The 112,470-nt window shown below is 62.4% G+C and carries 119 protein-coding genes, 1 tRNA gene and 9 pseudogenes (2 of these 129 running past the window's edge); 63 read left to right on the top strand and 66 right to left on the bottom strand.

All coding sequences use genetic code 11. The features are described 5' to 3' along the window. The 4 genes and pseudogenes from B586_RS17560 to B586_RS17545 all read right to left on the bottom strand — a co-directional run. Positions 1-1,179: pseudogene (locus tag B586_RS17560) on the bottom strand (PE family protein) (its annotated part extends 320 nt beyond the left edge of the window); the annotation flags it as partial. A 187-nt stretch (positions 1,180-1,366) separates the two neighbouring features. Continuing rightward, on the bottom strand, positions 1,367-2,572 hold the full coding sequence (locus B586_RS17555) for a thiolase domain-containing protein (RefSeq protein WP_047316773.1): 1,206 nt from the start codon (positions 2,570-2,572) through the stop codon (positions 1,367-1,369). Further along, positions 2,572-3,636: a thiolase domain-containing protein gene (locus B586_RS17550; RefSeq protein WP_054879261.1), complete on the bottom strand. Its 1,065-nt coding sequence runs from the start codon at positions 3,634-3,636 to the stop codon at positions 2,572-2,574. The genes B586_RS17555 and B586_RS17550 overlap by 1 nt, the downstream gene beginning before the upstream one ends. A 15-nt stretch (positions 3,637-3,651) precedes the next feature. Continuing rightward, positions 3,652-4,677 (bottom strand): Zn-ribbon domain-containing OB-fold protein, encoded by a 1,026-nt coding sequence (locus B586_RS17545; protein ID WP_054880839.1) that lies wholly within the window; start codon positions 4,675-4,677, stop codon positions 3,652-3,654. Positions 4,678-4,741: 64 nt separating this feature from the next. Here B586_RS17545 and B586_RS17540 point away from each other — a divergent pair, with 64 nt between their 5' ends. Next, entirely contained in the window at positions 4,742-5,773 is a 1,032-nt protein-coding gene (locus B586_RS17540; protein ID WP_054879262.1) for an LLM class F420-dependent oxidoreductase, read from the top strand. A 56-nt stretch (positions 5,774-5,829) separates the two neighbouring features. Here the strand turns inward: B586_RS17540 and B586_RS17535 are convergent, their stop codons facing one another. After that, positions 5,830-6,561, bottom strand: a complete 732-nt coding sequence (locus B586_RS17535) for an acetoacetate decarboxylase family protein (protein ID WP_047316770.1) — start codon at positions 6,559-6,561, stop codon at positions 5,830-5,832. 28 nt (positions 6,562-6,589) lie between these two features. Between B586_RS17535 and B586_RS17530 the strand changes: the two genes are divergently transcribed. After that, a complete protein-coding gene (locus B586_RS17530) occupies positions 6,590-7,801 on the top strand; it encodes a cytochrome P450 (protein ID WP_054880840.1) in 1,212 nt (403 codons plus the stop codon). 52 nt (positions 7,802-7,853) lie between these two features. Here B586_RS17530 and B586_RS22640 read toward each other — a convergent pair. After that, positions 7,854-8,054, bottom strand: a pseudogene (locus B586_RS22640) (type II toxin-antitoxin system VapC family toxin); the annotation flags it as partial. A 10-nt stretch (positions 8,055-8,064) separates the two neighbouring features. On the opposite strand from B586_RS22640, the pseudogene B586_RS22860 reads away from it, so the two are divergent. Together B586_RS22860 and B586_RS17525 are read left to right on the top strand one after the other, a co-directional pair. Beyond that, positions 8,065-8,216, top strand: a pseudogene (locus B586_RS22860) (PE domain-containing protein); the annotation flags it as partial. Between the two features lie 65 nt (positions 8,217-8,281). After that, positions 8,282-8,833 carry a PPE family protein gene (locus B586_RS17525; RefSeq protein WP_236971318.1) on the top strand — a complete coding sequence of 184 codons (552 nt, stop codon included), beginning with the start codon at positions 8,282-8,284 and terminating at the stop codon, positions 8,831-8,833. 303 nt (positions 8,834-9,136) lie between these two features. Here B586_RS17525 and B586_RS17520 read toward each other — a convergent pair whose 3' ends face one another. Together B586_RS17520 and B586_RS17515 are read right to left on the bottom strand one after the other, a co-directional pair. Continuing rightward, the gene (locus tag B586_RS17520) at positions 9,137-9,565 is read right to left on the bottom strand and encodes a hypothetical protein (protein ID WP_054879263.1); all 429 of its coding nucleotides are present in this window, start codon (positions 9,563-9,565) and stop codon (positions 9,137-9,139) included. Positions 9,566-9,635: 70 nt separating this feature from the next. Then, positions 9,636-10,370 (bottom strand): crotonase/enoyl-CoA hydratase family protein, encoded by a 735-nt coding sequence (locus B586_RS17515; protein WP_231584686.1) that lies wholly within the window; start codon positions 10,368-10,370, stop codon positions 9,636-9,638. Positions 10,371-10,510: 140 nt separating this feature from the next. Between B586_RS17515 and B586_RS17510 the strand changes: the two genes are divergently transcribed. From B586_RS17510 to B586_RS17495, 4 genes and pseudogenes are all read left to right on the top strand, one after another. Beyond that, entirely contained in the window at positions 10,511-12,157 is a 1,647-nt protein-coding gene (locus tag B586_RS17510; protein ID WP_047316767.1) for an acyl-CoA synthetase, read from the top strand. Positions 12,158-12,172: 15 nt separating this feature from the next. Then, positions 12,173-12,676, top strand: a pseudogene (locus B586_RS17505) (fructosamine kinase family protein); the annotation flags it as partial. A 150-nt stretch (positions 12,677-12,826) separates the two neighbouring features. Further along, entirely contained in the window at positions 12,827-13,648 is an 822-nt protein-coding gene (locus B586_RS17500; RefSeq protein WP_054879265.1) for an amidohydrolase family protein, read from the top strand. After that, positions 13,645-15,192, top strand: coding sequence for an acetolactate synthase large subunit (locus tag B586_RS17495; protein ID WP_054879266.1), 1,548 nt, complete (start codon positions 13,645-13,647; stop codon positions 15,190-15,192). Before B586_RS17500 ends, B586_RS17495 begins: the two co-directional genes overlap by 4 nt. A gap of 75 nt (positions 15,193-15,267) precedes the next feature. Here the strand turns inward: B586_RS17495 and B586_RS17490 are convergent, their stop codons facing one another. The 10 genes from B586_RS17490 to B586_RS17445 all read right to left on the bottom strand — a co-directional run bounded on the left by B586_RS17490 (position 15,268) and on the right by B586_RS17445 (position 21,964). After that, positions 15,268-15,840: a PPE family protein gene (locus B586_RS17490; RefSeq protein WP_082607689.1), complete on the bottom strand. Its 573-nt coding sequence runs from the start codon at positions 15,838-15,840 to the stop codon at positions 15,268-15,270. A 25-nt stretch (positions 15,841-15,865) separates the two neighbouring features. Further along, positions 15,866-16,186: a PE family protein gene (locus tag B586_RS17485; RefSeq protein WP_054879268.1), complete on the bottom strand. Its 321-nt coding sequence runs from the start codon at positions 16,184-16,186 to the stop codon at positions 15,866-15,868. A gap of 662 nt (positions 16,187-16,848) precedes the next feature. Then, positions 16,849-17,496, bottom strand: a complete 648-nt coding sequence (locus B586_RS17480) for a PPE family protein (RefSeq protein WP_082607688.1) — start codon at positions 17,494-17,496, stop codon at positions 16,849-16,851. A gap of 29 nt (positions 17,497-17,525) precedes the next feature. Continuing rightward, the gene (locus tag B586_RS17475; RefSeq protein ID WP_054879270.1) at positions 17,526-17,849 is read right to left on the bottom strand and encodes a PE family protein; all 324 of its coding nucleotides are present in this window, start codon (positions 17,847-17,849) and stop codon (positions 17,526-17,528) included. A 640-nt stretch (positions 17,850-18,489) separates the two neighbouring features. Further along, positions 18,490-19,071 carry a PPE family protein gene (locus B586_RS17470; RefSeq protein WP_082607687.1) on the bottom strand — a complete coding sequence of 194 codons (582 nt, stop codon included), beginning with the start codon at positions 19,069-19,071 and terminating at the stop codon, positions 18,490-18,492. Positions 19,072-19,101: 30 nt separating this feature from the next. Beyond that, on the bottom strand, positions 19,102-19,413 hold the full coding sequence (locus B586_RS17465) for a PE domain-containing protein (protein ID WP_054879272.1): 312 nt from the start codon (positions 19,411-19,413) through the stop codon (positions 19,102-19,104). Positions 19,414-19,477: 64 nt separating this feature from the next. Continuing rightward, positions 19,478-20,053, bottom strand: coding sequence for a PPE family protein (locus B586_RS17460; protein WP_054879273.1), 576 nt, complete (start codon positions 20,051-20,053; stop codon positions 19,478-19,480). 28 nt (positions 20,054-20,081) lie between these two features. Further along, positions 20,082-20,405, bottom strand: a complete 324-nt coding sequence (locus B586_RS17455) for a PE family protein (RefSeq protein ID WP_054879274.1) — start codon at positions 20,403-20,405, stop codon at positions 20,082-20,084. 736 nt (positions 20,406-21,141) lie between these two features. Continuing rightward, complete coding sequence (locus B586_RS17450) at positions 21,142-21,723, bottom strand: PPE family protein (RefSeq protein ID WP_156406829.1); 582 nt, start codon at positions 21,721-21,723, stop codon at positions 21,142-21,144. Between the two features lie 28 nt (positions 21,724-21,751). Then, the gene (locus tag B586_RS17445) at positions 21,752-21,964 is read right to left on the bottom strand and encodes a PE family protein (RefSeq protein WP_082607685.1); all 213 of its coding nucleotides are present in this window, start codon (positions 21,962-21,964) and stop codon (positions 21,752-21,754) included. A 460-nt stretch (positions 21,965-22,424) separates the two neighbouring features. Between B586_RS17445 and B586_RS22445 the strand changes: the two are divergent. Beyond that, positions 22,425-22,577, top strand: a pseudogene (locus tag B586_RS22445) (thiamine pyrophosphate-dependent enzyme); the annotation flags it as partial. Between the two features lie 75 nt (positions 22,578-22,652). On the opposite strand, the gene B586_RS17440 reads toward B586_RS22445, so the two are convergent. From B586_RS17440 to B586_RS17430, 3 genes are all read right to left on the bottom strand, one after another. Continuing rightward, positions 22,653-23,225 (bottom strand): PPE family protein, encoded by a 573-nt coding sequence (locus B586_RS17440; RefSeq protein WP_054879277.1) that lies wholly within the window; start codon positions 23,223-23,225, stop codon positions 22,653-22,655. A gap of 126 nt (positions 23,226-23,351) precedes the next feature. Further along, complete coding sequence (locus B586_RS17435; RefSeq protein ID WP_054879278.1) at positions 23,352-23,933, bottom strand: PPE family protein; 582 nt, start codon at positions 23,931-23,933, stop codon at positions 23,352-23,354. A gap of 22 nt (positions 23,934-23,955) precedes the next feature. Continuing rightward, positions 23,956-24,282 carry a PE family protein gene (locus B586_RS17430; protein ID WP_054879279.1) on the bottom strand — a complete coding sequence of 109 codons (327 nt, stop codon included), beginning with the start codon at positions 24,280-24,282 and terminating at the stop codon, positions 23,956-23,958. On the opposite strand from B586_RS17430, the gene B586_RS17425 reads away from it, so the two are divergent. Beyond that, a complete protein-coding gene (locus tag B586_RS17425; RefSeq protein ID WP_054879280.1) occupies positions 24,281-24,484 on the top strand; it encodes a hypothetical protein in 204 nt (67 codons plus the stop codon). The genes B586_RS17430 and B586_RS17425 overlap by 2 nt on opposite strands. A gap of 213 nt (positions 24,485-24,697) precedes the next feature. Here the strand turns inward: B586_RS17425 and B586_RS17420 are convergent, their stop codons facing one another. Together B586_RS17420 and B586_RS22280 are read right to left on the bottom strand one after the other, a co-directional pair. After that, positions 24,698-25,318, bottom strand: a complete 621-nt coding sequence (locus tag B586_RS17420) for a PPE family protein (RefSeq protein WP_047317043.1) — start codon at positions 25,316-25,318, stop codon at positions 24,698-24,700. A gap of 25 nt (positions 25,319-25,343) precedes the next feature. Further along, positions 25,344-25,553 (bottom strand): PE family protein, encoded by a 210-nt coding sequence (locus tag B586_RS22280; protein ID WP_257720484.1) that lies wholly within the window; start codon positions 25,551-25,553, stop codon positions 25,344-25,346. A 453-nt stretch (positions 25,554-26,006) separates the two neighbouring features. Between B586_RS22280 and B586_RS20500 the strand changes: the two are divergent. Next, positions 26,007-26,159 (top strand): annotated as a pseudogene (locus B586_RS20500) (thiamine pyrophosphate-dependent enzyme); the annotation flags it as partial. A 53-nt stretch (positions 26,160-26,212) separates the two neighbouring features. Here B586_RS20500 and B586_RS17410 read toward each other — a convergent pair. From B586_RS17410 to B586_RS17380, 9 genes are all read right to left on the bottom strand, one after another. After that, positions 26,213-26,782: a PPE family protein gene (locus B586_RS17410; RefSeq protein ID WP_054879281.1), complete on the bottom strand. Its 570-nt coding sequence runs from the start codon at positions 26,780-26,782 to the stop codon at positions 26,213-26,215. Positions 26,783-26,810: 28 nt separating this feature from the next. After that, positions 26,811-27,134, bottom strand: a complete 324-nt coding sequence (locus tag B586_RS17405) for a PE family protein (protein WP_054879282.1) — start codon at positions 27,132-27,134, stop codon at positions 26,811-26,813. 200 nt (positions 27,135-27,334) lie between these two features. Further along, complete coding sequence (locus tag B586_RS17400) at positions 27,335-27,913, bottom strand: PPE family protein (RefSeq protein ID WP_082607683.1); 579 nt, start codon at positions 27,911-27,913, stop codon at positions 27,335-27,337. A gap of 35 nt (positions 27,914-27,948) precedes the next feature. Continuing rightward, positions 27,949-28,122, bottom strand: coding sequence for a PE family protein (locus B586_RS20495; RefSeq protein ID WP_082607682.1), 174 nt, complete (start codon positions 28,120-28,122; stop codon positions 27,949-27,951). Beyond that, complete coding sequence (locus tag B586_RS20490) at positions 28,088-28,258, bottom strand: PE domain-containing protein (RefSeq protein ID WP_082607681.1); 171 nt, start codon at positions 28,256-28,258, stop codon at positions 28,088-28,090. The genes B586_RS20495 and B586_RS20490 overlap by 35 nt, the downstream gene beginning before the upstream one ends. Positions 28,259-28,755: 497 nt before the next feature. Further along, a complete protein-coding gene (locus B586_RS22855) occupies positions 28,756-28,956 on the bottom strand; it encodes a hypothetical protein (protein WP_156406828.1) in 201 nt (66 codons plus the stop codon). 124 nt (positions 28,957-29,080) lie between these two features. Beyond that, entirely contained in the window at positions 29,081-30,583 is a 1,503-nt protein-coding gene (gene fadD17 / locus B586_RS17390) for a long-chain-fatty-acid--CoA ligase FadD17 (protein WP_054879285.1), read from the bottom strand. Between the two features lie 89 nt (positions 30,584-30,672). Further along, positions 30,673-31,770, bottom strand: a complete 1,098-nt coding sequence (locus B586_RS17385) for an acyl-CoA dehydrogenase family protein (RefSeq protein WP_054879286.1) — start codon at positions 31,768-31,770, stop codon at positions 30,673-30,675. 22 nt (positions 31,771-31,792) lie between these two features. After that, on the bottom strand, positions 31,793-32,974 hold the full coding sequence (locus B586_RS17380; protein WP_054879287.1) for an acyl-CoA dehydrogenase: 1,182 nt from the start codon (positions 32,972-32,974) through the stop codon (positions 31,793-31,795). Between the two features lie 218 nt (positions 32,975-33,192). On the opposite strand from B586_RS17380, the gene B586_RS17375 reads away from it, so the two are divergent. The 12 genes from B586_RS17375 (at position 33,193) to B586_RS17320 (ending at position 45,164) form a co-directional block, all read left to right on the top strand. Beyond that, complete coding sequence (locus B586_RS17375) at positions 33,193-33,384, top strand: ferredoxin (protein WP_047316343.1); 192 nt, start codon at positions 33,193-33,195, stop codon at positions 33,382-33,384. 90 nt (positions 33,385-33,474) lie between these two features. Beyond that, on the top strand, positions 33,475-34,377 hold the full coding sequence (locus B586_RS17370; RefSeq protein ID WP_054879288.1) for a 3-oxoacyl-ACP reductase: 903 nt from the start codon (positions 33,475-33,477) through the stop codon (positions 34,375-34,377). A gap of 298 nt (positions 34,378-34,675) precedes the next feature. Then, a complete protein-coding gene (locus B586_RS17365; protein ID WP_047316312.1) occupies positions 34,676-35,440 on the top strand; it encodes an MlaE family ABC transporter permease in 765 nt (254 codons plus the stop codon). Between the two features lie 6 nt (positions 35,441-35,446). Then, positions 35,447-36,289, top strand: a complete 843-nt coding sequence (locus B586_RS17360; RefSeq protein WP_047316313.1) for an MlaE family ABC transporter permease — start codon at positions 35,447-35,449, stop codon at positions 36,287-36,289. 18 nt (positions 36,290-36,307) lie between these two features. Next, complete coding sequence (locus tag B586_RS17355; RefSeq protein WP_054879289.1) at positions 36,308-37,510, top strand: MCE family protein; 1,203 nt, start codon at positions 36,308-36,310, stop codon at positions 37,508-37,510. Beyond that, positions 37,510-38,556 (top strand): MCE family protein, encoded by a 1,047-nt coding sequence (locus B586_RS17350; protein WP_047316315.1) that lies wholly within the window; start codon positions 37,510-37,512, stop codon positions 38,554-38,556. Before B586_RS17355 ends, B586_RS17350 begins: the two co-directional genes overlap by 1 nt. A gap of 91 nt (positions 38,557-38,647) precedes the next feature. Then, positions 38,648-39,697 (top strand): virulence factor Mce family protein, encoded by a 1,050-nt coding sequence (locus B586_RS17345; RefSeq protein ID WP_047316316.1) that lies wholly within the window; start codon positions 38,648-38,650, stop codon positions 39,695-39,697. 14 nt (positions 39,698-39,711) lie between these two features. Continuing rightward, positions 39,712-41,088, top strand: a complete 1,377-nt coding sequence (locus B586_RS17340) for a virulence factor Mce family protein (RefSeq protein WP_054880841.1) — start codon at positions 39,712-39,714, stop codon at positions 41,086-41,088. Continuing rightward, positions 41,085-42,239, top strand: a complete 1,155-nt coding sequence (locus B586_RS17335; protein WP_047316317.1) for an MCE family protein — start codon at positions 41,085-41,087, stop codon at positions 42,237-42,239. The genes B586_RS17340 and B586_RS17335 overlap by 4 nt, the downstream gene beginning before the upstream one ends. Positions 42,240-42,262: 23 nt before the next feature. After that, on the top strand, positions 42,263-43,945 hold the full coding sequence (locus tag B586_RS17330) for a virulence factor Mce family protein (RefSeq protein ID WP_054879290.1): 1,683 nt from the start codon (positions 42,263-42,265) through the stop codon (positions 43,943-43,945). Positions 43,946-43,956: 11 nt separating this feature from the next. Continuing rightward, positions 43,957-44,682 (top strand): hypothetical protein, encoded by a 726-nt coding sequence (locus B586_RS17325; protein ID WP_047316345.1) that lies wholly within the window; start codon positions 43,957-43,959, stop codon positions 44,680-44,682. Beyond that, complete coding sequence (locus B586_RS17320; protein ID WP_047316319.1) at positions 44,682-45,164, top strand: mammalian cell entry protein; 483 nt, start codon at positions 44,682-44,684, stop codon at positions 45,162-45,164. The genes B586_RS17325 and B586_RS17320 overlap by 1 nt, the downstream gene beginning before the upstream one ends. A 108-nt stretch (positions 45,165-45,272) precedes the next feature. Here the strand turns inward: B586_RS17320 and B586_RS17315 are convergent, their stop codons facing one another. From B586_RS17315 to B586_RS21170, 3 genes are read right to left on the bottom strand one after another with little or no spacing between them, the layout of a single operon-like run. Next, positions 45,273-45,845, bottom strand: a complete 573-nt coding sequence (locus B586_RS17315; protein WP_047316346.1) for a hypothetical protein — start codon at positions 45,843-45,845, stop codon at positions 45,273-45,275. Positions 45,846-45,879: 34 nt separating this feature from the next. Beyond that, positions 45,880-47,436, bottom strand: a complete 1,557-nt coding sequence (locus B586_RS17310) for an alpha,alpha-trehalose-phosphate synthase (UDP-forming) (protein WP_047316320.1) — start codon at positions 47,434-47,436, stop codon at positions 45,880-45,882. Further along, on the bottom strand, positions 47,437-47,601 hold the full coding sequence (locus B586_RS21170; RefSeq protein ID WP_156166235.1) for a hypothetical protein: 165 nt from the start codon (positions 47,599-47,601) through the stop codon (positions 47,437-47,439). Between the two features lie 219 nt (positions 47,602-47,820). Between B586_RS21170 and B586_RS22440 the strand changes: the two genes are divergently transcribed. From B586_RS22440 to B586_RS17295, 3 genes are all read left to right on the top strand, one after another. Continuing rightward, entirely contained in the window at positions 47,821-47,949 is a 129-nt protein-coding gene (locus B586_RS22440) for a hypothetical protein (protein WP_257720469.1), read from the top strand. Between the two features lie 111 nt (positions 47,950-48,060). After that, positions 48,061-48,918 carry a DivIVA domain-containing protein gene (locus tag B586_RS22275; RefSeq protein WP_231584524.1) on the top strand — a complete coding sequence of 286 codons (858 nt, stop codon included), beginning with the start codon at positions 48,061-48,063 and terminating at the stop codon, positions 48,916-48,918. Positions 48,919-49,105: 187 nt separating this feature from the next. Beyond that, on the top strand, positions 49,106-50,020 hold the full coding sequence (locus B586_RS17295; protein WP_047316321.1) for an enoyl-CoA hydratase: 915 nt from the start codon (positions 49,106-49,108) through the stop codon (positions 50,018-50,020). A 151-nt stretch (positions 50,021-50,171) separates the two neighbouring features. Here B586_RS17295 and B586_RS17290 read toward each other — a convergent pair whose 3' ends face one another. After that, positions 50,172-51,089 (bottom strand): NAD(P)-dependent oxidoreductase, encoded by a 918-nt coding sequence (locus B586_RS17290; RefSeq protein ID WP_082129335.1) that lies wholly within the window; start codon positions 51,087-51,089, stop codon positions 50,172-50,174. 37 nt (positions 51,090-51,126) lie between these two features. Here B586_RS17290 and B586_RS17285 point away from each other — a divergent pair, with 37 nt between their 5' ends. Next, entirely contained in the window at positions 51,127-51,921 is a 795-nt protein-coding gene (locus B586_RS17285; protein ID WP_047316322.1) for an SDR family NAD(P)-dependent oxidoreductase, read from the top strand. Positions 51,922-51,953: 32 nt separating this feature from the next. On the opposite strand, the gene B586_RS17280 is transcribed toward B586_RS17285, so the two are convergent. Beyond that, complete coding sequence (locus B586_RS17280) at positions 51,954-53,516, bottom strand: LCP family protein (RefSeq protein WP_047316323.1); 1,563 nt, start codon at positions 53,514-53,516, stop codon at positions 51,954-51,956. A gap of 293 nt (positions 53,517-53,809) precedes the next feature. Here B586_RS17280 and B586_RS21165 point away from each other — a divergent pair, with 293 nt between their 5' ends. Then, positions 53,810-54,484, top strand: a complete 675-nt coding sequence (locus tag B586_RS21165; protein WP_156406826.1) for a DUF2510 domain-containing protein — start codon at positions 53,810-53,812, stop codon at positions 54,482-54,484. A gap of 20 nt (positions 54,485-54,504) precedes the next feature. Here the strand turns inward: B586_RS21165 and B586_RS17270 are convergent, their stop codons facing one another. Further along, a complete protein-coding gene (locus B586_RS17270; protein ID WP_052915570.1) occupies positions 54,505-54,924 on the bottom strand; it encodes a hypothetical protein in 420 nt (139 codons plus the stop codon). A 70-nt stretch (positions 54,925-54,994) separates the two neighbouring features. Continuing rightward, a complete protein-coding gene (locus B586_RS17265; RefSeq protein ID WP_236971316.1) occupies positions 54,995-55,267 on the bottom strand; it encodes a hypothetical protein in 273 nt (90 codons plus the stop codon). A 450-nt stretch (positions 55,268-55,717) separates the two neighbouring features. On the opposite strand from B586_RS17265, the gene B586_RS17260 reads away from it, so the two are divergent. Continuing rightward, on the top strand, positions 55,718-57,103 hold the full coding sequence (locus B586_RS17260) for a PE domain-containing protein (RefSeq protein WP_054879291.1): 1,386 nt from the start codon (positions 55,718-55,720) through the stop codon (positions 57,101-57,103). A gap of 1,168 nt (positions 57,104-58,271) precedes the next feature. Next, positions 58,272-59,135, top strand: a complete 864-nt coding sequence (locus tag B586_RS17250; protein ID WP_168162558.1) for an alpha/beta fold hydrolase — start codon at positions 58,272-58,274, stop codon at positions 59,133-59,135. Between the two features lie 50 nt (positions 59,136-59,185). Here the strand turns inward: B586_RS17250 and B586_RS17245 are convergent. Then, a tRNA-Thr gene (locus B586_RS17245) sits at positions 59,186-59,260 on the bottom strand. A gap of 25 nt (positions 59,261-59,285) precedes the next feature. After that, positions 59,286-60,008 carry a hypothetical protein gene (locus B586_RS17240; protein WP_047316328.1) on the bottom strand — a complete coding sequence of 241 codons (723 nt, stop codon included), beginning with the start codon at positions 60,006-60,008 and terminating at the stop codon, positions 59,286-59,288. 160 nt (positions 60,009-60,168) lie between these two features. Here B586_RS17240 and phoP point away from each other — a divergent pair, with 160 nt between their 5' ends. Beyond that, a complete protein-coding gene (phoP, locus tag B586_RS17235; RefSeq protein WP_047316329.1) occupies positions 60,169-60,888 on the top strand; it encodes a two-component system response regulator PhoP in 720 nt (239 codons plus the stop codon). 48 nt (positions 60,889-60,936) lie between these two features. After that, positions 60,937-62,367, top strand: a complete 1,431-nt coding sequence (locus B586_RS17230) for a sensor histidine kinase (RefSeq protein ID WP_047316330.1) — start codon at positions 60,937-60,939, stop codon at positions 62,365-62,367. Between the two features lie 29 nt (positions 62,368-62,396). On the opposite strand, the gene B586_RS17225 is transcribed toward B586_RS17230, so the two are convergent. The 11 genes from B586_RS17225 to B586_RS17175 form a co-directional block, all read right to left on the bottom strand. Further along, positions 62,397-62,801, bottom strand: a complete 405-nt coding sequence (locus B586_RS17225) for an HIT family protein (protein ID WP_047316331.1) — start codon at positions 62,799-62,801, stop codon at positions 62,397-62,399. 45 nt (positions 62,802-62,846) lie between these two features. Further along, entirely contained in the window at positions 62,847-64,238 is a 1,392-nt protein-coding gene (locus tag B586_RS17220) for an HNH endonuclease signature motif containing protein (protein WP_054879294.1), read from the bottom strand. 102 nt (positions 64,239-64,340) lie between these two features. Next, on the bottom strand, positions 64,341-64,760 hold the full coding sequence (locus B586_RS17215; protein WP_047316353.1) for a ketosteroid isomerase family protein: 420 nt from the start codon (positions 64,758-64,760) through the stop codon (positions 64,341-64,343). Positions 64,761-64,780: 20 nt separating this feature from the next. Then, positions 64,781-65,851, bottom strand: a complete 1,071-nt coding sequence (locus B586_RS17210) for an NADH:flavin oxidoreductase (protein ID WP_236971315.1) — start codon at positions 65,849-65,851, stop codon at positions 64,781-64,783. 17 nt (positions 65,852-65,868) lie between these two features. Continuing rightward, the gene (locus B586_RS17205; protein ID WP_054879295.1) at positions 65,869-66,996 is read right to left on the bottom strand and encodes an NDMA-dependent alcohol dehydrogenase; all 1,128 of its coding nucleotides are present in this window, start codon (positions 66,994-66,996) and stop codon (positions 65,869-65,871) included. Positions 66,997-67,090: 94 nt separating this feature from the next. Next, positions 67,091-67,645: a Cif family virulence factor gene (locus B586_RS17200; RefSeq protein ID WP_054879296.1), complete on the bottom strand. Its 555-nt coding sequence runs from the start codon at positions 67,643-67,645 to the stop codon at positions 67,091-67,093. Between the two features lie 2 nt (positions 67,646-67,647). Continuing rightward, positions 67,648-67,854 (bottom strand): ferredoxin, encoded by a 207-nt coding sequence (locus B586_RS17195; RefSeq protein ID WP_156166238.1) that lies wholly within the window; start codon positions 67,852-67,854, stop codon positions 67,648-67,650. Next, complete coding sequence (locus tag B586_RS17190; protein WP_054879297.1) at positions 67,854-69,224, bottom strand: cytochrome P450; 1,371 nt, start codon at positions 69,222-69,224, stop codon at positions 67,854-67,856. The genes B586_RS17195 and B586_RS17190 overlap by 1 nt, the downstream gene beginning before the upstream one ends. Then, the gene (locus tag B586_RS17185) at positions 69,221-70,051 is read right to left on the bottom strand and encodes an SDR family oxidoreductase (RefSeq protein ID WP_054879298.1); all 831 of its coding nucleotides are present in this window, start codon (positions 70,049-70,051) and stop codon (positions 69,221-69,223) included. Before B586_RS17185 ends, B586_RS17190 begins: the two co-directional genes overlap by 4 nt. 17 nt (positions 70,052-70,068) lie before the next feature. Further along, the gene (locus tag B586_RS17180; RefSeq protein WP_054879299.1) at positions 70,069-71,277 is read right to left on the bottom strand and encodes a cytochrome P450; all 1,209 of its coding nucleotides are present in this window, start codon (positions 71,275-71,277) and stop codon (positions 70,069-70,071) included. After that, positions 71,274-71,882, bottom strand: a complete 609-nt coding sequence (locus B586_RS17175; protein ID WP_054879300.1) for a TetR/AcrR family transcriptional regulator — start codon at positions 71,880-71,882, stop codon at positions 71,274-71,276. The genes B586_RS17180 and B586_RS17175 overlap by 4 nt, the downstream gene beginning before the upstream one ends. A gap of 198 nt (positions 71,883-72,080) precedes the next feature. On the opposite strand from B586_RS17175, the gene B586_RS17170 reads away from it, so the two are divergent. From B586_RS17170 to B586_RS17130, 8 genes are all read left to right on the top strand, one after another. Further along, the gene (locus B586_RS17170; RefSeq protein ID WP_054879301.1) at positions 72,081-73,550 is read left to right on the top strand and encodes an aldehyde dehydrogenase; all 1,470 of its coding nucleotides are present in this window, start codon (positions 72,081-72,083) and stop codon (positions 73,548-73,550) included. A gap of 11 nt (positions 73,551-73,561) precedes the next feature. Beyond that, positions 73,562-74,326, top strand: coding sequence for an SDR family oxidoreductase (locus B586_RS17165; protein ID WP_054879302.1), 765 nt, complete (start codon positions 73,562-73,564; stop codon positions 74,324-74,326). Beyond that, complete coding sequence (locus B586_RS17160) at positions 74,323-75,216, top strand: NAD(P)-dependent oxidoreductase (RefSeq protein ID WP_054879303.1); 894 nt, start codon at positions 74,323-74,325, stop codon at positions 75,214-75,216. The genes B586_RS17165 and B586_RS17160 overlap by 4 nt, the downstream gene beginning before the upstream one ends. Positions 75,217-75,236: 20 nt before the next feature. Continuing rightward, positions 75,237-75,671: a carboxymuconolactone decarboxylase family protein gene (locus tag B586_RS17155; protein ID WP_156406825.1), complete on the top strand. Its 435-nt coding sequence runs from the start codon at positions 75,237-75,239 to the stop codon at positions 75,669-75,671. 323 nt (positions 75,672-75,994) lie between these two features. Continuing rightward, the gene (locus B586_RS17150; RefSeq protein WP_054879305.1) at positions 75,995-76,312 is read left to right on the top strand and encodes a PE family protein; all 318 of its coding nucleotides are present in this window, start codon (positions 75,995-75,997) and stop codon (positions 76,310-76,312) included. Between the two features lie 28 nt (positions 76,313-76,340). Next, positions 76,341-76,925 (top strand): PPE family protein, encoded by a 585-nt coding sequence (locus B586_RS17145; RefSeq protein ID WP_082607678.1) that lies wholly within the window; start codon positions 76,341-76,343, stop codon positions 76,923-76,925. A 222-nt stretch (positions 76,926-77,147) separates the two neighbouring features. After that, complete coding sequence (locus B586_RS17140; protein WP_082607677.1) at positions 77,148-77,732, top strand: PPE family protein; 585 nt, start codon at positions 77,148-77,150, stop codon at positions 77,730-77,732. 849 nt (positions 77,733-78,581) lie between these two features. Beyond that, positions 78,582-79,175 (top strand): PPE family protein, encoded by a 594-nt coding sequence (locus tag B586_RS17130; protein WP_054879309.1) that lies wholly within the window; start codon positions 78,582-78,584, stop codon positions 79,173-79,175. Between the two features lie 58 nt (positions 79,176-79,233). Here the strand turns inward: B586_RS17130 and B586_RS22435 are convergent, their stop codons facing one another. Beyond that, complete coding sequence (locus B586_RS22435) at positions 79,234-79,356, bottom strand: hypothetical protein (RefSeq protein WP_257720468.1); 123 nt, start codon at positions 79,354-79,356, stop codon at positions 79,234-79,236. On the opposite strand from B586_RS22435, the gene B586_RS17125 reads away from it, so the two are divergent. Beyond that, positions 79,344-79,625, top strand: a complete 282-nt coding sequence (locus B586_RS17125; protein WP_054879310.1) for a PPE domain-containing protein — start codon at positions 79,344-79,346, stop codon at positions 79,623-79,625. The genes B586_RS22435 and B586_RS17125 overlap by 13 nt on opposite strands. A 202-nt stretch (positions 79,626-79,827) precedes the next feature. Here B586_RS17125 and B586_RS22850 read toward each other — a convergent pair. Next, positions 79,828-80,079 (bottom strand): annotated as a pseudogene (locus B586_RS22850) (transposase); the annotation flags it as partial. Positions 80,080-80,402: 323 nt separating this feature from the next. Here B586_RS22850 and B586_RS17115 point away from each other — a divergent pair. The 11 genes and pseudogenes from B586_RS17115 to B586_RS21490 all read left to right on the top strand — a co-directional run bounded on the left by B586_RS17115 (position 80,403) and on the right by B586_RS21490 (position 89,306). Further along, a complete protein-coding gene (locus B586_RS17115; RefSeq protein ID WP_054879312.1) occupies positions 80,403-80,720 on the top strand; it encodes a PE family protein in 318 nt (105 codons plus the stop codon). Between the two features lie 28 nt (positions 80,721-80,748). Next, positions 80,749-81,414, top strand: a complete 666-nt coding sequence (locus tag B586_RS17110) for a PPE family protein (RefSeq protein ID WP_082607675.1) — start codon at positions 80,749-80,751, stop codon at positions 81,412-81,414. Positions 81,415-81,460: 46 nt separating this feature from the next. After that, positions 81,461-81,616 carry a hypothetical protein gene (locus B586_RS21155; RefSeq protein ID WP_156406823.1) on the top strand — a complete coding sequence of 52 codons (156 nt, stop codon included), beginning with the start codon at positions 81,461-81,463 and terminating at the stop codon, positions 81,614-81,616. 1,036 nt (positions 81,617-82,652) lie between these two features. Beyond that, positions 82,653-82,866, top strand: a pseudogene (locus B586_RS22630) (hypothetical protein). A gap of 44 nt (positions 82,867-82,910) precedes the next feature. After that, positions 82,911-83,513, top strand: a complete 603-nt coding sequence (locus B586_RS17105) for a PPE family protein (RefSeq protein WP_054879314.1) — start codon at positions 82,911-82,913, stop codon at positions 83,511-83,513. Positions 83,514-84,352: 839 nt separating this feature from the next. After that, positions 84,353-84,886, top strand: coding sequence for a PPE family protein (locus tag B586_RS17100; protein ID WP_054879315.1), 534 nt, complete (start codon positions 84,353-84,355; stop codon positions 84,884-84,886). 133 nt (positions 84,887-85,019) lie between these two features. After that, complete coding sequence (locus B586_RS17095) at positions 85,020-85,319, top strand: PE family protein (RefSeq protein WP_054879316.1); 300 nt, start codon at positions 85,020-85,022, stop codon at positions 85,317-85,319. Further along, positions 85,316-85,657 carry a PPE family protein gene (locus B586_RS17090; protein WP_082607674.1) on the top strand — a complete coding sequence of 114 codons (342 nt, stop codon included), beginning with the start codon at positions 85,316-85,318 and terminating at the stop codon, positions 85,655-85,657. Before B586_RS17095 ends, B586_RS17090 begins: the two co-directional genes overlap by 4 nt. A 390-nt stretch (positions 85,658-86,047) precedes the next feature. Continuing rightward, positions 86,048-87,316: a phosphoribosylamine--glycine ligase gene (purD, locus tag B586_RS17085; protein WP_054879318.1), complete on the top strand. Its 1,269-nt coding sequence runs from the start codon at positions 86,048-86,050 to the stop codon at positions 87,314-87,316. 20 nt (positions 87,317-87,336) lie between these two features. Next, positions 87,337-87,564 carry an amidohydrolase family protein gene (locus B586_RS21670; protein WP_211141519.1) on the top strand — a complete coding sequence of 76 codons (228 nt, stop codon included), beginning with the start codon at positions 87,337-87,339 and terminating at the stop codon, positions 87,562-87,564. 893 nt (positions 87,565-88,457) lie between these two features. Next, positions 88,458-89,306: a PPE domain-containing protein gene (locus B586_RS21490; RefSeq protein WP_082607759.1), complete on the top strand. Its 849-nt coding sequence runs from the start codon at positions 88,458-88,460 to the stop codon at positions 89,304-89,306. Between the two features lie 210 nt (positions 89,307-89,516). Here the strand turns inward: B586_RS21490 and B586_RS22845 are convergent. From B586_RS22845 to B586_RS17050, 4 genes and pseudogenes are all read right to left on the bottom strand, one after another. Then, positions 89,517-89,870: pseudogene (locus tag B586_RS22845) on the bottom strand (FAD-dependent monooxygenase); the annotation flags it as partial. Then, positions 89,828-90,622 carry a TetR/AcrR family transcriptional regulator gene (locus B586_RS20470; protein ID WP_082607673.1) on the bottom strand — a complete coding sequence of 265 codons (795 nt, stop codon included), beginning with the start codon at positions 90,620-90,622 and terminating at the stop codon, positions 89,828-89,830. The pseudogene B586_RS22845 and the gene B586_RS20470, both read right to left, overlap by 43 nt. 84 nt (positions 90,623-90,706) lie before the next feature. Then, on the bottom strand, positions 90,707-92,290 hold the full coding sequence (locus tag B586_RS17055; RefSeq protein ID WP_054879323.1) for a gamma-glutamyltransferase family protein: 1,584 nt from the start codon (positions 92,288-92,290) through the stop codon (positions 90,707-90,709). A gap of 74 nt (positions 92,291-92,364) precedes the next feature. After that, entirely contained in the window at positions 92,365-93,276 is a 912-nt protein-coding gene (locus tag B586_RS17050) for an alpha/beta hydrolase-fold protein (protein WP_047315159.1), read from the bottom strand. Positions 93,277-93,337: 61 nt separating this feature from the next. On the opposite strand from B586_RS17050, the gene B586_RS17045 reads away from it, so the two are divergent. Further along, the gene (locus tag B586_RS17045) at positions 93,338-93,955 is read left to right on the top strand and encodes a TetR/AcrR family transcriptional regulator (RefSeq protein ID WP_047315160.1); all 618 of its coding nucleotides are present in this window, start codon (positions 93,338-93,340) and stop codon (positions 93,953-93,955) included. A gap of 41 nt (positions 93,956-93,996) precedes the next feature. Here the strand turns inward: B586_RS17045 and B586_RS17040 are convergent, their stop codons facing one another. Next, positions 93,997-94,770, bottom strand: a complete 774-nt coding sequence (locus B586_RS17040; RefSeq protein ID WP_054879324.1) for a DUF429 domain-containing protein — start codon at positions 94,768-94,770, stop codon at positions 93,997-93,999. Between the two features lie 75 nt (positions 94,771-94,845). On the opposite strand from B586_RS17040, the gene purB reads away from it, so the two are divergent. Together purB and B586_RS17030 are read left to right on the top strand one after the other, a co-directional pair. After that, positions 94,846-96,264, top strand: a complete 1,419-nt coding sequence (gene purB / locus B586_RS17035; protein WP_047315162.1) for an adenylosuccinate lyase — start codon at positions 94,846-94,848, stop codon at positions 96,262-96,264. Next, positions 96,261-97,520: a cytochrome P450 gene (locus B586_RS17030; RefSeq protein ID WP_047315163.1), complete on the top strand. Its 1,260-nt coding sequence runs from the start codon at positions 96,261-96,263 to the stop codon at positions 97,518-97,520. Before purB ends, B586_RS17030 begins: the two co-directional genes overlap by 4 nt. A gap of 45 nt (positions 97,521-97,565) precedes the next feature. On the opposite strand, the gene B586_RS17025 is transcribed toward B586_RS17030, so the two are convergent. Next, on the bottom strand, positions 97,566-98,186 hold the full coding sequence (locus B586_RS17025) for a hypothetical protein (protein WP_054879325.1): 621 nt from the start codon (positions 98,184-98,186) through the stop codon (positions 97,566-97,568). Between the two features lie 64 nt (positions 98,187-98,250). Here B586_RS17025 and B586_RS17020 point away from each other — a divergent pair, with 64 nt between their 5' ends. Next, positions 98,251-99,144 carry a phosphoribosylaminoimidazolesuccinocarboxamide synthase gene (locus B586_RS17020; protein WP_054879326.1) on the top strand — a complete coding sequence of 298 codons (894 nt, stop codon included), beginning with the start codon at positions 98,251-98,253 and terminating at the stop codon, positions 99,142-99,144. Further along, positions 99,141-101,312, top strand: coding sequence for a S9 family peptidase (locus B586_RS17015; protein ID WP_054879327.1), 2,172 nt, complete (start codon positions 99,141-99,143; stop codon positions 101,310-101,312). The genes B586_RS17020 and B586_RS17015 overlap by 4 nt, the downstream gene beginning before the upstream one ends. 297 nt (positions 101,313-101,609) lie before the next feature. Here B586_RS17015 and B586_RS17005 read toward each other — a convergent pair whose 3' ends face one another. Next, positions 101,610-103,217: a DHA2 family efflux MFS transporter permease subunit gene (locus B586_RS17005; protein ID WP_156406915.1), complete on the bottom strand. Its 1,608-nt coding sequence runs from the start codon at positions 103,215-103,217 to the stop codon at positions 101,610-101,612. Positions 103,218-103,380: 163 nt separating this feature from the next. Between B586_RS17005 and B586_RS17000 the strand changes: the two genes are divergently transcribed. Next, positions 103,381-104,085 carry a DUF2334 domain-containing protein gene (locus B586_RS17000; RefSeq protein ID WP_054880845.1) on the top strand — a complete coding sequence of 235 codons (705 nt, stop codon included), beginning with the start codon at positions 103,381-103,383 and terminating at the stop codon, positions 104,083-104,085. Positions 104,086-104,111: 26 nt separating this feature from the next. Beyond that, entirely contained in the window at positions 104,112-105,785 is a 1,674-nt protein-coding gene (locus B586_RS16995) for an FAD-binding dehydrogenase (protein ID WP_054879330.1), read from the top strand. A 6-nt stretch (positions 105,786-105,791) separates the two neighbouring features. On the opposite strand, the gene B586_RS16990 is transcribed toward B586_RS16995, so the two are convergent. After that, on the bottom strand, positions 105,792-106,430 hold the full coding sequence (locus B586_RS16990) for an MBL fold metallo-hydrolase (RefSeq protein WP_047315170.1): 639 nt from the start codon (positions 106,428-106,430) through the stop codon (positions 105,792-105,794). 167 nt (positions 106,431-106,597) lie between these two features. Here B586_RS16990 and purS point away from each other — a divergent pair, with 167 nt between their 5' ends. Continuing rightward, positions 106,598-106,837, top strand: coding sequence for a phosphoribosylformylglycinamidine synthase subunit PurS (gene purS, locus B586_RS16985; protein WP_047315171.1), 240 nt, complete (start codon positions 106,598-106,600; stop codon positions 106,835-106,837). Further along, positions 106,834-107,508 (top strand): phosphoribosylformylglycinamidine synthase subunit PurQ, encoded by a 675-nt coding sequence (purQ, locus tag B586_RS16980; protein WP_054879331.1) that lies wholly within the window; start codon positions 106,834-106,836, stop codon positions 107,506-107,508. Before purS ends, purQ begins: the two co-directional genes overlap by 4 nt. A 7-nt stretch (positions 107,509-107,515) precedes the next feature. On the opposite strand, the gene B586_RS16975 is transcribed toward purQ, so the two are convergent. From B586_RS16975 to B586_RS16960, 4 genes are all read right to left on the bottom strand, one after another. Continuing rightward, positions 107,516-107,992, bottom strand: coding sequence for a hypothetical protein (locus B586_RS16975; RefSeq protein WP_047315253.1), 477 nt, complete (start codon positions 107,990-107,992; stop codon positions 107,516-107,518). A gap of 92 nt (positions 107,993-108,084) precedes the next feature. Then, positions 108,085-108,798: a transglutaminase-like domain-containing protein gene (locus tag B586_RS16970; RefSeq protein WP_054879332.1), complete on the bottom strand. Its 714-nt coding sequence runs from the start codon at positions 108,796-108,798 to the stop codon at positions 108,085-108,087. A gap of 7 nt (positions 108,799-108,805) precedes the next feature. Continuing rightward, on the bottom strand, positions 108,806-109,828 hold the full coding sequence (locus tag B586_RS16965) for a TIGR03560 family F420-dependent LLM class oxidoreductase (protein WP_054879333.1): 1,023 nt from the start codon (positions 109,826-109,828) through the stop codon (positions 108,806-108,808). Continuing rightward, a complete protein-coding gene (locus tag B586_RS16960; protein ID WP_054879334.1) occupies positions 109,825-110,664 on the bottom strand; it encodes an Rv0792c family HTH-type transcriptional regulator in 840 nt (279 codons plus the stop codon). The genes B586_RS16965 and B586_RS16960 overlap by 4 nt, the downstream gene beginning before the upstream one ends. 122 nt (positions 110,665-110,786) lie before the next feature. Between B586_RS16960 and B586_RS16955 the strand changes: the two genes are divergently transcribed. After that, positions 110,787-111,086 carry a putative quinol monooxygenase gene (locus B586_RS16955; protein WP_047315176.1) on the top strand — a complete coding sequence of 100 codons (300 nt, stop codon included), beginning with the start codon at positions 110,787-110,789 and terminating at the stop codon, positions 111,084-111,086. 225 nt (positions 111,087-111,311) lie between these two features. Further along, positions 111,312-112,470, top strand: partial view of a dihydrolipoyl dehydrogenase family protein gene (locus tag B586_RS16950; protein ID WP_054879335.1) — the 5' portion only. 302 nt of this gene lie beyond the right edge of the window; the window shows 1,159 of its 1,461 coding nt (coding positions 1-1,159); it begins with the start codon at positions 111,312-111,314; the stop codon falls past the right edge of the window.

The following is a 112,470-nucleotide window of genomic DNA, read 5'->3' as shown; positions in this document are numbered from 1 at the left end:
CGCCGGCGCCGCCGGTCCCGAACAGTCCGGCTTGGCCACCGGCGCCGCCAACTCCACCCATGAGGGCTAGGGAATTCCCGCCGGTGCCCCCGACGCCGCCATTGCCCAAGAGCCAAGCGCCGGCCCCGCCGGCGCCGCCAGCGCCGCCGGCGCCGCCGCTGGGGTTTATCGAACTCCCGCCGCCCCCGCCGGCCCCACCGTCGCCGGCCAGCGCGCCGGCGGCGCCACCCACCCCGCCGGCGCCACCCACCCCGCCGGCGAGGCCGCTATCGGCCAGCGAATTCCCGCCACTCCGCCGACCCCGCCGCTCCCGGCTAGCCAGCCGCCGCCACCGCCGGTGCCCCCAGTGCCGCCGACCCCGGCACCGCTGAGGGAAAGCCCGCCGGTACCGCCGGCGCCGCCGGTGCCGAACAGCCCGGCATGGCCGCCCACCCCGCCGTTGCCGGCGAGGCGTTGGGCAAGTCCGCCGCCGCCCCCGGGACCGCCGTTTCCGAAGAGCAAACCGCCGCTGCCGCCGGCTCCTCCCGTCCCACCGTCGGCGGTCAGTGTCCCTCCGGCGGCGCCGCCGGTGCCGCCGGCTCCTCCTGCACCGCCGGTGCCGAACAACCCCGCAGCGCCGCCCGTGCCGCCGTTACCGCCGCTGCCGGAATTCGAGCTCCCGCCCGCACCGCCGGATCCGGCGGTGCCCCAAAGCAGTCCAGCAGCACCGCCGTTGCCGCCGTTTCGGCCCGCAGCGCCGGATCCGCCATTGCCGCCATTGCCGATCAACAACCCACCGTCGCCGCCGTTTGTACCCGTCCCTGGCGCGCCGTTGGGACCGTTGCCGATTAGCGGGCGCCCCAATAGCGCCTCGGTGGGGGCATTCACCGCGTTCAACAGCTCCTGGATGAGCGACGCGTTGGCGGCCTCGGCGCTCGCGTAGGAAGCCGCGGCGGCGTTGAGGCTGCGCACGAAGCCGTCATAGAACGTGGCGACCTGGGTGCTCAGCTCTTGATACGCCTGGCCATAGCTGCTGAATAGCGCGGCGATGGCTTCCGAGACCGCATCGCCGCCCGCTGGCGCCAGCGACGCCGTCGCGGCGGCGGCCGAACCATGTGCTGCGCTGATCACTGCTCCGATGGTCGCTGCTTCCGTCGCCGCTGCCGCCACCATTGCCGGGTCCACCATTACCGATGACATGGGTCACCTCTCAGGTGCTTGTGACGCGAGCACTGCAGATTGTCTTATTCTGCGGGACGTTTCACCCAACCCGCCAGAGCGAACAGCAAAGACCAGAAGTGACTCTGTAGGTCCTGGGGCGAATGCCGATGGGCCGATAGGATCCTCGATGAGGGCATCGTCGCGCGCGGCGTGCTCACGGTGTCGGTCATCCGTCTGTTCTCTCGAATGTCCTCTCGGGCTTGTCGGCGCTGACCACCCACATGGAGTAGTACTGTGAGCCGCCGCCGTAGGCATGCCCCAAAGCCTTTCGTGCACCAGGAACTTGGTGGTCCCCGCCCTTGCCCATCACTTGGATCGCCGCCTCGGCGAAACGGATCAAACCAGAGGCGCCGATTGGGTTCGACGACAGCACACCGCCGGACGGGTTCACCGGAATCTGTCCGCCGATCGCTGTCTCCCCGGCTTCGGTGAGTTTCCAGCCTTCGCCCTCGCGGGCAAAGCCGAGGTTTTCCAGCCACATCGGTTCGAACCATGAGAAGGGTACGTAGATTTCGGCGGCGTCGATCTCGTCGATGGGACTGGTGATGCCAGCGGCCTTCCACAGTGCGGCGGCCGCGTCACGCCCGGCTTGCGGGCTGACTTGGTCGCGCCCGGCGAACGCCAACGGTTCGGTGCGCAACGCGGTGGCGTGGATCCAGGCCACCGGATGCCCTTGCGCCAACCGGGCATCGGCGATTTCCTCGTCGCCGATAACCACAGCGCACGCGCCATCAGACGATGGGCAGGTCTCGTCGTAGCGGATCGGATCCCAAAGCATGGGGGACGCCATCACCTTCTCGACGGTGATGTCGGGTTGCTGCAGGTGCGCCAGCGGGTTGCGGCTGCCGTTGAGTCGGTCCTTGACCGCCACCATCGCACCGATGTTTGTTGGTGCGCCTGAGCGCCGGATGTAGGCCCGCACGTGCGGCGCGAAATACCCACCCGCGCCGGCGCCCACCGGCTTGATAAATGGAATAGGAATCGACAACGCCCACATGGCATTTGATTCCGACTGTTTCTCCCATGCCAGCGCCAGCACACGCCGAAATTTTCCGGACTGCACGAGACTCGTGGCCACCACCCCGGTTGAGCCGCCGACCGAACCCGCGGTATGCACCCGGATCAGCGGCTTGCCGGTGGCTCCCATGGCGTCGGCCATAAACAACTCCGGCATCATGACGCCCTCGAAGAAGTCGGGCGCCTTGCCGACCACGACAGCGTCGATGTCGTCGAAGGTGGAACCGGAGTCGGCCAGTGCCCGGTCGATGGCCTCGCGGACCAGGCCGTTCATTGAAACGTCTTGGCGTTTGGCGACGTATTTGGTCTGGCCGGTGCCAAGTACCGCTGCCAGGTGTGCACCTGCTCCGGCCATCAGTTCTTCCCTTCCATGACCGCGACCAGATTCTGTTGCAGCGCAGGTCCGCTGGTGGCGTGTGCCAGAACCCGCTCGGCCGATCCGTTCCAGATATGTTGTGCTGCAAAGCCGATACGCTCAAGTCCGGCAGCGAACATGGGGTTGGCCGCCAGCGCACCGCCGGACGGATTGACTTTCGTCCTCCCCGGGATCCGGATCGCCTCAGCCAGGATCAAGTGCTGGTGGGTAAACGGCGCATGAATCTCAGCGACGTCGAGGCTGCGGGTGTTATCCCGGGTGGCCGCCCTGGCCGCCGCTGTGGTCGACGGCGACTCGGTGAGATCGCGTACGCCGAGTGCTGGGGACTCAATGCGATGTTCGATTCCGGTGATCCACGCCGGGTTTTCCCGCAACTCACGCGCGCGGTCGTCGGCCGCGAGCACAATCGCAGCGGCGCCGTCGGTGATCGGTGCAATATCGTGGCGGCGCAACGGATCCGCGAAAAATGGGCGCTCCAGCAATTCCTCGACGCTGATCGCCGGAGCTACCGAGTCCACCCGTGCGGCTCGCGCGAAGGAATCGACCGCCACGCGGGCCATCTGCAGTTCGTTCCATTTGCCGGCGTCGAGCCCAAGGCGAGCCTGTAGTCCGGCCATCGACACCGAGTCCGGCCACAGCGGCGCGACGGTGTAGGGGTCGGTCTGCCGTGACAAAACGCGACGCAGGACTCCGGCCGAGGACTTCCCGAAGCCATACACCAGCGCGGTGTCGACCCCACCGCTCAGTAATTTGATGTAAGCCTCGTAGAGCGCCCATGCCGCGTCCATCTCGACATGTGACTCGTTGATCGGCGGCACAGCGCCGATCGAGTCGATTGCGGAGATAAATGAAAACGCTCTTCCAGCAAGGTAATCCGACGACCCGGAACACCAGAAGCCAATATCGGCGCGTGCGATGCCCAGCTCGTCGTAAAGCTGGGTGAAGCACGGCATCAACATCTCGACGCCGTTGGTGGTGCCGTCGGTGCGGCGGACATGCGGGGCGTGGGCGAAACCGACCACCGCAACGTTGCGAGCGCTCATTGCAAGTTAAGCCCTTTACAGATGGTGCTTGTAGGTGTCGTAGTCCGCGTCGGGTTCCCCGGTAGGCCGGAAGTACTCGATGTTGTCGATGCCGAAACCCCACTCCTCGCGGGGCTTCCACACCGCCTCGACACGCATCCCCATCCGCACCTGGTGTGCGTCGATGTCAGAGACTAGGTGTAGAAACGGGATGTCGGCGCCGTCAAGCAGCACATAGGCGGCCACGTAGGGCGGCTTGATGCGCTGACCCATGAACGGGATGTTGATGATCGCAAACGTCGTCACCGTGCCCTTATCGGATAGCTCGACGAATTCGGTGGTCGGCAGGCCAGTGGCCGGGTCGGCGCCGTGCGGCGGAAAATACACTTTTCCGGTTTCGGGGCCGTTGGCTGCTGTTCGGGCACCGAGCAATTTGCCCTCGGCGATGGCTCGCAGGTATGCGCTTTCTTCGTGCGAGGCGGTGTGCTGAATTGTCAGCTCGATCGGTGTGACGATCATGGTGACCGGATCCTGGTCGCTGGGTGCCCGCTCTGCTATCGGTTCTTCCTCGTCGCCCAGCGCGAAGTACGCGATGTCGGTGATGGCGCCCACCGGCTGCGTGGCCCAATGCACATGTACCCGGGCGCCGGTGCGGATGGCGGACGGACCCACGGCTCCAACATCAACGGCGTGCAACATCGTGGTGTCGGCTCCATCGAGCTTGATCAGCGCCCATGCGAACGGTCGGTCCAGCGGCTGGCCTTCCAGCGGCTCAGCCTGCCAAGTCCAGGATGCGACCGTGCCGACAGCTGACACCGGTACCATCTCGCTCAGCGGTTCATAGGTAACCGGGTCATATTCCGCGGGCGGCACATGCACTCGGCCATCCGATCCGCGCACCCCCAGGATGCGGCACTCACGCAGTGCGGTGAAGAACTTGCTCAGTGTGGGCCCTACCGAACGGGTGTAGTCGAAAGACAACGTCAGTGGCGCGGAGAGCGGAGCGGGGAGAACTGGTTCGGAGTGGTCGATCGGGGACGGGCTGCTCGATCTGGCTGTCACGTCTTCGAGTAGAACAGGTTCTAAGAACGGTTTCAATATTGGGTCGGCTGAGAGGGCGAACGTCATGAAGCTCGGGCTGCAGCTGGGATATTGGGGTGCTCAACCGCCGGAAAACGCCGCTGAACTCGTGGCCGCGGCCGAGGGCGCCGGATTCGACGCCGTGTTCACCGCGGAGGCGTGGGGATCCGACGCCTACACGCCGCTGGCGTGGTGGGGCTCGTCGACGCAGCGGGTGCGGCTGGGCACGTCGGTGGTCCAGCTGTCGGCGCGAACCCCGACGGCATGCGCGATGGCCGCGCTGACGCTCGACCACCTGAGCGGGGGCCGCCATATTCTCGGGCTTGGTGTGTCCGGCCCTCAGGTGGTCGAGGGCTGGTATGGCCAGACCTTTCCCAAGCCGTTGGCGCGCACCCGTGAATACATTGGCATCGTCCGCCAGGTGTGGGCCCGGAAAGCGCCGGTGACCAGCGACGGCCCGCACTACCCGTTGCCGCTAACCGGTGCTGGCACGACGGGTTTGGGCAAGGCTTTGAAACCCATCACCCATCCGCTGCGCGCCGACATCCCGATCATGCTGGGCGCCGAGGGGCCGAAGAACGTGGCACTGGCCGCCGAGATCTGCGATGGTTGGCTGCCAATTTTCTATTCGCCGCGGATGGCCGACATGTACAACGAATGGCTCGACGAGGGGTTCGCCCGGCCCGGTGCCCGACGCAGCCGCGAAGACTTCGAGATTTGCGCGACCGCGCAGATCGTCGTCACCGAAGACCGCGCGGCGGCGTTTGCCGGCATTAAGCCGTTCCTGGCGCTCTACATGGGCGGTATGGGTGCCGAGGGCACCAACTTCCACGCCGACGTCTATCGGCGGATGGGCTACGCGGAGGTGGTCGACGAGGTCACCGCGCTGTTCCGGTCCAACCAGAAGGACAAGGCGGCCGAGATCATCCCCGACGAGCTCGTCGACGACGCCATGATCGTCGGCGACCTGGACTACGTGCGTAAGCAGATCGCGGCCTGGTCAACCGCGGGCGTCACCATGATGGTGGTGTCTGCCCATAGCGTTGAGCAGGTTCGAGACCTGGCTGGGCTGCTTTGACCGCATCCTTGCCAGGCGACTAGAACGCGTTCTAGATTGGCCGGATGGGGTTGGCTTCAGAGTGCGTGAGCGTCGCCGAAGACCATCTCCACGTTGGCCACCGATTGCGATATCAGCGCGCGCTTGGGCAGCCCCAGCGAGGCAAGTTCCCTGGCATACGGATGGTCGCCCAGCCGCAGACTTGCGCCGCCGAGCCGGACCCGCAGACCCGATATCTTCATCTCCCAAGGGGTTTCCCGGGTGACGCCGTCCAGGTGGGAGTACGTCTTCAACACCTGGGCTCTCCTTGTCGTCCGCCCAGTCGGCACGGGCAGGCCAGGGCTGAATTCGATTCCGGCGATCAGCTGGCCGTCGGCGCTGACGTCGAAGTCGAACGTCTTTCCCTCTCGGACATTGAAGTCCGCCATGATCTTTGGGAAGCCCCAGATGGTGCGGCCGGCCTCGAGGGTGAACGCTTGGTCCACCGGCAGGTGATGGATGAAGGCGGCCGCCGTGCTCAACGCCCCGGGTCCACGCGGTCGACGGGCGTGGGCGCCGGACGGGTTCACCATGACCGCGGTGCCGTACTCGTGGTACTGACCCAAGTCCCCGTCGACGTAGCGCACCAGCATCTGCACAACGATCGCCCGGCCGGGCAGGTACTCGCACACGCGCAACCCGCTGTAGTCGATCAGACGCTGCGCCGCCGCCGCGGGGACCGAGAACATCGCGGAGTGCAGGTTAGCTGTGCGGATGCGGACCGGCATGGTCAGCACCGTGCCGGCGATGGTGTGTTGCGAGGCGGGCATGCTGCTCACTGTAATGCGGAGGACAACGATGACTGAAGCCATCTCAAAGACGATTCCGGACGTCGATCTGACTGACGGGACCTTCTACGCCAGTCGTGAGGCGCGCGAGGCGTATCGATGGATGCGGGCCCATCAGCCGGTGTTTCGGGACCGCAACGGGCTGGCCGCGGCATCGACATACCAGGCGGTGATCGACGCCGAACGGCAGCCCGAGCTGTTCTCCAACGCCGGTGGCATCCGGCCCGATCAGCCCGCCATGCCGATGATGATTGACATGGATGATCCCGCACATTTGTTGCGGCGCAAGTTGGCTAACGCCGGCTTCACCCGCAAGCGGGTGAAGGACAAAGAGGCATCGATTGCAGCGCTGTGCGATACGCTGATCGACGCGGTGTGTGAACGCGGCGAATGCGACTTCGTCCGCGACCTGGCCGCGCCGCTGCCGATGGCCGTCATTGGGGACATGCTCGGGGTGCGGCCAGAGCAGCGGGACATGTTCTTGAAGTGGTCCGACGATCTGGTGACGTTTCTGAGTTCGCATGTGTCCGAAGAGGATTTCCAGGTCAGCATGGACGCCTTCGCCGCTTACACCGACTTCACCCGAGTCACCATCGCCAAGCGCCGGCAAAAGCCGACCGACGACCTGGTCAGTGTGTTGGTGAGTTCTGAAGTCGATGGGGAGCGGCTGAGTGACGATGAGCTCGTCATGGAGACGCTGCTCATCCTGATCGGCGGCGACGAGACCACGCGGCACACGTTGAGCGGAGGCACCGAGCAGCTGCTGCGCAATCGCGATCAGTGGGACCTGCTGCAGCGTGACCCGTCGTTGCTGCCGGATACCCTTGAGGAGATGCTGCGCTGGACGGCGCCGGTAAAGAACATGTGCCGGATTTTGACCGCCGACACCGAGTTTCACGGCACTGAGCTGCGTGAGGGTGAGAAGATCATGTTGCTCTTCGAGTCGGCGAATTTCGACGAAGCGGTATTCGACCAGCCGGACAACTTCGATATTAGGCGAAACCCTAACAATCACTTGGCATTCGGGTTCGGTACGCACTTCTGCCTGGGTAATCAGTTGGCGCGTCTGGAGCTGTCGTTGATGACGGGCCGGGTGTTGCGGCGGCTACCCGACCTGCGGCTCGCCGCCGCGGACCCGTCGCTGCCGTTGCGGCCGGCGAACTTTGTCAGCGGTCTAGAGTCCATGCCGGTGGTATTCACACCGAGCGCGCCATTGGGTTGATGCGGCCGCCGGCTGCACCCGTGGCCACGATCCGCGCCGAGCTTGCTGACGTCTAGCGGATCACTCCGGGTGATGCAGTTGTCAGACCGATCTCGCGGCATCCATCCACCAGGCGGTGGTCGTATGTCACGTACGTAGGCAGTTCTGGCGCGAGGTGGGCTGCCGCCGCGAGGTGAATCGCATCGAGGGAACGCAGTGTGGGTGGGCCAACGGTTTCGGCTCGTGCGAGCACCGGTTCAGTGGGTGGGATGATGCGCGAATGAGCGCTTGAGAGTGATGCTCAGGCAGCTTCGGTGACACCTGCTGTGCAGCCCCCGCTGCAGATCGCATATCGGCGAGGGCGGCGACATACTTGGTCGAGTATGCGCAGAAGTATCGGCGGACCATCACGGCGGCGGTTCGTGAGGAGTTTGCTGCCAAGACCGTGAGCTAACGAGTTATCACGGTCGTGACGAGCTGGAAGGAACGACGAACAAACAAATGGCAATCGAAGAAGAAGCGTACCCACCGGAGGTCAACTCCGGCAACATGTATGCCGGACCGGGCCCTGACTCGATGCGCGCCGCCGCGATCGCATGGAGGTCGTTAGGTAAGGAGATGACGGCCCTCCAAAAGACGTTCACCCGAGTGCTCCTCGATCTGATGGACGCCTGGTCGGGTCCCGCGGCGACGCAGGTAATCGATGCGGCTAAGCCGTTTGTGAGGTGGCTGACCGACCTCTGTGAGCAGCTGTCTGAGACCGAGACACAGATTCGCGAAATCGTGTCGGCCTATGAATGGGCACGTAACGAGGTGGTGGCCCCGGTGCAGATCTACCGAAACCGTGCTGAGGCGCAGATACTGATCGAATACAATGCGCTGGGGCGATACAATGCGGAGATCGCCGACCTCGACCAGGAATACCAAGACTTCTGGGACGAAGACGGTGAAGCGATGAGGGACTATAGGCTTGCCGTGAGGACTTCGTTGGCGCAGTTGGCTTCGTGGAAGTCGCCGCCGCGGATCGCCAACAAAGCCGGGTTGGTCACCTAATACCGCGCCACGTCGTACAGGCACTTAGGTTTCCGATTTGCTGTGATGATGGTTGGCCGACACGTTGTGTGGTGATAGGTGTGTCTGGCCTATTCGCAGGTGTTGTGCAGCGACGGGTCGATCGCTGCGTGCGGCCAAGTGCTGCAGTCTTTTCGAGTGTGCGGTGTCGGATCTGATGCAGGAAGCCTTGATCGGGTGCACCCGCGTGCGTGTCACGTCTTGGTTCTTCGCGCTTCGCTGAGGGCCGGCGCCGGGGTTTGGCGGGCCAGCAGCGACGCCGCGGTCAACCGAACATGCAGTGCGTCAGGAGCGTATGCGGAGTCGAATGAGGTGTCCGTGTGCAGCGTAGGGGCCGTCATTGTCGAGCATGCCGGTGACGCATTCGATGGTGTTTTCGTCGAGTTGTCGGACGGCTAGCGCTGTTTCGGCGATCACGGCAAGCATCGGCAGTACCCGCCGGATCGGAAGACTGTCGGCTTGTGTCACCCCGGTGGGCTCAATGTCGACTTCATAGACGCCATCGTCGTGTAGCCGGGCGTCAAGTAGTCGAAAGGGTGATCTCGGCTGGTCGCAATAGCGTCGAAGATGGGTAAGCAGATGAATTTCGGGGTCCTCGGTGATCCAGCCATCGCGGTCACAATGCGCGCGGAGCCGCTCAATGGCAGGCGCGAGTGCCTGACCAGAAGCGATGCCAGTGAACCGGTCATCGGTGTCCCATCGTCGACGTTCCATCGCGCCGCCTTAGCTGCTGTGGCCGACTCAAACGTCGGATGAAGCCATGCGCCCAAAGTGGCGAATAGGGTTAGCGGTTCTGGAACGTGGGCTTGCGCTTCTCGGCGAACGCCTTCGGGCCTTCCTTAGCGTCTTCAGACAGGAACACGTTGATGCCAATCTCGGTGTCAATCTTGAATGCCTGGTTCTCGGCCATTGCCTCGGTCGCGCGGATCGACCGTAGGATCGCCTGCACAGCTAACGGCCCGTTACTCGAGATCACCTCCGCGATTTCGAGCGCTTTGGACAGCGCCTGCCCGTCGGGGACGACATAGCCGATCAGGCCTATCTCCTTGGCTTCGGCGGCGGTGATGTGCCGCCCGGTCAGCAGCAGGTCACAGGCCACGGTGTAGGGGATCTGCCGGACCAAACGTACCGCCGAGCCGCCCATGGGATAGAGGCTCCACTTGGCCTCGGAGATGCCGAATTTGGCGCTTTCGCCGGCGACTCGGATATCGGTGCCTTGCAGGATCTCGGTGCCACCGGCGATGGCGGGACCTTCGACGGCGGCGATCAGCGGTTTGGTCAGCCGCCGGCCCTTGAGTAGAGCATCGATGCGCGATGGATCGTAGCTGCCGTCTCTGAACGAGTCACCGGGCGGCTTTTTGGTTGCCGCCTTGAGGTCCATGCCGGCGCAGAAGTAGCCGCCGGCCCCGGTAAGGATGCAGCACCGGACGTCGGGATCGTTGTCGACGCGGTCCCAGGCCGCGACCATGATCTCCATCATTTCGCTGCTCAGTGCGTTGCGCGCGGCCGGTCGGTTCATCGTCACGATGAGGGTGTGCCCACGCAGTTCCACCAGCGCGTCCGGTACAAATTCGTTTGCTGGAGCCTCGGCCACGGGCTACCGCCTCTCGCTCGACATAGGGCATTCGCTTGTCAAGAAATGTAACACGTTCTAGTTTGGTGCCCGTGGCCCTGAATATTGCCGATCTCGCCGAGCACGCCATCGATGCTGTGCCTGACCGTGTTGCCCTTATCTGCGGCGACGAGCAGCTGACCTATGCCCAACTAGAAGAGAAGGCCAACCGCTTCGCGCACTACCTGATAGGTCAGGGTGTGAAGAAGGACGACAAGGTGGGCCTTTACTGTCGCAACCGCATCGAGATTGTCATTGCGATGCTCGGCATCGTGAAGGCGAGCGCCGTACTGGTCAACGTCAACTTCCGTTACGTCGAGGGCGAACTTCGATACCTCTTCGACAACTCCGACATGGTTGCGTTGGTGCACGAGCGCCAGTATTCCGACCGGGTTGCCAACGTGCTGCCGGATACCCCAAACGTCAAGACCGTCGTCGTCGTTGAGGACGGTAGCGACAGCGACTGCCAGCGCTACGGCGGCGTCGAGTTTTACTCCGCGATTGCGCAGTGCTCACCCGAACGCGACTTCGGCGAGCGCAGCGGTGACGACATCTACCTGCTCTATACCGGTGGTACCACTGGCTTTCCGAAGGGCGTGATGTGGCGCCATGAGGACATCTACCGGGTGCTCTTCGGTGGAACCGACTTCGCCACAGGCGAATTCGTCAAGGACGAATACGACTTGGCCAAGGCCGGCGCGGCCAATCCGCCGATGATCCGTTATCCGATTCCGCCGATGATCCATGGTGCCACCCAATCCGCCACGTGGATGTCGATCTTTTCGGGTCAAACCATCGTGCTCGCACCGGAATTCCATGCCGAGGAGGTCTGGCGCACGATTAACGAGCACAAGGTCAACCTGTTGTTCTTCACCGGCGACGCCATGGCGCGACCGTTGCTCGACGCGCTGACCAAAGACAACGACTATGACTTGTCATCGCTGTTCCTGCTGGCCAGCACCGCGGCGTTGTTCTCGCCGAGCATCAAAGAGAAGCTCCTCGAGCTGTTGCCCAACCGCGTCATCAGCGATTCGATTGGCTCCTCGGAGACTGGCTTCGGTGGCACCAGCATCGTCGCCAAAGACGCGCCGCACAGCGGCGGCCCGCGAGTGACCATCGACCACCGCACCGTCGTCCTCGACGAGGACGGCAACGAGGTCAAGCCCGGCTCGGGCGTGCGCGGCTTCATCGCCAAGAAGGGCAACATCCCCGTCGGCTATTACAAAGACGAGAAGAAGACCGCCGAGACGTTTAAGACCATCAATGGTGTGCGCTACGCCATCCCGGGCGACTACGCAGTGGTCGAGGCCGACGGGTCGGTCACCATGCTGGGCCGCGGATCGGTATCGATCAACAGCGGCGGCGAGAAGATCTACCCTGAAGAGGTCGAGGCGGCGCTCAAGGGCCACCCCGACGTCTTCGACGCATTGGTGGTCGGCGTGCCCGATCCTCGGTACGGCCAGCATGTGGCCGCCGTCGTGCAGGCCCGGCCGGGGTCGCGGCCGGCGCTGGCCGAACTGGACAGCTTTGTGCGCTCTGAGATCGCGGGATACAAAGTGCCACGCAGCCTTTGGTTGGTAGACGAGGTGAAACGTTCGCCGGCCGGTAAGCCCGACTACCGCTGGGCCAAGGAACAGACCGAGTCACGCCCGGCCGACGATGTGCATGCAAGCCGGGTGACCACTGGAGCGTGACGCGCACGTAGCGGCGTGACCGTGTTCGTCAAGCACCAGTCGGGCGCGCCCACCGGCTTCTTTGCTTGGGAAGTCGCTGGGCTGCGCTGGCTTTCCGGCGTTGACGGCGGCATGCCCTGCGCGCAAGTGGTATCTTTCGACGCGGTCAGTCTGACCCTGCGGCGGCTTGATTCGGTGACTCCGAGCCCCGAAGCGGCATACACGTTCGGTAGTCGACTGGCTGTCACACACGATGCGGGTGCTGCGGCGTTCGGTGCCGGACCCGACGGATGGAACGGGTCCGGGTTCTTCGGGCCGCTGTCACAGCCATTGCCGATGTCGTTGCGGCGGCACTCGCGATGGGGCAATTTCTACGCCGACGAGCGGCTGGCACCGATGGCTGAGTTCGCGGTGCCGCGCCTGGATGCCGCGACCCGGGCCATGATTGACTCCGTCGTGGCATGTTGCCGGGCAGGCGACTTCGACGACGATGACCATCCCGCCTGGCTACACGGCGATTTGTGGAGCGGCAACGTGATGCTCGCGCTGGCCGGCGGTGGATACGCGGGGTAGACGCATGCCGCCGCCCGCACCGCGCTGGCCGGCTGATCGCGTCTACAGTCGAATTGCCCGCCTCCTCGTCCCGCCGCTGCGCGGCGCGCATCGTCGGCGAGCTAATGTCGAAGCTCTATGACGATCGATGTGTGGATGCAGCATCCGACTGCGCGATTCCTACGCAGCGACATGCTGGCCTCGTTGCGGCGCTGGACTGGGGGAATTCCCGACACCGACGTCCCGATCGAGGCGACCATCGCCTCGATGGATGCCGCCGACGTCGATCTCGGTCTGCTCAGCGCGTGGTGTGGTCCGGGCGGCCAGGATCTGATCTCCAATGATGAGGTCGCGGAATGGATCCGGTTGCACCCAAAACGGTTTGCCGGCCTGGCCGCGGTCGACCTTGATCGTCCGATGGTGGCGGTCCGCGAGTTGCGGCGCCGCGTGCAGGAGGGGTTCGTGGGTCTTCGGGTGGTGCCCTGGTTGTGGAATGCGCCGCCGACGGATCGCCGCTACTATCCGTTGTTCGCCGAATGCGTGGAGTTGGGTGTGCCGTTTTGCACCCAGGTCGGTCACACCGGTCCGCTGCGGCCGTCGGAGACCGGACGACCGATTCCCTATATCGACCAGGTGGCGCTCGACTTTCCGGAGCTCGTCATCGTGTGCGGCCATGTCGGCTATCCGTGGACCGAGGAGATGGTGGCGGTCGCCCGCAAGCACCAGAACGTCTATATCGACACCTCGGCATATACCATCGAGCGACTGCCGGACGAGCTGGTCCGATTCATGAAAACCGGTACCGGACAACGCAAAGTTCTGTTCGGCACCAACTATCCGATGATCGGCCACACGCACGCCCTGGCGGGGTTGGACGAACTCGGGCTCAACGATAAGGCACGCCGAGAATTCCTGCGCGGCAACGCGAAACGTGTTTTCAAACTGGAGGCTAACAGGTGAACGGCGCTCAGGCCCTAATCAACACCTTGGTCGACGGCGGCGTCGACGTGTGCTTCGCCAACCCCGGCACCTCGGAGATGCACTTTGTGGCCGCGCTGGACACCGTTGCCCGCATGCGTGGTGTGCTAACCCTTTTCGAAGGTGTGGCCACCGGTGCAGCCGACGGCTACGCCCGCATCGCCGGCCGGCCGGCCGCGGTGCTGCTGCACCTGGGCCCCGGGTTAGGTAACGGTCTGGCCAACCTGCACAACGCGCGCCGCGCCCGGGTGCCGATGGTGGTGGTGGTCGGCGACCACGCCACCTATCACAAGAAGTACGACGCCCCACTGGAATCCGACATCGACGCGCTGGCCGGCACCGTTTCAGGATGGCTGCGCCAGACAGCGGACCCCGCCCACGTCGGGGTCGATGCGGCGGCGGCGATCGCTGCAAGCCGGTCGTGCTCGCAGATCTCGACGCTGATCCTGCCCGCTGACGTGTCCTGGTCGGACGGCGCCGATCCTGCCGCGTCGGGGTCAGCACCGCCAGCCAGCGCCGGCGTCGACGTGGGGTCGGTTCGCAAGGCCTTGGAATCGGGAGAACCCACGGTGATCTTGATCGGTGCGGACGCCACCGGCCGGTCGGGGCTGGCCGCAGCCGCGCGGATCGCTGCGGCGACCGGGGCTCGCTGGTTCTGCGAGACCTTCCCGGCCCGGTTGGAGCGTGGCGCTGGCGTTCCCACTGTCGAGCGGCTCGCCTACTTCGCCGAGGCTGCCGCGGCCCAGCTGGGCGGCGCCAAGCATCTGGTGCTGGCCGGCGCCAAGTCACCGGTGTCCTTCTTTGCTTACCCGGGCATGCCTAGTGATCTCGTGCCAGCCGGCTGCGAGGTGCATGTGCTCGCCGAGCCCGGCGGCGCAGCCGACGCGCTGACCACGTTGGCTGACGACGTGGCACCCGGGACCACAGCCCCGGTGCTGGCCCCATTACGCCCGCAGCTGCCGTCGGGTCCGTTGACCTCAGCATCGGCTGCGGACGTGGTCGGCGCGCTGTTGCCCGAACGGGTGATTGTCGTCGACGAGTCGAACACCTCCGGGGTGTTGCTGGCCGCGGCCACCGCCGGGGCGCCGGCCCATGACTGGTTGACGCTGACTGGCGGGGCGATTGGCTACGGCATTCCTGCCGCGGTGGGTGCCGCGGTGGCCGCCCCGGACCGTCCGGTGCTGTGCCTGGAATCCGACGGGTCAGCGATGTACACGATTTCGGGGTTGTGGACTCAGGCGCGGGAGAACCTCGACGTGACCACCGTCATCTACAGCAACGGCGCCTACGACATCTTGCGGATTGAGCTGCAACGGGTGGGCGCCGGGTCGACCCCCGGCCCGAAAGCGCTTGATCTACTTGATTTGTCGTGTCCGACAATTGATTTCGTTAAGATCGCCGAGGGTATGGGAGTTTCGGCTCGGCGCGCTACTACCTGTGCGGAGTTGGCCGACGCCTTGGGTGCAGCGTTCGCCGAGCCGGGGCCGCATCTGATCGACGCGGTAGTGCCGTCAATCGTCGGGTAGCTACCGAAGGTGTCTCATGAGCCGTTGCATCATCTCGTTGAGCACATTCGCTGCGGTGTCGAACACGTCGGAGACCTAACTGCCGGTCAGAAGTAGTGCCGGCTGGACCAATCCGGTGTTGGTGGCGATCGGCGGCGGCTGCCGCCACGGAGTCAACTTCTTCACCGCGGCTGACAATGTCTGCCTATACCACAACATCGCCCTACCGTCCTGGTCCCAGTACCTTCCGTATTCATCTTCGAGTGCTGCGATCGCCGCATTGTTTTGCCCGAGCTCGTTGTCGTTGATCAGCGCCAACACCTCAGCACGGTTAGTGTCGATCAGTTCGGGGTGTACCACGTTGTGACGTGCATCGACAAAGGCATCCGCGACGTAGCGGGTCAGTCTCTCCGTCTCATAGATCTTGCCATCGAGGTAGTACAGCCACCTTAGAAACAGTGTGGCCGCATCAATCACCTGTTGCGCCGCGGGACCCGACCAGTTGTCCTTCAGGCAGTGGAGCATTTGGCTGAACGATCTCTTCAGGTCCCACATCTCCTTACGCAACGACGTCCACGCCTGGACGGCGTCCTCTATCGAGTCAGCACCCGGGCCGCCCCATATGTTGTGGGAGTTGATTTCTGGTGGTAGTCCTTCGGAATGTGGCATGTTTGTTGTTCCTTCCGGCTCGTAACTACTGTGATGACTCGTAGCTCAAGGCCGTGATGTTGTCGGCTTCGGCGGTCGCATACTTATTGGCACCGGCATCCAAGGCGAGTGCGAACTCGTCAAGGGTCGCCGCCGCCGCAGCGATGGTCTGCCGATACTGCTGCGCGTATCGGACCAGATACGCTGCCACCCTTTTCGAGTCGGCATCGAGGCCGGGAGCTACCACCGCGGTTATCGCTTGGGCCTCCGGCTCAGCAGTGGCGGAAACCACTCGCTCACTAAATCGTCGCACCCGCGCAGCCGCTAGCTCCAACGCTTGGGGGACTGTGAACAACACATAAGACATGACATATCAACTCCGTTTCACGATTAGTGAACCCGCGCACAGTGCGCCGGCCTGGATCAACTATCGATTGTTTGCGCTGCCGACCACTCACGTTGGTGAGGCGCAACGACTTCACTGGCACGGTTATGCGATAGACCCACGAGGTCCAATACGCGTAAACTACTGCAAATCTGAGCTATTCAAGATAGACACCATCGCCTGAGCAGGCTTCTGTGTATCCCCTCCTAGTTTGCGATCAGGGTATGGTATCAGAAATTTTTCGGTGTCAATGGCCCGATACGCCAGATGAGGCTTGGCGCGCAAGGAGTTGCTCCGAGGGCTCGGGCCGGGTGGTCTCGTTCGCCGATGCCGCCGACCCGCTTCGGTCTCTGACTCGTCCTGACGGGTTGTTGGTCGACGGCGGAGTTTAGCGGGGCAGCAACACTGCCGAACTCAACCACGCCGGTGGGCAGGGGCAGCCGCGGCCGTTCATAACTGGACGGACGCCACTATGCTGCACCGTGTTTCGTCGACACGTCGGCGATGCATTCGATAATGCGCTGTGTCCGAACACGGTCGGGCTCGGCACGACTCAGTGTGTCCGTCGCCACAGGCCAGCTACCCGGCCACCCACGAAAGACCAAGTCCAGTAGCACGGATCAGATTCTTGGATGATCTGTGGTCTAAGCTCGCGTCACGGTCGAGGTGCATCGCGACCTCGGTGCCCCTCGACCGTGACGGTCAGCGCGTTGAGTTTCGCGGTCTGCCGCAAGTGGTACCGGCTGGACCAATCCGGTGTTGCTGGCAATGGGCGGCGGCTGCTGCCACGGAGTCCTCAACATTCTCCTCGCAACTGACAACCTAACCCGATACATCGTCATCGCCCTGCCGTCCTGGTCCCAGTATCTTCCGTATTCATCCTCGAGTGCCGAGATTTCCGGAGTGTTTAGCCCCAGCTCGTTGTCGTTGATCAGCGCGACCACCTGAGCACGGTTAGCGTCGATCAGTTCCGGGTCCACCACGTCAGAATGTGCATGGCGAAAGGCCGCCATGAGTTGCAAAATTGCTTCCTCGACGTTACTGATCTGCTTATCGAGGTCAACCAGCCACTGCTGAAATGGCTTGGACGCATCAATCACCTGTGTCGCCGCCTCACCCGACCACTGCTCCGCCAGACAGCTGAGCATTTCGTCGAACGACGCCGTGAGGTTCCGCATCTCATCACCCAACGACTCCCACCGTATGCTGGCGTGCGCCAACGAGGAAGCCCCCGGGCCGTTCCGTATGTTATGGGAGTTGATCTCTGGTGGTAGCCCGTTGAAATGTGGCATGTTTGTTCGTTGTTCCTTCCGGCTCGTAACTACTGTGATGACTCGTTGAGCCGCATCAAGGCCGTGACGTTGTCGGTCTCGGCGTCCGCATACTTCGCTGCCCCGACCAGCAAGGCTGCCGCGAACTCCTCAAGGATTACCGTCGCCGCGGCGATGGTCTGCCGGTACTGCTGCGCGTACCGGACCAGATACGCTGCTGCCCTTGCCGAGTCCGCATCCAGCCCAGGAGCCACCACAGCGGTTATCTCCGGGGACTCCGACTCGGCATTGACCTCAACCGCCCGCTCACGAATGTCTCGCACCTTCGCGGCCGCTCGCTGCAACGCCTCGGGGACAGTGACCAGAAAACCCATGACCCATCAACTCCATTCCACAATTAAGGAACCCGCGCACATGGCGCCGGGCTGATCAACTATCGATTGTTTGCGCGGTCGATGATCCACGTTGGTGAAGCGTGACGACTTCACGGCACGGCTATGCGACAGACCCGCGAGGTCCAATGCGCGCAAAACTACTGCAAGTTCGAGCTATTCAAGATGTACACCGTCGCCTGATCAGGCCTCTGGGTATCCCTCCTAAGTTGCAGTGTTGGGTATGATATCAAAAATTTTCGGTGTTTGTGGCCCGGGATGCCAGGGCGGGGCTTGGCGCGCAAGGTTCATCGCGTGAGGTACTCCGAGGGGCTCAGGCCCATGAGGTCTCGTTCGACAGATCGTCCAAGAATCCGATTCCTGGTACTTGACTTGGTCTTTCGCGGATGGCCGGGTAGCTGGCCTGTGGCAGCGGACACGCTGAGTCGTGCCGAGCCCGATCGTGTTCGGGCACAGCGCATTATCGAATGCGTCGCCGATGCGTCGGTGAAACACGGTGCAGCATAGTGGTGTCCGTCCCGTTCTGAAAGCAGGGGCTTCCTGCTCGCTGGCGCAGTTGAGCGCGGCATTGTCGCTACCTCGCTAAATTGCGGCGTCGGCCCCCAATCACTATCACGACGCATCAGAGACCGAAGCGGGCTTCAGCACGTGGTATCGGCTGGACCAACCCGGTGTTGGTGGCGATCGGCGGTGGCTGCTGCCACGGAGTCAACCTCGTTAACGCGAACGACAAGTCATGCCTGTACGTCCGCATCGCATCACCGTCCTGGTCCCAGTAGTCTGCGTATTCGTGCTCGAGTTGCGCGATCGCCGCAGTGTTTTGCCCGAGCTCGTTGTCGTTGGTCAGCGCTAACATCTGAGTACGGTTAGCGTTGATTAGTGCCGGGTCCACCATGCTGTTATGGGCAAGGCAAAAGGCCACCATGATGTAGTGGGTCTGTCTCGCGATATTCGCGATCTGGTCAACGAGGTCGACCAACCATTCCTGAAACGGCTTGGCTGCATTAATTACCTGCATCGCTGCTTCACCTGACCACGCCTTCGCCAGGCCGCTGAGCATTACGTCCAACTGCCACTTGAGGGAACTCACCTCGTAACCCAGCTCCGTCCACTGCGAACTGGCGCGTGTTAACGATGCAGGACCCGGGCCGTTCCGCATGTTGTGGGAGTTGATTTCTGGTGGTAGTCCTTCGGAATGTGGCATGTGTGTTCGTTGTTCCTTTTCGGCTCGTAACTACTGTGCTGACTCGTAGCTCAAGGCTGTGATGTTGTTGTCGGCCTTGGCGGTCGCATACTTAATGGCACCGGCATCTAAGGCGGCCGCGAACTCCTCAAGAATCACCGTCGCCGCGGCGATGGTCTGCTGATACTGCTGTGCGTATCGGACCAGATAGGTTGCCGCCCTTTTCGAGTCGGCATCGAGCGCGGGAGCCACCACCGCGGCTATCGCTGGGGCTCCCGACTCAGCAGTGACGTCAACTGCCCGCTCACGAAGTTGTCGCACCGTTGCAGCCGCTTTCTGCAATGCCTCGCGGACGGTGGCCACATAGGACGTGACACGCGTAAACTACTGCAAATCCAAGCTATTCAAGATACACACCATCGCTTAATCAGGCCTCTGCTATCACTCCCAAATTTTGCAGTGGGGACCGGGTGTTGTTGGCGATCGGCGGTGGCTGCTGCCACGGAGTCAACCTCGACAACGCAATCGACAACTTACGCCTGTACCTATTCATCGCCGTACCGTCCTGGTCCCAGTACCTTCCGTATTCGTCCTCGAGTGCTGCGATATCCGCATTGTTTAGCCCGAACTCGTTGTCGTTGATCAGCGCCAACACCTCAGCACGGTTAGAGTCGATCAGTGCCGGATGCACCAGCTCGTTCTGTGCAACGTAAAAGGCCGTCATGATGTACTGGGTTTCTCTCTCGATATTAAGGATCTGCTCAACGAGGTCAACCAGCCACTCCTGAAATGGCTTGGCTGCATTAATCGCCTGTATCGCTACCTCACCCGACCACTCTTCTGCCAGGCAGTTGAGTATTTGGTCGAACGACACCTTGAGGTCCCACATCTCCTGATTCAACAACCCCCATCGCCGGCTGGCGTGCACCAACGAGGAACCACCCGGGCCGTTCCACATGTTGTGCGAGTTGATCTCTGGCGGTAGCCCTTCGAAATGCGGCATGTATGTTAGTTGTTCCTTCGGCTCGTAACTACTGTGATGACTCGTTGAGCCGCATCAAGGCCGTGACGTTGTCGACCTCGGCGGCGGAGTACTGAGCGGCACCGGCATCCAAGGCGGCCGCGAACTCCTCAAGAATCACCGCTGCCGCAGCGATGGTCTGCCGATATTGCTGGCCTTTCCGGACCAGATAGGCTGCCACCCTTTTTGAGTCGGCATCGAGCGCGGGAGCCACCACCGCGGTTATCTCTGGGGCCGCCGACTCAGCATTAGCCGAAATCGCCCGCTCACGAAGTTGTCGCACCGTTGCCGCCGCTTTCTGCAATGCTTCGGGGACGGTGACTACATAAGACATGACCTATTAACTCCATTTCACGATTAATTGAAACCCGCGCACCATGGCGCCGGGCTGATTAACTATTGATTGTTTGCGGTGTCGGCCACCCACGTTGGTGAAGCGCACGACTTCACGGGCACGGCTATGCGACACGCCCAAGAGGGCAGTTCCGCGTAAACTACTGCAAATCCGAGCTATTCAAGATAGACACCATCGCCTGAGCAGGCTTCTGTGTATCCCCTCCTAAGTTGCGGTAGGGGGATATGGTACCAGAAGTTTCCGGTGTCAGTGGCCCGGAGAGGCTAGCGACTGGAGCTGCTCTGCGGGGCTCAGGCCCACGAAGTCTGGTTCACCGATACAGCCGGACGTACCCACTCGAAGAAGAACTCACGTAACGACACACACGCGAAAACTGTGCTGACCGACACGGCCCGGCGACATCGACATCGCGGTGCCCCTCGACCGCGACGGCAGCTTTGAACCGCAGACCATCCCAAGGAGCAGCAAGCCGTGGCGTGTTGAAGCTAACCGGGTTTGATGCACAGTTCGTTACCTGTGACCGATGTGCTGTGCGACCCGTATCTGATCCGTGGCACTGGACTCGGTCTTTCACGGGCGGCCGGTAGCTGGGCCGTGGTGGCGGACACGCTGAGTTTTGCCGAGCCCGATCATGTTCTGACCCAGCGCATTATCGAATTTATCGCTGACGATCCCCGCCGACGATCAACCCGACTGCATCAAATTGATCGACGAATCAGAGACCGAAGCGGTCTGCAGCACGTGGCATTGATGCCACCAGTCCGGTGTTGTTGGCGATCGGCGGCGGCTGCTGCCACGGAGTCAAGCTCGTTAACGCGACTGACAAGTCATGCCTGTACGTTCTCATCGCATCACCGTCCTGGTCCCAGTAGTCTGCGTATTCGTGCTCGAGTTGCGCGATCGCCGCAGTGTTTTGCCCGAGCTCGTTGTCTTGGAGCAGCGCCAACACCTGAGCACGGTTAGCGTTGATCAGTTCCGGGTCCACCACGTCGTAATGTGCAAGGCGAAAGGCCCTCATGATGTAGTGGGTCTGTCTCGCTATATTCATGATCTGGTCACTGAGGTCCTCCAGCCACTCCTGAAATGGCTTGGCTGCATTAATCGCCTGCATTGCCACCTCACCCGACCACTCTTCGGTCAGACAGGTGAGCATTTGGTCGAACGACATCTTGAGGTCCCACATCTCCTTACCCAGCGACATCCACTTCATGGAGGCGTGCGCCATCGAGAAAGGACCCGGGCCGCCCAGCATGTTGGCGGAGTTGATTTCCGGTGGTAGCCCTTCGGAATGTGGCATGTTTGTTCGTTGTTCCTTCGGCTCGTAGCTACTGTGATGACTCGTTGAGCTGTAAGGCGGTGATGTTGTCGGCTTCGGCGGCGGAGTACTTAGCGACACCGGCATTTAAGGCCAGCGCAAATCCCTCAAGGATCTCCGCCGTCGCAGCAATGGTCTGTTCATACTGCTGCGCGTATCGCACCAGACACGCTGCCGCCCTTTTTGAGTCGGCATCGAGCGCGGGGGCCACCACCGCGGTTATCGCTGGGCCGCCGAATCATTACTGGAAGAGAACCACCCCTTCGCGAAGTTGCCGCACGTTCACAGCCGCTCACCGCCGCGCCTTGGGGACGGTGACCACATAAGACATGACCTATCAACTCCACTCCCCGATTAACGAACCCGCACACATGGCACCGGGCTGATCAACTATTGATTGTTTGCGGTGTCGGCCACCCACGTTGGTGAAGCGCAACGACTTCACGGGCACGGCTATACGACAGACCAAGAAGTCCAATGCGCGTAAACTACTGCAAGTCCGAGCTATTCAAGATAGACACCATCGCCTGATCAGGCCTCTGTGTATCCCCTCCTAAGTTGCGGCGGTGAGATGGTATCAGAAATTTTCGGTGCCGGTGGTCCGATGCGTTAGGTGGGGCTTGGAGCGCATGGTCTGCAATGACGAAACGGTGAGGACTTGGAGTTATTTGATTTACCATTGTCCAACAACGAATTTCGTTAAGATCGCCGAGGGTATGGGAGTTTCGGCGCGGCGCGCCACTACCTGTGCGGAGCTGGCTGACGCTTTGGGTGCAGCGTTCGCCGAGCCGGGGCCGCATCTGATCGACGCGGTAGTGCCGTCAATCGTCGGGTAGCTACTGAAGGTGTCTCATGAGCCGTTGCATCATATCGTTGAGCACATTCGCTGCGGTGTCGAACACGTCGGAGACCTAACTGCCAGTAGGCAGTGGTACCGGCTGGACTAACCCGGTGTTGTTGGCGATCGGCGGCGGCTGCTGCCACGGAGTCAACCTGCTCAACGCGTTCGACAACTCTTGCCTATACGTCCACATCGCATCACCGTCCTGGTCCCAGTACCTGTCGTATTCGTCCTCGAGTGCCGCGATCGCCGCATTGTTTTGCCCGAACTCATTGTCCCTGGTCAGCGCCAACACCTGAGCACGGTTAGCGTCGATCAATATCGGGTGCACCGCGTCGCGACGTGCATTGAAAAAGGCACGCCCGATGCGGCGGATATGTCTCTCGGTCGCAAAGAGCTTGGCATCGAGGGAGTCTAGCCACCTCAGAAACGGCGTGGCCGCATCAATCACCCGTATCGCCACGGGACCCGACCAGTCGTCCATCAGACAGAGGAGTATTTGGTCGAACTGCGACCCGAGGTCACAAATCTCCCTACGCAACGACGCCCACGCCCGGACGGCGTCCTCTATTGAGTCAGCACCCGGCCCGCCCCATATGTTGTGGGAGTTGATCTCTGGTGGTAGTCCTTCGGAATGTGGCATGTTTGTTTATTGCTCCTTTTCGGCGCGTAACTACTGTGATGACTCGTAGCTCAAGGCCGTGATGTTGTCGGCTTCGGCGGTCGCATAATTAGCAGCACTGTGTCGGCTCACCACCATCACGACGAATCACAGACCAAAGCGGTCTGCAGCACGTGGCATCGGCGCGACCAATCCGATGTTGTTGGCGATGGGCGGTGGCTGCAGCCACGGAGTCAAGCTCGTTAACGCGGCCGACAATGTATACCTATACCACCACATCGCCCTACCGTTCTGGTCCCAGAACCTTCCGTATTCATCCTCGAGTGCCGCGATCGCCGCATTGTTTTGCCCAAACTCGTTGTCGTTGATCAGCGCCAACACCTCAGCACGGTTAGCGTCGATCTCTTCCGGGTCCACCACGTCGTTATGTGCACTACAAAAGGCCCTCATGATGTAGTGGGTCTGTCTCGCGATATTCATGATCTGGTCACTGAGGTCCTCCAGCCACTCCTGAAATGGCTTGGCTGCATTAATCGCCTGTCTTGCTACCTCACCCGACCACTCTTCTATTAGAGAGCTGAGCATTTGGTTGAACGACGACTTGAGTTTCTGCATCTCGTCACCCAACAACTTCCACCGATCGGCGGCGTGCACCAACGAGGAACCACCCGGGCCGTTCCGCATGTTGGCGGAGTTGATTTCTGGTGGTAGTCCTTCGGAATGTGGCATGTTTGTTGGTTGTTCCTTGCGGCTAGTATCGACTGTGGTGATTCGTTAAGCTCATGGCCGTGATGTTGTCGGCCTCGGCGGTCGCATACTTATCGGTACCGGCATCCAAGGCGGCCGCGAACTCCTCAAGAATCTCCGCCGCCGCAGCGATGGTCTGCCGATATTGCTGCCCTTTCTGGACCAGATGCGCTGCCACCCTTTGTGAGTCCGCATCGAGCGCGGGAGCCACCACCGCGGTTATCTCTGGGGATGTCGACTCGGAATCAGCCGAAATCGCCCGCTCACGAAGAGCTCGCACCGTTGCAGCCGCTTTCTGCAATGCTTCGGGGACGGTGACTACATAAGACATGACCTATCAACTCCATTTCACGATTAATGAAACCCGCACACATGGCACCGGGCTGATCAACTATCGATTGTTTGCGGTGTCGGCCACCCACGTTGGTGAAGCGCAACGACTTCACGGGCACGGCTATGCGACACACCCAAGCGGGCAATTCCGCGTAAACTACTGCAAATACGAGCTATTCGAGATAGACACCATCGCCTGATCAGGCCTCTGTGTATCTCCTCCTAAGTTGCGGTAGGGGGCATGATATCAGAAATTTTCGGAGTCAGTGGCCCCTTACGCCAGGTGGTCCTTGACACGCAAGGTCTTGCCGAGTCCGATCGTGTTCTGACCCAGCACATTATCGGATGCATCGCCAACGGGCGCCGGCCGATGATCAGCCTACCGGCAAACCCGATCACGGCGAATCGCAGAACTAAGTGGTACGAAATGGCTCCGGTGGCATCGGACTAAGTGACTCCGGTGGCGCCGTACTAAGTGGCACCGGTGGCACCAACCCGGTGTTATTGGCGATCGGCGGCGGCTGCTGCCACGGAGTCTTCAAATTCGTCAACGCAGTCGATAACCCCCACCTGTACCTGTTCATCGCCACGCCGTCCTGGTCCCAGTACCTTCCGTATTCATCCTCGAGTGCCACGATCGCCGCAGTGTTTTGCCCGAGCTCGTTGTCGTTGATCAGCGCCAACATCTCAGCGCGGTTAGCATCGATCGCTTCCGGGGGTACCACCTCGTTATGTGCATTGCAAAAAGCTATAAGGATGCGCTGGGTCTGCCTCGCGGCATTAGTGACCTGGTCACTGAAGTTGGCCAGCCAGTCCAGAAACGGCGTGGCCGCATTATTCACCTGCATCGCCACCTCACCCGACCACTCTTCCATCAGACAGCCGAGCATTTGGTCCAACGAGCATTCGAGAGAGCGCGCCTCGCGACCCAACATCTCCCACTGCGCGTAGGCGGTCACCAACGAGCCAGCACCCGGGCCGTTCCAGATGTTGCCGGAGTTGATCTCTGGTGGTAGCCCTTCGGAATGTGGCATGTTTGTTGTTCCTTCCGGCTCGTAACTACTGTGATGACTCGTAGCTCAAGGCCGTGATGTTGTCGGCCTCGGCGGTCGCATACTTATCGGGGCCGGAATCCAAGGCGAGCGCAAACTCCTCAAGGATCACCGCCGCCGCAGCGATGGTCTGCCGATACTGCTGCGTGTATCGGACCAGATGCGCCGCCGCCCTTTTCGAGTCGGCATCGAGCCCGGGAGCCACCACCGCGGTTATTGCTGGGTCGCCGACTCAGCACTGGCGTTAACCGCGCTCACAATATTGTCGCACCTTCGTGGCCGCTCGCTGCAACGTCTCGGGGACGGTGGTCACATAAGACATGACCTATCAACTCCATTCCACGATTAAGGAACCCGCGCACACTGCGCCGGGCTGATCAACGATCGATTGTTTGCGCGGTCTACCACCCACATTGGTGAGGTGCAGCGACTTCACTGGCACGGCTATACGACAGACCAAGAAGTCCAATGCGCGTAAACTACTGCAAGTCCGAGCTATTCAAGATGTACACCATTGCCTGATCAGGTCTCTGTGTATCCCCTCCTACATTGCAGGGGGTATGGTATCAGAACATTTTCGGCGTTAGTGGCCCGATACGTTAGGGGGGCTTGGGCACAAGGTCTGCAATGACGAAACGACAATGACCTGGATCTACTTAATTTATAGTGTCCGACAATAGATTTCGTTAAGGTCGCCGAGGGTATGGGAGTTTCGGCTCGGCGCGTCACTACCTGTGCGGAGTTGGCCGCGGCCTTGGGTGCGGCGTTCGCCGAGCTGGGGCCGCATCTGATCGACGCGGTAGTGCCGTCAATGATCGGGTAGCCACCGAAGATGTCTAATGAGCCATTCACTGCCGTGTCGAACACGTCGGAGACCTAACTGCCGGTAGGAAGTGGTACCGGCTGGACCAGTCCGGTGTCGTTGGCGGTCGGCGGCGGCTGCCACGGAGTCAACCTCGACAACGCAACCGACAACTTACGCCTATACCTGTACATCGCCGTACCGTCCTGGTCCCAGTACCTTCCGTATTCGTCTTCGAGTGCCGCGATCGCTGCATTGTTTTGTCCGAGCTCGTTGTCGTTGATCAGCGCCAACACCTCAGCACGGTTAGCGTCGATCAGTTCCGGGTCCACCAGCTCGTCCTGTGCAACGTAAAAGGCCGTCATGATGCACTGGGTTTCTCTCGCGATATTCATGATCTGGTCACTGAGGTCCTCCAGCCACTCCTGAAATGGCTTGGCTGCATTAATCACCTGTCTAGCTACCTCACCTGACCACTCTTCAGTCAGGCAGTGGAGCATTTGGTCGAACGACACCTTGAGGTCCCACATCTTATGATTCAACAACCCCCACCGCCAGCTGGCGTGCACCAACGAGGAACCACCCGGGCCGTTCCACATGTTGCCGGAGTTGATTTCTGGTGGTAGTCCTTCGGAATGTGGCATGGTTGTTCGTTGTTCCTTCGGCTCGTAATTACTGTGATGACTCGTTGAACCGCATCAAGGCCGTGACGTTGTCGACCTCGGTGGCAGAGTACTGAGCGGCACCGGCATCCAAGGCGGCCGCAAATTCTTCAAGAATCACCGCCGCCGCCACGATGGTCTGTCGATATTGCTGGCCTTTCCGGACCAGATAGGCTGCTGTCCTTTTCGAGTCGGCATCGAGCGCGGGAGCCACCACCGCAGTTATCTCTGGGGACACCGACTCAGAATTGGCCAAAATCGCCCGGTCACGAAGAGCTCGCACCGTTGCAGCCGCTTTCTGCAATGCTTCGGGGACGGTGACCACATAAGACATGACACATCAACTCCACTCCGCGATTAACGAACCCGCACACATGGCACCGGGCTGATCAACTATCGACTGTTTGCGGTGTCGGCCACCCACGTTGGTGAAGCGCACGACTTCACGGGCACGGCTATGCGACACACCCAAGCGGGCAATTCCGCGTAAACTACTGCAAATACGAGCTATTCGAGATAGACACCATCGCCTGATCAGGCCTCTGTGTATCCCTCCCCAAGTTGCAGTGGGGACCTGGTGTTGTTGGCGATCGGTGGCGGTTGCTGCCACGGAGTATTCAACTGCCTCAACGTACCCGACAACATAGCCCTATATATCTTCATCACATCGCCGTCCTGGTCCCAGTACCTTCCGTATTCGTCCTCGAGTGCCGCGATCGCCACAGTGTTTTGTCCGAGCTCGTTGTCGTTGATCAGCGCCAACACCTCAGCACGGTTAGCGTCGATCACTTCCGGGGGCACCACCTCGTGATGTGCAAGACAAAAGGCCCCCATGATGTACTGGGTCTGTCTCGCGACATTAGTGATCTGCTCACCGAGGTCGACCAGCCACTCCTGAAACGGCGTGGCCGCATTAATTACCTGCATCGCCTCCTCACCTGACCACTGTTCCGTCAGACAGCTGAGCATTTGGTCGAACGACGACTTGAGGGACGACGCCTCGTGACCCAACACCGACCACTGCCCGTAGGCGCGCGCCAACGAGTCATGACCGGGGCCGTTGTACATGTTGTGGGAGTTGATCTCTGGTGGTAGCCCTTCAGAATGCGGCATGTTTGTTCGTTGTTCCTTGCGGCTCGTAACGACTGCTATGACTCGTAGCTCAAGGCCGTGATGTTGTCGTCCTCGGCGGTCGCATACTTAGCGGCACCGGCATCCAAGGCCAGCGCAAACTCCTCAAGAATCACCGTCGCCGCAGCGATGGCCTGCCGATACTGCTGCCCGAACTCACGCAGACGCTGCGAACATTTCCGAGTCCTCATCCAGCCCGGGAGCCACCACCGCGGTTATCTCTGGAGACTTCGACGGATCATTGACGTCAACCACCTCCTCAGCCAAGTGTCGCGCTTGCTCAGCCGCATCCCGCAACACCTCGAGGCATGTGACTACATAAGACATGACGTATCAACTCCATTCCACGATTAAGAGACCCGTGCACATTGCGTCGGGGGTGGGTGATCAACTATCGATTGTTTGCGCTGTCGACCACGCACGTTGGTGAGGCGCACCGATGTCACTGCCACGGTGATACGACAGACCTGCGAGGTCCAATCCTGGTAAACTACTGCCAAGCCGATCTATTCGCGTGTATACCATCGCCCGATCAGGCTGTGTATCCCCCCTAAGTGTGCAGTGGGGGCATGGTATCAAATTTTTTGGTGTCAGCCGACGGGGTGCTCACGCGCTGACCAAGACGATGGTGGAGGCGGCGCTCGGACAATGAGCTCTTCTGCCCAGATGGGTTATTGCACACCTGATCCGGTGTGGCGCACATGACCAACTCCGGCAACAACACCCGTCGCGGCCGTTCGAGCCGCTCTACGCCGCGCTCGGCGATCGACCCGTCGGTGTACAAAGCTGTGTATGGGCGAGATGCACGGTAGCCGCACGGCAAACTATGCTTGCTGGCGCAGGGCCCATGGTGTTTGGCCAAACACGTTGTAGCCGAGCAGAAGTCGTTGAAATCCGACTGCTGCGGCCGTATAACCGGACTTCGCGGGGACGGCTTGTACCTTGCGCGCGGTGTCGGCTGGCTCTCCGAACGTCGCGATCGTCAACGGCACCTTGATGGTGACCAGGCGACGCCACCTTGCCACCGACCCGGCGAATGGTTCGGCCTGGCCGGGCAATCGCGATACCAACGTTGGCTGGCACCGTTGCGCAAAGCTGCTCAAAGCTTTGGTTTCAAGCGCAAGCTTGAGGCGTCGAGGGGCCATGCGTCTACCGGCAAATCGGCCACACTGGGTCGCCGCAGTTGACGCCGTCGGCCGACAACTGCCGCTTGAGGACCTTGAAGGTCACGGTGCGCGGCAGCGACGCGCAGACCCGGACGTACGACGGCCACTGCTTAGGCCCCAAGTCGGGCTGTTCGGCTAGGAAGGCCCGGAATTTTTCGGGATCGAACTGGGCACCCGACGCCGTCACCAACGCGGCCATCACCTGGTCGCCGACGACGGGATCTGGCACTGGATACACCGCCACCTCCGTCGCATCGGGGTATCGCAGCAATACCTGCTCAATTGGGGTCGTGCCCAGATTTTCGCCGTCAACCCGCATCCAATCACCAAGCCGCCCAGCGAAGTATGCATAGCCGGCGTCGTCGCGGTAGGCGAGATCGCCACTGTGATAGCTGCCGCCGGCCATCCGCTCGGCCTCTGCCGCGGCGTCGTTGTAGTACCCCTCGAAACGGCCCGGTCCCGCGGTGTTGACCAGCTCGCCCACCACTCCCGCTGGGCAGGGCTGGCCGGTGTCTGGGTCGACGATCTCGATCCCTTCTGGCAGCGGCCCCAATGCACCTGCCGGGGTATCGGGGGTGCGAGCGATCGCCACTCCGCCTTCGGTGGAACCGAACCCATCCTGGACGTCGCAGCCGAACCTGCGGCTGAAGCGTTCGATGTCTTCAGGTACGCCTTCATTGCCATACACCGCTCGCAGCGGGTTGTCGGCGTCGTCGGGCTGTTCGGGTGTGGCAAGCACATACGACAAAGGCTTGCCCACGTAGTTGGCGTAAGTGGCGCCGTAGCGGCGGACATCTACCAAAAAGTTCGATGCAGAGAACTTGCGCCGCAATGCCATTGAGCCCTGGCATGCCGCGGCGACTGCCCAGCCAACTAGCACCGCATTGGAATGAAACAACGGCATCGACACATAGCAGACGTCGTCACGGCCCAGCTCGAAGCGCTGCGTCATCGCCGCGCCGGCAATCGCGACCTTGCCGTGGCTGCACTTCACCGCCTTTGGCTCACCACTGGTGCCCGATGTGAAGATCAGCATGAACAGGTCTGAAGGGCTCGCCGACCGGAAACTCGGCGCGTCATTCTGATGTGCGGCCACGTCGTCGGCCCATTCGGCGGAGTCGACGTTCAGATGTTCGATATCATCTAGTGTCGCAGCTGATTTCGAGTCAACCAGCACGAGCTGGCAGTCCGCCCGGCTGATGTCGCGGGCTAGCGCCACGCCGCGGCGCACCGGATTGAGGCCTACGGGCACGATCCCTGACAGCCCGGCCGCCACCAGCACCGCCGAGAAGAACGGCGTATTTTCTAGCAGCACGCCGACATGCGGCGGCCGCTGCGGATCGAGGCGCTCACGCAGCGTCGCCGCGATTGCGGCACCGTGCCGGAGGTGGTCACGCCAGCTGGTGAATGAGTCCTCGAAATAGACACCCCGGTCGTCGATCTCAGCCAACGGCACCAGCAGTTCGGTGACGGTCGGGTCAGCCATTCGCCGCCTCCCGTCGTTTCGACCGTGAAGCTAGCTGCACAGTCGAACTCGAGCGTGAAGCTAGCTTCACGCTCGAGGCGTTCGGGTCCCTAGGCAGGGGTTTCCGCCAGCTCACGGCCGATCCGGCGCAGCTGCCTGGTGGCGCCGCCTAGCGCGAACTCAGTCTCCTTGGCAGCCAGGAAGTAACGGTGCACGGGGTGGTCGGTGTCGATGCCGACGCCGCCGTGCACGTGCACGATGGTGTGCGCCACCCGGTGCCCGGCGTCGGCGGCCCAGAACGCGGCACTAGCGACGTCGATGTCAGCGGGGGCGTCCTCGGATACCCGCCAAGCCGCCTGGGTGAGTGTCAGCCGCAACCCCTTGATGTCGATGTAGCCGTCGGCTAGTCGTTGCGCCACCGCTTGGAAGCTGCCGATCGGGCGGTCGAACTGCTCACGGGTGCGTGCATAGTCGGCAGTCAGCTGCAGGCCTCGCTCGAGGATCCCGAGCTGAAATGCGCTACGGCCCAGGGCGGCACGCAGCTCCAGCCAGGTGACGACCTCGTTCCCGCCAACCGCCCTAGCGGCGTCGACCGCAACACCGTCTAGCGTCAGGTGTCCGACGCTGCCCAAGCCGGTGGTGTGCAGCGCGGTCACCGAGACCCCGGGGTCATTGGCTGCAACTAGGAAAACTGCTTTACCGGAATCGGTTTCGGCGGGAATCAGGAATGCGTCGGCCGTCGGAGCGTAGCCGGCCTGGGTACGGGTACCGGTGAGGCGGTAGCCGTCACCGGCCCGGGTGGCGCGCACTGGCCCCTCACCCATCTCGCCGTCGAGGGCGACGGTGAGGATCTTGTCGCCGCTGACCGCCGAGGCGCCCCAACCCTGCTGCAGATCCGCGGAGCCGAACCAGGCCAGCGCCCCGGCACCCAGCACCACCGACTCCAGGTACGGCACGGCGGCTAGTTGGTGGCCCAGCGCAACCAACACGGCTGTCTGCTCGAGCACTCCGAAGCCACCGCCACCCAGCGATTCCGCTGCCGCGGTGGACAGGATGTCGGCGTCGATGAGCTTGCGCCACAGCTGCTGGTCGAACCGTTGGTCGAGCCTGTCTAGCTCACGTTGATGTTCCGGTGTGCATACCGCGTCCACGATGGTGTCGACCAAGCCACCGAGGTCGGCCGCCGCTTCGGTTGTGGTGAAATCCATGAATGTCTTCCTGCTAGAAGGGTCAACGGTTGGCTCGGGGTAGTCCCAGCGCGACCATCCCAATGATGTCGCGTTGGACTTCGTTGGTACCGCCGCCGAAGGTCAGGATCAGGCAGGCCCGGTGCATCCGCTCGGCCCGGCCGCGTAGCAACGCACCCGGCGAGTCCTGCCGCAGGGTCGCCCCGGTACCTAGCACCTCCATCAGCAACCGGTAAGCCTCGGTGGCCAGCTCAGTCCCGAATACCTTGGCGGCCGATGCATCGGCCGGTGACGGGGAGGCGTGCTGAGACGAGGCCAGCTCCCAGTTGATCAGCTTGAGGACTTCGACCTTCGCGTGCACCCGAGCCAGATTGAGCTGCACCCACTCGGAGTCGATCAGCCGTGCGCCGCTGGCATCCTTGGTGTGCTGCGCCCATTCGCGAACCTCTCGCAGGCACGTCATGATCGGTGCCGGCGACACCAGCGCGACTCGCTCATGGTTGAGCTGGTTGGTGACCAGCCTCCAGCCGCCGTTCTCCTCGCCGACCCGGTTGGTCACCGGCACCCGCACATCGGAGTAATAGGTGGCGCTGGTGTCCGGACCGGCCATGGTGTGCACCGGTGTCCACGAGAATCCCTCCGCGGTGGTCGGCACGATCAACACCGAGATGCCGCGGTGCTTTTTGGCTTCGGTGTTGGTGCGCACCGCCAACCAGACATAGTCCGCGTACTGGATCAAGCTGGTCCACATCTTTTGGCCGTTGATCACGTAGTCGTCGCCGTCGCGCACCGCGGTGGTGCGCAGGTTGGCCAGGTCGGTGCCGGCACCGGGCTCGGAGTAGCCGATCGCGAAGTGTAGATCCCCGGCAGCGATGCGCGGCAGGAAGAACTTCTTCTGTTCGTCGGTCCCATAGGCCATGATCGTCGGTGCCACGCTGTTGATCGTCAGGAACGGAACTGGGGCACCCGCGATGGCCGCTTCGTCGGTGAAGATCAGCGAGTCCATCGGCGAGCGGTCTTGGCCGCCGTACTCCTTGGGCCAGTTCAGGGTGAGCCACCCGTCTTTGCCCATCTGCGCGACGGTCTCCCGGTACACATTGCCGGTGCCGTATTCGCCCTGGACCGAGCTCAGCGCCTCGCGGCGCTCCGGCGTCATGAGTGTGGTGAAGTAGGACCGCAGTTCGCGACGCAGCTCCTCCTGTGCAGGGGTGTAACTGATGCGCATTCCAGCCGTCCTTCGAGTTAAGCGATCGTATCCACATTGCTAGCCAGCGCTGGGCTCCGTACGTCAGCCAACGACTACCCATCCGTCTTCCCGGTTGTAACACGTTCTAGTGTGGGAATCCAGCGACCGTTTCGTCAGGCCTACCGGGGCCTTATGGTGGGTGTTAGATACTGATGAGCTCCTGACGGGGGCAGGTGGCCAGGTTTGAGGAGGGTGTCGTGCGAGTAATCGTGGACCGTGACCGGTGCGAGGGTAATGCGGTGTGCTTGGGACTCGCGCCAGATGTGTTCGACCTGGACGACGAGGACTATGCCGTAGTGAAGACGGATCCGGTTCCATCCGACCAGGAAGATCGGGTCGAACAGGCGATTGCCGAGTGCCCGCGTGCGGCGCTGCTGCGGCAAGACTGACCCGAAACTAGAGGTATTCATAAGTTGACTAGGCCTAATGGCCCGGCTTCCCCGCAGACCCCAACGCGGTCTGCATCGTCGCCGGGCTGCATGAACGCGACCGATCTATCCGGAAAGGTCGCGGTGGTGACCGGTGCGGCCGCGGGACTGGGCCGGGCCGAGGCGATCGGTTTGGCCCGGTTAGGTGCCACCGTAGTCGTCAACGACATCGCTGCCGCGCTGGACGCCTCCGACGTGATTGACGAGATCGGCGCCGTCGGTAGCAAGGCGGTAGCGGTGGCCGGCGACATTAGCCAACGCGCGACGGCCGACGAGCTGATCACAAGGGCCGACGGTTTGGGCGGACTGGACATTGCGGTGAACAACGCCGGCATCACCCGCGACCGGATGCTGTTCAACATGTCCGACGACGACTGGGACCAGGTCATCGCCGTGCACCTGCGTGGCCATTTCCTGCTTACCCGCAACGCGGCAACCTACTGGCGCACCCAGGCTAAGGAGGCCAACGAGGGCTCTATATACGGCCGGATCATCAACACCTCCTCGGAGGCGGGCCTGGTCGGTCCGGTGGGCCAGGCCAATTACGGCGCCGCGAAGGCCGGCATCACCGCGCTCACCCTGTCGGCCGCGCGCGCGTTGGGTCGTTATGGGGTGTGCGTCAACGCCATCTGTCCGCGCGCCCGCACCGCGATGACGGCCGACGTCTTCGGCGAAGCGCCCGAAATAGCCGAGGGTCAGATCGACCCGTTGTCGCCGGAGCACGTGGTGACCCTGGTCCAGTTCTTGGCGTCCCCGGCGGCCGCGGAAGTCAACGGTCAGGTGTTCATCGTGTACGGCCCGCGGGTGACGCTAGTTGCCCCGCCGAGCGTGGAGCGTCAGTTCGGCGCGGACGGCTCGGCCTGGCAGCCCGACCAGCTGAGCGCCACGTTGCAGAATTACTTTGCCGGCCGGGATCCGGAACGGAATTTCTCGGCTATCGGTCTGATGGCCTAGGGCGGTAGCCAGGCTGGCCGTCGCTGTCCGTATGTCTGGCGCGGCGAGCACGAACGACCTACAGCCACTTCCTTGCGACGCCCTACTACCGACCGGGAATCGTCGACGCACCGAAGTGACCCGAGCGTATCGCGGTCCGGCGATACGTGTCCGTGCCCTCATCGATATATTCGGAGGTTCATCGACACCCGGAACATGTTCTAGCTACTATGAGCCGGCTCATCCTGAGCACTGGGCTAGCTCTGGACGCTAACGAGATGTACAGACATCGCCGCCACCAGCAGACGGAGGGAGCGAGTTGATCCAACAACTTGCCGTTCCGGCCCGGGCCGTCGGCGGGTTTTTCGAAATGTCATTGGATACCCTTCGTGCCACTTTCCGTCGGCCGTTCCAATTCCGCGAGTTTCTGGATCAAACGTGGATGGTCGCTCGCGTGTCACTGGTCCCGACGCTGCTGGTCTCCATCCCGTTCACGGTCCTGGTTGCGTTCACTCTTAATATCTTGCTGCGTGAGATCGGGGCTGCCGATTTGTCTGGCGCCGGAACGGCATTCGGCACGATCACCCAGCTGGGCCCGGTCGTAACCGTGCTCGTCGTGGCCGGCGCCGGTGCCACCGCGATCTGCGCTGACTTGGGCGCTCGCACCATCCGCGAGGAAATCGATGCGATGCGGGTGCTGGGCATCGACCCGATCCAACGGCTCGTCGTCCCTAGGGTTTTGGCGTCCACCCTGGTTGCGCTGCTGCTCAACGGGTTGGTGTGCGCCATCGGCTTGTCGGGAGGTTATGCCTTCTCCGTCTTCCTTCAGGGCGTGAACCCGGGAGCGTTTATCAACGGGTTGACCGTGCTCACCGGACTGCGTGAGTTGGTTCTCGCCGAAATCAAAGCGCTGCTGTTCGGAGTCATGGCCGGGCTGGTCGGGTGTTACCGTGGCCTGACCGTCAAAGGCGGGCCCAAGGGCGTCGGCAACGCCGTCAACGAAACTGTTGTCTACGCATTCATCTGCCTGTTCGTCATTAATGTCGTCATGACCGCTATCGGCGTCCGACTCTCGGCGAAGTGAGCGAGGATGAGCTACGACCTGACAATCCGGGTTCGCCGCTTCGTTTCCCGGCTGCAGCGGCCGGTTGACGAGTTCGGCGAGCAGGCCTTGTTCTACGGCCAAACCGTGCGCTACATCCCGAACGCGCTTACCCGATACCGCAAGGAGACGATCCGACTCGTTGCCGAGATGACGCTGGGCGCGGGCGCGCTCGTGATGATCGGCGGCACGGTTGGGGTTGCGGCGTTCCTGACGTTGGCCTCTGGTGGCGTCATCGCGGTGCAGGGCTACTCGTCGTTGGGCGACATCGGTATCGAGGCGTTGACCGGCTTCCTATCCGCGTTCCTGAACGTCCGGGTTGTCGCGCCGGTGATTGCGGGTATCGCGTTGGCGGCCACCATCGGTGCTGGCGCCACCGCGCAATTGGGCGCAATGCGGGTGTCCGAAGAAATCGACGCGGTGGAGTGTATGGCGGTGCACGCGGTGTCGTACCTGGTGTCCACCCGGCTAATCGCCGGTCTCGTGGCGATCATCCCGCTGTATTCGCTATCGGTGCTCGCCGCGTTCTTCGCGGCTCGCTTCACCACCGTGTACATCAACGGGCAATCCAAAGGCCTATACGACCACTACTTCAACACCTTTCTTATCCCGTCCGACTTGCTGTGGTCATTTCTGCAGGCCATCGTGATGTCGATCGCGGTGATGCTGGTGCATACCTATTACGGTTACAACGCCAGCGGCGGGTCGGTCGGCGTCGGCATCGCAGTCGGCCAGGCGGTGCGAACCTCGCTGATCGTGGTGGTTGTCATTACTCTGTTGATCTCGCTGGCGGTGTACGGCGCGTCCGGTAACTTCAATCTCTCCGGGTAAGGAGACCACCACAGAACAATGGCAAACGCCGGATCGCGACGCAGAACTGTTCGGCTGGCAGCGGCGCTGCTGGCCGGGTTGATTGTCGCGTCGGTCGCCCTCACTTACTTTTCGTACACGACGGCTTTCACATCGACCGACACCGTCACGGTGTCGTCGCCGAGGGCCGGCCTGGTGATGGAGAAGGGCGCCAAAGTTAAGTACCGCGGCATCCAGATCGGCAAGGTCACCGACATCAGCTATCGCGACGACCAGGCACAGCTAACGCTGGCCATCGACAGCGCCGAGATGCGTTTCATTCCCTCCAATGCGACAGTCCATATCGCGGGCAACACCATCTTCGGCGCCAAATCGGTGGATTTCGTTCCGCCCGACACGACTCCAGCCCGGCCGCTGCGTCCGAATGCGCACGTGCGGGCCTCGGCGGTGCAGCTGGAAGTCAACACCTTGTTCCAGTCGCTCATCGACCTGCTACGCAAGATCAATCCCGTCGATCTGAACGCGACACTGAGCGCACTGTCCGAAGGCCTGCGTGGTCATGGCGATGACCTGGGCGCGTTGCTGTCGGGCCTCAATACGTTGGCGCAGCAGGCGAATCCGAAACTCGCCACGCTGCAAGAGGATTTCCGTAAGGCCGCGGTTGTCGCCAACATTTACGCCGACGCCGCGCCCGATCTGAACACCGTGATCAACAATGTGCCGACGATTAGTAGGACGATCGTCGACCAGCGGCACAACCTGAATGACGCACTGCTGGCCACCATCGGGCTCTCCAACAACGCCTACGAGACGCTGGAGCCGGCGGAGCAGAACCTCATCGACTCCGTTAGCAGGCTGCGGGCCCCGCTGAAGGTAGGTGCTGACTACTCGCCGGAAATGGGCTGTTTGTTCCGCGGAATCAGCCGGGGAGTCCGAGAGTTCGCGCCATTGATCGGTGTCCGCAAAGCGGGCTTGTTCACATCGTCGAGCTTCATCTTGGGTTCGCCCGCCTACACCTATCCGGAGAGCCTGCCGATCGTCAACGCCTCCGGAGGTCCGAACTGCCGCGGATTGCCGGACATTCCGACCAAGCAGGCCGGGGGATCGTTCTACCGGGCGCCGTTCTTGGTCACTGACAACGCCTACATCCCCTACGAGCCGTTCACCGAACTGCAGGTCGATGCGCCCTCAACGCTGCAGTTCTTGTGGAACGGTGCTTTCGCAGAACGGGACAAATTCTGATGGCGCTCCTACCGTCCTACCGGTCGATGGCGATAAAAGTCAGCGTCTTTACAGCGGCCATGTTGCTGGTGGCCGCCGGCCTGGTGGTGGTCTTCGGTGATTTCCGGTTCGGTCCCCAAAACACCTACCACGCCACCTTCACCGACGCGTCCCAGTTGAAAGCCGGGCAAAAGGTACGTATCGCTGGCGTGCCGGTCGGTTCGGTCCAGAATGTCAAGCTCAACCGCGACAACAGCGTCGATGTGACGTTCGGAATCGACAAGCACTACACGCTGTATTCGTCCACGCGCGCGGTGATCCGGTATGAAAACCTGGTCGGCGACCGATTCCTAGAGATCACTGCAGGTCCGGGGGAGCTGCGCAAGCTGCCGCCGGGCGGCACGATCAACTCGGCGCACACTCAGCCCGCGCTGGATCTCGACGCGTTGCTGGGCGGACTACGGCCGGTGCTCAAGGGCCTGGACGCAGACAAGGTCAACACGATCAGCAGTGCCGTCATCGAGTTGTTGCAGGGGCAGGGTGGAGCGTTGTCGAAGGTGCTGGCCAGTACCAGCGCGTTCTCGTCGGCGCTAGGCAAACGTGACCAGTTGATCGGTGACACGATCACCAACCTCAATGCGGTGCTTTCGACCGTCGACCATAAGAGCGCGCAATTCTCGGCCAGCGTTGATCAGCTGCAGCAATTGATCACCGGGCTTGCCAAAAACCGGGACACGATCGGGGGTGCTATCCCGCCGTTAGCGTCGACGACGACCGATCTAACGCAACTGCTGCAGAATTCACGCCGGCCGCTGCAGGGCATCCTGGAAAACGCCCGGCCGCTGGCTACCGAACTGGACAACCGCAAGGCCGAGATAAACAACGATGTCGAGCAGCTGGGCGAAGACTACCTGCGGCTTGCCGCGCTTGGCGCCTACGGGGCGTTCTTCAACATCTATTTCTGCACAGTGACGATCAAGATCAACGGGCCAGCAGGAAGCGACATTCTGCTACCGATTGGCGGCCAGCCGGATCCCAGCAAGGGGAGGTGCGCCTTTGTCAAGTGATGCTGAACCGCGCAAGCGTAGCGGGTCGCCACGCATGCAACCTCGTGGTGATCGCAAGCGCGGCGGAGCCGGGCGTAGCGGGTCGCCACGCATGCAACCTCGCGATCCGCTGCGCACCGGCATCTTCGGCTTGGTGCTGGTGGTCTGCGTCGTGTTTATCGCGTTTGGCTACAGCGGGTTGCCATTCTGGCCGCAGGGACAAACGTACGACGCCTACTTCACCGACGCCGGCGGCATTACGCCTGGTAACTCTGTCTATGTGTCGGGACTCAAGGTCGGCAAGGTAGTGGCCGTGGGTCTGGCCGGGGACAGCGCCAAGATCACTTTCAGCGTGGACCGCCACGTCGCCGTCGGCGATCAGTCGCTGGCGGCGATCCGGACCGATACCATCCTCGGCGAGCGCTCCGTCTCGGTGAGCCCGGCGGGCACCGGCAAGGCGACCAGTATCCCGCTGAGCCGGACGACTACTCCGTACACGCTCGCCGGCGCACTCGAGGATCTGAGCCAAAACGCGAACAACCTGAACAAGCCCCAGTTCGAACAGGCGTTGAAGGTACTCACCGACACACTGCGCGACGCCACCCCGGAGCTGCGCGGTGCCCTGGACGGGGTGACGTCGCTGTCCCGCACCTTGAACCACCGTGACGAGGCGCTGCAAGACTTGTTGGCGCACGCGAAGTCGGTGACATCGGTGTTGTCGCAGCGCGCCGAACAGGTCAACAGGCTGATCGTCGACGGCGACGCGTTGTTCGCCGCGCTCGCCAAGCGGCGTGCCGCGTTGAGCCAGCTGATCTCCGGGATTAGTGATGTCGCAGCACAAATCTCCGGCTTCGTCGCCGACAACCGCAAGGAGTTCGGCCCCGCGCTGAACAAGCTCAACCTGGTGCTGGACAATCTCAACGAGCGCCGTGACTACATCACCGAGGCACTCAAACGGCTGCCCACCTACGCGACCGAGCTCGGTGAGGTGGTCGGATCTGGTCCGGGATTCAACGTCAACGTCTTCAGCGTGTTGCCGGCGCCGATGATCGCCACGGTATTCGACCTTGTCTATCAGCCAGGCAAGCTGCCGGATAGCCTTGCCGACTACCTGCGCGGGTTTATCCAGGAACGCTGGATCATCAGGCCGAAGTCGCCATGATGGCGAAAGTCGGCATGGTGAAGGGGATCGCCGGCGGGCGGGGACTGCGCTACGGCGCCGTGATCGCGTTGGTCGCGGTGCTGGTGGGCGGTGTCTATGTGCTCTCGTCGGGAAGGAACAGCCGAACTATCGTCGGCTATTTCGCGTCTGCTGTCGGGATCTATCCCGGAGATCAGGTCCGCGTTCTTGGCGTCCCGGTAGGCGAGATCGACGCGATCGAACCACGGGCTTCCGATGTGAAGATCACCATGTCGGTGTCCAAAGACGTCAAGGTGCCCCTGGACGCCCGCGCCGTCATCATGTCGCCGAACCTGGTGGCGGCGAGGTTCATCCAGCTCACCCCGGCATACACCGGCGGAGCGGTATTGCCCGACGGCGGCAGCATAGATCTGGGCCGCACTGCGGTCCCGGTGGAATGGGATGAAGTGAAGGAGGCGCTGAGCCAACTCGCCGCCCAGCTCAGTCCGGCGTCCGGACAAATGCAAGGGGTACTGGGCGCAGCGATCAACCAGGCCGCGGACACGCTCGACGGCAACGGTGAGTCGTTCCACAACGCGTTGCGTGAGCTTGCGCAAGTTGCTGGGCGCCTGGGGGATTCGCGCGACGACATCTTCGGCACGGTCAAGAACCTGCAGGTACTGGTCAACGCACTGGCGGCAAGTAACGAACAGATCGTGCAGTTCGCCGGAAATGTGTCGTCGGTGTCGCAGGTGCTCGCGGACAGCTCGCGCAATCTGGACGGCACCTTGGCCACGCTTAACAAGGCGATGGTGGACATCCGAGGATTCCTGCATGAAAACAACTCGACGCTGATCGGAACGGTCAACAAGCTCAATGACTTCGCCCAGACGTTGAGTGACCAGAGCGACAACATCGAGCAGGTGCTGCATGTGGCCGGCCCCGGCATCGCCAACTTCTACAACATCTATGACCCGGCGCAGGGCACGCTGAACGGCCTCGTGTCGATACCTGAATTTGCCAATCCCGTCCAGTTCATCTGCGGTGGCTCGTTCGACACGGTCGCCGGGCCATCGGCACCCGACTACTTCAGGCGCGCCGAGATCTGTCGTGAACGGCTGGGGCCGGTGCTGCGCCGGCTCACCATGAACTACCCACCGATCATGTTCCATCCGCTCAACACGATCACGGCGTATAAGGGTCAGATCATCTACGACACCCCAGCCACCCAAGCCAAGGCGCAGACACCGGTTCCCGAGCTGACCTGGATACCCGCTCAACGATCGCCAACCATGCAGAACCCGGCGGACCTCCAGAGCCTGCTGGTCCCGCCCGCCCCGGAGGTCGGCCCCACTCCAGGCCCGGCGCCCCTGCCAGCACCGGCTCCAGCGTCTACCGAACCGCTACCGGCTGAACAAAGTTCTGGCAGATGAATCGAATCTTGCTGCGCGGCAGCGTGTTAGCGGCAGCTAGCGCGCTGTTGGCCGGTTGTCAATTCGGCGGCCTGAACTCGCTGCCCCTGCCCGGCACGGCCGGTCATGGCAGTGGCGCATACACAATCACCGTCGAAATGGCCGACGTGGCAACGCTGCCGCAGAACTCGCCAGTCATGGTCGACGAGGTCACCGTCGGCAGTGTCTCCGGCATTCAAGCCAAGCAACGGGCCGACGGAAGTTTTTATGCTGCAGTGAAATTGGCGTTGGACAAGGATGTGGTGTTGCCAGCCAATGCGACCGCGAAAGTCGCTCAGACGTCGCTGCTGGGCTCGCTACACATCGACCTGACCGGTCCCCGGAACCAGCCGCCGAACGGCAGGCTGAGCAACGGGGCGACAATCCAGGAGTCCAGCACGGGCCGCCTTCCCACCACGGAAGAGGTGTTCTCCGCGCTCGGTTTGGTGATCAACAAGGGCAATGTCGGTGCGTTAGAAGACATCACCAATGAGACCTACCAGGCCGTGGCAGGTCGGCAGGACCAGTTCGTCGACCTAATTCCCAGGCTCGCCGAGTTGACGGCGGGACTCAATCGCCAGGTCAACGACATCATCGACGCGGTCGACGGGATAAACCGGTTTTCCGCGATCCTGGCCAGCGACAAGGACAACCTGGGCCGGGCGTTGGACACATTGCCTGAAGCGGTACGCGTGCTCAACAACAACAGAGATCGCATCGTTGAGGTGTTCGCGGCGCTCGAGCGGCTAGCGATGGTCACGTCGCACGTGCTCACCAAAATCAAGGTGGACTTCGCCGCAGACCTCAAAGGCTTGTACTCGGTGGTCAAGGCTCTCAACGACAACCGAAAAGACTTCGTCACCTCACTGCAACTCTTGTTGACCTTCCCGTTCCCCAACTTCGGTATCAAGCAGGCCGTACGCGGTGACTACCTCAACGTGTTCACCACCTTCGACCTCACCTTGCGCCGGATCGGTGAGACGTTCTTCACCACGTCGTACTTTGACCCGAACATGACGCACCTGGCCGAGGTTCTCAACCCGCCCGACTTCTTGATCGGCGAGCTAGCCAATCTGTCCGGACAAGCCGCTGATCCGTTCAAAATCCCCGCCGGTACGGCCGCGGGTCAGTAAGGGGCAGTAGGGATGAGGCGCAGATGATAGACCGACTGACCAAGATCCAGGTTGGCATTTTCGCGCTGGTCACCGCCATCACGCTGACTTTGATAGTGATTTTTTATCTGCGGGTGCCGGCCGCGTTCGGTATCGGGACGTATCACGTGACCGCCGACTTCGAGGCCGGCGGTGGCCTGTACAAGAACGCCAACGTCACTTTCCGTGGTGTCGCCGTCGGCCGGGTGGAGTCGGTGGGGCTCAATCCCAGTGGTGTTGATGCCCAAATGCGGCTGAACAGCGGCACCGCGATCCCGTTGAATGTGATCGCCTCGGTAAAGAGTGTGTCGGCCATCGGTGAACAGTACGTCGACCTGGTGCCTCCCGCGAAGCCGTCATCGATCAAGTTGCGCAACGGATCCCGGATCCAGCGGAGCAACACCAGAATTGGCGAAGACGTCGCCACCCTGCTGCACCAGGTCGAGGCACTAGTCAACAGCCTCGGCGACACCCGGCTTCGGGACTTGCTGCATGAGACGTTCGCCGCGGCTAACGGCTCCGGTCCCGAACTGGCCCGGCTGCTCGAATCTGCGCGGTTGCTCGTCGACGAGGCCAACGCCGACTACCCACAAATCTCGCAGTTGATCGATCAGGCGGGCCCGTTACTGCAAGCCCAGATTCGTGCCGGCGCCGACATCAAATCCCTTGCCGATGGGCTGGCGCGGGTCACCTCCGAGCTGCGGCAGGCCGACCCCCAGGTGCGGTCAACGCTGGCTAACGCCGCGAGTACGGCCGACGAGGGCAGCACCGCGTTCTCCGGTATCCGTCCCTCCTTTCCGGCGCTAGCGGCCAGCCTGGCCAACCTGGGCCGGGTAGGCGTGATCTATCACAAGTCGATTGAACAGCTGTTGGTAGTCTTGCCGGCGTTGTTTGCGGCGCTCACCACGGCCGCGGGTGGAGCACCTCAAGACGAGGGCGCCAAGTTGGACTTCAAGGTCGACCTGAACGACCCGCCGCCCTGCGCCGTCGGCTTCCTGCCTCCGCCGTTGATCCGGTCGCCGGCCGACGAGACGCTGCGGGAGCTCCCGAAGGACATGTACTGCAAGGCCGCCCAGAACGATCCCAGCACGGTACGGGGCGCGCGCAACTACCCATGCCAGGAGTACCCCGGCAAACGCGCACCGACGATTCAGCTGTGTCGTGACCCGAAAGGCTATGTGCCGGTGGGTACTAACCCATGGCGCGGTCCGCCGATCCCGTCCGGTACGCCGGTAACTGATGGACGAAACATCTTGCCGCCCAACAAGTTTCCATATATTCCACCAGGAGCTGATCCCGATCCTGGCGCGCCTATCGTCGGCCCGCCTCCACCGGGTGAGGTGGCGGGTCCAGGGCCGGCGCCGCACCAGCCCGCGATGGTTCCGCCGCCGCCCAACGACAACGGGCCGCCGCCGCCGTTCACGTCGTGGATGCCGCCGGGGTACCCGCCGCAGCCGCCCCAGTTGCCGTACCCGGCGACGATCCCCCCGCCGCCATCACCGGAAGGCACCGGCCCAACGCCTGGTCCGCAGCCGCAGGCCAGCGGCCCGGCTTACACCACGTATGACCAAAACACCGGAGCCTTTGCAGACCCGGCGGGGGGCACTGGTATTTTCGCGCCCGGTATCAATGGCGCATCCAGTGCTGAGAATTGGGTAGACCTCATGCGTGATCCAAGGCCGCTTTAGTGGCGGATGTTGTGACCTCTCGTGTTACGGGGCAGCCGCCGACACCGCCGCGCGTTCGTCGGCGGGCATCCCGGGCGGCTGGCCCCGCGAAAGGCCAGCCCGGCGCCACCACCACGGTTCGGGCCGACGGTGCGGCCGGACAGCCAAAGCCGGCCCAGCCCAGCCGGCCAGAGCGGCCAGTTGGGCCGAGCGGGCGCGTCAAGCCGCCGCCGCGCCGGCCCGCTCACCGCGTGCTGGTCGGATCGATCGCCCTGGCCGGCGCACTGCTGGCGATTACCGCGCTGGCCGGCTGCCTGACCGCCCTGGTCGTCCAGCATCGGCACAACGAGGCCGAACAAGCGCGCGACCAGCGCTTTGTCGACACCGCGACGCAGACGGTGGTCAACATGTTCAGCTATCGGCCGGACAATATCGACGAGAGCGTCAACCGATTCGTGAACGGCACCAGCGGCCCGCTGCGCGGCATGCTCAGCTCCAACAACAACGTCGACAACCTCAAAGGCCTGTTTCGCTCCACTAACGCGACATCCGAAGCCGTCGTCAACGGTGCTGCCCTGGAAGGCGTCGACCCGGTAACCGACAATGCGTCGGTGCTGGTGTCGGTGCGGGTGACGGTCGCCGACATCGATGGCGTCAACAAGCCGTCGATGCCTTATCGCTTGCGGGTCATCGTGCACGAGGACGACGGCGGGCGGATGACCGGCTATGACCTGAAATATCCAGACGGCGGCAACTGATGCGGTGGTTGAACGCTGTCACCTGCTCCGTGCTGGTCGCGGTTATCGTCGGGTTGTCCGCCGCGGGTGGCTGGTTCTATTGGGAGCGGGTCCAAACCGGTGGCGAGGAGTCAGCGCGGGCGGTCCTGCCCGAGCTGGCGGCCAAGGAGATACCCGAGGTTTTCGCTTACGACTACCAGACCGTCGAACGCAGCCTCACGGCTGCCTATCCGTTGCTGACGCCTGACTATCGCCACGAGTTCCAGAAGAGCGCCGATTCGCAGATCATCCCGGAGGCGAAGAAACGCGAGGTGGTCGTTCAGGCCAATGTCGTGGGCGTGGGGGTCATGTTCGCCAAACGCGATTCGGCGTCGGTGATGGTTTACATGAACCGCACCGTGACGGACAAGTCACGGCAGCCGCTCTACGACGGCAGCCGGTTGCGGGTCGACTTCACGAAGATCGGCGACAAATGGCTGATCGCCTACATCACGCCCATCTAGGCATGACGGTGCGGCGGCCCGAGCACGAACGTGCGGCTAGCTTCACATTCGGCACCGAACGTGCGGCTAGCTTCACGTTCGGCAAAGATCCGAATGGCTCGGTAGCTCTCAATAACACATGGCAATGTTGTTGCAGTACAACGGATAACGTTGGACCGGGCTGGGTGGCGGTCCGACCAGCTGCAGCGAGAACGGTTGCTTGCTCATCTCGGGCTGCAGGCCGCAGACGGCGCCGTGCAATGTGGTGTGCGTACCGGCGAGCGTCGCATCATCGAACGAATACGTTTCGGTGGACGGTGCGGTGCTGCCGTCCGGACACGACACGCCTTCGGGCTGATTCACCTGGAAGGTCCAAAGCACGCTCGCCAGCCGAGCCCTGGCGCTGAAGTTCTGCAGCCGGTCGGCGCGGGTGATCTGCTCGGGCGTCTGACTCGCCACATTCAGAGCACATTGGAACGCCCAGGTGACCGGGTCGGAATAATCGGCCTGGTTTCGGGTCCCGGATGGCTGGTCACACAACGCGGTGATAGTCCAGGTAACCCCGGACACGCCGGCCTGGTTGAAGTTGTAGTTGCCGTCCGGCGGTGGGCCGACGGCACTCGCAGGGTCGGCGGATTGCAGTGCAATCCCGAGTGCAATGGCCGAGAGGATGCCGGCACCAGCGGCCAGCCCGCGACGGATGTATGGCACGGTGTTCCTCTCTTCGCGCTGGAAGTTACGTCGTGTCGCGCGCCGGCGCCTCGGCGAGTGCGTCGAGAAATGATCGCGCCCAGCGATCGACGTCATGGGCGAGCACTTGGCGTCGCAGCGACCGCATCCGGCGCCGTGCCTCCTCGGCCGGCTGATTGAGCGCCGCCTCGATCGCGTCCTTGACCCCTTCTAGGTCGTGCGGGTTGACCAGATAGGCCTGCCGGAGTTCCGCGGCGGCCCCGGTGAATTCGGACAGGACGAGCGCGCCGCCAAGATCGTTGCGGCACGCGACGTACTCCTTGGCCACCAGGTTCATCCCGTCCCGCAGCGGGGTAACCAGCATGACATCACTGGCCACATAGAACGCGATGAGTTCATCGCGGGGAACCGGACGGTGCAAGTAGTGCACCACGGGATGACCGACCTCGCCGTATTCGCCATTGATGTGGCCAACCTGGCGTTCGATGTCATTGCGCAGAAGCTGGTAGCTCTCGACCCGTTCGCGGCTTGGTGTTGCCAGCTGGACTAGGACGGTGTCGTCCCGCTTCGCGCGACCCTCGGCGAGCAGCTCAGCGAAGGCCTTCAACCGAACATCGATGCCCTTGGTGTAGTCGAGTCGGTCGACGCCAAGCAGGATCTTGCGGGGGTTGCCCAACTCGGCCCGGATTTCGCGGGCGCGGCGCCGGATGTTGCGGTCGCGGGCCGCTTGGTCGATCTCTCTGGAGTCGATCGAGATGGGAAACGCGCCCACCTGGACCGTGCGGGACTCCTCCTCGGCCCGCTTCGCGGGCTGCATTGTCGCCAGATGGCGCGCGCTTGCGATCGCCGCGAACTGCACCGCACCGAACCGTGACCGCACACCAACCAATCCGCGCGACGTGTTGGCGCCGAGCAGATGCCGGGACAGGAACAGGAAATTCTGTGCACCGCTGGCCAGATGGAACCCCACTAGGTCAGCCCCGAGCAGACCCTCGATGATCTCGGTGCGCCACGGCATCTGCATGAACAGCTCTACCGGCGGGAACGGGATGTGCAAGAAGAAACCGATGGTCAGGTCGGGCCGCATCGTGCGCAGCATCCTCGGTACCAGCTGTAGTTGGTAGTCCTGCACCCATACGGTCGCACCGTGGGCGGCCGTGCGTGACGTGGCTTCGGCGAAGCGACGGTTGACATCGACATAACATTCCCACCACTCGCGGTGGTAAATGGGCTTGACGATGACGTCGTGGTACAGCGGCCACAGCGTAGCGTTCGAGAACCCTTCGTAGTACTCGGCGACGTCCTGTGTGCTCAGCCGTACCGGATACAGTGTCAGGTCATCCTGGATGAACGGCTCGATATCCAGGTCGAGGTCCACGTCGTCGTCGACCACGCCCGGCCAACCGACCCAGGCCCCCCGCCGCCGACGCAGCAGCGGCTCTAACGCCGTGACCAACCCGCCTGGACTGCGCTTCCAGGTCGCAGTGCCATCGGGAAGCCGCACCTGATCGACTGGCAGTCGATTGGCGACCACCACGAAGTCGGAATCCCCGAGGCGCTCGCCACGTGAGGCCTTCGAGCCGTGGTCGCCGCCCGGAGCCATTTACGTCTCGTGTTTCGCTGGCCCAATGCCGAGCATGGATAAGAAAATCCGGCACTCGTCCGCGTCGTTGGCATACGCGGCGACGACGCGCCTGGCCTGGCTTGCCGTGCTGTCGGCCAGTGGCTCGACGTCGTCAATTTCGCCAGGGTCAGATTTTGTAGGCATTACTTAACTGTAAGGGAAGCTCGTACTGCGTCGCAGCTGTCGCAGGTGTCCCGGTGGCTACGCCAGGCTCGGCATGCGGCGCAGACTGCCGAGATTCTGGGCAAGGCCCTCGATGGGGACACTGCCAGGATGCGATTGAGATGAATCTCCTAGCGAACGTTTGAGGCATCCACGCCGCCGCCTGTTGCGGGCCGATACCTGGGCGGCCATCGACCGCGGTTGACGATTGCCGCGCCGCTGACGGCAGGTTCGCTGACCGGCGCTGACGTCGAAGAACTCGACATCCAGGCGCGGACAACCGACTGTCTGGCGCACTTCCCGCAGCCCGCCGCACAGTCGTCGGTTTGAGCTGACGCTCGTTATTCAGTGGCAAACGAAGCACAGCGCCGCGAAAAAAATATTATCCTAAGCCGCATTGCGGCTCGCCGGCCGGTGCCCAAGGCTCCGGGAGGAGAAACAATGACTCTCACTCCAGCTGATGTCCACAACGTCGCCTTCTCGAGGGCGCGCATTGGCAAGCGCGGTTACAGCGAGCAAGAAGTCGATATCTTCATCGACCTGGTTGAGCAGGAGCTGACTCGACATATCGAGGAAGACGTGGAACTCCGCAATCGGAACGCCGAGCTCCGTAACCGCGACGGGGGGCTCCGTAAGCGGGAAGTCGCGCTGGCCGAGCGGGAAGCCGCCGTGTGTCAACACGAAGACCAGGTCCGCCAGCAGGAAATCCGGCTTCGCCAGCAGGAAACCCAGCTTTCCCACCTGGAGGCGCAACTCGCTCAGCGAGGAGCCCCGCTTCCTCAGCAGCTAGCCCAGCTTCGCTATCGGGAGGCTCAGCTTGCTCAGCATCAAGCTGAGCTCACTCAGCAGGAAGCTGAACTAGCCCAATGGGAATCCGAGCTTGACCAGCGCGAAGCGGAGCTTGACCAGCGGTTGGACCAACAGCAGGCGGTGGCCTCCCGCGTTGGCGCAGAGGTCGCAAACCACCAGATGGCGCGGCCGTATCCGCCCGTGTCGCAAAACGGGGCCAACGGCACGTCGCATCGCCAGGAGGGGCGGACAGTCGCCTCGGTTCACGGCCGCCATGACATGGAGCGGATGGCGATTCGGGCGGTGACCGACACGCTCGGCAACACCATCACCGAAACGGTCCATGAGCGGCTGCGCAGGAGCGATATTGACCACGACGGTTCGGGTGTGGCGTCCGAACAGTTCCCCCAACTTGACCAGCTGAAGCAACAGAACGCAGAGCTTGCCCGCACCAATGGCCTCCTCAAGGCTGCCGCGGCTCTTCTGGCGGCGGCGCTGGACCAGCCGTAGTGGTGTGCTCGTCGGAAACCGACGGCTGAGCCGGCCGGGCTGCTCGATGCTGGAGGAGCCGCTGGCATGGTGCTGATTCGTAGCTGCTGACACCGGTCAGCCCGGCGGCGAATGCGCTGGGTGCTGGCCGTAACGTGGAAAAGGTCGGACCAGATACGCAGCAAGCCTGATAAGCGAGGTAGGCCGAATGACAGTCTCCGACCAAACCAACACACACGAGCTGGTGGCCTACGAAACTCTGGACGACGGCCGCATCGCCCGGATCTGGCTCAACCGGCCCGACGCCCACAACGCGCAGAACCGCACCTTGCTGGTTCAGCTTGATGAGGCGTTTAGCCGCGCCGAGGCTGACGACGCCGTTCGTGTGGTGATTCTGGCGGCGCGTGGCAGGAACTTTTCTGCCGGTCACGACTTGGGCTCAGACGCGGCGTTGCTGGAACGCAAGCCCGGACCGGGGCAGCATCCGACCTTCCGCTCGTACGGCGCTACCCGCGATGCGGTCGCGGAGAAGACCTATCTGCAGGAGTGGCACTACTTCTTCCAAAACACCTGCCGTTGGCGCGATCTGCGTAAAATCACCATCGCCCAGGTGCAGGGCAACGCGATCTCGGCAGGTTTGATGCTGATCTGGGCATGCGATCTGATTGTTGCTGCCGACAACGCGAAGTTCAGCGATGTGGTCGCGGTGCGCATGGGTATGCCGGGCGTCGAATACTACGCTCACCCTTGGGAATTCGGTCCGCGTAAGGCCAAAGAGCTGCTGTTGACTGGCGATGCGCTGGACGCCGACGAGGCCTACCGGCTCGGCATGGTGTCCAAGGTTTTCCCGCTCGAGGAGCTGGAGGCCAAGACGCTCGAGTTCGCCCGCCGCATCGCCGAGCGGCCCACCATGGCGGCGTTGCTGATCAAGGATTCGGTCAACGCCGCCTCCGATGCGATGGGATTCACCGAGGCGCTGCGGCATGCATTCCACGTGCACGAGCTTGGGCACGCCCATTGGGCAGCCCGCAACGAGAACCGGTACCCGGTTGGCCTGCCGCCCGATGTGGAGGATTGGCGCACCGCGAAGCCGGCGAAGGTGGCCCGCCGCGACACACCGTAGCCGCGACGGGCGGGCACAGGGTCACCAAGTCGACCGTTGATCAGATGTTGATGGTGGCCGCCGCTTGACCCGCACGGATCTAGTTGCACCCGTGACGGATTCGCTGGATTGTTTTGCTCAGCGATGCGGAACCCGTGTTGGCGCTGACGGTCTACGTGGGGTGGTGTGAGTCTGGCGTGGACGCCGTGCCGGCGTCGCGGTCGGCGAGCATAGCGACGGCCGACCAGTCCAGGTGTCCGTTGCCGGTTGCCACCAGGGTCAGCAGGCGGTCGCGCAGCAGACTGGCGACGGGCAGCGGCACCTGCAGGTCTGATGCGGCGGCGAGCACCAGCCGCAGGTCTTTGAGGCCGAGGGTCGCCGCGAACCCGGCCGGCTCGAATTCCTGTCGCGCGATCAGCCCGCCGTAGGTCTGATACGCCGGCGCGGTGAACAATGTTGAGGTAAGGATGTCGACGTACTGCTGCCTGTCAACGCCGGCCTTGGTGACCAGCGCGACGGCCTCGCCGACGGTCTCGACGGCCGACGCGAGCAGGAAGTTGCCGCTCAGTTTCACCAAGTTGGCAGCGTGCGGTTGTTCGGATACCACGAAGGTCCGCTGGCCGATAGCGTCGAACAGCGGGAGCAGCGGCTCTAGAACCTGCGGAGCGCCCGCGGCGATGACGAAAAGTTCTGCGGCAGAAGAAGCTTCTGGCCTGCCGAACACCGGCGCCGCGGCATACCGCTGACCGGCTTGGGTGTGCGCGGCCGCCAGGCGCTCCGACAGCGCGACGCTGATGGTGCTCGATGAGACATGGGTGGCGCCCGGTGCTAGCGAAGTCACAATGCCGTCCTCACCAAACACCACATCCTCGACGGCCCGGTCGTCGGAGAGCATGGAAAAGACAACCGCACCGCTGCTGGCTTCGGCGACGGTGCGCGCCGCCGTCGCGCCTTGCTGAACGAGGGCCTGCGCTTTGTCGGGTGAACGGTTGTAGACGGTGACTTGGTGACCCGCTTTCACCAGGTTGGCGGCCATGCCGCTGCCCATGTTCCCCAGGCCGATGAATCCGATGTCCATGCCATCCACCATGCCGTGTTCCTCGGAGGCATGGTGAAAGATGTGCTACATGAAACAACGACTCGGAGGCAATCGGATCCTAGTGACCGGTGCGGCGTCGGGCATTGGTCAAGCCACCGCGTTGCGGTTGCTGGACGAGGGTGCCACCGTGGTGGGAGCCGACATCGTGGCGGACGGGCTGGCCAAGACTCAGGCTCGGGCCGACGAGGCGGCAACAGGCGACCGGCTCACCACTATCCAGATGGATGTCGCTAACGAGGATTCCGTCATCGACGGCGTGTGCTGGGCAGTCAAAACGCTCGGCGGCTTGGATTCATTGATCAACGCGGCCGGCATCTTGGGCGCCGCTCACACCCACCAGACCAGCACTCAGCAGTGGAATCAGATCATCGCCATCAACCTGACCGGTACCTTCCTGGTGGTCCGCGAAGCGCTGCCGGCGCTACTGGCGAATTCACGCAGCGTGATCGTCAATTTCAGCTCTACTTCGGCATCTTTTGCGCACCCATACATGGCGGCATACGCGGCGAGCAAGGGTGGAATTCAGGCCTTTACCCATTCATTGGCACTCGAATACGCGAAGGAGGGTCTGCGCGCGGTCTGCGTCGCGCCAGGCAGCATCAAGTCCGGGCTCACCGATGCTGCGGGGGGCTACATTCCGAAAGATGCCGATTGGTCGCTGTTTCCCAGGCTTATGCCGATACTGCCCACCACACTGGAATCCAGCCGCACCGGGATGGCCGATCCTGCTGCCGTCGCCGGCGTGATCGCCATGCTGGTGTCTGAGGACGGCGCGTTCATCACCGGCACCGAAATCCGCATCGACGGCGGTACACATGCGTGAGGAGCGCCCTAGAGGTTCTGGTCAATCCGACGTCAGTTGACGCACGGGACGCCGCCGCCGTCGATGGGTTGCCCTTGGTCGGGCGTGGGGTAAGGGCTGGTGTCGTAGCTGTACGGCGGATAGGTGCCGGTCTTCTTGGAAGTGGTGGTGGTTTCGTCCGTCGCGCTGTCGTCGGCGGCCGGCAATGAATAGTTGGTGTCAACGATCACTCGGATGTGTCCGGACGCCAACTTGGGATCCGCTTGGTTAGGGGCGTCGATGCCGAGCAGGGTGGCCACGTTCTGGGCATCGGTGTCCGCTCCGGCGCCGTATTGAATCGAGGCGGTAGTCGGCTCGCCTGAGCTGCGGTCGCGGACCTGACCCGCGGTGTAGCCGTGCTTTTTCAGCGCCCGGGACACCTCGCTGGCGAGTCCGGTCAAGCTTCCGGCATTGATCACGTCCACGACGGTGGACGGATTCGGCTTGCTGGGCGTGGTGGTGGTTGCGGAGGTGGGCGGGGCGGCGCCGATCGCCGACGCCACCTCAGCCTTGATCGCGGCCGGGTCGACGATGTTGACGTCCTGGCCGTCGATGTTGTCGTAGCGCACTACCGGCAGCGTCCGGAATTCGGCCCGGTTTTCTCCCACGCCGTTCGCGAGCGCTCCCAATCGCTGGATCAGGTCTTCGTTCCAACCCGCCGACAGCACGACATCTTTGCGCGCCACTGCCATCAGGCTCTTGAGCTTGTCTAGGTTGGTGAAGGTGCCCGTGTCCCGAAGCTCCCGCATGACCGAGGATATGAATGCCTGCTGTCGATGGGTGCGGTCGAGGTCCCCGTTGTCGAGGCCATGACGCTGCCGGACAAACGCGAGCGCCTCCGAAGCATCCAGTCGCTGTCGCCCGGCCGGGAAGTCGGCACCGGAATATGAGTCGTAGACAGCGTGATTGAGGCACACCTCAACACCGCCCAAGGTGTGGGCCAGATCGTAGAAACCGGCCAAATTGATCTCGGCGAAATAGTCGATCGGCACGCCGGTCAGGCTTCGCACCGCGCGCAAGGTCGCCGCCCGGGCGGCTTCGCGCCCCCGCATCTCCAGCTCTTTCTGATCGTCGACACCCTGATCGGCGAGCTGCTGCGCGACATATTGCTTAGTCAGCCCGTAGGCCTCTTTGATCTTGATGTGGTTGTATCCGGGAACGCCGCTGAAGGCCACCCAGTCATCGCGGGGGATGGAAAACGCGACCGCCTTATTGTCGGCACCGACGTGCACCAGTATCAGGGTGTTGGTGTTATAGCCCCCGTCGTCGGAATCGCCAGCGTGCAGCTGCTTCAGGATCGACCAAGGCAGATCATTGCCCTGCTGGTCTTTGCGTGAGTCCAAGCCGATGAGCAAGATGTTGATGTTGTTGTCGGTGGATCGCGGATCGTCCGCGGTTAGGGCCTGCGAAACGGTGATGCCTCCCAGCGCACCGTGGGCTACCCAATAGCCGGCTCCGGTCAGCAGCACCGCGACGAGCGATGTCAGCGTCATGAAGCCCCGGGTCAGCGCTATGCGGATTCGTGACGGCTTACGAACGGCGCGATGCCGATGCCGAGGACCGCGAGAACGCGCCATCAGAAACCTCGATCAATTACTAGCGCACCACCTAGCACCGCATCAGCGGTTTGCGGTGATGTCGCAGGCAGCATGGTGTCAAGTATGCGGTAGCTTGCTGTGAAGCCCCCAATCGAATGGGTCGTGCGAAGATCGATGTGGGCAGGCTCACCTGGCCGGACGCGGCCAAGTTCCCGTCCGCATTCGCCCGCTACCAGTACGGTCTGACGAAAACCCGCAAGTTCGCAAGGGTTGCTGCGGGGTCTTGGACCTGACCTCGCGGGAGCGACCTCAGCAGGAGTAGGTGTCCTAAGTTGATCGACCTCAACTCGTGCCCGCCGGGCAGCTCAGTACCGCCGTCACCGGCCGCGGCGCGCGGCGTCCGGCGGGTATGGGACAAGACACCGGCGGGGCTGCGATTGGTCGTTCCGGTCGCCTTGTTGTTGATCGTGGTCGTGGTGGGCTTCCAGGTTTGGACGAAGTCGTCGCGAGCCGACTGGTCACGGCTGCCGAGCAAACTCATCTGCCAGGTGCAGTCCGGGTCAACGCCGCCGTCTTCCATGACGGTGGCCTCGGTTGATGTCACGCATCCACGAAGCAACGTGTTGCAGCTAGCGGTTCGATTCGCCCAGCCACTACCGCCGTCGCTGAGCACGGATTCGCAGACCGCGGGTTGGGTCGGCGCGGAGCTGACTTACACCATCGCCAACAACGGCACGAAATTCGTTCAACTGGGCCCGCAGCAGAGCGCCGATGGCTTGTCGATCACGGCCATCCAAGGCACCCCGCGGACCGACAAGGTGAACGTCCGGCCCGACAACGAGACTCATGCCGCCAGGACCGCTCCGGATACCGTCGGGATCAGCCTCGACCTGGCGAAACTCGGGATCACCGACGGCCTGGTGAACCCAGGGCTCACCATCTCTTCTTGGCTCACCACGCCGCCGAGTGCGGCGGCCAGGTACGCCGCGCAGATCTGTCACGGCTAGCAAAGTTTTGTGCGGGGCGATCAGCAGTACGGGTATTCGATGTGCCACCGGCCGTTTACCCAGTCGGCGCGGAATTGGCCGCCCAATCGGGGATCGGTGTCATTCACGACGCCCGTCCCTCCCATGTTGGGCGTAAAGCCGGGCGGATCCCAGGTGACGGACCGGGGGTTGGGTGGTGTGTCTGGTGTGCAACCCTTTTGCTTCGCGATGTAGCCATCGATGACCCGCTGCTCGGCGGTGGCTTGATCTCCACTATCGGGTGCTGGATCGGCGGGGCACATCGCCTTCGCGTCGCACACGCTTTCGGTCGCGTCGACCAACATCACCTCGGTGACGTGTGAGTGTGGTGCCGTGCAGCACATCAGCACCGCCGTCACGGCAAATCCGGTGACCGCTGCGGTGCCGAGCGCGCCGGCGGGTCCACTGCTGCGATTGAGCATGCTCCCTCCCGGGGATTCGCATCGGATCTTTGCGACCCGAGCCGTGTGTTTCAGGCCGGCGCGGGGCAAGTTACCGGACCTTCGCGGTTTCGTCGCCCGACTTGTAATAAAAACTAATATTTGAACCCATGACAATTTCGGCGACGTATACGCCGAGCGGTTCAACTTCGTAGTAATAGTGAACGTTGCCGTGCGCGTCTAGCGTCGTAGCGCAGGTGTAGCCCGGCGCACCACACCGTACTTTAAGCGGTATCGCGAGCACGGTGATCACAAGCACAACGGCCATCCCGACCGCAACGGGGACCCGATTCAATGCGTACCTCGCCGGTGAAGGATGCACCATGGTGGCAGTGTATGCGGCTCGGCTTGGGCGGTATGGGAAGTGCCGCCGCCTATCATCTGGCGTCCCGGAATTCGGGCTAAAGCTAAGCCATGATGACGCTTTCGCCCAAGGGGTGGCAGTTGTCTGGTCATGAACGAGCCTGGCTAGACGTGCGCCGACGTCGTCAGGCAGGTCAACGGGATGCATCCCACTTGGAATCTGACCAATGCTCAGCACTTCGTGGGTGCCGCCGAACAGAGGTACTGCAACGTTCGCAGCCCCGAGGCTTCAGCAGTGGTTGTTAGCCTGTATTCGTTGCAGCAGAGCGTATTTCGGCTTGCGTAACGAGGGTTAAGCGACCTTGCGGGCATCGGTCGGGGTAGTGGCTCACCACCATTGCCATCGATTCCCGCCCGCTTTCTGGCGTTGGGCGCCATGATGTCAAGTACCTGATAGCACCGAGGGCAGGCGATGTCATTTGTTCTTGTGGCGCCGGATATGTTGGAGACGGCGGCAGCGGATGTAGCGCGGGTCGGTTCGGCAGTGGCGGCCGCCAATCTGGCCGCACTCGTCCCGACGACTGAGTTAGTGGCGGCGGGCAGTGATGAGGTGTCGGCGGCCATTGCGGCGTTGTTTGGCGCGCACGCTCAGGAGTTTCAGGCGGCGGCGGCGCAGGCAGCGACGTACTACCAGCAGTTTGTGCGCACCCTGAGCGCGGCATCGGCATCGTATGTGGGTATGGAGGCGGCCATCACCACGTCGATGCAGGGGGCGCTGGGCGCGGCGAGTTCAGCCGTTTCCGTGGTCGGCGAAGCCTGGATAGGCAGCCCGCTTGGCCAGCTGCTCGATCCGATGATCAATGCGACCACCGAGATGCTGTTTGGCCGTGATCTGATCGGCCATGGTGTCGCCGGAACGGCGGCAGCTTCCACCAGCCACACCCAGCAGTCGATCGTCATTGACTTCGTCCGGCACGGGCAGTCGATGGGCAACGCGGCAAGCCTGATTGACACGGCGGTGCCCGGACTTCCACTCACCCAGCTGGGCCAGCAACAGGCGCAGACGATCGCTAACGTGCTGGCGTCGCAGGGCCCCTTCGCCGGGATCTTCGAGTCGCAGTTGATCAGGGCGCAGCAGACCGCGGCGCCGTTGGTCGGCATGCTGGGAATGAACCCGCAGGTGTTGGCCGGCCTCAACGAGATCAACGCCGGCATTTTCGATGGCTTACCGCAAATCAACCCCGCGGGCCTGCTGTATCTGGTCGGTCCGGTCGCCTGGACGCTCGGATTTCCCCTCGTACCGATGCTGGCCCCGGGGTCTACCAGCTTTAACGGGGTGGTTTTCGACCAGGGCTTTACCAGCGCGCTGCAAACGATGTATTCCACTGCCATAGCCCACCCGATCCAGGCCGTCAACGGCCAGATCACCGACGTCGCTTACTCCAGCGAATTTGCGATCGAGGTCGGGACGTTGATGAATGTCAAAAACCCCGATCTCTTGCTCATGCTCACCCACCCGTTGTCCAACACCGGCGTTGTTGTGGTGCAGGGCGATCCCCAGCTTGGCTGGACGCTGGTCAGTTGGGACGGCGTACCCGTCCCGCCGGCATCGTTGCCGACCGAGCTGTTCGTCGACGCGCGGAACCTGATCATGGCGCCACAGTTTGCGGCCTACAACATCGGGGCGTCCCTTTTCACCGGTGATCCGGCGGCGATCGTGAACGCGGTTCGAGACGGTGTCGACGAGGTCGCTACGGCGACCGTTCAGTTCCCCGTCGCGGTAACCCGGGACGTGGTCGACGCAGTGGGCGGCAGCCTGGCTGGCCTATCGACCGATCTGACCAACCTGTTGCCGTAACTGGGCGCTCCGGCCGCGCGGGCAGTGAAAGTTGGAGCCCTCTGTCAGGATTGAACTGATGACCGCTCGCTTACAAGGCGATCTCAACCCGTCCGAACGGGTTTGTCGTAGTCCGACCGAATGACGCCAGATGGGGCTCACCAGCGCATGGCGCAGACTCCGCGCTCAAGTCCTTCCGAGGACCCGTTACGTCAGTTGCGGCTTGAGAGTTGCAACCGTGGTCAGTGCGACCGCCGATCACATCATCCCGCGAAGTGCGCGGCCTGACCTGGTGGTCGTGCGGTCGACTCTCCGCGGGTCCTTTGCGTACTGTAACTATTCGCGTGGCGCGTTGCGTCATCGGTCACCCCACCGATGTTCGTCCTTAGCCCCGGCCCCCGTCGATGCCCGGCTCGTGCCTAGTTGCATGAATCTTTGCACGGGTTTACGCTTCCGCAGGTCAAATGGTGCCCCGGCAGGTTTCGAAAACCTGCCGTCTCAGCTGACTTAAAAGTGTGCTGAGAACAGTAGAAATAATACAGTTCAACGTCTTTCGACGTTTCACAGCTTCGCTTATCTCGCTCATCTGGCGTGCGCTATGACCGTGCGCGAGATTGTCGGTGCGGTCGCCGCGCTCGCGTGCCCTGAGGGTGTAAATGGCCCGAGCCGTCGCCGACAAGTTGGCGCTGGACAAATTCCAACGTGTGCCGCCGACTACGCACGCCCGCCAACGGTGGCTATGTCCGCAACCTCGAAGACAAGCGGGGCAAACCGGGTCGCTGGGTCATCGGCGACCCCCTGCCCGAATCGGTTGACTTGCTGCCGGACCAAGCGCAACTCGCACCCACTGATTACGGAGTCTATCTGTGCCTGACGGAGCGAGGTCACCAACAGCTAATCCACTTGCGAGCGATACAACGCGACTTTGACCAAAACTGACGACATTGCCCGCCGCCTCGGTGGGTTTCGCCTCGACGACGTCGGCGACGAATCGTCCTGAGACTGCGGCCCCAGCGGTGGGGAGATAACCAGCCCCGCGCGCTGGGCGCGCGCGGGCCGCATAGTGGCGGCCGGTGGGTGCAAAATGCTGGCCTCGCGGCAACAATCACAATGTGACCCGATGCGTACGCGATCGGTCGCCTGTCGGTAGAGTGCCGCTCTTGACATGCGCAAGCGACAACGAAAGAGCATGACCGTGGGCGTCGTAGAGGGAACCGTTTGCACATCGGACGGTCGGTCGCTGGCATACGCTCAGATGGGGCAACTCGACGGGTCACCGTTGCTCTACTTCCACGGGACTCCTGGGTCGCGCCTGGATTGGGACCATCCGTTTAATCGACCGGCGCTAAACGGGTCGGGTGTGCGGCTCATCGGAATTGATCGCCCCGGCTTTGGTGGATCAACGCACCAACCGCGACGGCGTTATGCCGATTGGCCCGCCGATGTTCTCACCGTGGCGGATGAGCTTGAGCTCGACCGATTCGCAATCCTCGGGTATTCAGGTGGTGCGCGCTACACGATTGCTTGTGCCTTAGCGTTTCCCGAGAGGTTGACCTTTGTTGGCATTGTCAGCGGGGTGGACCCGACCCGAACACTGCGGTTCGGGCGTGGGGTGAACACTCGGAAAGTGATGAAGGGTCGGTTGCTCGGTCTGGCTCCCGCCGTTGGGCGCTGGTACATCAGGCAAACCTCCCCAGCAAAATATGCTCAGCTGGCAATTCACCCTGTGGACCGCGCGATCTACCCAGAAGCAGAAGAGTTCTTCGCTGACGCCTACGCCGAAGCCACCAGAAACGGCCCGCACGGACTTGCCGAGGAGTGGCGACTCTGGGGTACATCGTCGGGACTGGATCTGGACCTCGCGGGTGTTGAGTGTCTGGTCCACCTCTGGCACGGTGAATTGGACGGCGCCGTCCCACTTCATCATGCCGAGCACGTGGCGAAGCTCATCCCGAAGGCACAATTGGAGGTGCTGCCGCGCGCTGGACACTTCCACGGCACAGACCTCTGGCGCTCTGTCTTTCAAGCCGCTCAAGCAAGTACGAGCCGGTGAGAAGTGCGACCGCCTGTTGTTAAACCATCAACCGACGTCATACACAAAGTTGGAGCCCCCTGTCAGGATTGAACTGACGACCGCTCGCTTACAAGGCGAGTGCTCTACCACTGAGCTAAGGAGGCGTAAAACCGGTGCAAGCCTAGCTGCTCATTCGTCGGCGTCGATGACGCGTTGCGATCGCACCGACCGGGACGGCGGGTGCCGAGGTGAGCGGCGCGGCAGCGGGATGCGTTCGGCGATGTTGCTGAGCGGGTTGACCACCAGGGTCAGCGCGGAGACAGCGTCTTGCAGGGTGGCGATAGCGGGCTCCAGCGCCTCCATCCCGGGCGTCAGTCGCCCCAGGGTGTCGACAAGGTCGGTGAGCTGTTCGAGTGGTCCGTCCTTCGCCGTCAACTTGTCGATCAGGCCGTCCTCGGCGAGCAGTCGGTCGGCCAGCCCACCGTCGGAGAGGAGTCGTTCGATCAACCCGTCCGCTGCGAGCAGCTGATCGGCCAGCCCGCCCGGCTGCAACGCGCGCTGCAACCCGCCGCCCTCCTCGGTCAGGCGGTCGAGTAAACCACCGGGCGCTGTCACCAGATCGACCAACCCGCCCGGGCGCAGCAGGCGATCCACCGGTCCTTCGGGCGCGATCGCGCGTCCCAGTGGTGCATCGTCATCCAGCAGCCGGGCTAGCCGGTTGGCGCGCGCGAGGGCGTCATCAATTCCCAACACGCTGGCCATTGCGTTTGAGCCGGTGCTGCCGCTGTCACCCAGGGCCTGCTTTGCCAGGTTAAGGCCCGCGCCAGCGAGGTTAAGGCTCGCCTCCGTCGCGGCAAGCCCGAATCGTATGGGCACGGTCGCCATCGCCGCGATGCGCTTGCCCAGATCCATGGAGTGAGTTTATTCGCAACGCGCTCAGAAAACCCCAGCAGGGTCCTGGCAGCTGAGGCGATTACTGGCAGACTCTTGGCAGGCCATTGGCAACCGGTTCCCAGGAACTACACAATGACTAGAAAGCTAGCATCCAACCACGTGCGAGAGATGTGAACTGATGACAGCGGTAACCCCCAGCGAAACCACCCCGGAGGCGCGCGTCCTCGTTGTCGACGACGAAGCCAACATTGTCGAACTGCTCTCGGTGAGCCTCAAATTCCAGGGCTTTGAGGTTCACACCGCGACCAACGGAGCTGCGGCGCTGGACCGGGCCCGCGAAGCTCGGCCGGACGCGGTGATCCTGGACGTGATGATGCCGGGGATGGATGGTTTCGGGGTGCTGCGCCGGCTGCGTGCCGACGGCATTGACGCCCCGGCGTTGTTCCTGACCGCGCGCGACTCACTGCAGGACAAGATTGCCGGTCTGACCCTGGGCGGCGACGACTATGTGACAAAGCCGTTCAGCCTTGAGGAGGTCGTTGCTCGGCTGCGAGTCATTCTGCGCCGCGCCGGCAAGGGCAGGGCAGAACCTCGCAATGCCCGCCTCACCTTCGCAGATATCGAACTCGACGAGGAGACCCACGAAGTCTGGAAGGCCGGCGAGCCGGTATCGCTTTCTCCCACCGAATTCACTTTGCTGCGCTACTTTGTGATCAACGCCGGCACCGTGTTGAGCAAACCCAAAATCCTCGATCATGTGTGGCGCTATGACTTTGGGGGCGACGTCAATGTGGTCGAGTCCTATGTGTCGTATCTGCGCCGCAAGATTGACACCGGGGAGAAGCGGTTGCTGCATACCTTGCGTGGGGTGGGCTACGTGTTGCGGGAGCCGCGCTGAGTCGCCACCAGTGACTCGGCGAGATGGCAAGCGATAGCGAGTATGGGTATGGCACAACAGCTTCGACGCGGAATGCCGTTGCGGGTAGGCCTGGTTGCCGCCACCCTAGCGCTGGTGGCCTGCGGCCTGGTGACCTCGGGGGTCGCGGTCACCTCGATCCTGCGTCACAGCCTGGTCAGCCGCATTGACTCGACGCTGCTCGACGCATCCCGAAGCTGGGCACAGGCCCCGCGGCGACCGGGGACCGGTCCGCCCTACGCGGGCCCAGACCCGGGCCGGCCGCCGTCAAAGTTCTATGTACGGGGTATTGGCGCTGACGGCAGCACCTTTACGGCCATCAACGACCGCAACGCCGAACCGGCACTCCCGTCTAACAATGATGTGGGCCCTAATCCGACGACCCTGCGATCGGTCAGCGGCTCTGACATCCAGTGGCGAGCGGTGTCGGTGCGGGGGCCGCACGGCCTGACCACGGTCGCGATCGATTTGTCCGACGTCCAGCACACGGTCCGGTCGCTGGTCTGGTCGCAGTTCGGCATCGGGGTGGCGGTGCTGGTTGTGGTCGGGATTGCCGGTTATGCGGTCGTGCACCGTAGCCTGCGACCGCTGGCTGAAGTCGAGCAAACCGCTGCGGCGATCGCCGCGGGCCAGCTGGATCGCCGCGTGCCGGAACGTGATCCCCGAACCGAGGTGGGCCGACTTTCGTTGGCGCTCAACGGAATGCTTACCCAGATTCAGGAAGCGTTGGCATCCTCGGAGTCTTCTGCCGAGACGGCCCGCGGTTCAGAGGACCGGATGCGGCGGTTCATCACCGACGCCAGCCACGAACTACGCACCCCGTTGACCACCATTCGTGGGTTCGCTGAGTTGTATCGGCAGGGCGCTGCCCGCGACGTGGCCATGTTGATGTCGCGGATCGAAAGCGAAGCAAGCCGGATGGGCCTGCTGGTGGACGATTTGTTGTTGCTCGCCCGCCTGGATGTGCAGCGGCCACTCGAACACCGTCGGGTGGACTTGTTGGCGCTGGCCAGCGATGCCGTGCACGACGCGCAGGCAATCGACCCCAACCGCACGATCACTATGGAAGTCTTTGACGGTCCCGGTACCCCGGAGGTTCATGGTGATGAGCCTCGGATACGCCAGGTGCTGAGCAATCTCGTCGCCAACGCCTTACAGCACACCCCGGAAGGCGCCGACGTCACCGTGCGGGTCGGCACCGATGGCGGCAACGCGGTGCTCGAAGTGGCTGACCAGGGTCCAGGCATGAGTCAGGAGGATGCGCTGCGGGTCTTCGAGCGGTTCTATCGCACCGACTCGTCTCGAGCCCGGGCCAGTGGCGGTACCGGACTGGGGTTGTCGATCGTCGACTCTTTGGTGCGCGCCCACGGCGGTGTGGTCACTGTGACAACCGCACCGGGGCAGGGCTGCTGCTTCCGCGTCACGCTGCCGCGGGTCAGCGATGTACCCGCGCACGTTTGAGCGCGCCTTGACCGAGAGGGACCGCCAGCTCACGCCAGCTGAGCCAGGGCTGCCTTGATTTTGGTTTGCGCCGCGTCGAGGGATTCCGGGGACGGGTTGCGGTCGACATTGGCAAAGCCAAAGTCGCTCAGGCTGCGGGTAGGAAACACATGGACGTGCAGGTGGGGTACTTCCAGTCCGGCGATGATCACCCCGGCGCGCTCGGTGTTGAACGCCCGGCATACAGCCTTGCCGATCAGCTGACTCACATCCATGACGCGGCCGAATACCGCAGGATCCACGTTCTGCCATTGATCGATCTCGGCGCGTGGCACAACAAGCGTATGGCCCTGTGTCATTGGCTCAATGGTGAGGAATGCGACGACGTCGTCATCCTCGTACACGAAACGGCCGGGTAGTTCACGGTTAATGATTTTGGTGAAGATCGTCGCCATGGCCCCAGCATATGTACGACCCAGGGCGTCAGATGCACACAGTGGTTACACCGCACCTGGACTGTCGTCCTCGTCATCGTCCCCGCTGTCGAGCAGTTTCTCGGGGTGCCAATAGGTGTTGATTCTCGGTTGGCCCCGGTCCAGGTGCGGGGGCGGTATCCACTCGGTGGTGCCGTGGGTGTTTTTGCGGGTGGTCCAGCCGCCGGGTTGCAGGAGGCGGTGTTGGGGGCCGCAGCCGAAGGTGAGGTTGTTGATGTCGGTGCTGCGGCAGGTGGCGTAGGGGATGGTGTGATGCACTTCGCAGTAGTAGCCGGGCACTGTGCATCCGGGCGCGGAGCAGCCACGGTCCTTGGCGTACAAGACGATTCGCTGTGCGGGTGAGGCGAGTCGCTTGGTGTGGTAGAGCGCCAGCGCCTTGCCTTTGTCGAAAATCGCCAGATAGTGCCGGGCGTGGCGGGCTAGGCGGATGACATCACTCATGGGCAATAGGGTGCCGCCGCCGGTGAGGCCTTTGCCGGCGGCGGCCTCGAGCTCGGCCAGGGTGGTGGACACGATGATGGAGGCCGGTAGCCCATTGTGCTGGCCCAGTTTTCCCGACGCCAGCAGGGCGCGTAGCGCGGCAGTGAGCGCGTCGTGGTTGCGTTGGGCGGGGCTGCGGGTATCCCGCTCGATCGCGTCTTGGCTGGGCGCGCCGTCCACACACGGGGTGTCATCGGTGGGGTTACACATGCCGGGCGCGGCCAGTTTGGCCAGCACAGCCTCCAGCGTGGCGCGGGCCTCGGGGGTCAGCCAGCCGTGCAGCGCCGTCATGCCGTCGGTCTGCTGGTTGCCTAAGGTTAAGCCGCGCCGCCGGCCGCGGTCGGTGTCGCTGTAGGTGCCGTCGGGATTGAGGCAGTCGGCGAGCCGATCGGCCAGCCCGGCCAATTGTTCGGGCCGAAACTGGGAGCCCAGTTTCGCAAGATGCGCTTCGGCGTGTTCGCGGGTTGCCGTATCGACCCAGCCGGGCAACCCGTGGCAGAACTTCCGAATCACCGCCACCTGACCGGCGCCGAGCTTCCCGGCGCGTTGTGCTGCGGCGGTCGCGGCCAAGACGGGTGGCAACGGTTCACCGGTCAAGCCCCGACGCGGCCCCAGATCGGCGGCCTCCCGGATACGCTTGGCGGCCTCGGCGCGGCTGATCAGCGTCCACTCAGCAATCGCATGCGAAAGCGTGCCGCCCAACTCTTCGGGGGTCGCTTGGCGGGCAAGCTGATTGATCATCGGGTGTTCGACGGCAGGTATCCTGCGGCGCACCCGCTCACAGCGCTCCAACAACACCAACCACTCCCGGGCGCACAGCGCATCAAAATCCAGCGCGACCACACCATCGACGGCAGCATCCAATGCATCAAACGCCGCCGTGATCGCCTCCCGATCAACAACCGCACTCGAAGCCATACCGCCAAGCTATCGGAGAGCACCGACAGAAAATGGTCCGCAGAAACTACTGAAACAAAAGTGACACAAGTGATTCCAGAACGGTTAGCAGCGGCCTGTGGCTCACTCTTCCTTACCGAAAGTCATGGCGTCAAGATTCCAGTACCCACGCATGTTGGTGATGAGCCCGGCGTCGTTGACTCGGTAGGTGAACACCCCGCGAACGGTGCTGGTGAATCCTCCCTCAAACTTGCTGTGTAGCACCAGGATATGGGCGATCTCGGTGGGCGAGCTGGAGGGGAACGTCTCTTCGCACGTGATCGTCAACTGATTGGCCGCTATGTTGGTGTCGTAGAAGGCGCCGACGGCTTCCTTGCCGCGGACGCCGGTGCCGTCCGGGTTGGTAACGGACTTGCCGATCGGGTCCTCGACGACGACGTCGTCGGCCATCAGGGCCAGCCAGCCCGCGCGGTCGTGGGCTTGTACGCAGCGCCACGACGACTGCGACGCGGTCAGTGCCGGGGATTGGACTGCTGGGGTCATGGCTGAATCTCCTTTGGTAATCAAATGGCACAGGCGGCACGCGCGCCGTCTTCGGTTGCTTTGCGAAAAAGGCCCACGCCGCTGCAATCGCCGGCGGCGTACACGTCGACGCCGGCCATAGCGGCAACTACGTCGTCGAATAGGGCGGTGTCGGGCTCGAGCGTTCCGGCCAGCACGACGCTGTCGGCGGCCAGTTCCCGGGCGGCTCCACCGGACGGGGTGGTGTTCACCGCGGCCGCGGCGCCGACGTTGACCGCGTCGCCGTCGTCGGCGCCATTGACCATTCCGGTGACGAGCCGATCGATCACACCCCCGCTGACATGGAACGCGTCTACGCCTGCGGCGGCGAGTTCAGTTGCCATCTGCGCGGCTTCATATATCGGTCGCCCGCCGGCGACCCGTTCGTACCCGGAGATACGCAGCGTTATCGGCAGGCCGTCGCCGATCTCGGACCGAATCGCCGCCACTGCCTCCAGCACCACGCGCACCCGACCCCGCGCCGAGTCGCCCAGGTAATCGTCGGTACTCCGATTACGTTGCGGGGCAAGGAAATAACCCGGCAACATGTACCCGTGGGCCGCGTGCGGCTCGACACCGTCATATCCGGCCTCGGCGGCCCGTCGCGCCGCGACTTTGAACAAGTCGAATACTTGATGGAGCTGTTGTTTGCTGATCTCGGCCGACGGTCGCCCAGTCAGATAGGAAGGAATCACCGACGGCCCCAACGACGTGACACCGAATATCTCTGGTCCCAAGCCGTCGGGCCCGGCGTGCACGAGCTGAGGCTGGATCTTGGCGCTCTGCTCATGCACCACCTCCGTCAGCGTCTGATGGGCATCAACTGCGGCGTCAGTGGATAGCTGCAGCCCACCGGGAGTCTCCGGGTGATGATGGTCGACTCCAGTGGCGCCCAACGTGATCAGACCGACTCCACCCTTCGCTCGGGCGGCGAAATAGTCACGGCTGCGCTCCGAGGGCAGCCCGTCTGGCGTGCCGTACCTGGTCTCCATTGGCGACATGACGACCCGGTTGCGCACCGTCATGGCGCCGATTCGTCCCGGCGCCAACAGATGCGGAAAGCCGCCGGTCACCGGCAACCTAGGGTCGGCTACCGGTCGGCGTCTGTGTAACGGATGACGCCGCGAATGTTCTTGCCGTCCAGCATGTCCTGGTACCCATCGTTAATCTGCTCGAGCCGGTATTGGCGGGTGACCATGTCGTCCAGGTTGAGCTTGCCGACCTTGTACATCCCCAGCAGCTGTGGGATGTCGTACTGCGGATTGCCGCCGCCGAAGATGGTGCCCTGCAGGTTCTTCTGCAGCAGGGTTAACATCGCGAGGTTCAGGTTTACCTGAGTGTCCATCAGGCTGCCGATAGCGGTCAGCACGCAGGTGCCGCTCTTGGCCGTGAGGGATAGATAGCTGTCGATGTCGGTGCCCTTGAGTTCGCCGACGGTAATCACCACTTTTTTGGCCATCAGCCCGTAGGTGACTTCGGCAACGCCCATCAGCGCGGCGTTGATGTCCGGGTAGACATGGGTGGCGCCGAATTTCAGGGCCTGATCGCGTTTCCACTCCACCGGGTCGATCGCGAAGATGTAGCGCGCGCCGGCGCTGACCGCGCCCTGCAGTGCCGCCATGCCGACTCCGCCGACGCCAACGATGGCGACGTCTTCACCTGGCCGGATGTCGGCGGTGCGGACGGCCGAGCCGTAGCCGGTGGTGATGCCGCAGCCGACCAGGCAGGCGACCTCGAACGGGATCGACGGGTCGATCTTCACCACCGAGCTGCGGTGCACCACCATGTACGGCGAGAACGTCCCCAGCAGCGTCATCGGGTAGACGTTCTGGCCGCGGGCCTGGATCCGGAACGTGCCGTCGCTCACCGATGTGCCGCCCAGCAACCCGGCGCCCAGGTCGCACAGATTACGCAGACCGGCTTGACACGACGGACACCTTCCGCAGGACGGGATGAAGGACAAGACCACGTGGTCGCCTGGGGCGATATCTTCCACACCGGGACCAACCTCGGTGACGACGCCGGCACCCTCGTGCCCGCCGAGCACCGGGAAGCCCGCCATCGGGATGCCGCCGGTAACCAGATGATGGTCGGAGTGGCACATGCCCGCCGCTTCCATCTGGATCTTGACCTCATCCTTAACCGGGTCACCGATCTCGATCTCTTCGACAGACCACGGCTGGTTGAACTCCCAGATCAGTGCGCCCTTGGTCTTCACCGTGAACCTGCTTTCATCGTTGGTATCCGCCGCAACGACCGATGGGCTGAGTGTAGGTCAGCATGTGGACAGCGCCACCGGTAGCTGTCACATGTCACCAGAGAGGTACCGGAGACTTGCCCAGCGGATAGTAGCCGGGCACCTTCTCGCCGGACATGCCGCGTTGGATCCGCTTCTGCATGCTTGCGGAGAGCTTGCCAGCTTGGATCAACGTCAAGTAGAGCGCCGATACCTGCCCGAAGTCGAAGAAGTCGCGCTGCCAGTTCCATTTTCCGTCGCCGGCATAGCGGAACCAGCTGCCGCCTATCCCGTGCACCTCGAACTCGGGGTCGCCCGCCCCGTTAGGTTGGCCGACGACCTGCTTCCAGAAGCCCACCACTTCGCCCTGCTTGTCATCGATCAGGACCCGCTGGTACGGGTACCGCCAGCCCTGCAGGCCTTCCATCTCCTGGCCCAGCGCGATATCGCGAATCTCCTCGATTCCGACACACATCACGTCTTCTTTGGGCCCGGTGTTCCAGCCATAGGTGGCGTCATCGGTGTAAAAGTCGGCGAGCAACGTCCAGTCGCCTCGTCGCTCCGCCTCCCGGTTGACTTCCAACCAGCGTTCCACCACATCTTCGAGTTCTGCGCGGGGGAATCCTGCCACGGTCAATCTCCTATCTCGCGGATAGACAGCGCTTGAGTGGGACAGGCCCGCACCGCCCGCTTGATCTCGTCGCGCGCTTCCTCGGGCGGCTCGGCGTCGAGAATCTCGACTTTGCCGCGCTTAGGCACCCGGAAGTAGTCCGGCGCCTCCAGCTCGCACATTGCGTGTCCCTGGCACAGATCCAGGTCTGCCTTCACGCGATAACTCATCATCGTCCTGCCGTCTTGCCCGCCTTCCGGCGGCGGTAGCGCACCCGGGCGGGCTGGGTGAGCTGCACCACCATCTTGGAATGGTCGTTGCGGTAGCTCTCCGAGGGCTGTGTCATCTCAAACTCATACTCACGCAGCAGCACCGAGAAGATCGCCTTGATCTGCATGGTGGCGAACGCCGCGCCGATGCAACGATGCCGGCCGGCGCCGAACGGAATCCATGTCCAGCGGTTGACCAAATCCTCCTGGCGCGGCTCTTCGTAGCGCCCCGGCACGAAGGCATCAGGGTCCGGGAAGTCTTCGGGGATTCGGTTGGAGACTGCTGGCGAGGCCGCCACCAGATCGCCTTCGTGGATCGTATGGCCTGCCACCTCGAACTCGCCTTTGGCCACCCGCATCAGAATGATCAACGGTGGATGCAGCCGCAACGTCTCTTTGAGAACGTTCTCCAGCCGTGGAATCTGGCGCAGCGCATGAAAACTCACCGACTGACCGTCGGCGTAGAGATCGTCGAGCTCCTGGATCACCGCGTCGTAGGAATCGCGATGGCGCATTAACTCGATCAGCGTCCAGGACGCTGTCCCCGAGCTGGTGTGATGCCCGGCGAACATCATTGAGATAAACATGCCAGTGATCTCGTCCGCCGAGAACCGGGGATTGCCCTCTTCGTCCGTGATGGTGATCAGCACGTCAAGCATGTCCCTGCCGGTCTTGTCGGTCGGGGGGTGGGCGATTCGGTTGTTCATGATGCGCTGGACCAGCGCCACCAGACCGGTCCGTGCAAGGTCTCGACGGTGAAAACTCTCGATTGGCAGATAGGGGTCGACGTAGGCCAGCGGATCGGTGCCACGCTCTAGCTCGTGATAGAGCTTGGCGAATCGGCCGTCCAGTTCATTGCGGAACTTCTTGCCGATCAGGCAGGCTGAGGAAGTGTAGATGGTCAGCTCGGCGAAGAAATCGAGCAGATCGATCTCACCGTGCTCCCCCCAGTCCGCGATCATCCGCCGGACCTGGTCCTCAATGGTGACGGCATGGCCCTTCATGTGCTCGCCGCGCAGCGCTGCGTTGTGCAGCATCTCCTTGCGCCGCTCCGGGCTTGCGTCGAACACCACACCCTTGCCGAAGATTGGCGTCATAAACGGGTACGCCTCGGCCTGGTCCAGATCGTCGTCGCTGGACCGAAAGAAGAACTCGTTGGCTTGCGCGCCCGACAACAACACGACGTGTTTTCCAGCCAGTTGGAACGTGCCGACATCGCCGCATTCGTCGCGGACCCGTTGCATGAGCCCGATCGGGTCGGTACGGAACTCTTCGAGATGGCCGTGCTCGTCTTGACCACCGGAAACTCGTGGAACGACAACAATACTCATCGGTTCGGCATCCCCTCTTCGCCCAACTCCAACCCGCGCCGGTTAGCGGGTGCCTCTGCCAGCGGAGCCTCGGGTTGGATTTCCATATTCACCACGACAGACCCGCGTGGCGTTTCGGTGATAAAGGCGATCGCGCGCGCCACGTCGCTGGGACGCAAGAAATAGCTGTGCCGCGCCTGACCCCACTTCGCCCAGTCCTGCAGCATGGGACCGACCTGTTCGGCGGATAACTGCCAACCCATGCCGGTCAGCGTCGGGCCCGGATGCACGATTGATGCGCGAACCCCGGTGCCTTCCAGTTCCATCTGCAGGCTCTTCACCATGGAAACCAGGCCCGCCTTAGCCGCACCATAGGCGCCCACGTGCGGGCGGGGCACCAGCGCGACATCGGAGCCGACGAAGATGACGTCGCCCCGCCGGCGTGCCACCATGTCCGGCAACACCGCGGTGGCCAACCGGTTGGCGCCGACCAGATGTATCTGAACTTGCCCCAGGAAGGCGTCGGTGCTGACTTCATGCAGTCGCCCCGGGAACATATCCCCGGCGGCTGACACCAGAACTTCAACCTCACCGAGCGCGTCGATCGTTTGCGCTACAAACGATTTCACCGACTCGGGTTCCGTGATATCGAGTGGGAAGGCTACTGCTTCGCCGCCGTCGGCGCGGATCTCACCAACCAGTTTGGCGAGTTTGTCCACCCGGCGAGCACCCAGCGCGATCGGGAAGCCGCGGCCGGCGAGCTCGGTGGCGGTGGCCGCGCCGATGCCCGAAGATGCGCCGGCGACGATTGTTGGCCGGCGGGTCGGATGAGGCTCAAAGCGGGGCACTTACTGGGTCTCCACAGTTACTGGGCCTCAACGGTGATCGGCAGATGAGTGAATCCGCGCACATTGCTGGAGTGCACGCGCACGGCGCTGTCTTCGTCCACTTGGTAGCTGCGGATCCGGTTGAACAGCTCGCCGAGCGCCACCCGAGCTTCCATCCGAGCCAGGTGCGCTCCTAGGCAGAAGTGCGCGCCGCTACCGAAACTAACTAGATTAGAGCCGATTTCACGGCCAATGCGGTATTCGTCGGGATCGGCGAAGACCCTGTCGTCGCGATTGGCCGAGCCCGGTAGCAGCAACAACACCTCGCCCTCGGAGAGGGTGGTGTCGTACATCCTCAGATCTTGTACGATGGTGCGGGCCAAGATTTGGGTGGATGTGTCGTAGCGTAGGGTTTCCTCGACCCACAACGGAATTCGAGAATCGTCGGCGAATACTCCAGCTAGCTGGTCGGGGTTGCGTGCGCCCCAATAGACGGCATTGGCCAGCAGCTTGGTGGTGGTTTCATTGCCGGCGATCACCATGAGGAACAGGAACGCCATGATTTGTTCGTCGCTGAGCTTGTCGCCGTCAATCTCGGCCTGCAGCAGTGCCGAAGTCAGATTGTCGGCGGGATTCTTGCGGAATTTCGTGATCAGCTCAACGTAGTAAGCCATTAGCTGGGACGAGGCCTGCATGGCCGACAGCGGAACATCGGCCACCCCGTCCTCACGGTGTAGGACACGATCCGCCAGCTCGCGGATGCCAGTCCGGTCGGGTTCGGGGACACCCATCAGTTCCGAGATCACGTCCATCGGTAGTTTGCCCGCGAATTCGGTTACGAAGTCGAAAGTTTCGCTTTCCATCGCCGAATCCAAGTGCGTGCAGGCCAATTCGAGGATCTGTGGCTCGAGCTCACGGATCCGGCGAGGGGTAAAGCCTTTAGACACCAAAGCGCGTAACCGCAAATGTTGCGGATCATCCATGGCCAGGATCGACATCACCCGGTAGGCCTCCGAGGTGCGCGAGGAAGGATCTAGGGACACGCCATAGGTATTCGACAGTGCGGTGCTGTTACGGAAGCCGCGCAGCACGTCGTGGTGTCGCGACAGCGCCCAGAACTTCAACTCCTCGTTGCGGTACAGCGGGGCCTCGTCGCGCAGCCGCCGGTAATACGGGTAGGGATCCTCATGGAAGCCGTAATCGTAAGGATTGAGGACCAGCTCCTGATCACCAACACCCACGGTCATGTGCGACCGCCTGACAGGATGAGGCTCGCCACGTCGGCCAACCGGTCAGCGATCTCGTGATAGGTGAACTGCCCGCTGCCGGCCTGCACGAGTGCGCCGTAAAAGGCCATTTCGAGCGCGGATACCGTGCCGCGTTCAGCGCCGGGTCCGATGGCAGCGACGATGCGGCGGTGGATCTCCGCGCCGATCCGGTCGCGCGCGGTACGCACCGCAGGGTCGGCGCCGCCGCTGAGCAACGCCGTTGTACATGCGGCCGCGACCTTAGGTTCGTCGGCGACCACCAGGGCCAGATGACGCAACGCCTGATCCACCCGGGTGGGTAACGGGTCGTTGACATCGGTGAAGTAGGGGACCTGCTGGACCAGGTCGAGGTAGACCTCGGCGATCAGGTGATTCTTCGACGAGAAATACGTGTAAGCGGTTGCCGGAGCCACGTTGGCGCGCGCCGCCACCGTGCGCACGGTCAGGTCGGCATACGACTTTTCCCGCAAGGTTTCCATGCCGGCGGCAAGCACCTTGCGGAAGGTTTCTTCCTGGCGGCGGTTGCGCGGCGCTGGTCCGATCTGGCGCTCGGCGTGCGCTGCCATCAGTGCATTGCTGGACATCTGTCCAAGCTAACTGATTCGTGCGGGACGAAGCAAGATTAGTTGATAAATATGCTGGGTACTAAGGTATGCATGACAACTGGCGCCGGCTTCCCTTGCGCCGCAGACGGCCTGACCGCTATCGTGCCAAAGCAGTGATATCGGACAACTGTCTACTATTGGTCAGTTGACTAACAGGCGCGCGGGCGGGAGCAGAAGATGGCGTTGTTGGCCGACGGCGTGAGCGCACTGTTCATCGACGGCAAAATGTTGAGCGGCAGTGCGGGGACTTTTCCGACCATCAACCCGGCGACCGAGGAAGTGCTCGGAGTTGCCGCCGAAGCCGACGCCGAGGACATGGGCCGCGCCATCGATGCCGCGCGGCGTGCCTTCGACGAGACCGATTGGTCCCGCAACACCGAGTTGCGGGTGCGGTGTGTGCGTCAGCTGCGCGATGCGATGCGCGACCACATCGACGAACTGCGAGAGTTGACCATCGCCGAGGTCGGCGCCCCACGGATGCTCACCGCTAGCGCCCAACTGGAGGGGCCGGTCGACGACCTAGGGTTCGCGGCCGACACGGCCGAGTCGTACGTGTGGAATCAGGACCTCGGTGCGGCGTCCCCGATGGGAATCCCCACCCGACGCATCATCGCGCGGGAAGCCGTCGGTGTCATCGGCGCGATCACCCCATGGAACTTCCCACACCAGATCAACCTCGCCAAGCTGGGTCCCGCATTAGCCGCGGGTAACACCGTTGTCCTGAAGCCCGCGCCCGACACGCCATGGTGCGCGGCAGTGCTCGGCGAAATTATCGCCGAGCACACTGAGTTTCCGCCCGGCGTGGTTAACATCGTCACCTCCAGTGACCATAGTCTGGGCGCCTTACTCGCCAAAGACCCACGGGTAGACATGATTTCGTTTACCGGTTCGACGGCCACCGGCCGCAGCGTAATGATCGATGCCGCCGCCACCATCAAAAAGGTGTTCTTGGAGCTCGGCGGTAAGTCAGCGTTCGTTGTGCTCGACGACGCTGACCTGGCCTCTGCCAGTGGGATATCGGCGTTTTCGACGTGTATGCATGCCGGGCAGGGCTGTGCGATCACCACCCGGCTGGTGGTGCCGCGGGCCTGCTACGACGAGGCCGTCGCCGTTGCAGCGGCTACCATGTCGTCAATCAAGCCCGGTGATCCCAGCGACTCGGGCACTGTTTGCGGGCCGCTGATTTCGGCGCGACAACGGGATCGGGTACAGGGCTATCTCGATCTGGCGATCGCCGAAGGCGGGACGTTCGCGTCCGGCGGTGGTCGGCCCCCGAGTAGGGAGGTCGGTTTCTTTATCGAGCCCACCGTGATCGCGGGCCTAAGCAACGACGCCCGAACCGCCCGCGAGGAGATCTTCGGGCCGGTTCTCACGGTGATCGCCCATGATGGCGACGATGATGCGGTGCGCATCGCGAACGATTCGCCATACGGCTTGTCGGGCACGGTGTTTGGTGATGACCCGGAGCGAGTGGCCAGGGTCGCCGCGCGGCTGCGGGTCGGCACCGTCAGCGTGAACGGCGGCGTGTGGTATTCCGCTGACGCGCCGTTCGGGGGTTACAAGCAATCCGGCATCGGCCGGGAGATGGGGCTGGCCGGCTTCGAGGAGTATTTGGAATCCAAAACCATTGCTACAGCAGTTAATTAGAGGAGGGCGGTGTGGGACAGTTTGGCACCGAATTCGACAACAAGGTGGCTATCGTCACCGGGGCGGCCCAGGGCATCGGGCAAGCATACGCCCAGGCCCTGGCAGTCGAGGGTGCGTCAGTAGTGGTCGCTGATATCAACGTGGACGGCGCCGAGGAGGTGGCCAAGCAGATCGTCGCGGATGGCGGCGTGGCGATCCCTGTGCTCGTTGATGTTTCCGACCCGGATTCAGCGAAGGCCATGGCGGACCGGGCCGTAGCAGAATTCGGCGGCATCGACTACCTGGTGAACAATGCTGCGATCTACGGCGGTATGAAACTCGACCTGTTGTTGACCGTGCCGTTCGACTACTACAAGAAATTCATGAGCGTCAACTTCGACGGGGTGTTGGTGTGTTGTCGCGCTGTGTACCAGCACATGGCCAAAAGGGGTGGCGGTGCGATCGTCAACCAGTCGTCGACGGCAGCGTGGCTTTACTCCAACTTCTACGGCCTAGCCAAAGTTGGTGTCAATGGGTTGACGCAGCAGCTTTCTCGGGAGCTGGGTGGAATGAAAATCCGGATCAACGCGATTGCGCCGGGGCCAATCGACACCGAAGCCACCAAGACCGTCACTCCCGACGAGCTCGTCAAAAACATGGTGCAAACTATCCCGCTATCCAGGATGGGTACGCCCGAGGATCTGATAGGGATGTGTTTGTTTTTGCTCTCGGATTCCGCGTCGTGGATCACCGGGCAGATCTTCAATGTTGATGGTGGACAGATCATCCGGTCATGACAGAGAACCGCAAGAACCCTGAGAGAACTGCGCTACCACGGTTGGGATATATCGGTCTCGGCAATATGGGCGCGCCGATGGCCACGCGCCTACTGGACTGGCCAGGCGGACTGACGGTCTTCGATGTACGCGCCGAGGCTATGGCCCCGTTGGTCGACGCCGGTGCCACCGCGGCTACCGCCCTCTCGGATGTGGCCGCCGCCGACATCATCAGCGTCACCGTGCTCGACGATGAGCAGGTGCGTGAGGTAATCACCGGGGAAGGCGGACTGACGTCAAATACTAAGCCGGGCACCATCATCGCGATTCACTCCACGATTAGCGACACCACCGCGGTCGACCTGGCCCGCGAACTCAAACCGCAGGGGATTCACATCGTGGACGCACCGGTCAGCGGTGGCGGGGTGGGAGCGGCAAAGGGTGAATTGGCCACCATGGTGGGCGCTGACGACGAGACGTTCCACCGGATCAAGGATCCGTTTAGTCGGTGGGCGTCGCTGGTGATTCACGCCGGCGAACCGGGTGCGGGCACCAGGATGAAACTGGCGCGTAACATGCTGACGTTTGTGTCCTACGCGGCTGCCGCCGAGGCGCAGCAACTTGCCGAACGATGCGGATTGGACATCGTGGCGCTCGGGAAAGTGGTGCGGCACACCGATGCTCTGACCGGTGGTGCGGGAGCGATCATGTTCCGCGATACGACGGCACCGATGGAACCTGGCGACCCGTTGCGCCCCATGCTGGAGCACACCCGCGGCCTGGGGGAGAAGGATCTGAGTTTGGCGCTGGCGCTGGGTGAAGCGGTCTCGGTCGAGCTGCCGCTGGCCCAGCTGGCGCTTCAGGGGCTGGCCGCTGGTCTTGGGGTACCGAACCCAACCAACGGACCGTAGCGACCCGAAGAGAAAGAGGAGTGATGGACGAGCTGCGTCGCACCGGCCTAGACAAGATGAACCAGGTCTACGCATGGGACATGCCCGATATGCCGGGTGAGTACTTTGCCCTGACCGTCGACCACCTCTTCGGCAGGATCTGGACTCGACCCGGACTGTCCATGCGCGACCGCCGGATGGTGGTCATCGCGGTGCTGACTGCCCAGGGGCAATCGGATCTGCTGGAGGTCCAGGTCAACGCCGTTTTGCATAACGGTGAGCTGACCCTCGACGAGCTGCGCGAACTCGCCGTGTTCATCACCCACTACGTCGGCTTTCCGCTGGGATCGCGGCTGAACAGCGCGGTCGAGCGGGTCGCGGCCAAGCGCAAGAAGGCGGCCGACAACGGTACTCCCGCTGACACGAAGGCCAACGTCGCCGACGTCCTCGCGAAGGAGTCCGGCGAACCCAATTAGCCCACCCGAACATTGGGTCGGTCGAGTGTTGTGCTGCGCATGGAAATCGGGTCGTTGACACCGAAAATTTTCTGGTAGCATACCCCCACCGCAACTTAGGAGGGGATACACAGAGGCCTGATCAGGCGATGGTGTATATCTCGAATAGCTCGTATTTGCAGTAGTTTACGTGGAATTGCCCTCTTGGGTGTGTCGCATAGCCGTGCCCGTGAAGTCGTTGCGCTTCACCAACGTGGGTGGCCGACACCGCAAACAATCGATAGTTGATCAGCCCGGTGCCATGTGTGCGGGTTCGTTAATCGTGGGAGTGGAGTTGATGTGTCATGTCTTATGTGGTCATCGTCCCCGAAGCGTTGCAGAAAGCGGCTGCAACGGTGCGAGCTCTTCGTGAGCGGGCGATTTCGGCTAGTTCCGAGTCGGCGTCCCCAGAGATAACCGCGGTGGTGGCTCCCGCGCTCGATGCGGACTCACAAAGGGTGGCAGCGTATCTGGTCCAGAAAGGGCAGCAGTATCGGCAGACCATCGCCGCGGCGGCGGAGATTCTTGAGGAGTTTGCGCTCGCCTTGGATGCCGGTACCGCTAAGTACTCCGCCGCCGAGGCCGACAACATCACGGCCATGAGCTACGAGTCATCACAGTAGTTACGAGCCGAAGGAATTACAAACAACCATGCCACATTCCGAAGGACTACCACCAGAGATCAACTCCGCCAACATGTGCAACGGCCCGGGCCCCCTATCGATGGCGCACGCTTCCATGGAGTGGGAGTTATTGGGTCAAGAGATGTGGGACCTCAAGTGTTCGTTCGACCAAATGCTCAGCTGTCTGACAGAAGAGTGGTCAGGTGAGGTGGCGAGACAGGTGATTAATGCGGCCAAGCCGTTTCAGGACTGGCTGGTCGACCTCGATAAGCAGATCACTAATGTCGGGAACGAGACTCAGCACATTCTGAGGGCTTTTCTCGATGCACATCACGAGGTGGTGCCCCCGGCACTGATCGACGCTAACCGTGCTGAGGTGTTGGCGCTGGTCAATGACAACGAGCTCGGGCTAAACACTGTGGCGATCGCGGCACTCGAGGATGAATACGGAAGATACTGGGACCAGGACGGCGGTGCGATGATGACGTATCGGGCTAGGTTGTCGCGTGCGATGAGGAGATTGAATACTCCTTGGCTGCAACCGCCGCCGATCGCCAACAACACCGGGTTGGTCGCATCGGTGCCACATGCTGCAGACCGCTTTGGTCTGTGATTCGTGGTGATGGTGGTTGGCCGATACGATTTGTCGGGCGCGCCAAGGCTCACCAGTGTAACGGGGTAAGCCGCCACTTGGTGCCAGATGGCTCTATGCTGCAGCGTGTTTCGGGTGGCAAGTTGATGTTGCCGCGACCGCCGAGGCCGACAACGTCACGGTCTTGATAAAGCTCAACGAGTCATTGCAGTAGCTACGAGCTGGAAGGAATAACGAACAAAGATGCCGCATTCTGAAGGGCTACCACCAGAGATCAACTCCCACAACATGTGGGACGGCCCGGGTCCTTCCTCAATGGTGCGCGCCTCCAAGGAGTGGGGGTTGTTGGGTCAGGAGATGTGGGACTTCAAGTGTTCGTTCGAACATATGCTCAGCTGTCTGACCGAGGAGTGGTCGGGTGAGGTGGCGAGACAGGTGATTGATGCGGCCAAGCCGTTTCAGCAGTGGCTGGTTGACCTCGGTAAGCAGATCACTAATGCCTGGAACGAAACCCAGCACATTCTGGCGGCCTTTTGCCTTGCACATAATGGGGTGGTGCACCCGGCGCAGATTGACGCTAACCGTGCTCAGGTGTCGGCGCTGCTCAAAGACAACGAGTTCGGGCTATACATTGCGGCGATCGCGCAACTCGAGGATGAATACGGAAGGTACTGGGACCACAACGGTATGGTGATGGACAGGTATAGGGCTATGTTGTCGGGTGCAATGAGAAAGTTGAATACTCCGTGGCTGCAGCCGCCGCCGATCGCCAACAACACCGGGTTGGTCGCATCGGTGCCACGTGCTGCAGACCGCTTTGGTCTGTGATTCGTCGTGGTTGGCCGATACGATTTGTGGTGTTGCGTCCGTCTGGCCCATTGGGGGTTGCTGTGCACCGGCTGGTTGATTGTTGCGTGCGGCCAAGCGCTGCAGTATCTTTCGAGTGCGCGGTGTCGGAACTGATGTAGGAAGTCTTGATGGGGTGCACCCGCTTGCGTGTCACGTGTTGGTTGTTAGCGGTTCAGTGAGGGCTGACGCCAGGGCGCGCCATGGCTCACCTGTGCAACGGGGCAAGCTCTCAGTGGGATATGCCGGGTATCGCTATGCTGCAGCGTGTTTCGCCGATAAATTTGATGCTGCCGAGCTGTTGTCGGCTGGGGTCGTCGGCGATATCTTCTGTAATCTGCTGCATGAGAACACGATCGGAAAGGCACAGCGTGTCCGCCGCCGTGGCCGGCTACTGGTCACCCGTTGCTGATGGCGTTAGGTAGATCCTTGGGACTATCGCAGACCAATGAAGAACATATCGGTGATCCCTTGGTCGCGCGGATTGGTCAGCTCTGGATCCTGCGCGATCGCTGGTGCTTTGGGCGTCAATAGGTGACATCGTCGGGTGGCGGTGCGTATCTTAAATCGGTCGTATTTGCAGTAGTTTATGTGGAATTGGCCTCTTTGGTCTGTCGTATAGCTATCGCAGTGTCGTCGTTGTGCTTCCTCAGCGTGGCTGGTTGATAGCGCAACGACCGGTAGTTTGATGTTTATGGGGGTTCGTCAGTGGGGTTGGCATGCCGCCTTGGACGCCGGCGCTGCTAAGTATGCGACCGACGAGGACAACAACGCGAGGACCTTTTAGCTAAACGCGCCAGAACAGCGTTACGAGACGAAAGGAACAAACAGATGCATTTCGAAGCGGACCCACCAGAGGTCAACTCCGGAAGGATGTACGCCGGCCCGGGTGCAGAGTCGCTAGAGGCCGCCGCCTCGGCGTGGAGCTCGTTACGTAAGGAGATGATGGCCCTCGAGAGGTCGTTCAACCGAGTGCTTCTCGGTCTGATGGACTCCTGGTCGGGTCCCGCGGTGACGCAGGCGGTGGATGCGGCCAAGCCATTTGCGAGGTGGCTGACCGACCTCTCTGAGCAGCTGTCTGGAATCTTTTGGCAAATCCACGCAATCGTGGTGGCCTATGACAGGGCACGTGACGAGGTGGTGCCCCCGGACGAGATCGCCGATAACCGTGCTGAGCGGCGGATGCTGATCAAACGCAATGCGTTCGGGCGATACAATGCGCAGATCGCCAACCTCGACCAGGAATACGAAGACTTTTGGGAGGCGGACGGTTATGCGATGAGGGCCTATAGGCTTCGCGTGTTGGATGCGTTGTCGAGGTTGACTCCGTGGCAGCCGCCGCCGCCGATCGTTAACGACACCAGGCTGGCCCAGCCGGTGCTGCCTTCGTCATCGCTGTCCTCGGAGCCACTTCGTCCCACGTAGGTCTGTGATTCGCCGTGATGGTGGTCGATACGTTGTGCGGTGCATGCGTGCGTCTGGCCTATTGGGGGCGGCTGCGCACCGGCTGGTTGACCTCAGTGACCAGATCACTAATGTCGAGATACAGACCCAGCACATCGAGAGGGCCTTTGCCTTGCACATAACGAGGTGGTGGACCCGGCACTGATCGACGCTAACCGTGCTGAGGTGTTGGCGCTGATCAACGACAATGAGTTCGGGCAAAACACTGCGGCGATCGCGGCACTCGGGGATGAATACGGAAGGTACTGGGACCAGGACGGCATGGCGATGAACCGGTATAGGTTTAGGTTGTCGGCTGCGTTGAGGAGGTTGAGTACTCCGTGGCTGCAGCCACCGCCGATCGCCACCAGCACCGGGTTGGTCGCACCGGTGCCACGTGCTGCAAACCACTTTGGTCGTGACTCGTCGTGATGATGGTTGGCCGAGGCCGACACGATTTGCGGTGATACCTGCGTCTACGTCCATTTGTAGCTGCTGTGTACCGACGGGTCGATCGCTGAACGCGGCATAGAGCGGCTCCAACGGCCGCGACACTCAATCGGCCATATCGGCCGATATTGTCGGTGATTAGGTTGATCGTGTCCGGCGAGATCTTCGCTTTGTCGAGTTCGTTGAAGCGCGCGGCGATCTCTTCGGTGGTTAATCCCTTGGCATACAACGCCAACACGATCTCGTCGACGCGGGTCAACCGGCGCTGCTGCTTCTTGGATGGTCTGCTGTTCAAAGCCGCCGTCGCGGTCGAGGGTACCGCGATCTCGATATTGCCGGGCGTGTCGGTCAGCACGGTTTTTCGCGGCGAGTGTCGTTGCAGGAGCTCTTCTTCGAGTAGGCACCCTGTCGGCCATATCGGCGAACCAGACCTCATGGGCCTGAGCCCCGCAGAGCACCTCGCGCGCAGTCGCTAGCCTCTCCGGAGCGTTGACACCGAAAATTTCTGATACCATATCTCCCTACCGCAACTTAGGAGGGGATACACAGAGGCCTGATCAGGCGATGGTGTATATCTCGAATAGCTCGTATTTGCAGTAGTTTACGTGGAATTGCCCTCTTGGGTGTGTCGCATAGCCGTGCCCGTGAAGTCGTTGCGCTTCACCAACGTGGGTGGCCGACACCGCAAACAATCGATAGTTGATCAGCCCGGTGCCATGTGTGCGGGTTCGTTAATCGTGGGAGTGGAGTTGATGTGTCATGTCTTATGTGGTCACCGTCCCCGAAGCGTTGCAGAAAGCGGCTGCAACGGTGCGAGCTCTTCGTGAGCGGGCGATTTCGGCTAATTCCGAGTCGGCGTCCCCAGAGATAACCGCGGTGGTGGCTCCCGCGCTCGATGCGGACTCACAAAGGGTGGCAGCGCATCTGGTCCAGAAAGGGCAGCAGTATCGGCAGACCATCGCCGCGGCGGCGGAAATTCTTGAGGAGTTTGCGCTCGCCTTGGATGCCGGTACCGCTAAGTACTCCGCCGCCGAGGCCGACAACATCACGGCCATGAGCTACGAGTCATCACAGTAGTTACGAGCCGAAGGAATTACAAACAACCATGCCACATTCCGAAGGACTACCACCAGAGATCAACTCCGCCAACATGTGCAACGGCCCGGGCCCCCTATCGATGGCGCACGCTTCCATGGAGTGGGAGTTATTGGGTCAAGAGATGTGGGACCTCAAGTGTTCGTTCGACCAAATGCTCAGCTGTCTGACAGAAGAGTGGTCAGGTGAGGTGGCGAGACAGGTGATTAATGCGGCCAAGCCGTTTCAGGACTGGCTGGTCGACCTCGATAAGCAGATCACTAATGTCGGGAACGAGACTCAGCACATTCTGAGGGCTTTTCTCGATGCACATCACGAGGTGGTGCCCCCGGCACTGATCGACGCTAACCGTGCTGAGGTATTGGCGCTGGTCAATGACAACGAGCTCGGGCTAAACAATACGGCGATCGCGGCACTCGAGGGTGAATACGGAAGATACTGGGACCAGGACGGCGGTGCGATGATGACGTATCGGGCTAGGTTGTCGCGTGCGATGAGGAGGTTGAGTACTCCGTGGCTGCAGCCGCCGCCGATCGCCAGCAACACGGGTTTGCCCCAGCCGGCGTTGCCTTCGTCATCGCTGTCCGGGGAGCCACCTCCGTTTCGGGCCATGGTGATGCGAGATGAAGAATTCAATAGGTGGACGTCCAGAGAGTTTCGAACTTTGTGGGGCTGATGTTACGAGGTAGCTGTGGAGACGTTCGGTGTTGTAGAAGCTGTCGATGTTGTTGGCCATGGCGGCGGTCAACAAGGCTAATCTGGCCGCCAAGCGCCGTGTCGTGGACATGCTCAAAGAGGTTGTGGGCGTGTTGGAACGGTTGGTGTGTAAGGCGGGCGGGCTTGCCCGTTCTACCTACCGCAGGACCCGGCCGGGTTGACTCCGGCGGATCGGACGCGGAGCTGCGCGGGTGGCTGCGCACCAATTCCGCTGACCATCCCTGTCATGGGTTCTGGCGTGGGTAGGCCGCCCGGCGCCATGACGAGCACCGCGGTGTGAACCGCAAGAAGGTGCACTGGCTGTGGAAGAAGGGCGGGCTTGCAGCGCCGTATGCACAGCCTCCGTAAACGAAACCAGCCGTCCGCCGTGCACTGCACTGTGACGTAAAGACCGCAGCTAAACGCGTCGCAACAGTCGTTACGAGCCGAGGAAACAACAAACACACAGATGTATGGCGAAGATTGCTTACCGGAGCTCATCTCCTCAGTATGTTTATTTGCCAGGGTAGTGTCGTGGCCATTAGTAGCTTCTGCGCACCGACGGGTCGATTGTTGGGCGCAGCCAAACGCTGCGGGCTCTTCGATTGTGCGGTGTCGGAAGTGATGTGGGGAGCTTTGATGTGGTGCACCCGCTTGCTTGTCACGTCTTGGTTCTTCGCGCTTCACTTAGGGCCAGCGCTGGAGTTTAGTGGGTCAGCAACAATGCCGCGCTCGATCACGCGGGCTATGTTATGAACAGCCCGACGTCGGTGCGCGCGATAACCGTTGGCGTGGACTGATTTCTGCGAGTTGCACCGTGTTCCGCTGGTTGGTGATCTGTGTGCCGTGGATTTTCGCGCGAGATCGTGTTCCTGCCTCCGATCGGATGAGCGCATCGGTGGTTCTTTTGTTGCGTGGATGGTCAGCGCTGGATTCTCCTTGGTTGCAGTGCAAGACGTCCGGTTGGTGACTTGTGCGTCGCGGACTTTGTGCTTGGGGTACCGATGAGGATCGCGGTACAGCTTGGCAACGTAGTAGACGATATAGTACACTATATGTCGACTGTGGCAGTTTACGTGAAGTTACGCCATTGAGGTTGGCGGCACGACTGTGAGCAGTGGAAGTTTTTGCGCACCACCAACGAGGGCGGCGCCAAAGATGCGACAATCGGCAATTGACCATTTCCCCGTGCGACTGCACGGATTCATAAAGCACGGAATGGATTGGCATGTTTTTGTGATCACAGAGCCTGAGGCGTTGACGGCAGCGGCTTCCCTGGTGCGAAAGATGCGCGATCGACACGGTGTCAACCAGGGCGGCGACGTTCCTTGTCGAGTACGCCAAGCGGTATCGGCTGATCACCGCTGACTCGGCGGGGGTCCTTGAGAAGTTTGCCGCTGCCGAGGCCGATAACACCAAGGCCGTTAACTGAAGGCGTCATGACAATCGTTACGAGCCGGAAGGAACAACGAGCAAATGTATTTCGAGAACTGCTTTCCTGAGACCATCACCGCCGACATGCATCAAGGCCTGGGGTCTCAGTCGATGCGGCGCGCCGCCGGGTGGTGGGAGAAGGTGGGTCGGGACATGACGCACCTTGAGGAGTCGTTCATGCAAGTGTTCGAAGGGCTGCAACAGCAGTGGTCGGGTCCCGTGGCGACACAGGTGAGGGAGGCGGCCCAGCCGTTCGTGGAGTGGCTGACCGACCTCTGTGCTCAGCTGTCTGAGACCGCCGCGCAGATCTACCACGTCGGGTGGGCCTGGTCATGTGCATATAACGGGGTGGTGCCCATGAACGAGATCGGTAACAATCGCCGTAATGCAGCGACGGCGGTGATAAACAACGCGCTCGGGCAAAACAGTGCGCTCATCGCTAAGCTCGACCAGGAATACGAAGACTTCCGCGAGAGAAACATTGATGTGATGAAGGACTATGCGGACACCGTGTTTGACGCGTTGTCGAGCTTGCCTCGGTGGAAGCCGCCGCCGCCGATTGCCAACAAAACCGGGTTGGTCCAGCCGTCGTCGGAGTCTTGCCGGTCAGCAACAATGCCGTGCACAACTACGTCGTCGACGTGAGGAGCACATGCGCCGCCCGCCGGTGAGCAGGACAGCGGTTGGCGTACCCTCGGCCCCCGCACCGCCCCGGATGTGGGTTGCGGTGGTGCTGATCTGACCCCATGAACTGACCTCTGCGATCGCATCCCTGTGGTAGGTCGAGTGTGGTGCCGCGTGTGGGAGGGCGACGGGTCAGCTTGCGCGATACGGCTGGCTATCCGGCGGGCAAGGCTCGCCTCTATAACGGATTGAATCAGCTTGGATGCTATTATCCTGCAGCGTGTTTCGTTGGTTCATTGGTGCGGCCTGGCTGTTCGTCAGCGAGTCTCTTCGCTGATGCATCCGTACTGCACTGTGTGAGAACACGGTAGCGATCGACAACTGGCGCTGTCGATGAAGACTGCGGTGTGACGCGGCTGCAACGGCACCCGGACACCCCATTGCTGTGGCGCACCACCGGTAGTACAATAGTGAACTATTACGTCTATTATATGTTAGGCTGTAGCAGTTGCGTGGAGCTACCTGCTGAGGTCGGGCATACAACTGTGAGCAATGAAAATCGGTACATGGCAACGCTAACGGTGGCGGTGCCAGCTGCACGGCAACCGGTAGTTGGCGATCCCTGGTCCAACTGCGCGGGTTCGTCAAGCACGTAATGGTGTTGGCATTTGTGATTGAGTGGTTGGAGATCGATGCTGAGACGAGCCCAGTGACAACCTTCGTGAGACGCCCGGCACTCGACGGGGTGTCGTGGCGGCGATGTACCTGTCGAGTACGCGACCCGCCTCGACCTACAACGCCAAGACCGTTAGCTAAGCCGCTTATTTCAGTCGTTACGAGCTGAAAGGACAACGAAACAGATGTATTACGAAAACTGCCCACCGGAAGTGATCTCCGGAGACATGTTTACCGGCCCGGGTTCTGGCTCGATGGTAAACGCCATCAACTGGTGGCATGGGTTGGCTTGGAAGATGTGGGACATCGAGGAGGCGTTCACGCAAGTGCTTGGAGGGCTGCAACAGCAGTGGTCGGGTCCGGTGGCGACAGAGTTGATGTTGGCTGCCGGGCCGTTTGTGAGGTGGCTGTGTGACGTCGTTGTCCAGGTGAAGGAGACCGCGGACAAGATTGACGTAATCGCGTGGGCTTATTTTCAGACGCTTAACCGGGTGGTGCACGTGGACGCGATCAGCTACAACCGCGATGCCCGGGCAGATGCGGTGAGAAACAACGCGCTTGGGCAAAGGAATGCGGAGATCGCCGAACTCGACCAGGAATACGAAACCTTTCGAGCGATGGACATTGGTGTGATGAAGGACTATGAGGATGCCGTGTTTGGGGCGTTGTCGAAATTGGCTCCGTGGAAGTCGCCGCCGCCGATCGCCAAGGGGGGTTGAGGTCGATGCTGCGGCGAGCCCAGCGGCGGAGTCGTTGTGTACCACCAACGCCGGTGGTGCCAAGAAGCAACAACCGGTAACTGACTATCGCCCGTGCACTGCACGCGGGCGCAAAGCACGAAATGGAGTTGGCATGTCTTTTGTGACCACAAACCCTGAGGCGTTGAGGGCGGCGGCTGATCAGGTGCGGGCGATTAGTAGTTGGACGGCTATGGTCTATGCGGCAGCGCGCACAGCCATAACCGGTGTGGAACCCCCATCGGCCGACGCGGTGTCACGGAGGGCGGCGGTGTTCCTGGTCGACTACGCGAAGCAATATGAAGTGATCATCGCTGAAGCGGAGAGGGTTCTCAATAATTTTGCAGATGTCTTGGCCATCGACGCTGATAAGTATGCGACCGCCGAGGCCGACAACGCCAAGGCTGTTAGCTGAACACGTCGCAACAGATCCACCGTATTACCGGGGCCTTTTGCCGTGCACGTCGCACTGTGGTGCACCCGAAGCGGATCGCCACTAATCGAGCTAGGAAGGCGATGCTGGTCAATAGCAACGAGCTCGGGCGAAACACTAAGGTGATCGCGGCCCTCGACCGGCGATACGAAAGGTACTGGGCCGCGGATGGCGAGGTGATGAGGAGGTATCGGCTTATCTTGTCGGATGCGTTGTCGAGGTTGACTCCGTGGGAGCAGCCGCCGCCGATCGTCAACAAAGCCGGGTCGGTCCAGCCGGTGCCAGTTCGTACCGACACTGTGGTCTCTGATTCGTCGTGATGGTGGTTGAAACGCCTTGGTTCTGCCGGAGCCTCCGGGATTTCCAGGCGTTTCAGTTCGATTGTGCGGTGTCGGATCCCGTGCTATTGGCACGGGTTCGTTACAAAGGAGCGGAGTTGGCATGCCCCTTCTGGCCACAGTTCCCGGGTCTGGCCACGGTCCCCGAGGCATTGACGGCGGCGGCTGAAGAGGCGTCAGACGCTGGTCATTACTTGGTCTGCACGATTTGTAGGCAGCCTCGAAGCTAATCGCCTGTGAGGTCTCCCGCGATCGATGCGGTGTCGAAGACGGTGGTGGTATATCTGATCGAGCCCGCGTAGAAGTATCGGCGGGCCGTCCAAGGCCGCCCCGGCGCAGCGGTCGGGCGATTGCCAGCTAATCTGACGTGTCGTGCGCATCCTGGTGATCGGCTCCGGTGCCCGTGAACACGCTCTGCTGCTGGCGCTTCGCAGAGACCCACAGGTCACGGGACTAATCATTGCTCCCGGAAACGCCGGCACCGCCCGGCTGGCCGAACAGCACGACGTCGACATCAGCTCCGGAGACGATATCGTCGCCCTGGCTCGTAATGTCCGGGCCGACATGGTGGTCATCGGTCCTGAGGTACCGCTGGTGCTTGGAGTGGCCGACATGGTGCGTGCTGCCGGCATCGTCTGCTTCGGGCCCAGTAAGGACGCGGCTCGCATCGAAGGCTCAAAAGCCTTCGCCAAGGAGGTAATGGCGGCGGCCGGTGTGCACACTGCACGTAGCGAAACCGTCGATAGACCAGCGCATTTGGATGCAGCCTTGGACCGGTTCGGGCCGCCCGCCGGTGACCCGGCCTGGGTGGTGAAAGACGACCGTCTAGCGGCCGGCAAGGGCGTGGTGGTGACACCGGATCGCGATGTCGCGCGCACCCATGCTGCGGGATTGCTGGAGGCCGGACACCCGGTCCTGCTGGAGTCCTATTTGGACGGCCCCGAGGTGTCGCTGTTCTGCGTCGTCGACGGTCGAACTGTGGTGCCGCTGTTGCCGGCTCAAGACTTCAAGCGGGTCGGTGACGGCGACACCGGGCCTAACACCGGCGGTATGGGCGCCTACGCGCCGCTACCATGGCTTCCCGACGAGGTTTGCCAACAGGTGGTCACCCGTATCGTCGAACCCGTTGCAGCCGAACTGGTTCAGCGTGGAAGTCCGTTCTGCGGACTACTGTATGTAGGTCTCGCCATCACCGCTAATGGGCCAGCAGTCGTTGAATTCAACTGTCGATTCGGCGATCCGGAAACCCAAGCCGTGCTGGCCCTGCTGGATTCACCTCTTGGGCAGCTCCTTTACGCGTCAGGCACGGGTACGCTGGCTGACTTTGGCGAATTGCGTTGGCGTGCAGGAGCTGCCGTGACCGTGGTGTTGGCGGCCGAAAACTATCCGGGACGCCCCAGGGTCGGAGATATCATCTTCGGCTCCGAAGCCGACGGGGTATTACACGCCGGAACCACCCGACGCGACGACGGCACGATCGTCTCGTCAGGCGGTCGGGTGCTATCGGTGGTGGCGACCGGCGCCGACCTGTTGGCGGCACGCGCCCACGCATACCGTATCCTCCGCTCAATTCGGTTGCTTGGCAGCCATTTCCGCAACGATATCGCCCTGTCAGCGGCGGAAGGAAAGATCCACATCTAGCGGCGTTCGACGGTATGGATGTGTTCGCGACGGAAGCCGAGTCCGCGCTCAGGTCATCGTCGCGGATTGCACCGTTCGCCAACGGTCCGGCAAGTGAATTTGCTGCCGCTGCCGTGTTCACCACCGGCTACCCATTCTGCAGCATGAGGGCGGCTCGCCAATTCTTCGAACAGATGCCAATAAATCCCGCCGACAAGGAAAAGATTGCCCACCTCAATGCCGAACGTCTACTCGGACTTCCCAAATAGGCAGTCGAGGCCGATTCAGCGCGCTCGTGGTGCCACCGTAAATCGCAGCGCACGAAGCTCGTTTCATCAACTTCGACTTCCCGACGCCGGTGCGCGCCACAGCTGTTGGCGTACCATGCGTGCATAGCGGCTCGGGTGCGGACTGAGGCGTTAACTGGGTTGACTTCGCGAGCTGATGTCTGCGAGTTGCACCCGTGTCGTAGGTGCAGTATTGCACCGCGGACGAAAGTGGGCGAGCTAACCTGCGCTATGCAGTCGACTACGGGCGTGCAAAGCTTACCTATGCAGCGGGGCAAGCAGTCGTTGGAATATTGAAAGAAGCTATGCTGCAACATATTTTTCTGACTGTCGATGCTGCCTAGCTGTTCGTCGACCGGGATGGTTGATGGTGCATTCGATAATAAGCTGTGCCGGAACATGCTCCGGCCCGGCACGTCCTTTGCCGGGTGAGTCCATTTCGGTTGCAGCGTAAAGCATATTGTTGGTGATGTGTGCCGTAGATTTTTGTGCTTTGGGTGTTGATGAAGGTCGTGGTGTAACGCTGCCGCTATAGTGTACGATATCGTGTACTATATCTTGTGCTGTGACAGTTCGCGTGAAGTTACCCATTGGGTCAGCCGCACGACTGTGAGCAATGAAGTTGTTGTGTTCTTGGCGCCACCAACGCGGGCGGTACCAAGAACACAACAACCGGTAATTGGCCATCCTGCGTGCAGCTGTGTGGGTTGGTAGATCGCGGAATGGTGTTGGCTGTCTTTTGTAACCGTGACCGCCAGGCGTTGATGGTGGCGGCTGCTCAGGTGCGAAAGACGAGCGACTGGATGGTTGCCTTCGGTGCTGAGGCGAGCCCGGTCACAACCTATGTGAGGCCGAAAGGAACAACGAACACACAGATGTATGGCGAATATGGTTCACCGGAGAAGATCTCCCGCGACACGTGTAACGGCGACGGTACTGCATCGATGCAGCGCACCGCCGCGGCATGGGATTCGTTGGCTGCGAAGATGGCGGCCCTCGAGGAGTCGTTCATGGCTGTGCTCGAAGGGCTGCAACAGCAGTGGTCAGGTCCGGTGATGATGCAGGTGGTGGAGGCGGCCCGGCCGTTTGTGGGGTGGCTGACTGACCTCTGTGTGCAGCTGTCTGAGCCCAAGAGACAGATCGAGGTAATCGAGCGGGCTTATTTATACGCACGTAGCCGAGTGGTGCCCCTGCAGGCGATCCAGGCCAACCGTAGTCGGAGGCTTATGCTGCGCTACAACAACGCACTCTGGAAAGACAATGCGGATATCGCCCAGCTCGACTGGGAATACGAAGATTTCTGGGCGAGGAACGTTGATGTGATGTTGGAATATGAGCGTGCCGTGCGGGAAGCATGGTCGAAGTTGACTCCGTGGCAGTCGCCGCCGCCGATCGTCAACAACACCGGGTTGGTTGGAGTTGGGACGTCTTTTGTGACTGCAAATCCTGAGGCGTTGACGGTGGCGGCCGCTCAGGTGCAAAAGATGAGCGATCTGGTGGTCGCCCTCGATGCTGAGGTGAGTCCAGCCACAACCACGGTATACCCCCCCGCGTACGACAAGGTGTCACTGAAGGCAGCGGAATTACTGGGGGACTACGCGATAGACTATAGTTGGATCAACGATGAGGTGGTGCGGGTCCTTAACAACTTTGCCGCCGCCTTGGCCACCGGTGCCGACAAGTATGCGACCGCCGAGGCTGACAACGCCAATACCGTTAGCTAGCGAGTCGACAGTCGTTACAAGCGAAGAGACTGGTGATCGGCTACAATCCGTTCGGGCAATACGTTGCGTAGATGCGCTGGCCATCCATGCCCCGTCATGACCGTTCGTCGTGCGCTGGGGTGTAAAGCATCCGCAGCGCGGGCCTTTCCGACTCATTCGGACGAGATTCGCGGTCTGTAAACCTTGCAGCCACTGAGCAACCCGTGTCGGAGGCTCCCGGCGTCTCTGCACCGCGCGCAGGTTATCGTCACTCACTGCGCCGTTCGCTAGCGGACCGGCAAGTGAATTGGCTGCCGCTACCGCGTCGGCGGTGGCGTAGTTGACGCCGATCCCGCCGACCAGGGACATCACGTGTGTGGCGTCCCCGATATACAACAGACCCGGCAGCGACCACCGCCTCAGCCGGTTGGCGCGTACCGACAGCAGTTTGATCTGGTCCCAATCGGTCAACGAGGCGAGGCTCGAGGCCAGGAATGGGGCGGCCGCAGCAACTGTGGAATGGAATGCCGGTAGCCCTGGGCCTATATTCGCTCCAAGCCGCCGTTGTCGATGGTCGTGCCGCACTGCCAGTACTCGCCACGATTGATCGCGATCACGATCTGGCCTTCGCCGACATATCCGAGAGTTTCCGCGGCGAAGTCCGTACGCGGGAGGCGAAACCACAGCACCTCAATGGGCATCGGATACTCGGTGACCGGCAAGCCGGAGCGATCTCGAATGACCGACCACCGTCCGTCACACGCGACAGTCAGGTCGGCACGGATCTCGATTGGACCATCTGCAGCTTGGGCAGTGACGCCGGCGATACCGGACGACAAGCAGCCGCTGGGCCATCGCTTTTTTGCAGCGACTGAATGATGACGAAGATGATTGCCCCGGCCTGCTCGGGATAAGCGATTATGAACTGACCCTCGTCGACACCTTGACGGACGATCGCGCTCAGCAGCCGAAAGGCGACATTGCCGTGGCCATACCAGACCGACAGCAGCGCCACAAAGAGGTTCTGCCACTGTGACTTCCACCGGATGATCTTCGTCGAAGAAGGCTTGCAATTTCTGTACGGGCGCCGTCCCGGGCATCTCGACAATCGGCGCGAGGGCCTGTTCGGAGTCGCTGATCAGCCGTGTGGTGAGGGCTTCGATCACCGTTGGTTTGGAGTCAAAGTATTGGTAGAAAGCGCCTTTGGAGATCTGCAGGTTGAGAATGTCCTGAACCGTCAGACGCTCATAGCCGATGGACAGGATCAACTGCTGCGCCGCATCAAGGATCTCATCACGCCGCGTAGTGTGCTCAGCAACGTTGACTGTTCTCGCCATCAACCCTCATTATTAGACTGACGGTTGGTTTATTTATTAGGTCTGACTCGCCGCCTGCTTTAAGTCAATCGATTACTTGCCGGCCTAGAAAGCCGCGGCTTGGCCGTCCCGGCGCGGGTCGCTGGCCGCCAGATACCCGTCTTCGAGGCGCCAAATCGCCTGGCAGCTGCCGAACTGCGAGTAGTCGTCCACAGTCACCAGGTCATGCCCGCGCCGCCGGAGTTCATCCAGCGTTGACTGCGGGAAACCTTGCTCGCAGCTGACCTGAAGGCCGTGTATCCAGCGGAACCTCGGGCCGTCGCAGGCTGTCTGCGGATTCTGGCCGTAATCGGCGATGCGCACCAGAACCTGCACATGACCTTGGGGTTGCATTGGGCCGCCCATCACCCCGAAGCTCATCACCGGTGCTCCGTCTTTGCTAACAAAGCCCGGAATGATTGTGTGGTAGGGACGCTTGCTGGGCCCCACGCAGTTTGGATGGCCTTGAGCAGCAACGAAATTCGAGCCCCGATTTTGCAACGAAATGCCGGTTCCTGGTACCACCACGCCGGAGCCAAAGCCCAGGTAGTTTGACTGGATCATTGACACCATCACCCCCGCGGCGTCGGCGGCGGTTAGATACACGGTGCCCCCGGTCGGGGCGCCAGCGGATGCCGGTTGTGCCTGCTTGCGGTCGATCAGTGCCGCGCGCTGCTTGAGATACTCTTTGTCCAGGAGGCGTTCGGAGCGTAGCGACATGTGATCGATATCGGCGACATAGGCCTGCGCGTCGGCGAAAGCCAGCTTGACTGCTTCGATCTGCAGATGCACGCTGTCAGCGGAATCTGCTGGCAACGAAGACATGTCGAACTGTTCCAGGATTCCGAGGGCGATCAACGCCACGATGCCCTGGCCGTTGGGCGGTATCTCGTGGATGGTGTATCCGCGGTACGTTCCGTTGATCGTGCCAACCCAGTCGGCGCGATGAGCGGCCAAGTCGCTGGCACGCATGACGCCGCCATTGGCCGTCGCGTGTGCTTCGAGTCTGGCCGCCAGTTCTCCGCGGTAGAACGCGTCACCGTTGGTTGCGCCGATCAGCTCGAGGGTGACTGCTTGCTCGGAGAAGGCGAACAGCTCGCCGGGTTTCGGTGCTCGCCCGGCCGGCAGGAACGCCTCGGCGAATCCGGGCTGGGCTTCAAACAGCGGCACCTGTGCCGCCCATTGCTCCGCGACGGTCGGCGAGACCAGAAACCCGTTGTGGCCGTATGAGATCGCCGGCTCGAAAAGCCTCTCGAACGGCAGCTTTCCAAACTTGGCATGCAATTCAACCCAGGCCGACACCGCTCCAGGCACGGTCACCGAATTCCAGCCGAGCTCGGGAACAGCGTTGTCGCCAAAGTACTCTGGCGTCCATGCCGCAGGGGAGCGACCCGAAGCGTTGAGTCCGTGCAGTTGCTGGCCATCCCAGACGATGGCGAAGGCGTCCGAGCCGATGCCATTAGACACTGGTTCCACCACTGTGAGTGTGATGGCAGTGGCGACGGCCGCGTCGACGGCGCTCCCGCCCTCGGCGAGCATCCGCAGACCTGCTTGGGCGGCCAGCGGTTGCGATGTGCACACAACGTTTGTCGCTAGGACAGGCTTTCGCGGCCAGGCGTAAGGGAGGGTCCAGTCGAAGGGAGCGCTCACCTCGCGAGCGTAACGTCACCGCCATATCGAGCGCTCGGAATCGCAGCCAGGTTACGCTCGCGGCCGACAGCGCTTTAAGCCGTCAGCAACGGTGCCATCCAGGTGAGTTCCGCCGGCAGCTGCGAGCTCCAGAAGCCCCCGTTATGCCCGCCGGGCGAGAAACCGCCAGCGGGCGGGTTTGGCAGTTGAGCTATGAACCGCTTGGTTGCCGAGTAGAACGGATCACTATCGCCGCAATCGACTCGGATCGGGATGGAGGTCAGCGCGGGCAGTCCGAACACCGAGTTCGCCGACCAGTCGTCGGCCCCGTCGAATGCGCCGGGCGCGGCTGCTCCGGGGGACAGCCACAGTGCCGGGCTCACCGCGCAGATCGCTGCGGTACGTACGGGTCCCAGCCGGCCGCCGAGCAGCAATGCGCCATAGCCGCCCATCGACCAGCCCAAAAACGCCACCCGTGAGGTATCGAGATGCTGCGTTTCCAGCAGTGGGATAAGTTCGTTCAGCACCATGGCCCCGCAGTCCTCGCCGGAAGCCCTTTTGTGCCAGTAGCTGCCGCCTCCGTCGACGGAGACCACCGCAAACGGCGGTAAACCCGCGTCGACGGCTTGCGCCAGGCCCTGCTCGACGCCGCCAGCCATCACGCTGGACGCGCTGCCGCCCAAGCCGTGTAGCGCGATCATCGGTCGCAACGCTGTGGTCTGGCCCGGCGGGCGGGCGATCGCCCAGTCGGTTGTTACCCCGCCACGTGCCGCCGACGCGAACGAGCCGGTTACCATGGTGGGCGCTGTCTGAGCCGGTGCGGTCGGCTCGAGCGGTGTGGCCGGCGCCAGTGGAACCTTGGTGCCCGCCGCCGATATCGGCATTGCTTGTGATGTTCGGGGCTGGAACAATATGTCAAGCGTGTATGCGCCGATCGCGCCGACGGCCGCGCTGGCACCCAGACCGAGCACGGCGCGGCGGCTCAAATCGGGCATGCGGGCCATCATGCCATAGGCGTTTGGCCGAAACGGTAATGCACTATGGCGCTGACTGGCAGCATGGGTGGTCATGACAGCAGCAGTTACTCCGAAAGGAGAACGGCGACGGTATGCGCTGGTTAGCGCCGCCGCCGAGCTGCTCGGCGAGGGCGGGTTCGAAGCGGTGCGACACCGGGCGGTCGCACGACGGGCCGGCCTGCCGTTGGCGTCTACGACTTACTATTTCTCGTCTCTCGACGATTTGATTGCGCGAGCGGTTGAACATACCGGGATGATCGAGATTGCCCAGCTGCGGGCCCGGGTCAGTGCCCTGTCGCGGCGGCGTCGGGGGCCCGAGACCACCGCTGAAATATTGGTTGATCTGCTGGTGGGGGACGTGTCGGGTTCTGGACTTGCCGAGCAGCTGATCTCGCGATACGAGCGCCATATTGCCTGTACCCGCCTACCTGCGTTGCGTGAAACCATGCGCCGCAGCCTGCGGCAACGCGCCGAAGCTGTGGCCGAAGCCATCGAGCGATCGGGCCGCTCCGTGCATATCGAACTGGTGTGCACGCTGATCTGTGCGGTCGATGGTGCGGTGGTCTCGGCGCTGGTGGAAGGGCGGGATCCGCGTGCTGCTGTGCTGGGTACCGTGGTCGACCTTATCGACGTGCTCGCACCCATCGACCAGCGACCGGTGAACATCTGATCCGGCTAGTATTTCCTGAATTATGTTCGGGCCGTGAGCATTTACCGCCAGGATCGGGAGACCGGAGCCAAGTCAGCAGGCAGCGAAGGCGTCACGATGTAGCCGGTGGCGAACTCGCCGTAGATCGTCACACCGGCCGGGCAGTGCTGGGCGTACAGCGCGACGTAGGCGCAAACGACGGCATCGATCGGATCCTCGGCGCGGCGCAGCTCGCTCTTGCGCTGTGCGCTCGCCACCTGCCGGCGCAGCTCGGCCCATGCGTCGTAACCGTCCCGATGACCGGCAATGCGCAACGGCACCACTGCGTGGCCAAGATCCTCAACGCCGTCCATCAACAACAGCAGCTCCGACTTGAGCAGGTCAAGGTTGCGGCCGGGTTTGGCCTTGTACTTCAACGTGCGCGGCAGCCGGAACAATGCCACTGTCGCCGGATGGGGGTAGACCTCGATAGCGCGCCGCCCAGCAGCTGACCAGGGATTCATGTCAAGGTCCAGGGCCTGAGCCAACCGCGCCCCGCGTGGAATGTCGGCGAACTCGGGTTTGCTGGTGTTAGCAGGGTGCGCGCCGGCGTCGAACCGGCGGAAGTCACGGTTGAGCGCGGTCTCGGCCGGTCGCTGGCCGGTGCGGTTGGTCACCACCAGTGGCGCGTCGAAGGCAACCAGGCAATCGCCGGTCACGTAGGGCTGCAAGGCAGCCAGCACCTCGGCGTCGTCGTGGACTGCGCCGACGTGCATCAAGCAGCCGTCGCGATCGAGTACCGCGACACCGGTTGGGTTGCGACCCGCCCAGGCGAGGTCCACGCCCGCGAAGTACATCGGTCTAAGAATATGGCGACGTCGCGTGGATGTTCCCGGGTTGCAGCGCGAACCCCGACCGTAAGCTGTGCTTCTGTGAGCATTCCGAACGTTCTGGCCGCCCGATACGCCAGCGCTGAGTTGGTCGCGATCTGGTCGCCGGAAGCCAAGGTCATCGCGGAGCGGCAACTGTGGCTGGCCGTGCTACGAGCACAGGCGGAACTGGGTGTTCCGGTGCCCGTTGAGGCGATCGCCGACTACGAGCGGGTGCTCGGTGACGTGGATTTGGCTTCGATCGCCGCCCGCGAACGCGTGCTGCGGCACGACGTCAAGGCCCGCATCGAGGAATTCAACGCGCTGGCCGGCCATGAGCAGGTGCATAAGGGGATGACCAGCCGCGACCTGACCGAGAACGTGGAGCAGCTGCAGATCCGGCGGTCGCTGGAATTGGTCTTCGGCCACGGTGTGGCCGTAGCGGCGCGGCTAGCCGAACGCGCGGTGGCCTATCGCGACCTGGTGATGGCCGGACGCAGCCATAACGTCGCCGCGCAGGCCACAACATTGGGCAAGCGCTTCGCGTCCGCGGCGCAGGAAACGCTGATCGCGTTGACCAGGCTGCGCGAGTTGATCGACCGTTACCCATTGCGCGGGATCAAGGGACCGATGGGTACCGGGCAGGACATGCTCGATCTGCTTGGCGGTGACGCTGCGGCGCTGGCCGAACTCGAGCGACGAATCGCTGACTTCCTCGGCTTTGCAACGGTTTTCACTAGCGTCGGACAGGTATATCCGCGTTCGCTAGACCACGATGTGATCTCAGCGCTGGTGCAGCTCGGGGCCGGCCCTTCCTCGCTAGCGCACACCATCCGGTTGATGGCCGGCCACGAGCTCGTCACCGAGGGCTTCGCGCCGGGACAGGTCGGCTCGTCGGCGATGCCGCACAAGATGAACACCCGCAGCTGTGAACGGGTCAACGGGCTGCAGGTGGTGTTGCGCGGCTACGCCGTAATGGCAGCCGAACTGGCCGGCGCGCAGTGGAACGAGGGCGACGTCTTCTGCTCAGTGGTACGTCGAGTTGCGTTGCCGGACAGCTTCTTTGCTATCGACGGGCAGATCGAGACGTTTTTGACGGTGCTCGACGAGTTCGGCGCCTACCCGGCGGTGATCGGCCGCGAGCTGGACCGCTATTTGCCGTTCCTAGCCACCACCAAGGTGCTGATCGCGGCCGTACGCGCTGGTATGGGTCGCGAGGCCGCTCATCACGTGATCCGAGAACACGCGGTGGCCACGGCGCTGGCCATGCGAGAGCACGGCGCCGAGCCTGACCTGCTGGACCGGTTGGCTGCCGATGCACGGCTGCCGTTGGACCGAGCGGCGCTAGACGCCGCGCTGGCCGACAAGAAGGCGTTCACCGGCGCCGCGGCAGACCAGGTCGACGAGGTGGCTGGGCTGGTCGACAAGCTGGTGGGCCGCTACCCGGACGCGGCCAAATACACGCCAGGTGCGATCCTGTGACGCTGGCCGGCGCGCTCTCCGAGATCGACTTCACCGATCTGGATAACTTCGCGAACGGCTTCCCGCATGAGCTGTTTGCTATCCATCGGCACGCAGCGCCGGTTTACTGGCACGAGCCGACCGACAACACTCCTGACGCGGAGGGCTTCTGGTCCGTTGCCACGTACGCGGAAACGCTTGTGGTGCTGAAGGATCCGGGAACATTCTCATCGGTCACCGGTGGTCAGCGACCGTTTGGTGGCACCCTGTTGCAGGATCTGGCGATCGCGGGCCAGGTGCTCAACATGATGGACGACCCGCGGCATTCGCAAATTCGGCGACTCGTGAGCTCCGGGCTGACACCGCGGATGATCCGTCGCGTCGAGGACGATCTGCGGGCCCGTGCGCGCCGACTGCTGGACGCGGTGGTGCCGGGTGAACCGTTCGATTTTCTGGTTGACATTGCCACCGAACTACCAATGCAGATGATCTGCATCCTGTTGGGAGTGCCGGAATCGGAACGACACTGGCTATTCGAGGCGATCGAGCCTCAGTTCGACTTCGGCGGCTCGCGCAAGGCATCTTTGGCGCAGATGTCCGTCTCGGAAAGTGCCGCGGCGGCCGGGTCGCGGATGTACGCCTACGGCCAGGGGTTGATCGCGTCGAAACGTGCCGAGCCGACCGACGACATGTTGTCGGTAGTCGCGAACGCGACGCTGCACGACCCAGCGGCGCCGACCCTGTCGGATCTCGAGCTGTATTTGTTCTTTAGTCTGCTGTTTAGCGCCGGTGCGGAGACGACGCGTAACGCGATCGCGGGCGGGCTGCTGGCGCTGGCCGATCATCCCGAGCAATTACACACGCTGCGTAAGGATTTCGGTATGTTGCCATCGGCGATCGAGGAGATAGTGCGGTGGACGTCGCCGTCGCCGTCCAAGCGGCGCACCGCTACACGCGACGTTACGCTCGGCGGACAGCCGATTAAGACCGGACAGAAGGTACAGATCTGGGAGGGCTCAGCTAACCGCGATGGCCGCGTGTTCGACCGCGCCGACGAGTTCGACATTGCCCGAAAAACCAATCCGCACTTAGGCTTCGGCCAGGGCGTGCACTATTGCCTGGGCGCCAATCTGGCTCGGCTGGAACTGCGCGTGCTGTTCGAGGAACTGCTGTCGCGCTTCGACACGGTGCGGGTTGTACAGCCGGTCGAATGGACTCGCAGCAACCGGCATACCGGTATCCGGCACTTGGTTGTGGAACTGCTTGAGGAGCAGTGACGATCAGGTTCGTCGATGTCGAGCTGGCGACGTGGCTGAGTCCAGTTAGTGCGCGCGAAGCGTGATCCCGGCCGATCGCAGTTCGAGCGCGGCCAGACCGCGGATGGTGCCGGGGTCCTCACGGCGCCACCCGCCGACCGGATCCGCGCTCACGGCGGCGAGCTTGCTCGGCGACCGGCGTGTCAAGGCGCGCAGCGCCAGGAGCTGTTCGCCGGCCGGGGTCGCGGCCAGGGTGGTCACCGTCCATTTGCGCCGGAAAAAACGAAGCCGCAGGAACAGCCACGGCACCACCGCCATCAAGATCGGCAACGCGACGACCGCCAGTGCGAGCAACACCGCGAGCCAGCGCGCTGTGGTGTCCAGGCTATGCCCGGCGTCCGCGATGTCGAGCGCGGCCGCGCTGGCCAACGTCAGGGGCTTGCTCACTGCATTGCCCAGCACCGGGATCAGTTGCATGCCATGGCTTGCTGACGCCAGGTTGCCGGCGATCCCGTGCGCGCCGTTCTCGACTTGCGCTCCGGCATCGGCGATTGTCGAGATGGCGTCGTACACGGCTACACCGACCAGCGCCCAGACCGCTGTCCATACCACGACGGCGACGTCGCTGAACAGCTGGGCCGTCAGCCGGCCGGGGGTAGTGGCGTAGGGCAAAAACCGCGAAGTCATAGCTCCGATCCCAGCACAGAGCCGGTCTGAAAGCCCGTTTTGGGGTCCCGGATAGGCTAACCCGATGCGCCCCGCATTGTCCGACTACCGGCATCTGGCCAGCGGCAAGGTCCGCGAGATGTACCGCATCGACGATGAGCACCTCTTAATGGTTGCTTCGGACCGGATATCGGCCTTCGACTACGTCCTGGACAGCACGATTCCGGACAAGGGCCGGATCCTGACCGCGATGAGCGTGTTTTTCTTCGGCTTCGTCGACGCCCCCAACCACCTGGCGGGGCCACCCGACGACCCGCGCATCCCCGAGGAGCTGCTTGGCCGCGCGCTGGTGGTTCGGCAGCTCGACATGCTGCCGGTGGAGTGTGTAGCTCGCGGCTACCTGACCGGCTCGGGACTATTGGACTATCAGGCCACCGGGAAGGTGTGCGGCATCCCGTTGCCGCCGGGCCTGGTCGAGGCCAGCAGGTTTGCCGCTCCGCTTTTCACCCCGGCGACGAAAGCGGCTCTGGGAGACCACGATGAGAACATTTCGTTTGCTCACGTGATCGAGATGGTGGGCGCGGTGCGCGCCAACCAACTGCGCGACCGCACGTTGCAGATTTATCTTCAGGCCGCTGATCACGCACTGACGACTGGAATCATCATCGCTGACACCAAGTTTGAATTTGGTATCGACCGCGACGGCAACCTGCTGCTGGCCGACGAAATCTTCACGCCGGACTCCTCGCGGTACTGGCCGGCCGACGACTACCGAATCGGTGTGGTCCAGACCAGCTTCGACAAGCAGTTCGTCCGCAACTGGCTCACCAGCCCCGAGTCGGGCTGGGACCGCGCTGGCGCATTGCCTCCACCGCCGCTCCCAGATGACATTATCGAGGCCACCCGCCGTCGCTATATCAGTGCTTATGAACGGATTTCAGGTATGAGCTTCGATAACTGGATCGGTCCAGGAGCATGACAAAAACTTCCATAGGCAGACCCGTACCGCCGATCGCCAAGCGCGTAGAGACGCGCCGGGAGCACCACGGAGACGTCTTCTTTGACCCGTACGAATGGTTGCGCGACAAGAACAATCCGGAAGTTGTTGCTTACCTCGAGGCTGAAAACGACTACGTCGACCAGACGACTGCCCACCTTGAGCCGCTGCAGCAGCAGATTTTCAATGAGATCAAGGCGCGCACTAAGGAAACCGACCTGTCGGTGCCGACTCGTCAAGCCAACTGGTGGTACTACGCGCGTACCTTCGAGGGTAAGCAGTATCGCGTCCAGTGTCGCTGCCCAGTAACCGATCCCGATGATTGGACCCCGCCAGCCCTAGACGAGAATACTGAGATACCCGGCGAGCAGGTTTTGCTCGATTCGAATGTCGAGGCGGAGGGCCACGACTTTTTCGCGCTGGGTACCTTCATGGTTAGCCTGGATTCCAATCTGCTGGCGTATTCTGTGGACGTCGTCGGGGACGAGCAATATACGCTGCGGTTCAAGGACTTACGCACCGGAGAGCAGTACCCTGACGAGATCGCGGATATTGGCGCCGGAGCGACGTGGGCTGCCGACAACCGCACCGTGTACTACCTGACCTTGGATGAGGCCCGCCGTCCGGATACAGTGTGGCGGTATCGGCTCGGCTCTGGCGAGCTGTCGGAGCAGGTTTATCACGAAGCTGATGAACGGTTCTGGCTCGCGGTGGGGCTCAGCCGAAGTGAAGCCTACGTATTTATAGCCGCCGGGTCGGCCATCACCTCCGAGTGGCGCTACGCGGACTCGACTAACCCGGATGCCCAATTCACCGTTGTGCTGCCACGGCGTGACGGCATCGAGTATTCGGTGGAGCACGCACCCGGCGGCTTAGTCGGGGGACAGGACCGGTTCTTGATTTTGCACAATGACGGTGCGGTGAACTTCACGCTGGTGGAGGCCCCGGTTGGCGATCCAGAACAGCAGCGCACTCTGATCCCGCATCGCGACGACGTCCGACTGGACGGTGTTGATGCCTTCGCCGGTCATCTGGTGGTCAGCTATCGGCGTGAGGCGTTGCCCCGAGTTCAGTTGTGGTCTATCGACTCCGACGGGAACTACGGGGAACCCGACGAGATCTCGTTCGACTCCGAGCTGATGTGGGTCAGCCTGGGCGCCAATCCGAACTGGGTCTCGCCCAAATTGCGGATCCGGGCAGGATCGTTTGTCACCCCGGTGCGCGTCTATGACATGGATTTGGTTACCGGTGAGCGGACATTGCTACGCGAGCAGCCCGTTCTTGGCGGCTACCGGCATGAGGACTATGTTGAGCGGCGCGAGTGGGCGCAGGCGGACGACGGCACCCGGATCCCGGTGTCGATCGTTCATCGCGTCGACATCAAATTCCCTTCTCCAGCACTACTTTACGGCTATGGCGCATACGAGATTTGCACGGATCCAAGTTTTTCCATCCCGCGGCTGTCGCTGCTGGACCGGGGGATGATGTTTGCCATCGCCCATGTTCGGGGCGGTGGTGAAATGGGACGGCTATGGTACGAGCATGGCAAGCTCTTGAAGAAGAAGAACACGTTCACCGACTTCGTGGCGGTGGCAACGCATCTGGTGGAGTCGGGGCAGACCCGACCGCAAGAATTAGTAGCATTGGGCGGCAGCGCTGGCGGTCTGCTGATGGGAGTGGTGGCCAACATGGCGCCGGATCTCTTCGCCGGAATCCTCGCGCAGGTGCCGTTCGTCGATCCGCTGACCACCATTCTGGATCCGTCGTTGCCGCTGACCGTGACGGAGTGGGATGAATGGGGAAATCCGTTGAGCGACAGCGATGTTTACTCATATATGAAGTCTTATTCGCCCTATGAGAACATCGAAGCCAAGCAGTACCCCGCCATCTTGGCCATGACGTCACTGCACGACACCAGAGTCTACTACGTGGAGCCGGCGAAATGGATTGCGGCGCTACGGTACACAAAGAGTGACGGAAAACCAGTGTTGTTGAAAACTCAGATGGCTGCGGGCCACGGTGGCGTCAGCGGACGCTACAAGGCTTGGCAGGAAACTGCGTTCCAATATGCTTGGCTGCTAGCTGCTGCCAACGGCGACCATTATGGCAGCGGCGAGGTAGACGACCGCGGTGGCGGTGCGCAGGGATAGCCGCGTCGTCATCGACTTGGGCGGATGGGGCATTCGCGCGACGTAGACGTTGGTCGGGAACATGGCCAGCATCAGCGCCAACAAGCACACGGCCGAGGCTATGCGGGTAACGGGAAGTAACAGCCCGCGGCGCCCAGTAGTTCGAGCACCCCGGTCAGCAAAAACATGGCTGCCAAGTCGCCGGCTCGCGTCGGCTCTACGACGTGCCGCTTGACCCATGTGACGAGCGTCCGCAAAATGCCGGCTGCAACGGCGTGTCGTTGTACAAACACGCGCGCTCGCGACCCGAACTCCAAACTAGCGTTGGCCCGGTGGCTTCTTCGGCAGAAACGCCGCCGGAATAATGGTGGACGCCACCAACACGACCGCCAGCGCGAACACTGTGGCGTAGGCGTGCGAAAGGTCGTGCAGCACACTGCCCGCGAAATCGGGGGTGAGGGCCTGGCCCGGAATTGCCGATGGGTCAACCGGCACCCCGCGACGGGCGGCGTTGTGTTCGGCAAGCGCGAGCTTGTTTGCGGCGGTGATGTTTTCGCTTCGATTGAACTGACTGGTCAACACTACCGACATGAGCGCGGTTCCCATCGAGCCGCCCACTTGCTGGTTGACGCTGATCAGCATCGTGCCGCGGGCGATCTGATGCGGGGTCAGCGCCTGCACGGACGACCCGGAAAGCGGCATCATGGTGCAGCCCATGCCCATGCCCATGATCGCCAGCCCGGCCAGCAGCGTCGGGAGGTAGTCGGCCTGCCTAGCCACACCGAACGTGAACGTACCCAAACCCACGCATATCAGCATGATGCCCAACAACACGCTCTTGCCCGGTCCCCGCTTATCCATGAAACGTCCGGCAAATGGCATCGTCAGCATGGCGCCGAGTCCCTGGGGAATCAGGTACACACCCGACTGCATCGGCGTTTGGTGCAGCACTTGCTGGAAGTAGCTCGGCAGCAGCAGGCCGGTGCCGAAAAATGCGACAGCGAACACCAGCATCGTCACATTGGCTCGGGTGACTACCCGGTTGCTGAACAGTCGCAGGTCGATCAGTGGGTGATCAGCGCGGAACCAGGCGTGCAAGACAAACGCGATGATCAACGCCAGGCCGATGGTCACCGGTATCATCACCTGACGATCGGCCACAGTGCCGCGGTCGGGGATGGACGACACCCCGTACAGGAATGTCGCCACGCCGGGCGACAGCAGCAGCACGCCGATGAAGTCGAGCGTCTCCGACGGAGCTGGGCGATCTTTTCCGAACACCAGTGCCGCCAGGGCGAACGCAAACAGCCCGACCGGCAAGTTGATCAGGAAGATCCACTTCCAGCCGTAGGCGTCGATCAGCCAACCGCCCAAGATCGGCCCACCGATTGGGCCCAGCAACATCGGGATGCCCAGTACCGCCATCAAGCGGCCCAGTCGTGCCGGTCCTGCTTCGCGGGTCATGATCATAAATGTCAGCGGCAACAACATGCCGCCGCCAATACCCTGTGACGCCCGAAATATGATGAGCAAGAGGATGTTTGGCGCTAACGCGCACAGCAGCGAGCCCAGCGTGAACGCCGCAAGTGAACCCATGAAAAGCCGTTTGGTGCCGAACCGATCAGCTGCCCACCCGGTGATCGGAATCACGGTTGCCAGCGCCAGCGTGTAGCCGGTCATGGTCCACGCGACGATGGCTTGGGTAGACCCGAACTGGACGATAAAAGTGCGTTGCGCGACGCTGACGACGGTGACGTCCAGCACCGCCATCACCGAGGCCAGCACACAGACGCCGGTGATCCGGAGGAGCCCGGCATCCAGACTCTCGGGATAGTGACCGCCGCCGGCCGCCGCCGCCTGCGTGGCGGCGGATTGCGAAGCGTCGGCCGATGCGGAACCTGCCTCGTCCATGGCGTTGCTGAGCATATCGGCACCGGTTGCCAGCACCGACGCTGGTAGGTGTTTGCTGGCTGGCCGTGATCTGGTTGGTCGCTGGACCGACACCCGGCGTCGCAACAGGGTCGGATATACGCCTGCTGTCCGCGTGTACGTCACCGTCCCGACATGTCGGATCGGCACACTACGGGGTGTGTCCGGAAAACTGATCGTGTCGGTCTCGGGGATCGGGGAGCGCACCCTGGCCGACGTCGACGCGTTCTGCACGCAGATGGATGCCCGCTCGGTGCCGGTGTCGTTGCTGGTTGCTCCCCGGCTCAGCGGTGACTACCGGCTTGACCGCGACCCGTGCACCGTCGAGTGGTTGACCGCCCGGCGGTCTGGCGGCGACGCTATGGTGCTGCACGGTTACGACGACGCGGCCACCAAGAAACGGCGTGGCGAGTTCGCGATGCTGCGTGCACACGAGGCTAACCTGCGCCTGATGGCTGCCGACCGGATACTCGAGCACCTCGGGCTACGCACTCGGCTATTCGCGGCACCGGGCTGGGTGGTGTCGCCCGGCGTTGTCAAGGCGTTGCCGCGGAATGGTTTTCGGTTGTTGGCTGATCTTCACGGGGTCACCGACCTGGTGCGGCACAAGACCGTCCGGGCTCGCGTGCTGGGCATCGGAGAAGGCTTCTTGACGGAGCCGTGGTGGTGTCGGATGGTGGTGCTGTCCGCCGAGCGGATCGCTCGGCGCGGAGGCGTCGTGCGTGTCGCTGTCGCCGGCCGTCAATTGCGCAAGCCTGGGCCGCTACAAGCGATGCTGGACGCCGTCGACCTGGCTGCAATGCACGGGTGCACGGCGACGGTGTACAAATGGCGGCCTGATAAGGCCGTGCTCGACGCCGCCTGATCGGAGGGTCACTACCCTGTACCGACATGAGCGATTCTTCAGCCAAGTCGGCAGGGTTCGCAGCTGACGCCATTGTTGTCGGGGCCGGACTCGCCGGCCTGGTAGCCGCCTGCGAACTGGTCGACCGTGGGCTACGAGTGCTCATCCTCGACCAGGAGAACAGTGCCAATCTGGGCGGCCAGGCATTTTGGTCATTCGGCGGCCTGTTTTTCGTCGACAGTCCCGAGCAACGCCGCCTGGGTATCCGCGACAGCCACGAACTTGCGCTGCAGGATTGGCTGGGGACGGCGGCCTTCGATCGACCCGAGGACTATTGGCCACGGCAATGGGCACATGCCTACGTCGATTTCGCGGCCGGAGAAAAGCGCAGTTGGCTGCGGGCCCGGGGCCTGAAAATTTTTCCGCTGGTGGGTTGGGCCGAGCGCGGCGGCTATGACGCACAGGGGCACGGCAACTCGGTACCGCGCTTCCACATCACGTGGGGTACCGGGCCCGCTTTGGTCGAGATTTTCGCGCGTCAGCTGCGGGACCGTTCGACGGTGCGCTTCGCCCACCGTCACCAGGTCGACGAGTTGATCGTCGAGGGTGGTGCGGTAACTGGAGTTCGGGGCACGGTACTCGAGCCTTCGGCCCAGCCGCGCGGTGCTGAATCGTCACGAAAAGGGATGGGCCAATTCGAATTTCGCTCTTCAGCGGTGATCGTGACCAGTGGTGGCATCGGTGGCAACCACGAGCTGGTGCGTCGAAACTGGCCGGAGCGGATGGGGCGTGTCCCCGAGCAGATGCTGTGCGGGGTACCGGCCCATGTTGACGGCAGGATGATCGGTATTTCGCAGCAAGCTGGCGCTCGGGTGATCAACCCCGACCGAATGTGGCATTACACCGAGGGCATCACCAACTATGACTCGATCTGGCCACGACACGGCATCCGGATCATTCCGGGCCCGTCGTCGTTGTGGCTGGATGCGGCTGGCAAGCGGTTGCCGGTCCCGCTGTATCCCGGTTTCGACACTCTCGGCACCTTGGAATACATCGCCAAATCTGGCTATGACTACACCTGGTTCGTGTTGAACGCCAAGATCATTGAGAAGGAATTCGCGTTATCCGGCCAGGAGCAGAACCCTGACCTGACCCGGCAGAGCGTAGCGGAGGTGCTGCGTTCCCGGGTCCGGTCCGGCCCGCCCGGACCGGTACAAGCCTTCGTTGATCGGGGTGTGGATTTTGTCACCGCAAACTCATTGCCCGAGTTGGTGACCGCCATGAACAAAGTGCCTGATGTAGTGCCGCTGGATTATGAGACGGTGCAAGCCGAAGTGACCGCGCGCGACCGTGAGGTGGCTAACAGGTTCAGCAAAGATGGTCAGATTACCGCGATCCGCGCTGCCCGCGGCTACCTAGGCGACCGGTGGACCCGGGTGGTGGCGCCGCACCGGCTAGCCGATCCAAAGGCAGGACCGATGATCGCGGTCAAGTTGCATATCCTGACCCGAAAGACATTGGGTGGCATCGAAACTGACTTGAACGCACGGGCAATAACGGCCGACGGCACCCCGCTTAGCGGGCTTTACGCGGCCGGCGAGGTGGCCGGGTTCGGCGGCGGCGGCGTGCATGGCTACCGGGCCTTGGAGGGCACCTTCCTGGGTGGATGCATCTTCTCCGGTCGGGCCGCCGGCCGCGGGGCCGCCGATGACATCACTTAGCCATGGCTAGAAGGCGACTGCGCGTTCTTCGGGCAACACCTGAAAGTCGGTGCCGGTCATCTCGGCGAACCGGCTGTAGTAAATGCCCCTCGCATCAGGAGTGATGATCCCCTGGTGGATGGGCACTGCGCGAGCCGGTGCCACCGCCCGCAGATAGTCGATCGCCTCGGAAATCTTCATCCACGGGGCTGCCGCCGGATTGGCCAATACGTCCACCGGCTCGTCAGGAACGAACAGCGCATCACCGGGATGCATCAACCTGGCAGGATGGTCGTCGTCGCCAATCAGATACGAAATGTTTTCTATTACAGGGATTTCCGGGTGGATCACCGCGTGCCGTCCGCCGACGGCCCGGACGGTCAGTTCGCCGATCGACAGCTCGTCGCCGACGTGCACTGTCTGGCACGGCGCACCCAGCTGCCTGCTGGTCTGTGGGTCTGCATACAGCAGCGCGTCCGGGTTGGCCTCGAGCAGCGACGGCAGCCGCGTGACGTCGATGTGGTCGGGATGTTGATGGGTAATCAGGATCGCGGACAGCCCGGTGATTCCCTCGAAACCGTGCGAGAACGTACCGGGATCAAAGAGGACGGCTGTGTGGTCGAACTCGGCAAGCAGGCAGGAATGGCCGAAATGCGTCAGTTGCATGTGAACGATTGTGCCCGCGGGTGGTGGCGATGTGGGTGATCTTGGCCGTGATCCTGGTTACCGGTGGCATAGCGGCGGCTGGTGTCGCGGTGCTACCCGCGCAGGTAAGGCCGGACGGTTCGCCGGTAGAGTTGGCGCCGATTGGTCCGATCTGAGGAGGAGCGCCCGTGGCCCGGGTGGTCGTGCATGTGATGCCTAAAGCGGAAATTCTCGACCCGCAGGGTCAGGCGATTGTCGGTGCACTGGGACGGCTCGGCCATCCCGGCATCTCAGATGTCCGTCAGGGCAAGAGGTTTGAGTTGGAGGTCGACGATACAGTTGATGACTCCGAGCTCGCCTCGATCGCGGAGTCGCTGTTGGCAAACACCGTGATCGAGGACTGGACGATAACCCGGGAGCTGCAGTGACTGCGAGGATCGGTGTCATCACCTTTCCGGGGACACTTGACGACGTGGATGCCGCACGCGCAGCGCGCCATGTCGGCGCCGAGGCAGTTAGCCTGTGGCATGCCGACGCCGACCTCAAGGGTGTCGACGCCGTAGTGGTACCCGGCGGGTTTTCCTATGGCGACTACCTGCGGGCCGGTGCGATCGCTAGATTTGCCCCGATAATGACCGAGGTTGTCAACGCCGCGCGGCGCGGCATGCCGGTATTGGGAATCTGCAACGGTTTTCAGGTGCTCTGTGAGGCGGGCCTGCTGCCGGGAGCCCTGACACGCAACGTGGGTTTGCATTTCATCTGTCGCGATGTGTGGCTGCGGGTGGCATCGACCTCGACGGCGTGGACATCGCGTTTCGAGCCCGACGCTGATCTGCTGGTGCCGCTGAAGTCCGGCGAAGGACGCTACGTGGCATCCGAGAAGGTGCTCGACGAGCTAGACGGCGAGGGCCGGGTGGTGTTCCGCTACCGCGAAAACGTCAACGGCTCGCTGCGCGGTATCGCCGGCATCAGCTCAGTCAATGGCCGGGTCGTCGGGCTGATGCCGCATCCCGAGCACGCCATCGAAGCATTGACCGGCCCCTCCGACGACGGCCTCGGCCTATTCTATTCAGCTCTGGATGCGGTACTGGCTGCCTGAGCCAAAATCAGCTGGCGTCGCGCAGCGGCGGCTGCGCTGTCGACGGTAACTCGCCGACCGCCAGCACAGCGAAGAGATCGACCGCGGCCACCAGGGCGCGGTCGAGGAAGGAAGCGAAGTCCTCGAACCGGATGCGAGCTCGGATCCGCTGGGAGCTGCGCGCATCAACACCGATGCGCTGCGGATCAGAGGATCCGTGCACGATCGCGGTGACTTCGCGGTTGTGCTGATTCCAAGCATCGGCGAGCTGCGCCAGTCGGGCGCCGTCAGCGGCGGGAAAGAAGCATGCGGGGACAACCCGAATCGTGAACATGTCGCTGTGCCAGCGGGAGATCCCAAGGTGCACATGCAGCCGCCAGGGATGGGCGTTGGTGACAAAGAAGAATTCGCCATCGTGCTGGCCGCGGAAGTATCGCCGCCCGCGGGTGCGTAGGTAGCGCTCGACCAGCTCAGTGGACAGTGGCTCGCCCACTAACTCACTCATGGGATTCATGGTGACGTCGGTGCCTTGGCGGATCCTTGGAGCCGAGGCAGGAAGCACCGAAGAATCTGTTGAGAATTCGCTGAGCGATGCGCTCACACCACCGAGGTGTATGCCACCAATCCGAGAGGGGGACCAGCCCACAGTTCGTCATCGTCGGCTACATTCGCACGAATCTCGGTACACTCCAACGCCTTTATCACCGATCGAGCAACTCGCTCATACCACTGCGCCACTTCGGCGGGGTAGTCGGCATAGCTGCCGTTCTCGCGCACGATGGGGCCCTCGACCGTCAGGATATCGGTGACCCCGTCGAATGGCTGCCGGTATGGCTTACCGAGGCGCGCGGCGGTTGGTGCGTCAATGGTGGCGTCCAGCTTCACCCAGCGCTTGCCCAGATAGGCCTCGCCCAGCGAATGCCAGGGTAACGGCCGGCCGGTTTTGCCTCCCCAAAGGGCCCTGACTTCCAGAGAAAGGAACTCCTTATCCGGGGAGCGCAGCGTCTGGAAGGCGATACGGGCGGGAACGCCTGCGGCGCGGGACAGCGCGACAAACGAGCTGGCCTTACCCATGCAAAAAGCGACACCGTGCTCGATCACGTCGCTGGCGTGGTGATGGCCCTGGGCGAGGTAACGAAACGACGTGAGGATGTCGTAGGGCAGGTCCCGAACGTAGTAATAGATGCTTCTGATCCGCTCGGTATCCGACGCGGCGCCCCGCACCAAGGCTGCTGCGGTCGCGCGAACGAGTGGATGATTGGCGTCGAGATAGTCGGTGGGCGCCAAATAGCGATCTATGTCGTGTGCCATAACGGTTTCATTGTGTTTTGATCCGCGGAATGAGGTCACGGCCAACGACATCGAGCGATTCGGATTGGGCTACGTGCGGAATCGTGAAGAGGAAATGGTCGATGCCGCTGTCTTGGTATTCGCGGATGCGCTCCACACAGCTGTCGGGTGATCCGGTGATTAGCCCCGTTTGGGGAATAGAGGCGAATTCTGCCCGAATTCGGTCCTGCTGCTCGGCCGAATCGGTGGGTGCCAGCAGGACTGTCACCGACAATCGCAGGGTGTCCGGGTCACGCCCGACTGACTCGCATGCTCGGGTGAGAAAGTCTCGACGTTGGGTCACCTGCTGCGGCGACCACCATCGCACATTGAGGCCCTGAGCGGACTTGGCGGCGATGCGTTGGACACGGTCGCCTTCTCCGCCGACCCACAACGGGGGATGCGGCCGCTGGACCGGCGGCGGTTCGCACACGGCCCCGTCCACCGTGTAAAACCGGCCGGCATAGGTGGGGTGCGGCTCGGTCCATACCGCCCGAATCACCTGCAGCGACTCGTCAAGTGCGGAGACTCGGTCGCGTACCGGGGGGAACGGAATGCCGTAGGCTTCGAATTCGCGCTTAAACCAGCCGGCGCCCAATCCCAGGTCCAGACGGCCCTCGGAAATCACGTCCAACGTGGCGGCCATCTTGGCTAACACCGAAGGATGGCGGTAGGAATTGCACAGCACGCTGGTGCCCAGGCGCAGCCGGGTGGTGTCGCGGGCCAGCGCGGTCAGCGCCGTCCAGCCCTCCAAGAGGGGCAGTGAGCGAGGGCGTGAGTAAGGATCCCGTTTATCGACGTTGGCAGCGATGCCGGCGTCCTTCACGTAGTCGTCCGGACTTAACGTAAGGAAGTGGTCGCACACCCAGACGGAATCAAATCCATATTTTTCCGCCGTTTGCGAAACTCGAACCATATCGGGATAGGTGCTCACTGCCAGACCATGAGTCGTCAGCGCCAATATGAGCCCAACGTGGGGGCCCGTTGGTGCGTGGCGCGCGTCAACGTTCATGTGGAATCTCGTCTTTCGATAATTCCGGCGCCCGGTGCCGGCATTGTTCGGGGCAATGTGACAGAAAACTGGTACCGCTCGGGGCGATAGTGGAACTCCACCACCTCGAGGGGCTTGTCGTCATCGGTGTAGCTGATCCGCTCGAGCACCAACACCGGCGATCCCAACGGCAGATCCAACGCGGCGGCCACGTCTAGGGATGCGCCGGCGGCATGGATGTCATGGGTGGCCCGGGCAATGTGGACTCCCAGGCGCTGCTCCCACATCGCGTAGCTGGTTTCCATCGCGTTCGCACCTGGTGCGTTGGACACCAGCGGCTCGACAGCTTCGCCCAGCCCCGGCGGAAGGTAGAGCGTGACCAGGGCTAGGGGTTGGTCTCCGTCGCGATAACGCCGGTGAATACACAAGACGGTGGCCAGGCCCAGTTTTTCGGCGATCCGTTGCGGCGCTTCACCTACGCGATGGGATAGCACATCCACCTCTGGGGTAATGCCAGAGCTCGACAACACCTCAGTTATCGTGCGCACACCGGAGCCCAGTTCCTGTCTGACCGGGGTGGCGACGAACGTGCCCAGACCTTGCCGACGAACCAGCCATCCTTGGCGCTCGAGAAGTCCCACTGCCGCGCGCACAGTCACCCGGCTCAAACCGGACCGCTCGATCAACTCCCGCTCGCTGGGCAACCGCCCGCCGCGGGGTAGGCGCTGCTGGACGATTGCCGCCTTGAGCGCGTCGGCTAGCTGGGTGCTCGCGGGCACGCTGCCGCGGGATATTCGCAGCGCCACCGCTTGCAAGTCCAGCTGCTTGTCGTCTGCTGCCGGAGTCTTAGGTCTCATGAGCTGAGCGGCCTCAGGTTGACGAACCTCACGAGACGTATTAAAACGTCTTAAGACCAGTGGGTCAAGGGCTGCTCGCTTCGTGGCCCACTCGCAACGGAGACAATGCAGGAAGGCCCGCTATGTCATCATCGATCGCGGTCATCGCCCGGTTCACGCCACTGCCCGAATCCAGGGCGACGTTGCGCACGCTCCTAGAAGGCATGACCACACCAGCGCGCGCCGAAGACGGGTGCCGCACCTATGACCTCTACGAGGTCGTCGACGGGGACGACTTAGTGCTGTTCGAGCGCTATCGCAGCCGCAGCGCACTCGAGGAGCACCGCGCCTCGACGCACTACGCGACCTATCGGGCACAGCTCAGCGGATTGCTGGCCAAGCCGGTGGCGGTGACTGAACTTGCTGTACTCGACGAGGCGTAGCTTAGCGTGGGTACTGCCGCAGGACCGGGGATTACGGCCTAGGGATTTCGCGAACGCGCGTTGCCGGTACACCGACACGCTATTGCAGCCGGCATTTTGCGTACTCTCGCGACCGTGTCATCTCGAAATCACTACACTGCAAAGTATTTCGTCCAGAAACTGATGCTGGCCAGCCCACCGCAGAGCGTAGCGTGATCCAGAGAGCGGGACGGAAAGGGATGGCCAATGGTGATGTCAACCGATAGCGACTACGACGTCGTGGTACTCGGCGCCGGGCCGGTTGGACAGAATGCCGCAGACCGCGTCCAGGCGGCGGGACTGCATGTCGCGATCGTCGAGCGCGAACTCGTTGGCGGCGAATGTTCGTACTGGGCCTGTGTGCCCAGTAAAGCGTTGCTGCGTCCGATGATTGCCGTCGCTGATGCCCGCCGGGTCGCCGGGGCGCGCGAGGCGGTCAACGGGTCGATCGACGTCGCTAGCGTCTTTAGCCGCCGTGACCGCTATGTCAGCAACTGGGACGACACCGGCCAGGCGGACTGGGTAAGGGGAACCGGCGCGACCTTGGTCCGTGGTCACGGGCGATTGGACGGTCCGCGACGGGTCGCGGTTGCCACATCCGGCGGTGAGCAGGTGGTGCTCACCGCCCGGCACGCGGTTGTCGTCTGCACCGGAAGCCGACCCGCGCTTCCTGACTTGCCCGGAATCGTCGAAGCTCGGCCCTGGACCAACCGGAAAGCCACCGACAGCAGCGCCGTCCCGGACCGGCTTGCCATTGTCGGCGCCGGCGGTGTGGGCGTTGAAATGGCAACGGCCTGGCAAGGATTAGGCTCGTCAGTGGTCCTGCTGGCTCGGGGATCTCGCTTGCTGCCGCGGATGGAGCCCTTTGTGGGGGAACTCGTTGGTCGCGGACTCACCGCTGCGGGCGTGGATGTGCGGTTGGGTAGATCGGTTCGGACACTGCGCCGTCCCGACCCGGGCGGTCAGGTGGCCCTCGAGCTGGACGACGGCAACGAATTAGAGGTCGACGAAGTGCTTTTCGCTACCGGCCGGTCACCGCGCACCGACGACATCGGCTTGGAGACAATAGGACTGACCCCGGGCAGTTGGCTCGACGTCGACGACACCTGCCGAGTGCGGGCCATCCAGCATGGCTGGCTTTATGCGGCCGGCGACGTCAATCATCGAGCGTTGCTGACCCATCAGGGCAAGTACCAAGCCCGGATCGCCGGTGCTGCCATCGGTGCGCGCGCTGCCGGACGTCAGCTCGATACCGCACCGTGGGGCGTGCACGCCACCACCGCCGATCATCACGCGGTGCCGCAGGCCTTCTTTACGGACCCTGAAGCCGCCGCGGTAGGACTGACGGCTGAGCAGGCCGCGCAGG

It is taken from the genome of Mycobacterium haemophilum DSM 44634 (assembly GCF_000340435.2).
In the GTDB taxonomy this organism is placed as follows: domain Bacteria; phylum Actinomycetota; class Actinomycetes; order Mycobacteriales; family Mycobacteriaceae; genus Mycobacterium; species Mycobacterium haemophilum.
The sequence above is the reverse complement of the archived record's forward strand: the minus strand, read 5'-3'. Positions and strand labels throughout refer to the sequence as shown.

Bases quoted from the DNA above. Each gene is read 5' to 3' on its own strand.
- B586_RS17555 (WP_047316773.1), bottom strand. From the start codon at position 2,572: ATGGCCGGAGCAGGTGCACACCTGGCAGCGGTACTTGGCACCGGCCAG.
- B586_RS17550 (WP_054879261.1), bottom strand. From the start codon at position 3,636: ATGAGCGCTCGCAACGTTGCGGTGGTCGGTTTCGCCCACGCCCCGCAT.
- B586_RS17540 (WP_054879262.1), top strand. From the start codon at position 4,742: ATGAAGCTCGGGCTGCAGCTGGGATATTGGGGTGCTCAACCGCCGGAA.
- B586_RS17535 (WP_047316770.1), bottom strand. From the start codon at position 6,561: ATGCCCGCCTCGCAACACACCATCGCCGGCACGGTGCTGACCATGCCG.
- B586_RS17530 (WP_054880840.1), top strand. From the start codon at position 6,590: ATGACTGAAGCCATCTCAAAGACGATTCCGGACGTCGATCTGACTGAC.
- B586_RS17525 (WP_236971318.1), top strand. From the start codon at position 8,282: ATGGCAATCGAAGAAGAAGCGTACCCACCGGAGGTCAACTCCGGCAAC.
- B586_RS17520 (WP_054879263.1), bottom strand. From the start codon at position 9,565: ATGGAACGTCGACGATGGGACACCGATGACCGGTTCACTGGCATCGCT.
- B586_RS17515 (WP_231584686.1), bottom strand. From the start codon at position 10,370: ATGAACCGACCGGCCGCGCGCAACGCACTGAGCAGCGAAATGATGGAG.
- B586_RS17500 (WP_054879265.1), top strand. From the start codon at position 12,827: ATGACGATCGATGTGTGGATGCAGCATCCGACTGCGCGATTCCTACGC.
- B586_RS17490 (WP_082607689.1), bottom strand. From the start codon at position 15,840: ATGCCACATTCCGAAGGACTACCACCAGAAATCAACTCCCACAACATA.
- B586_RS17485 (WP_054879268.1), bottom strand. From the start codon at position 16,186: ATGTCTTATGTGTTGTTCACAGTCCCCCAAGCGTTGGAGCTAGCGGCT.
- B586_RS17480 (WP_082607688.1), bottom strand. From the start codon at position 17,496: ATGCCACATTTCAACGGGCTACCACCAGAGATCAACTCCCATAACATA.
- B586_RS17475 (WP_054879270.1), bottom strand. From the start codon at position 17,849: ATGGGTTTTCTGGTCACTGTCCCCGAGGCGTTGCAGCGAGCGGCCGCG.
- B586_RS17470 (WP_082607687.1), bottom strand. From the start codon at position 19,071: ATGCCACATTCCGAAGGACTACCACCAGAAATCAACTCCCACAACATG.
- B586_RS17460 (WP_054879273.1), bottom strand. From the start codon at position 20,053: ATGCCGCATTTCGAAGGGCTACCGCCAGAGATCAACTCGCACAACATG.
- B586_RS17455 (WP_054879274.1), bottom strand. From the start codon at position 20,405: ATGTCTTATGTAGTCACCGTCCCCGAAGCATTGCAGAAAGCGGCGGCA.
- B586_RS17450 (WP_156406829.1), bottom strand. From the start codon at position 21,723: ATGCCACATTCCGAAGGGCTACCACCGGAAATCAACTCCGCCAACATG.
- B586_RS17440 (WP_054879277.1), bottom strand. From the start codon at position 23,225: ATGCCACATTCCGAAGGACTACCACCAGAGATCAACTCCCACAACATA.
- B586_RS17435 (WP_054879278.1), bottom strand. From the start codon at position 23,933: ATGCCACATTCCGAAGGACTACCACCAGAAATCAACTCCGCCAACATG.
- B586_RS17425 (WP_054879280.1), top strand. From the start codon at position 24,281: ATGACCTATCAACTCCATTTCACGATTAATGAAACCCGCACACATGGC.
- B586_RS17430 (WP_054879279.1), bottom strand. From the start codon at position 24,282: ATGTCTTATGTAGTCACCGTCCCCGAAGCATTGCAGAAAGCGGCTGCA.
- B586_RS17420 (WP_047317043.1), bottom strand. From the start codon at position 25,318: ATGCCACATTCCGAAGGGCTACCACCAGAGATCAACTCCGGCAACATC.
- B586_RS17410 (WP_054879281.1), bottom strand. From the start codon at position 26,782: ATGCCACATTCCGAAGGACTACCACCAGAAATCAACTCCGGCAACATG.
- B586_RS17405 (WP_054879282.1), bottom strand. From the start codon at position 27,134: ATGTCTTATGTGGTCACCGTCCCCGAAGCATTGCAGAAAGCGGCTGCA.
- B586_RS17400 (WP_082607683.1), bottom strand. From the start codon at position 27,913: ATGCCGCATTCTGAAGGGCTACCACCAGAGATCAACTCCCACAACATG.
- B586_RS20495 (WP_082607682.1), bottom strand. From the start codon at position 28,122: ATGAGGACTCGGAAATGTTCGCAGCGTCTGCGTGAGTTCGGGCAGCAG.
- B586_RS20490 (WP_082607681.1), bottom strand. From the start codon at position 28,258: ATGTCTTATGTAGTCACATGCCTCGAGGTGTTGCGGGATGCGGCTGAG.
- fadD17 (WP_054879285.1), bottom strand. From the start codon at position 30,583: ATGGCTGACCCGACCGTCACCGAACTGCTGGTGCCGTTGGCTGAGATC.
- B586_RS17385 (WP_054879286.1), bottom strand. From the start codon at position 31,770: ATGGATTTCACCACAACCGAAGCGGCGGCCGACCTCGGTGGCTTGGTC.
- B586_RS17380 (WP_054879287.1), bottom strand. From the start codon at position 32,974: ATGCGCATCAGTTACACCCCTGCACAGGAGGAGCTGCGTCGCGAACTG.
- B586_RS17370 (WP_054879288.1), top strand. From the start codon at position 33,475: ATGAACGCGACCGATCTATCCGGAAAGGTCGCGGTGGTGACCGGTGCG.
- B586_RS17360 (WP_047316313.1), top strand. From the start codon at position 35,447: ATGAGCTACGACCTGACAATCCGGGTTCGCCGCTTCGTTTCCCGGCTG.
- B586_RS17355 (WP_054879289.1), top strand. From the start codon at position 36,308: ATGGCAAACGCCGGATCGCGACGCAGAACTGTTCGGCTGGCAGCGGCG.
- B586_RS17350 (WP_047316315.1), top strand. From the start codon at position 37,510: ATGGCGCTCCTACCGTCCTACCGGTCGATGGCGATAAAAGTCAGCGTC.
- B586_RS17345 (WP_047316316.1), top strand. From the start codon at position 38,648: ATGCAACCTCGCGATCCGCTGCGCACCGGCATCTTCGGCTTGGTGCTG.
- B586_RS17340 (WP_054880841.1), top strand. From the start codon at position 39,712: ATGGTGAAGGGGATCGCCGGCGGGCGGGGACTGCGCTACGGCGCCGTG.
- B586_RS17335 (WP_047316317.1), top strand. From the start codon at position 41,085: ATGAATCGAATCTTGCTGCGCGGCAGCGTGTTAGCGGCAGCTAGCGCG.
- B586_RS17330 (WP_054879290.1), top strand. From the start codon at position 42,263: ATGATAGACCGACTGACCAAGATCCAGGTTGGCATTTTCGCGCTGGTC.
- B586_RS17320 (WP_047316319.1), top strand. From the start codon at position 44,682: ATGCGGTGGTTGAACGCTGTCACCTGCTCCGTGCTGGTCGCGGTTATC.
- B586_RS17310 (WP_047316320.1), bottom strand. From the start codon at position 47,436: ATGGCTCCGGGCGGCGACCACGGCTCGAAGGCCTCACGTGGCGAGCGC.
- B586_RS21170 (WP_156166235.1), bottom strand. From the start codon at position 47,601: ATGCCTACAAAATCTGACCCTGGCGAAATTGACGACGTCGAGCCACTG.
- B586_RS22275 (WP_231584524.1), top strand. From the start codon at position 48,061: ATGACTCTCACTCCAGCTGATGTCCACAACGTCGCCTTCTCGAGGGCG.
- B586_RS17295 (WP_047316321.1), top strand. From the start codon at position 49,106: ATGACAGTCTCCGACCAAACCAACACACACGAGCTGGTGGCCTACGAA.
- B586_RS17290 (WP_082129335.1), bottom strand. From the start codon at position 51,089: ATGGTGGATGGCATGGACATCGGATTCATCGGCCTGGGGAACATGGGC.
- B586_RS17285 (WP_047316322.1), top strand. From the start codon at position 51,127: ATGAAACAACGACTCGGAGGCAATCGGATCCTAGTGACCGGTGCGGCG.
- B586_RS17280 (WP_047316323.1), bottom strand. From the start codon at position 53,516: ATGGCGCGTTCTCGCGGTCCTCGGCATCGGCATCGCGCCGTTCGTAAG.
- B586_RS17270 (WP_052915570.1), bottom strand. From the start codon at position 54,924: ATGCTCAATCGCAGCAGTGGACCCGCCGGCGCGCTCGGCACCGCAGCG.
- B586_RS17265 (WP_236971316.1), bottom strand. From the start codon at position 55,267: ATGGTGCATCCTTCACCGGCGAGGTACGCATTGAATCGGGTCCCCGTT.
- B586_RS17260 (WP_054879291.1), top strand. From the start codon at position 55,718: ATGTCATTTGTTCTTGTGGCGCCGGATATGTTGGAGACGGCGGCAGCG.
- B586_RS17250 (WP_168162558.1), top strand. From the start codon at position 58,272: ATGACCGTGGGCGTCGTAGAGGGAACCGTTTGCACATCGGACGGTCGG.
- B586_RS17240 (WP_047316328.1), bottom strand. From the start codon at position 60,008: ATGGATCTGGGCAAGCGCATCGCGGCGATGGCGACCGTGCCCATACGA.
- phoP (WP_047316329.1), top strand. From the start codon at position 60,169: ATGACAGCGGTAACCCCCAGCGAAACCACCCCGGAGGCGCGCGTCCTC.
- B586_RS17230 (WP_047316330.1), top strand. From the start codon at position 60,937: ATGGCACAACAGCTTCGACGCGGAATGCCGTTGCGGGTAGGCCTGGTT.
- B586_RS17225 (WP_047316331.1), bottom strand. From the start codon at position 62,801: ATGGCGACGATCTTCACCAAAATCATTAACCGTGAACTACCCGGCCGT.
- B586_RS17220 (WP_054879294.1), bottom strand. From the start codon at position 64,238: ATGGCTTCGAGTGCGGTTGTTGATCGGGAGGCGATCACGGCGGCGTTT.
- B586_RS17215 (WP_047316353.1), bottom strand. From the start codon at position 64,760: ATGACCCCAGCAGTCCAATCCCCGGCACTGACCGCGTCGCAGTCGTCG.
- B586_RS17195 (WP_156166238.1), bottom strand. From the start codon at position 67,854: ATGAGTTATCGCGTGAAGGCAGACCTGGATCTGTGCCAGGGACACGCA.
- B586_RS17190 (WP_054879297.1), bottom strand. From the start codon at position 69,224: ATGAGTATTGTTGTCGTTCCACGAGTTTCCGGTGGTCAAGACGAGCAC.
- B586_RS17180 (WP_054879299.1), bottom strand. From the start codon at position 71,277: ATGACCGTGGGTGTTGGTGATCAGGAGCTGGTCCTCAATCCTTACGAT.
- B586_RS17175 (WP_054879300.1), bottom strand. From the start codon at position 71,882: ATGTCCAGCAATGCACTGATGGCAGCGCACGCCGAGCGCCAGATCGGA.
- B586_RS17170 (WP_054879301.1), top strand. From the start codon at position 72,081: ATGGCGTTGTTGGCCGACGGCGTGAGCGCACTGTTCATCGACGGCAAA.
- B586_RS17160 (WP_054879303.1), top strand. From the start codon at position 74,323: ATGACAGAGAACCGCAAGAACCCTGAGAGAACTGCGCTACCACGGTTG.
- B586_RS17150 (WP_054879305.1), top strand. From the start codon at position 75,995: ATGTCTTATGTGGTCATCGTCCCCGAAGCGTTGCAGAAAGCGGCTGCA.
- B586_RS17145 (WP_082607678.1), top strand. From the start codon at position 76,341: ATGCCACATTCCGAAGGACTACCACCAGAGATCAACTCCGCCAACATG.
- B586_RS17140 (WP_082607677.1), top strand. From the start codon at position 77,148: ATGCCGCATTCTGAAGGGCTACCACCAGAGATCAACTCCCACAACATG.
- B586_RS17130 (WP_054879309.1), top strand. From the start codon at position 78,582: ATGCATTTCGAAGCGGACCCACCAGAGGTCAACTCCGGAAGGATGTAC.
- B586_RS17115 (WP_054879312.1), top strand. From the start codon at position 80,403: ATGTCTTATGTGGTCACCGTCCCCGAAGCGTTGCAGAAAGCGGCTGCA.
- B586_RS17110 (WP_082607675.1), top strand. From the start codon at position 80,749: ATGCCACATTCCGAAGGACTACCACCAGAGATCAACTCCGCCAACATG.
- B586_RS21155 (WP_156406823.1), top strand. From the start codon at position 81,461: ATGTTGTTGGCCATGGCGGCGGTCAACAAGGCTAATCTGGCCGCCAAG.
- B586_RS17105 (WP_054879314.1), top strand. From the start codon at position 82,911: ATGTATTTCGAGAACTGCTTTCCTGAGACCATCACCGCCGACATGCAT.
- B586_RS17100 (WP_054879315.1), top strand. From the start codon at position 84,353: ATGTATTACGAAAACTGCCCACCGGAAGTGATCTCCGGAGACATGTTT.
- B586_RS17095 (WP_054879316.1), top strand. From the start codon at position 85,020: ATGTCTTTTGTGACCACAAACCCTGAGGCGTTGAGGGCGGCGGCTGAT.
- B586_RS21490 (WP_082607759.1), top strand. From the start codon at position 88,458: ATGTATGGCGAATATGGTTCACCGGAGAAGATCTCCCGCGACACGTGT.
- B586_RS20470 (WP_082607673.1), bottom strand. From the start codon at position 90,622: ATGGCGAGAACAGTCAACGTTGCTGAGCACACTACGCGGCGTGATGAG.
- B586_RS17050 (WP_047315159.1), bottom strand. From the start codon at position 93,276: ATGATGGCCCGCATGCCCGATTTGAGCCGCCGCGCCGTGCTCGGTCTG.
- B586_RS17045 (WP_047315160.1), top strand. From the start codon at position 93,338: ATGACAGCAGCAGTTACTCCGAAAGGAGAACGGCGACGGTATGCGCTG.
- B586_RS17040 (WP_054879324.1), bottom strand. From the start codon at position 94,770: ATGTACTTCGCGGGCGTGGACCTCGCCTGGGCGGGTCGCAACCCAACC.
- B586_RS17025 (WP_054879325.1), bottom strand. From the start codon at position 98,186: ATGACTTCGCGGTTTTTGCCCTACGCCACTACCCCCGGCCGGCTGACG.
- B586_RS17020 (WP_054879326.1), top strand. From the start codon at position 98,251: ATGCGCCCCGCATTGTCCGACTACCGGCATCTGGCCAGCGGCAAGGTC.
- B586_RS17015 (WP_054879327.1), top strand. From the start codon at position 99,141: ATGACAAAAACTTCCATAGGCAGACCCGTACCGCCGATCGCCAAGCGC.
- B586_RS17005 (WP_156406915.1), bottom strand. From the start codon at position 103,217: ATGCTCAGCAACGCCATGGACGAGGCAGGTTCCGCATCGGCCGACGCT.
- B586_RS16995 (WP_054879330.1), top strand. From the start codon at position 104,112: ATGAGCGATTCTTCAGCCAAGTCGGCAGGGTTCGCAGCTGACGCCATT.
- B586_RS16990 (WP_047315170.1), bottom strand. From the start codon at position 106,430: ATGCAACTGACGCATTTCGGCCATTCCTGCCTGCTTGCCGAGTTCGAC.
- B586_RS16975 (WP_047315253.1), bottom strand. From the start codon at position 107,992: ATGAGTGAGTTAGTGGGCGAGCCACTGTCCACTGAGCTGGTCGAGCGC.
- B586_RS16970 (WP_054879332.1), bottom strand. From the start codon at position 108,798: ATGGCACACGACATAGATCGCTATTTGGCGCCCACCGACTATCTCGAC.
- B586_RS16965 (WP_054879333.1), bottom strand. From the start codon at position 109,828: ATGAACGTTGACGCGCGCCACGCACCAACGGGCCCCCACGTTGGGCTC.
- B586_RS16960 (WP_054879334.1), bottom strand. From the start codon at position 110,664: ATGAGACCTAAGACTCCGGCAGCAGACGACAAGCAGCTGGACTTGCAA.
- B586_RS16955 (WP_047315176.1), top strand. From the start codon at position 110,787: ATGTCATCATCGATCGCGGTCATCGCCCGGTTCACGCCACTGCCCGAA.